The sequence below is a fragment of the Achromobacter sp. GW823-FHT04E03 genome (assembly GCF_058796095.1).
Window position 1 is genome coordinate 842,104 of the sequence record NZ_JBXAIJ010000001.1, and the last position, 111,236, is coordinate 953,339.

Annotated in this window: 106 protein-coding genes and 1 pseudogene (2 of these 107 only partly in view); 42 read left to right on the forward strand and 65 right to left on the reverse strand. The window is 66.1% G+C overall.

Annotated features, from left to right (window positions below; all coding sequences use genetic code 11):
• On the reverse strand, positions 1–173 hold the 5' end (the start) of the coding sequence (locus AC1RHV_RS03870) for a response regulator (protein ID WP_082400978.1). Its footprint begins 529 nt before the window's first position; only the first 173 of its 702 coding nucleotides appear in the window; it begins with the start codon at positions 171–173; the stop codon falls past the left edge of the window.
• A gap of 207 nt (positions 174–380) precedes the next feature.
• Entirely contained in the window at positions 381–1,508 is a 1,128-nt protein-coding gene (locus AC1RHV_RS03875; RefSeq protein WP_054454141.1) for a branched-chain amino acid ABC transporter substrate-binding protein, read from the reverse strand.
• Between the two features lie 315 nt (positions 1,509–1,823).
• Between AC1RHV_RS03875 and AC1RHV_RS03880 the strand changes: the two genes are divergently transcribed.
• Complete coding sequence (locus AC1RHV_RS03880) at positions 1,824–2,429, forward strand: RBBP9/YdeN family alpha/beta hydrolase (protein WP_054454834.1); 606 nt, start codon at positions 1,824–1,826, stop codon at positions 2,427–2,429.
• A 65-nt stretch (positions 2,430–2,494) separates the two neighbouring features.
• On the opposite strand, the gene AC1RHV_RS03885 is transcribed toward AC1RHV_RS03880, so the two are convergent.
• The 4 genes from AC1RHV_RS03885 to AC1RHV_RS03900 all read right to left on the reverse strand — a co-directional run bounded on the left by AC1RHV_RS03885 (position 2,495) and on the right by AC1RHV_RS03900 (position 6,694).
• Positions 2,495–2,995, reverse strand: coding sequence for a Dps family protein (locus AC1RHV_RS03885; RefSeq protein WP_054454138.1), 501 nt, complete (start codon positions 2,993–2,995; stop codon positions 2,495–2,497).
• A gap of 151 nt (positions 2,996–3,146) precedes the next feature.
• On the reverse strand, positions 3,147–4,097 hold the full coding sequence (locus tag AC1RHV_RS03890) for a LysR substrate-binding domain-containing protein (RefSeq protein ID WP_054454135.1): 951 nt from the start codon (positions 4,095–4,097) through the stop codon (positions 3,147–3,149).
• 80 nt (positions 4,098–4,177) lie between these two features.
• Positions 4,178–6,268, reverse strand: coding sequence for an ATP-dependent DNA helicase RecG (recG, locus tag AC1RHV_RS03895; RefSeq protein ID WP_175160458.1), 2,091 nt, complete (start codon positions 6,266–6,268; stop codon positions 4,178–4,180).
• A gap of 39 nt (positions 6,269–6,307) precedes the next feature.
• Positions 6,308–6,694, reverse strand: a complete 387-nt coding sequence (locus AC1RHV_RS03900) for a Rid family detoxifying hydrolase (protein ID WP_013393965.1) — start codon at positions 6,692–6,694, stop codon at positions 6,308–6,310.
• Between the two features lie 205 nt (positions 6,695–6,899).
• Between AC1RHV_RS03900 and AC1RHV_RS03905 the strand changes: the two genes are divergently transcribed.
• On the forward strand, positions 6,900–7,067 hold the full coding sequence (locus AC1RHV_RS03905) for a YhfG family protein (RefSeq protein ID WP_125471830.1): 168 nt from the start codon (positions 6,900–6,902) through the stop codon (positions 7,065–7,067).
• Positions 7,068–7,216: 149 nt separating this feature from the next.
• Positions 7,217–7,666 carry a Fic/DOC family protein gene (locus AC1RHV_RS03910; protein WP_255510281.1) on the forward strand — a complete coding sequence of 150 codons (450 nt, stop codon included), beginning with the start codon at positions 7,217–7,219 and terminating at the stop codon, positions 7,664–7,666.
• On the opposite strand, the gene AC1RHV_RS03915 is transcribed toward AC1RHV_RS03910, so the two are convergent.
• Entirely contained in the window at positions 7,663–8,577 is a 915-nt protein-coding gene (locus AC1RHV_RS03915; RefSeq protein WP_054454131.1) for a LysR family transcriptional regulator, read from the reverse strand. The two genes, AC1RHV_RS03910 and AC1RHV_RS03915, sit on opposite strands and share 4 nt — an antisense overlap.
• A 99-nt stretch (positions 8,578–8,676) precedes the next feature.
• On the opposite strand from AC1RHV_RS03915, the gene AC1RHV_RS03920 reads away from it, so the two are divergent.
• From AC1RHV_RS03920 to AC1RHV_RS03930, 3 genes are read left to right on the forward strand one after another with little or no spacing between them, the layout of a single operon-like run.
• Positions 8,677–10,035 (forward strand): acyclic terpene utilization AtuA family protein, encoded by a 1,359-nt coding sequence (locus AC1RHV_RS03920; RefSeq protein WP_492299764.1) that lies wholly within the window; start codon positions 8,677–8,679, stop codon positions 10,033–10,035.
• Positions 10,032–10,415, forward strand: coding sequence for an AtuA-related protein (locus tag AC1RHV_RS03925; protein WP_054454127.1), 384 nt, complete (start codon positions 10,032–10,034; stop codon positions 10,413–10,415). Before AC1RHV_RS03920 ends, AC1RHV_RS03925 begins: the two co-directional genes overlap by 4 nt.
• A gap of 34 nt (positions 10,416–10,449) precedes the next feature.
• On the forward strand, positions 10,450–11,412 hold the full coding sequence (locus tag AC1RHV_RS03930; protein WP_054454126.1) for a Bug family tripartite tricarboxylate transporter substrate binding protein: 963 nt from the start codon (positions 10,450–10,452) through the stop codon (positions 11,410–11,412).
• A gap of 29 nt (positions 11,413–11,441) precedes the next feature.
• Here the strand turns inward: AC1RHV_RS03930 and AC1RHV_RS03935 are convergent, their stop codons facing one another.
• The 6 genes from AC1RHV_RS03935 to AC1RHV_RS03960 all read right to left on the reverse strand — a co-directional run bounded on the left by AC1RHV_RS03935 (position 11,442) and on the right by AC1RHV_RS03960 (position 16,432).
• Positions 11,442–12,272, reverse strand: a complete 831-nt coding sequence (locus tag AC1RHV_RS03935; protein WP_054454832.1) for an IclR family transcriptional regulator — start codon at positions 12,270–12,272, stop codon at positions 11,442–11,444.
• Positions 12,273–12,373: 101 nt separating this feature from the next.
• Positions 12,374–13,093 carry an SDR family NAD(P)-dependent oxidoreductase gene (locus tag AC1RHV_RS03940; RefSeq protein WP_054454123.1) on the reverse strand — a complete coding sequence of 240 codons (720 nt, stop codon included), beginning with the start codon at positions 13,091–13,093 and terminating at the stop codon, positions 12,374–12,376.
• A gap of 10 nt (positions 13,094–13,103) precedes the next feature.
• A complete protein-coding gene (locus AC1RHV_RS03945) occupies positions 13,104–13,895 on the reverse strand; it encodes an SDR family oxidoreductase (RefSeq protein WP_119451582.1) in 792 nt (263 codons plus the stop codon).
• Positions 13,896–13,922: 27 nt separating this feature from the next.
• Entirely contained in the window at positions 13,923–14,894 is a 972-nt protein-coding gene (locus AC1RHV_RS03950; protein ID WP_054454119.1) for a tripartite tricarboxylate transporter substrate binding protein, read from the reverse strand.
• A 47-nt stretch (positions 14,895–14,941) separates the two neighbouring features.
• Positions 14,942–15,469, reverse strand: a complete 528-nt coding sequence (locus AC1RHV_RS03955) for a 2,4'-dihydroxyacetophenone dioxygenase family protein (protein WP_054454118.1) — start codon at positions 15,467–15,469, stop codon at positions 14,942–14,944.
• Positions 15,470–15,655: 186 nt separating this feature from the next.
• On the reverse strand, positions 15,656–16,432 hold the full coding sequence (locus AC1RHV_RS03960; protein ID WP_054454116.1) for a ferredoxin--NADP reductase: 777 nt from the start codon (positions 16,430–16,432) through the stop codon (positions 15,656–15,658).
• A gap of 337 nt (positions 16,433–16,769) precedes the next feature.
• Between AC1RHV_RS03960 and AC1RHV_RS03965 the strand changes: the two genes are divergently transcribed.
• The 3 genes from AC1RHV_RS03965 to AC1RHV_RS03975 all read left to right on the forward strand — a co-directional run bounded on the left by AC1RHV_RS03965 (position 16,770) and on the right by AC1RHV_RS03975 (position 20,412).
• On the forward strand, positions 16,770–17,813 hold the full coding sequence (locus AC1RHV_RS03965; RefSeq protein WP_054454115.1) for a Fe(3+) ABC transporter substrate-binding protein: 1,044 nt from the start codon (positions 16,770–16,772) through the stop codon (positions 17,811–17,813).
• Between the two features lie 146 nt (positions 17,814–17,959).
• Positions 17,960–19,630, forward strand: a complete 1,671-nt coding sequence (locus AC1RHV_RS03970) for an ABC transporter permease (RefSeq protein ID WP_054454113.1) — start codon at positions 17,960–17,962, stop codon at positions 19,628–19,630.
• Between the two features lie 5 nt (positions 19,631–19,635).
• Positions 19,636–20,412 (forward strand): ABC transporter ATP-binding protein, encoded by a 777-nt coding sequence (locus AC1RHV_RS03975; RefSeq protein WP_054454830.1) that lies wholly within the window; start codon positions 19,636–19,638, stop codon positions 20,410–20,412.
• A gap of 15 nt (positions 20,413–20,427) precedes the next feature.
• Here AC1RHV_RS03975 and AC1RHV_RS03980 read toward each other — a convergent pair whose 3' ends face one another.
• From AC1RHV_RS03980 to AC1RHV_RS03990, 3 genes are all read right to left on the reverse strand, one after another.
• The gene (locus AC1RHV_RS03980; protein WP_119451583.1) at positions 20,428–21,405 is read right to left on the reverse strand and encodes a Bug family tripartite tricarboxylate transporter substrate binding protein; all 978 of its coding nucleotides are present in this window, start codon (positions 21,403–21,405) and stop codon (positions 20,428–20,430) included.
• A gap of 90 nt (positions 21,406–21,495) precedes the next feature.
• Complete coding sequence (locus tag AC1RHV_RS03985) at positions 21,496–22,401, reverse strand: pirin family protein (protein ID WP_054454108.1); 906 nt, start codon at positions 22,399–22,401, stop codon at positions 21,496–21,498.
• Positions 22,402–22,505: 104 nt separating this feature from the next.
• The gene (locus AC1RHV_RS03990) at positions 22,506–23,204 is read right to left on the reverse strand and encodes a pirin family protein (protein ID WP_054454106.1); all 699 of its coding nucleotides are present in this window, start codon (positions 23,202–23,204) and stop codon (positions 22,506–22,508) included.
• A gap of 173 nt (positions 23,205–23,377) precedes the next feature.
• Here AC1RHV_RS03990 and AC1RHV_RS03995 point away from each other — a divergent pair, with 173 nt between their 5' ends.
• Positions 23,378–24,292, forward strand: coding sequence for a LysR family transcriptional regulator (locus AC1RHV_RS03995; RefSeq protein WP_054454104.1), 915 nt, complete (start codon positions 23,378–23,380; stop codon positions 24,290–24,292).
• Positions 24,293–24,310: 18 nt separating this feature from the next.
• Here the strand turns inward: AC1RHV_RS03995 and ntrC are convergent, their stop codons facing one another.
• The 5 genes from ntrC to rdgB all read right to left on the reverse strand — a co-directional run bounded on the left by ntrC (position 24,311) and on the right by rdgB (position 30,530).
• On the reverse strand, positions 24,311–25,804 hold the full coding sequence (gene ntrC / locus AC1RHV_RS04000; RefSeq protein ID WP_492299772.1) for a nitrogen regulation protein NR(I): 1,494 nt from the start codon (positions 25,802–25,804) through the stop codon (positions 24,311–24,313).
• Positions 25,804–26,868, reverse strand: coding sequence for a nitrogen regulation protein NR(II) (gene glnL / locus AC1RHV_RS04005; protein ID WP_054454100.1), 1,065 nt, complete (start codon positions 26,866–26,868; stop codon positions 25,804–25,806). Before glnL ends, ntrC begins: the two co-directional genes overlap by 1 nt.
• A 183-nt stretch (positions 26,869–27,051) precedes the next feature.
• Positions 27,052–28,464, reverse strand: a complete 1,413-nt coding sequence (glnA, locus tag AC1RHV_RS04010; RefSeq protein WP_054454097.1) for a type I glutamate--ammonia ligase — start codon at positions 28,462–28,464, stop codon at positions 27,052–27,054.
• A gap of 184 nt (positions 28,465–28,648) precedes the next feature.
• The gene (hemW, locus tag AC1RHV_RS04015; RefSeq protein ID WP_492299775.1) at positions 28,649–29,869 is read right to left on the reverse strand and encodes a radical SAM family heme chaperone HemW; all 1,221 of its coding nucleotides are present in this window, start codon (positions 29,867–29,869) and stop codon (positions 28,649–28,651) included.
• A gap of 37 nt (positions 29,870–29,906) precedes the next feature.
• Positions 29,907–30,530, reverse strand: coding sequence for an RdgB/HAM1 family non-canonical purine NTP pyrophosphatase (rdgB, locus tag AC1RHV_RS04020; RefSeq protein ID WP_054454093.1), 624 nt, complete (start codon positions 30,528–30,530; stop codon positions 29,907–29,909).
• A gap of 209 nt (positions 30,531–30,739) precedes the next feature.
• On the opposite strand from rdgB, the gene AC1RHV_RS04025 reads away from it, so the two are divergent.
• On the forward strand, positions 30,740–32,593 hold the full coding sequence (locus tag AC1RHV_RS04025; protein ID WP_225588736.1) for an EAL domain-containing protein: 1,854 nt from the start codon (positions 30,740–30,742) through the stop codon (positions 32,591–32,593).
• Positions 32,594–32,743: 150 nt separating this feature from the next.
• Here AC1RHV_RS04025 and AC1RHV_RS04030 read toward each other — a convergent pair.
• Positions 32,744–34,219: pseudogene (locus AC1RHV_RS04030) on the reverse strand (methyl-accepting chemotaxis protein); the annotation flags it as partial.
• Between the two features lie 170 nt (positions 34,220–34,389).
• Here AC1RHV_RS04030 and AC1RHV_RS04035 point away from each other — a divergent pair.
• Together AC1RHV_RS04035 and AC1RHV_RS04040 are read left to right on the forward strand one after the other, a co-directional pair.
• Positions 34,390–35,550 carry an acyl-CoA dehydrogenase family protein gene (locus AC1RHV_RS04035; protein WP_054454089.1) on the forward strand — a complete coding sequence of 387 codons (1,161 nt, stop codon included), beginning with the start codon at positions 34,390–34,392 and terminating at the stop codon, positions 35,548–35,550.
• A 16-nt stretch (positions 35,551–35,566) separates the two neighbouring features.
• Entirely contained in the window at positions 35,567–36,943 is a 1,377-nt protein-coding gene (locus tag AC1RHV_RS04040; RefSeq protein WP_175213449.1) for an MmgE/PrpD family protein, read from the forward strand.
• A 65-nt stretch (positions 36,944–37,008) separates the two neighbouring features.
• On the opposite strand, the gene rph is transcribed toward AC1RHV_RS04040, so the two are convergent.
• Positions 37,009–37,743, reverse strand: a complete 735-nt coding sequence (rph, locus tag AC1RHV_RS04045) for a ribonuclease PH (protein ID WP_054454085.1) — start codon at positions 37,741–37,743, stop codon at positions 37,009–37,011.
• 181 nt (positions 37,744–37,924) lie between these two features.
• On the opposite strand from rph, the gene AC1RHV_RS04050 reads away from it, so the two are divergent.
• From AC1RHV_RS04050 to AC1RHV_RS04060, 3 genes are all read left to right on the forward strand, one after another.
• Complete coding sequence (locus tag AC1RHV_RS04050; protein WP_192327987.1) at positions 37,925–38,857, forward strand: YicC/YloC family endoribonuclease; 933 nt, start codon at positions 37,925–37,927, stop codon at positions 38,855–38,857.
• Between the two features lie 237 nt (positions 38,858–39,094).
• The gene (locus AC1RHV_RS04055) at positions 39,095–39,439 is read left to right on the forward strand and encodes a type II toxin-antitoxin system RelE/ParE family toxin (RefSeq protein ID WP_125471847.1); all 345 of its coding nucleotides are present in this window, start codon (positions 39,095–39,097) and stop codon (positions 39,437–39,439) included.
• Positions 39,436–39,720 (forward strand): helix-turn-helix domain-containing protein, encoded by a 285-nt coding sequence (locus AC1RHV_RS04060; RefSeq protein WP_082400972.1) that lies wholly within the window; start codon positions 39,436–39,438, stop codon positions 39,718–39,720. Before AC1RHV_RS04055 ends, AC1RHV_RS04060 begins: the two co-directional genes overlap by 4 nt.
• Positions 39,721–39,727: 7 nt before the next feature.
• Here AC1RHV_RS04060 and AC1RHV_RS04065 read toward each other — a convergent pair whose 3' ends face one another.
• Positions 39,728–41,287 carry an amino acid permease gene (locus AC1RHV_RS04065; protein ID WP_054454080.1) on the reverse strand — a complete coding sequence of 520 codons (1,560 nt, stop codon included), beginning with the start codon at positions 41,285–41,287 and terminating at the stop codon, positions 39,728–39,730.
• Between the two features lie 134 nt (positions 41,288–41,421).
• Complete coding sequence (locus tag AC1RHV_RS04070; RefSeq protein WP_370127645.1) at positions 41,422–42,921, reverse strand: AMP nucleosidase; 1,500 nt, start codon at positions 42,919–42,921, stop codon at positions 41,422–41,424.
• Positions 42,922–43,232: 311 nt separating this feature from the next.
• On the opposite strand from AC1RHV_RS04070, the gene AC1RHV_RS04075 reads away from it, so the two are divergent.
• Positions 43,233–43,832 carry a C40 family peptidase gene (locus AC1RHV_RS04075; protein WP_054454079.1) on the forward strand — a complete coding sequence of 200 codons (600 nt, stop codon included), beginning with the start codon at positions 43,233–43,235 and terminating at the stop codon, positions 43,830–43,832.
• Positions 43,833–43,933: 101 nt separating this feature from the next.
• Here the strand turns inward: AC1RHV_RS04075 and AC1RHV_RS04080 are convergent, their stop codons facing one another.
• Complete coding sequence (locus tag AC1RHV_RS04080; RefSeq protein ID WP_054454077.1) at positions 43,934–44,704, reverse strand: SDR family oxidoreductase; 771 nt, start codon at positions 44,702–44,704, stop codon at positions 43,934–43,936.
• A 332-nt stretch (positions 44,705–45,036) separates the two neighbouring features.
• On the opposite strand from AC1RHV_RS04080, the gene AC1RHV_RS04085 reads away from it, so the two are divergent.
• The 5 genes from AC1RHV_RS04085 (at position 45,037) to AC1RHV_RS04105 (ending at position 49,957) form a co-directional block, all read left to right on the forward strand.
• Positions 45,037–45,741, forward strand: a complete 705-nt coding sequence (locus AC1RHV_RS04085) for a c-type cytochrome (protein WP_054454075.1) — start codon at positions 45,037–45,039, stop codon at positions 45,739–45,741.
• A complete protein-coding gene (locus AC1RHV_RS04090; RefSeq protein WP_054454073.1) occupies positions 45,738–46,655 on the forward strand; it encodes a c-type cytochrome in 918 nt (305 codons plus the stop codon). The genes AC1RHV_RS04085 and AC1RHV_RS04090 overlap by 4 nt, the downstream gene beginning before the upstream one ends.
• Before the next feature lie 102 nt (positions 46,656–46,757).
• Positions 46,758–47,390, forward strand: coding sequence for a guanylate kinase (gmk, locus tag AC1RHV_RS04095; protein WP_082400970.1), 633 nt, complete (start codon positions 46,758–46,760; stop codon positions 47,388–47,390).
• 44 nt (positions 47,391–47,434) lie between these two features.
• Complete coding sequence (gene rpoZ, locus AC1RHV_RS04100) at positions 47,435–47,638, forward strand: DNA-directed RNA polymerase subunit omega (protein WP_006219679.1); 204 nt, start codon at positions 47,435–47,437, stop codon at positions 47,636–47,638.
• A gap of 21 nt (positions 47,639–47,659) precedes the next feature.
• Positions 47,660–49,957: a RelA/SpoT family protein gene (locus AC1RHV_RS04105; protein WP_054454071.1), complete on the forward strand. Its 2,298-nt coding sequence runs from the start codon at positions 47,660–47,662 to the stop codon at positions 49,955–49,957.
• A 47-nt stretch (positions 49,958–50,004) separates the two neighbouring features.
• Here AC1RHV_RS04105 and glnQ read toward each other — a convergent pair whose 3' ends face one another.
• The 3 genes from glnQ to glnH all read right to left on the reverse strand — a co-directional run bounded on the left by glnQ (position 50,005) and on the right by glnH (position 52,282).
• Entirely contained in the window at positions 50,005–50,733 is a 729-nt protein-coding gene (gene glnQ, locus AC1RHV_RS04110) for a glutamine ABC transporter ATP-binding protein GlnQ (protein WP_054454067.1), read from the reverse strand.
• Positions 50,730–51,386, reverse strand: coding sequence for a glutamine ABC transporter permease GlnP (gene glnP / locus AC1RHV_RS04115; protein ID WP_054454065.1), 657 nt, complete (start codon positions 51,384–51,386; stop codon positions 50,730–50,732). The genes glnQ and glnP overlap by 4 nt, the downstream gene beginning before the upstream one ends.
• A 143-nt stretch (positions 51,387–51,529) precedes the next feature.
• Positions 51,530–52,282, reverse strand: coding sequence for a glutamine ABC transporter substrate-binding protein GlnH (gene glnH / locus AC1RHV_RS04120; RefSeq protein WP_054454063.1), 753 nt, complete (start codon positions 52,280–52,282; stop codon positions 51,530–51,532).
• A gap of 167 nt (positions 52,283–52,449) precedes the next feature.
• Here glnH and AC1RHV_RS04125 point away from each other — a divergent pair, with 167 nt between their 5' ends.
• Positions 52,450–53,484 carry a C45 family autoproteolytic acyltransferase/hydrolase gene (locus tag AC1RHV_RS04125; protein ID WP_119451592.1) on the forward strand — a complete coding sequence of 345 codons (1,035 nt, stop codon included), beginning with the start codon at positions 52,450–52,452 and terminating at the stop codon, positions 53,482–53,484.
• Between the two features lie 73 nt (positions 53,485–53,557).
• Here AC1RHV_RS04125 and AC1RHV_RS04130 read toward each other — a convergent pair whose 3' ends face one another.
• From AC1RHV_RS04130 to nudC, 3 genes are all read right to left on the reverse strand, one after another.
• On the reverse strand, positions 53,558–57,181 hold the full coding sequence (locus tag AC1RHV_RS04130; protein ID WP_192327995.1) for a hydantoinase B/oxoprolinase family protein: 3,624 nt from the start codon (positions 57,179–57,181) through the stop codon (positions 53,558–53,560).
• A gap of 60 nt (positions 57,182–57,241) precedes the next feature.
• On the reverse strand, positions 57,242–57,751 hold the full coding sequence (locus AC1RHV_RS04135) for a winged helix DNA-binding protein (RefSeq protein WP_119451594.1): 510 nt from the start codon (positions 57,749–57,751) through the stop codon (positions 57,242–57,244).
• Between the two features lie 139 nt (positions 57,752–57,890).
• Positions 57,891–58,661: an NAD(+) diphosphatase gene (nudC, locus tag AC1RHV_RS04140; RefSeq protein ID WP_054454055.1), complete on the reverse strand. Its 771-nt coding sequence runs from the start codon at positions 58,659–58,661 to the stop codon at positions 57,891–57,893.
• Positions 58,662–58,932: 271 nt separating this feature from the next.
• On the opposite strand from nudC, the gene AC1RHV_RS04145 reads away from it, so the two are divergent.
• The 4 genes from AC1RHV_RS04145 (at position 58,933) to AC1RHV_RS04160 (ending at position 63,114) form a co-directional block, all read left to right on the forward strand.
• A complete protein-coding gene (locus AC1RHV_RS04145; RefSeq protein WP_054454053.1) occupies positions 58,933–59,907 on the forward strand; it encodes a TRAP transporter substrate-binding protein in 975 nt (324 codons plus the stop codon).
• Positions 59,908–59,914: 7 nt separating this feature from the next.
• Positions 59,915–60,415: a TRAP transporter small permease gene (locus AC1RHV_RS04150; protein ID WP_042793698.1), complete on the forward strand. Its 501-nt coding sequence runs from the start codon at positions 59,915–59,917 to the stop codon at positions 60,413–60,415.
• Complete coding sequence (locus tag AC1RHV_RS04155) at positions 60,408–61,709, forward strand: TRAP transporter large permease (protein WP_119451596.1); 1,302 nt, start codon at positions 60,408–60,410, stop codon at positions 61,707–61,709. Before AC1RHV_RS04150 ends, AC1RHV_RS04155 begins: the two co-directional genes overlap by 8 nt.
• Before the next feature lie 334 nt (positions 61,710–62,043).
• Complete coding sequence (locus tag AC1RHV_RS04160; protein WP_054454050.1) at positions 62,044–63,114, forward strand: porin; 1,071 nt, start codon at positions 62,044–62,046, stop codon at positions 63,112–63,114.
• A 57-nt stretch (positions 63,115–63,171) separates the two neighbouring features.
• Here the strand turns inward: AC1RHV_RS04160 and AC1RHV_RS04165 are convergent, their stop codons facing one another.
• The 13 genes from AC1RHV_RS04165 to AC1RHV_RS04225 all read right to left on the reverse strand — a co-directional run bounded on the left by AC1RHV_RS04165 (position 63,172) and on the right by AC1RHV_RS04225 (position 76,514).
• Entirely contained in the window at positions 63,172–63,879 is a 708-nt protein-coding gene (locus AC1RHV_RS04165) for an ABC transporter ATP-binding protein (protein ID WP_175160565.1), read from the reverse strand.
• 4 nt (positions 63,880–63,883) lie between these two features.
• Positions 63,884–64,606 carry an ABC transporter ATP-binding protein gene (locus tag AC1RHV_RS04170; RefSeq protein ID WP_054454046.1) on the reverse strand — a complete coding sequence of 241 codons (723 nt, stop codon included), beginning with the start codon at positions 64,604–64,606 and terminating at the stop codon, positions 63,884–63,886.
• Positions 64,587–65,576 (reverse strand): branched-chain amino acid ABC transporter permease, encoded by a 990-nt coding sequence (locus AC1RHV_RS04175; RefSeq protein WP_192491916.1) that lies wholly within the window; start codon positions 65,574–65,576, stop codon positions 64,587–64,589. The genes AC1RHV_RS04170 and AC1RHV_RS04175 overlap by 20 nt, the downstream gene beginning before the upstream one ends.
• Position 65,577: 1 nt before the next feature.
• Positions 65,578–66,429, reverse strand: a complete 852-nt coding sequence (locus AC1RHV_RS04180; protein WP_054454041.1) for a branched-chain amino acid ABC transporter permease — start codon at positions 66,427–66,429, stop codon at positions 65,578–65,580.
• Positions 66,430–66,477: 48 nt separating this feature from the next.
• Complete coding sequence (locus AC1RHV_RS04185) at positions 66,478–67,725, reverse strand: ABC transporter substrate-binding protein (RefSeq protein WP_492299788.1); 1,248 nt, start codon at positions 67,723–67,725, stop codon at positions 66,478–66,480.
• A 228-nt stretch (positions 67,726–67,953) separates the two neighbouring features.
• Positions 67,954–68,760, reverse strand: coding sequence for a putative hydro-lyase (locus AC1RHV_RS04190; RefSeq protein ID WP_054454824.1), 807 nt, complete (start codon positions 68,758–68,760; stop codon positions 67,954–67,956).
• 107 nt (positions 68,761–68,867) lie between these two features.
• On the reverse strand, positions 68,868–69,773 hold the full coding sequence (locus AC1RHV_RS04195; RefSeq protein WP_088140712.1) for a LysR family transcriptional regulator: 906 nt from the start codon (positions 69,771–69,773) through the stop codon (positions 68,868–68,870).
• 79 nt (positions 69,774–69,852) lie between these two features.
• A complete protein-coding gene (locus tag AC1RHV_RS04200) occupies positions 69,853–71,202 on the reverse strand; it encodes an amidase (protein ID WP_119449676.1) in 1,350 nt (449 codons plus the stop codon).
• Positions 71,203–71,285: 83 nt separating this feature from the next.
• Positions 71,286–71,969 (reverse strand): DUF2848 domain-containing protein, encoded by a 684-nt coding sequence (locus AC1RHV_RS04205; protein ID WP_054454032.1) that lies wholly within the window; start codon positions 71,967–71,969, stop codon positions 71,286–71,288.
• A 74-nt stretch (positions 71,970–72,043) separates the two neighbouring features.
• Entirely contained in the window at positions 72,044–73,327 is a 1,284-nt protein-coding gene (locus tag AC1RHV_RS04210) for a TRAP transporter large permease (RefSeq protein WP_492299792.1), read from the reverse strand.
• Positions 73,324–73,944 (reverse strand): TRAP transporter small permease subunit, encoded by a 621-nt coding sequence (locus AC1RHV_RS04215; RefSeq protein ID WP_054454028.1) that lies wholly within the window; start codon positions 73,942–73,944, stop codon positions 73,324–73,326. Before AC1RHV_RS04215 ends, AC1RHV_RS04210 begins: the two co-directional genes overlap by 4 nt.
• Positions 73,945–74,140: 196 nt before the next feature.
• The gene (locus tag AC1RHV_RS04220; RefSeq protein WP_054454026.1) at positions 74,141–75,187 is read right to left on the reverse strand and encodes a TRAP transporter substrate-binding protein; all 1,047 of its coding nucleotides are present in this window, start codon (positions 75,185–75,187) and stop codon (positions 74,141–74,143) included.
• Positions 75,188–75,608: 421 nt separating this feature from the next.
• A complete protein-coding gene (locus AC1RHV_RS04225) occupies positions 75,609–76,514 on the reverse strand; it encodes a LysR family transcriptional regulator (protein ID WP_054454022.1) in 906 nt (301 codons plus the stop codon).
• Between the two features lie 87 nt (positions 76,515–76,601).
• On the opposite strand from AC1RHV_RS04225, the gene AC1RHV_RS04230 reads away from it, so the two are divergent.
• Positions 76,602–77,561 (forward strand): DMT family transporter, encoded by a 960-nt coding sequence (locus AC1RHV_RS04230; protein ID WP_054454020.1) that lies wholly within the window; start codon positions 76,602–76,604, stop codon positions 77,559–77,561.
• 97 nt (positions 77,562–77,658) lie between these two features.
• Positions 77,659–78,849 (forward strand): enoyl-ACP reductase FabV, encoded by a 1,191-nt coding sequence (fabV, locus tag AC1RHV_RS04235; RefSeq protein ID WP_119449673.1) that lies wholly within the window; start codon positions 77,659–77,661, stop codon positions 78,847–78,849.
• Positions 78,850–78,858: 9 nt separating this feature from the next.
• Here the strand turns inward: fabV and serB are convergent, their stop codons facing one another.
• Positions 78,859–79,572: a phosphoserine phosphatase SerB gene (gene serB, locus AC1RHV_RS04240; protein WP_492299796.1), complete on the reverse strand. Its 714-nt coding sequence runs from the start codon at positions 79,570–79,572 to the stop codon at positions 78,859–78,861.
• Positions 79,573–79,586: 14 nt separating this feature from the next.
• A complete protein-coding gene (locus tag AC1RHV_RS04245; RefSeq protein ID WP_346546353.1) occupies positions 79,587–80,495 on the reverse strand; it encodes a LysR substrate-binding domain-containing protein in 909 nt (302 codons plus the stop codon).
• Between the two features lie 243 nt (positions 80,496–80,738).
• Between AC1RHV_RS04245 and AC1RHV_RS04250 the strand changes: the two genes are divergently transcribed.
• The 3 genes from AC1RHV_RS04250 to AC1RHV_RS04260 are packed head-to-tail and all read left to right on the forward strand — an operon-like array spanning position 80,739 to position 84,481.
• Entirely contained in the window at positions 80,739–81,815 is a 1,077-nt protein-coding gene (locus AC1RHV_RS04250; protein WP_054454012.1) for an ABC transporter ATP-binding protein, read from the forward strand.
• 13 nt (positions 81,816–81,828) lie between these two features.
• Positions 81,829–83,475 carry an ABC transporter permease gene (locus AC1RHV_RS04255; RefSeq protein ID WP_492299799.1) on the forward strand — a complete coding sequence of 549 codons (1,647 nt, stop codon included), beginning with the start codon at positions 81,829–81,831 and terminating at the stop codon, positions 83,473–83,475.
• Between the two features lie 22 nt (positions 83,476–83,497).
• Complete coding sequence (locus AC1RHV_RS04260) at positions 83,498–84,481, forward strand: ABC transporter substrate-binding protein (RefSeq protein ID WP_054454008.1); 984 nt, start codon at positions 83,498–83,500, stop codon at positions 84,479–84,481.
• Between the two features lie 93 nt (positions 84,482–84,574).
• Here the strand turns inward: AC1RHV_RS04260 and AC1RHV_RS04265 are convergent, their stop codons facing one another.
• On the reverse strand, positions 84,575–85,252 hold the full coding sequence (locus AC1RHV_RS04265) for an ABC transporter ATP-binding protein (RefSeq protein ID WP_054454006.1): 678 nt from the start codon (positions 85,250–85,252) through the stop codon (positions 84,575–84,577).
• Here AC1RHV_RS04265 and AC1RHV_RS04270 point away from each other — a divergent pair.
• Complete coding sequence (locus AC1RHV_RS04270; protein WP_054454005.1) at positions 85,251–85,898, forward strand: arylesterase; 648 nt, start codon at positions 85,251–85,253, stop codon at positions 85,896–85,898. The genes AC1RHV_RS04265 and AC1RHV_RS04270 overlap by 2 nt on opposite strands.
• Positions 85,899–85,909: 11 nt before the next feature.
• On the opposite strand, the gene AC1RHV_RS04275 is transcribed toward AC1RHV_RS04270, so the two are convergent.
• Positions 85,910–87,871, reverse strand: coding sequence for a SurA N-terminal domain-containing protein (locus tag AC1RHV_RS04275; RefSeq protein ID WP_192352181.1), 1,962 nt, complete (start codon positions 87,869–87,871; stop codon positions 85,910–85,912).
• A gap of 344 nt (positions 87,872–88,215) precedes the next feature.
• Here AC1RHV_RS04275 and AC1RHV_RS04280 point away from each other — a divergent pair, with 344 nt between their 5' ends.
• From AC1RHV_RS04280 to AC1RHV_RS04290, 3 genes are all read left to right on the forward strand, one after another.
• Complete coding sequence (locus tag AC1RHV_RS04280) at positions 88,216–89,508, forward strand: M20/M25/M40 family metallo-hydrolase (protein WP_492299803.1); 1,293 nt, start codon at positions 88,216–88,218, stop codon at positions 89,506–89,508.
• A gap of 109 nt (positions 89,509–89,617) precedes the next feature.
• Positions 89,618–90,367 carry a glycerophosphodiester phosphodiesterase gene (ugpQ, locus tag AC1RHV_RS04285; RefSeq protein ID WP_492299805.1) on the forward strand — a complete coding sequence of 250 codons (750 nt, stop codon included), beginning with the start codon at positions 89,618–89,620 and terminating at the stop codon, positions 90,365–90,367.
• Between the two features lie 12 nt (positions 90,368–90,379).
• Positions 90,380–91,270 (forward strand): 23S rRNA (adenine(2030)-N(6))-methyltransferase RlmJ, encoded by an 891-nt coding sequence (locus tag AC1RHV_RS04290; RefSeq protein WP_054453997.1) that lies wholly within the window; start codon positions 90,380–90,382, stop codon positions 91,268–91,270.
• 71 nt (positions 91,271–91,341) lie between these two features.
• On the opposite strand, the gene AC1RHV_RS04295 is transcribed toward AC1RHV_RS04290, so the two are convergent.
• The 3 genes from AC1RHV_RS04295 to AC1RHV_RS04305 all read right to left on the reverse strand — a co-directional run bounded on the left by AC1RHV_RS04295 (position 91,342) and on the right by AC1RHV_RS04305 (position 94,097).
• Positions 91,342–92,778 carry a dihydrolipoyl dehydrogenase gene (locus tag AC1RHV_RS04295; protein ID WP_492299807.1) on the reverse strand — a complete coding sequence of 479 codons (1,437 nt, stop codon included), beginning with the start codon at positions 92,776–92,778 and terminating at the stop codon, positions 91,342–91,344.
• A gap of 213 nt (positions 92,779–92,991) precedes the next feature.
• Positions 92,992–93,720 carry a glutathione peroxidase gene (locus AC1RHV_RS04300; protein WP_054453993.1) on the reverse strand — a complete coding sequence of 243 codons (729 nt, stop codon included), beginning with the start codon at positions 93,718–93,720 and terminating at the stop codon, positions 92,992–92,994.
• A 176-nt stretch (positions 93,721–93,896) separates the two neighbouring features.
• Complete coding sequence (locus AC1RHV_RS04305; protein ID WP_054453991.1) at positions 93,897–94,097, reverse strand: heavy-metal-associated domain-containing protein; 201 nt, start codon at positions 94,095–94,097, stop codon at positions 93,897–93,899.
• Between the two features lie 124 nt (positions 94,098–94,221).
• On the opposite strand from AC1RHV_RS04305, the gene cueR reads away from it, so the two are divergent.
• On the forward strand, positions 94,222–94,614 hold the full coding sequence (gene cueR, locus AC1RHV_RS04310) for a Cu(I)-responsive transcriptional regulator (RefSeq protein ID WP_054453989.1): 393 nt from the start codon (positions 94,222–94,224) through the stop codon (positions 94,612–94,614).
• Positions 94,615–94,639: 25 nt separating this feature from the next.
• Here cueR and rlmD read toward each other — a convergent pair whose 3' ends face one another.
• The 7 genes from rlmD to surE all read right to left on the reverse strand — a co-directional run bounded on the left by rlmD (position 94,640) and on the right by surE (position 101,424).
• Positions 94,640–96,127: a 23S rRNA (uracil(1939)-C(5))-methyltransferase RlmD gene (gene rlmD / locus AC1RHV_RS04315; RefSeq protein ID WP_054453987.1), complete on the reverse strand. Its 1,488-nt coding sequence runs from the start codon at positions 96,125–96,127 to the stop codon at positions 94,640–94,642.
• 185 nt (positions 96,128–96,312) lie between these two features.
• Positions 96,313–97,065 (reverse strand): TorF family putative porin, encoded by a 753-nt coding sequence (locus tag AC1RHV_RS04320; RefSeq protein ID WP_054453985.1) that lies wholly within the window; start codon positions 97,063–97,065, stop codon positions 96,313–96,315.
• 357 nt (positions 97,066–97,422) lie between these two features.
• Positions 97,423–98,028, reverse strand: a complete 606-nt coding sequence (locus tag AC1RHV_RS04325) for a hypothetical protein (protein WP_119449666.1) — start codon at positions 98,026–98,028, stop codon at positions 97,423–97,425.
• A 180-nt stretch (positions 98,029–98,208) separates the two neighbouring features.
• Positions 98,209–98,988: a 3'-5' exonuclease gene (locus tag AC1RHV_RS04330; protein ID WP_492299811.1), complete on the reverse strand. Its 780-nt coding sequence runs from the start codon at positions 98,986–98,988 to the stop codon at positions 98,209–98,211.
• Positions 98,985–99,839 carry a peptidoglycan DD-metalloendopeptidase family protein gene (locus AC1RHV_RS04335; RefSeq protein ID WP_054453979.1) on the reverse strand — a complete coding sequence of 285 codons (855 nt, stop codon included), beginning with the start codon at positions 99,837–99,839 and terminating at the stop codon, positions 98,985–98,987. Before AC1RHV_RS04335 ends, AC1RHV_RS04330 begins: the two co-directional genes overlap by 4 nt.
• A 17-nt stretch (positions 99,840–99,856) precedes the next feature.
• On the reverse strand, positions 99,857–100,681 hold the full coding sequence (locus AC1RHV_RS04340; RefSeq protein WP_054453977.1) for a protein-L-isoaspartate(D-aspartate) O-methyltransferase: 825 nt from the start codon (positions 100,679–100,681) through the stop codon (positions 99,857–99,859).
• A complete protein-coding gene (surE, locus tag AC1RHV_RS04345; protein WP_054453975.1) occupies positions 100,666–101,424 on the reverse strand; it encodes a 5'/3'-nucleotidase SurE in 759 nt (252 codons plus the stop codon). The genes AC1RHV_RS04340 and surE overlap by 16 nt, the downstream gene beginning before the upstream one ends.
• A gap of 188 nt (positions 101,425–101,612) precedes the next feature.
• Here surE and plsY point away from each other — a divergent pair, with 188 nt between their 5' ends.
• Positions 101,613–102,254 carry a glycerol-3-phosphate 1-O-acyltransferase PlsY gene (gene plsY, locus AC1RHV_RS04350; protein ID WP_313389366.1) on the forward strand — a complete coding sequence of 214 codons (642 nt, stop codon included), beginning with the start codon at positions 101,613–101,615 and terminating at the stop codon, positions 102,252–102,254.
• 51 nt (positions 102,255–102,305) lie between these two features.
• On the opposite strand, the gene tsaD is transcribed toward plsY, so the two are convergent.
• Positions 102,306–103,337: a tRNA (adenosine(37)-N6)-threonylcarbamoyltransferase complex transferase subunit TsaD gene (gene tsaD, locus AC1RHV_RS04355; RefSeq protein WP_054453971.1), complete on the reverse strand. Its 1,032-nt coding sequence runs from the start codon at positions 103,335–103,337 to the stop codon at positions 102,306–102,308.
• 110 nt (positions 103,338–103,447) lie between these two features.
• Here tsaD and AC1RHV_RS04360 point away from each other — a divergent pair, with 110 nt between their 5' ends.
• The 3 genes from AC1RHV_RS04360 to AC1RHV_RS04370 all read left to right on the forward strand — a co-directional run bounded on the left by AC1RHV_RS04360 (position 103,448) and on the right by AC1RHV_RS04370 (position 106,508).
• Positions 103,448–104,740 carry an NCS2 family permease gene (locus AC1RHV_RS04360; protein ID WP_119449664.1) on the forward strand — a complete coding sequence of 431 codons (1,293 nt, stop codon included), beginning with the start codon at positions 103,448–103,450 and terminating at the stop codon, positions 104,738–104,740.
• Positions 104,741–104,948: 208 nt separating this feature from the next.
• Positions 104,949–105,965, forward strand: a complete 1,017-nt coding sequence (locus AC1RHV_RS04365; protein ID WP_125472293.1) for an LLM class flavin-dependent oxidoreductase — start codon at positions 104,949–104,951, stop codon at positions 105,963–105,965.
• Between the two features lie 168 nt (positions 105,966–106,133).
• Complete coding sequence (locus AC1RHV_RS04370; RefSeq protein WP_013394055.1) at positions 106,134–106,508, forward strand: thioredoxin family protein; 375 nt, start codon at positions 106,134–106,136, stop codon at positions 106,506–106,508.
• Between the two features lie 28 nt (positions 106,509–106,536).
• On the opposite strand, the gene AC1RHV_RS04375 is transcribed toward AC1RHV_RS04370, so the two are convergent.
• From AC1RHV_RS04375 to AC1RHV_RS04395, 5 genes are all read right to left on the reverse strand, one after another.
• Complete coding sequence (locus AC1RHV_RS04375; protein ID WP_054454822.1) at positions 106,537–107,124, reverse strand: IMPACT family protein; 588 nt, start codon at positions 107,122–107,124, stop codon at positions 106,537–106,539.
• A gap of 27 nt (positions 107,125–107,151) precedes the next feature.
• Positions 107,152–107,958 carry a transporter substrate-binding domain-containing protein gene (locus AC1RHV_RS04380; RefSeq protein ID WP_119449662.1) on the reverse strand — a complete coding sequence of 269 codons (807 nt, stop codon included), beginning with the start codon at positions 107,956–107,958 and terminating at the stop codon, positions 107,152–107,154.
• Between the two features lie 18 nt (positions 107,959–107,976).
• Positions 107,977–108,750: an ABC transporter permease gene (locus AC1RHV_RS04385; protein WP_054453964.1), complete on the reverse strand. Its 774-nt coding sequence runs from the start codon at positions 108,748–108,750 to the stop codon at positions 107,977–107,979.
• Positions 108,747–109,745 carry an ABC transporter substrate-binding protein gene (locus tag AC1RHV_RS04390; RefSeq protein ID WP_054453961.1) on the reverse strand — a complete coding sequence of 333 codons (999 nt, stop codon included), beginning with the start codon at positions 109,743–109,745 and terminating at the stop codon, positions 108,747–108,749. Before AC1RHV_RS04390 ends, AC1RHV_RS04385 begins: the two co-directional genes overlap by 4 nt.
• 70 nt (positions 109,746–109,815) lie before the next feature.
• On the reverse strand, positions 109,816–110,586 hold the full coding sequence (locus AC1RHV_RS04395; protein WP_054453958.1) for an ABC transporter ATP-binding protein: 771 nt from the start codon (positions 110,584–110,586) through the stop codon (positions 109,816–109,818).
• A 274-nt stretch (positions 110,587–110,860) separates the two neighbouring features.
• On the opposite strand from AC1RHV_RS04395, the gene AC1RHV_RS04400 reads away from it, so the two are divergent.
• A protein-coding gene (locus AC1RHV_RS04400; protein ID WP_119449659.1) for a CaiB/BaiF CoA transferase family protein crosses the window boundary here: on the forward strand, positions 110,861–111,236 show its 5' end (the start). Its footprint extends 866 nt past the window's final position; only the first 376 of its 1,242 coding nucleotides appear in the window; it begins with the start codon at positions 110,861–110,863; its stop codon lies off the right edge, out of view.

Here is a 111,236-nt window from a genome sequence, read left to right on the forward strand (position 1 = left end):
CGGCCGGGCAGCATCAGGTCCAGGATGGTAATGGCCGGGTCATGCCTGCGGAATGCCTCCACCGCGTGATCGCCGCGGTAGGCCTGGGCAACATGGAAACCGTGCTGCTCCAGGAACTGCGCGATCAGGCGCGATAGTTTCGGATCGTCTTCGACTAACAAGGCCTTGGTCATGGTGTCCAGACAGAAAAAGTGAGGTCGATGGCGCCGCATTCTACGCAAATGCGGCGGGCGCGCGTTCGACCGGAACGCGCCGAGCCGGTTCCCGGGCCGTCGGAAGAACAAAAAAACCGGGCCGGAAGACTGTCGCTTCCGGCCCGGTTTCCTGCGGAACCGCCAGGGGGTCCGCCGGTCTCGCGGGCCGGCGGCCCGCGCCTGGACTTACTTGTAGACGGTCTTGGAACCGTCCTTGTGCCAGGTGAACACGTCGAACTGGAAGTTCGTCAGGTCACCCTGCTTGTTCCAGGACACCTTGCCGATCGGCGTATCGAAGGAATTGGCGTGCAGGTACTTGGCGACCTTGGTCGGGTCGTCGCTGCCAGCGCCCTTGATGCCGTCCGCGATGACCTGGGTGGCCGTGTAGGCGGTCATCTGGAAGGCGCCGCTGGCGTTGCGCTTCTTGGCTTCGAAGGCCTTGACGATGTCGGCGTTGGCGGCGTTCTGGGTGAAGTCGGCCGGCAGCGTCAACAGCATGCCTTCGACGGCGTCGCCGGCGATGGCGTTGATGTCGGGGTTGCCCGTGCCTTCCGGACCCATCCACTTGGCCTTCACGCCCTGTTCGGCCGCCTGGCGCAGCAGCAGGCCCATTTCAGGGTGGTAGCCGCCGTAATAGACAAAGTCCACGCCCTGGCTCTTCAGCTTGGTGATGACGGCCGAGTAGTCGCTGTCGCCGGCGTTGATGCCTTCGAACACGGCGACGGCCACGCCGCCCTTCTCCAGGTCGTTCTTGACCGCGGTGGCGATGCCCTGGCCGTAGGACTGCTTGTCATGCAGCACGGCGACCTTCTTGGGCTTGATCTTGTCCAGGATGAACTTGGCGGCGGCAGGACCTTGCTGGTCGTCGCGGCCGATGGTGCGGAAGATGAACTCGTAGTTCTTGCCGTCGGTCAGGGCCGGCGACGTGGCGGACGGCGTGACCATGACCACGCCTTCATTGTTGTAGACGTCGGCGGCGGCGATGGTGGCGCCCGAGCAGACGTGGCCCACGACGAAACCGATCTTGCTGTTGACCACGCGGTTGGCGGCGACCGGGCCTTGCTTGGGTTCGCAGCCGTCGTCGATCACGACGGTTTCCAGCTTCTTGCCGTTGATGCCGCCGGCGGCGTTGATGCGCTCGACTGCGGTATCGACCCCTTCACGGACCATATCGCCATACTGCGTGACCGCGCCGGTGGTGGGGCCGACAACGCCGATCTTGATGGTTTGCGCTTGCGCTCCCGAGGCAAACGCCAGACCGGCTGCGACGCCCAGCGCTGCAATGACCGGGGTCAGACGAAATACTGGCTTCATGTGTGGACTCCTCTAATGATTTGTAATCGTTAGTTTTTGCACCGGGTCGGACGCCGGATCATCTCCAGGCCAAGCATGCCTGCTGGACTGCCCTTTGCAGGGGTTTCGGCCCCGGTCACGCCCGGTTGCATTGCGATTGCACGGCAAGCATACACTGAAAAATTGCCCTTCTCAGACCAGTTTTCGACCACTTTGATACCGGTCCGATTATTGCGCTGCGGCATTGTTCGGGGTGCGCCCTTATGCCCGCTGGCGTATATGCAAAAGACGATTTATTCGTTTGCGTTACTAAGGCCGCGCGGCATCATGGCCGCCATGAGACTCCAACCGATCATCGTCCCCGGATGGAAAAACTCCGGACCGCAACACTGGCAATCGCGCTGGATGGCCCTGCTGCCGCATGCGCGCCGCGTCGAGCAACGCGACTGGGAACATCCGGCTCCCGGCGAATGGATCGCGGCGCTGGCGACCGAGGTGAACGAGGCCCGCAGCCCCGTGCTCCTGATCGCGCACAGCCTGGGTTGCCTGATCAGCGCCGCCCTGCCGGTGCCACTGCGCGCCAAGGTCGCGGGCGCGCTGCTGGTGGCGCCTGCCGACGTGGAACGCGAAAATGCTCCCGCCTGTTTGAGAAGCTTCGGACCTGTGCCACGGCATTCCCTGCCCTTCCAAAGCGTGGTGGTGGCGAGCGACGACGATCCCTATTGCCAGCTGGAACGCGCCCGCGCGTTTGCGCGCGATTGGGGCAGCCGGCTGGTGGTCGTGCCGGGCGCTGGCCACATCAACGCCGAGAGCGGCCTGGACGACTGGCCGCAGGGCCTGAAGCTCCTGGGCGCGCTGCGCCGGCGCGCGGTGTGGCGGGTGACGCCGCCGCCCGAGCGGATCGCGCCCATACCGGCACGGCCGCTGTCGCATCAGGCCTGACTCATTTCCGATGCTGAAAAAAACGGAGCCGCGAGGCTCCGTTTTTCATGTGGCGTCGGCCGCTATCACTGCAGCAGGCTGCGCAGCATCCAGGCGTTCTTTTCGTGCACGTCCAGGCGCTGCGTCAGCAGGTCGGCCGTGGGCTGGTCGTTGGCGGCATCGGCCTTCTCGAAAGCGGCGCGCGCCGTCTTGGCGACGGATTCGTTGGCGGTCACCAGCAGACGCACCATTTCCAGGGCTTCCGGCACCGAGTCCGGCTCGGCGATCGAGGACAGCTTGCTGAATTCGCGGTAGGTGCCCGGCGCGTAGTGGCCCAGCGCGCGGATGCGCTCGGCGATGCTGTCCAGCGCGTTCCACTCTTCCGTGTACTGGGTCATGAACATCAGGTGCAGCGTGTTGAACATCGGCCCCGTGACGTTCCAGTGGAAATTGTGCGTCATCAGGTACAGCGTGTACGAGTCGGCCAGCAGCTTGGACAGTTCGCCGGCGACTGCGGCGCGGTCCTTGTCCGAGATACCGATGTTGATGCGCGGAACGCTGGAGGTCTTCTTGGGGGACTTGGCCATTGCTAGCTCCTAGGGATGAATGTGCGAAACAAGGATAACACTGCAAATACGGCGAAATGCCGCAATATCCGCCGCTTTTATCAATCAGTCCTGCGACCTTTTGACGCGGCGCAAACCGCGCGCGCGAAGCCGCCTGAAAGCGGCCCGGGAATCAATCCTGCACTGCCGCGACCTCGTCGGTCAGCATCTTCACGCCGGGCAGCTCGCAGGCATAGACCGCTTGCGCCAGCGCCTCGATGGCGGCCAGCCGCGGGAAACTGCGGCGCCAGGCCAACACCACGCGGCGCTCCGGCACGTGGCCGTCAAATGGCAGATAGCGCAGCAGGCTGTTGGAAGGCGGCTGCTCCGGCACCGCGGTCACGGGCAGCACGGTCACGCCGATGCCGGCCGCGACCATGTGGCGGATGGTCTCGAGCGAGGAGCCTTCGAAGGTGCGCTGGATGCCGTCGCTGGCGGCCGAAAAGCGCGACAGCTCGGGACAGACTTCGAGCACCTGGTCGCGGAAGCAGTGGCCGCTGCCCAGCAGCAGCATGGTCTGCTGCTTCAAGTCCTGCGCGTCGATCGCCTGGCGCCGGGCGAGCTCGTGGTCATTGGGCACGGCCACCACAAAGGGCTCGTCGTACAAGGGTTGCATGACCAGACCGGCCTCCGGCAGCGGCAAAGCCATGATGGCGCAATCGATCTCGCCCTGGCGCAGCAGCTCGACCAGGCGCACCGTGAAATTCTCCTGCAGCAGCAGCGGCATCTGCGGGGTGCGGCGGATCTGCTCCGGCACCAGCCGCGGCAACAGGTACGGACCTATGGTGTGGATGACGCCGACGCGCAAGGGGCCGGCCAACGGGTCGTGCCCCTGGCGCGCGATCTCCTTGATGCTGGCGCTTTCTTCCAGCACCTTCTGCGCCTGCGCCACGATGCGCTGGCCGATGGGGGTGACGCCGACCTCGGCGCCGCCACGCTCGAACAGCGTCACGCCCAATTCGTCCTCGAGCTTGCGTATCGCTACCGAGAGCGTGGGCTGGCTGACGAAACAGGCCTCGGCCGCCCGGCCGAAATGCCGTTCGCGCGCAACGGCGACGATGTACTTGAGTTCGGTGAGAGTCATGGTGGACTACGCCCCCGGGGGTTATGCCCCAGCCTTGCGGCTGGCGCTTGCTAGATTAAGGTTGGCGGCTGGCTGCATGGTCAGGTGCGCAGGAAATCCTCGCGCCCGCGCATCCAGCGCGCCAGGTGCGCCTCGACCGCGGCCGGATGTTCGGCGCGCAGCCAGACCGCGGCATCGCGCGCGTCTTCAGCAATGGCCGCGTCCGTTTCCAGGTCGGCGAAGCGCAGCAGCGCCATGCCGGACTGGCGCGTACCCAGGAACTCTCCCGGACCGCGCTGTTCCAGGTCACGGCGGGCGATTTCAAAACCGTCCGAGGTCTCGAACATGGCCCGCAGGCGTTCGCGCGCCACTTGCGACAGCGGCGTCTGATAGAGCAGCACGCAGACCGATTCGGCGGTGCCGCGCCCTACCCGGCCGCGCAGCTGATGCAGTTGCGCCAGCCCGAAACGCTCGGCGTGTTCGATCACCATGAGCGAGGCGTTCGGCACGTCCACGCCCACTTCGATCACAGTGGTGGCGACCAGCAGGTCGACTTCGCCATCGCGGAAGGCCTGCATCACGGCGGCCTTTTCGGCTTGCGGCAGCCGGCCGTGCACCAGCCCGATGCGCAGGTCCGGCAGGTCGACCCGCATGCCTTCGTAGGTGTCCACGGCGGTCTGGAGTTCCAGGGCTTCGCTTTCCTCGACCAGCGGACAGACCCAGTAGGCCTGCTGCCCGCCGCGCGCGGCCTGGGCAATGTGGGCGATGACTTCCTCGCGCCTTGCGTCCGACACCAGCTTGGTCAGCACGGGACTGCGCCCCGGCGGCAGCTCGTCGATGACGGACACGTCCAGATCGGCGAAGAAGGTCATGGCCAGCGTGCGCGGGATCGGCGTCGCGCTCATGTTGAGCTGGTGCGGCACGTTGCGCCCGCGCACGGTTTCGCCCTTGCGCGTCAGCGCCAGGCGCTGTCCGACGCCGAAGCGGTGCTGCTCGTCCACGATGGACAAGCCCAGGCGGTGGAATTCGACGTGATCCTGGATCAGCGCCTGCGTGCCCACGACCAACTGCACGCTGCCGTCAGCGGCGGCGGCCGCCGCTTCACGGCGCGCCTTGGCGGACAGGCTGCCGCTCAGCCAGGCCACATTCACGCCCAATGGCTGCAGCCACGACACCAGTTTGCGGAAGTGTTGCTCGGCCAGAATTTCGGTGGGCGCCATCAGCGCCACCTGCGCGCCGCTGGCGATGGCCTGGGCGGCGGCGATGGCCGCCACGACCGTCTTGCCGCTGCCCACATCGCCCTGCAACAAGCGATGCATGGGATACGGCTTGGCCAGATCGGCGGAGATTTCCTGAACCACGCGCTCCTGCGCGCCAGTCAGTTTGAACGGCAAGGTTTCGTACAGCCTGGCGACCAGGCCGCCGGCCTCGTTGCGCACGGGCAGCGACTCGGCTTCCTTTATGCGGCGCGCGGCCCGCGCGGCCGCCAGCGACAATTGCTGCGCGAGCAGCTCATCGAACTTGATGCGCCGCCAGGCGGGATGCACGCGGTCCAGCAAGGCCTGCTCGGACTCGCCCTGCGCAGGCGTATGCAGCGCGCGGATGGCTGGCTCGAACGGCGGCAGGTCATAGCGCGCCCGCGCCTCGTCGGGCAAGGTGTCGGACAGGTCGGCGCGGTCCAGCGCCTGCGCGATGGCGCGGCGCAACGTCAGTTGCGGCAGCCCTTCGGTACTGGGATAGACCGGCGTGAGCGCCGTGGGCAGCGGCGCATCGGCATTGGTCATGCGCGGATGCACCATCTCGCGCCCGAACAGGCCGCCGCGGACCTCGCCGCGCGCACGCAGGCGCTTGCCCACGGTGACTTGCTTCTGCTGGCTGGGGTAGAAGTTCAGCCAGCGCAATTGCAGTTCGCCGCTGTCGTCCGCCAGCGTGGCGGTCAGCTGGCGCCGTGGCCGGTAGAGGACCTCGGATTTGGTGATCTCGCCCTCGACCTGCCCGGCAAAACCGGGCCGCAGGGCGCTGATCGGCATGATGCGGGTTTCGTCCTCGTAGCGCAGCGGCAGGTGCAGCACGAAGTCCTCGGGCAGCACCAGACCCAGGTTACGGAGCTTGCGCTCCGTATCCGTCATTGCACGGCCGGCGCCTTTGTTGTCGGCGCCGGATCGCTTGGAAGCCGCGGCTGCGGCCGGCATGAAGAAACGAACCCCTGGATTGAAAAGTCCGGACGGGCCTTACAGGACCAGAATGGCTTCGACCTCGAACTGCGCGCCCTTGGGCAGGCTGGCCACGCCGATGGTCGAGCGCGCCGGGAACGGCTGGGGAATGATCTCGGCCATGATGGCGTTGGCGGCCGTGAACTTGCCCAGGTCGGTCAGGAACAGTGTCAGCTTGACCACATTGTCCAACGTGCCGCCGGCAGCCTTGATGACTTCCTGCATGTTGGCGAAAGCCTGACGCACCTGCGCATCGAAGTTCTCGGAGACCAGATCGCCAGTGCCCGGCTCCAGGCCGATCTGGCCCGAGAGGTAGACAGTCTTGGTGCCGCTTACGGCAACCGCTTGCGAGTAAGGGCCTACCGCGGCGGGCGCGGTGTCGGTATGGATGATTTGCTTGCTCATGGGCGGAATCCTTCGAAAGTCGGATAGAAACTACAACTATCGAAGTTTATCCAGCAATAGACATTTGCGAAAGTGGCTGGATGCCGTAGGATGGGCGCACGACGGAATATAAGGGCTTCCCGCAATGCTGAGCCGGCCAAGTCCTATGTGCGCTTCGGTGTAATCACGCTTATACCTCCGCAGCTTCTCAAATGAGGCGTTTCCCTTGAAAAACACCAGCCTCCAAGCCAAGTTGGATTATTGGGCAAAGGTGCGCCGCTCCAACTACGCAGCTAGCCTGCGCCTCGAAGGTTACCCAGCCACGCCCGCCCACGCGCAGCGCGAACTGCCCTCCCGCGAAGCCGTGTTGCGCGCCTATCGCAAGCCTGCCTGACATTGGACAAGTATGGCGCTGGACAGGATCCGTACTGCTACCCAGGCAGTCTCACGCTGCGCAATTGACTGAACATCTGGGACGATTCGCTGCTCGCGCAGGCTGAGCAAGAGCTTTCCGAGATCGCCGCCAGCCAGATCGATCTTTTCCTGCCTCCCTACGACCTTGCGTACCTGAAGCGACTCCATCGCACGCTCTTTCAGGATCTCTACGACTGGGCGGGCGAGTTGCGCACCATCGATATCTCAAAAGGCGGCACGCGCTTCTGCAATACAAGCAGGATCGAACCCGAGGCCGACAAGATTTTCGCGGCCCTGGCGCGGGCCAACTGGTTCAAGGAGCTGCCGCGCTCCGCGCTGATCGCCGAGGCAGCCGTCGCCTACGGCGACTTGAACATGATCCACCCCTTCCGTGAAGGCAACGGGCGCGCTCAACGTCTCCTGTTCGAACACCTCATCATCAATGCCGGCTACGAGATCAGTTGGTGGTCAGTGGAGCAACGGGAATGGGTCGACGCCAACGTCGCCGCCGTGATCTGCGACTACGCGCCGCTGGAGGCGGTGTTCCAACGCTGCGTCGGCCAGCCGATAGCCGGCTAATCCAAACCAGGCAATCCCGGGCTATCGATATCCCCCCGATGCTCCCGCAACAGGTCGTACAGGGCCTGCGCCGCCACCGATAGCGTGCGGCCCTTGCGCCGCACCAGGTAGAGCGGACGGGTCAGGGCCTTGCCGGCCAGCGGCACGATGCGCAGGTCGGCGCCGCCGAAATGGAACAGCGTCATCGCCGGCACCACCGAGATGCCCAGCCCCGCGCGCACCAACCCCGTTGCCGTGGCCAGGTGCTCGACCTCGAACACCGGCGCCGGTGCGTCGGCCCCCAAGGCCGCGTCCAGATGCTTGCGCACGCTGCTGCCGCGCGCAAGCTGGATCATGGGATAGCGCAGGATGTCGCGCAGCCGGGCGCGGCCCGCCCCTGCCAGCGGATGATCGGCGCGACAGACCAGAAAATAACGGTCCGCATGCAGGAACTCGCTGTCCAGGTCGTTCATGTCCGGCCGTCGCGAGGCCACCGCGAAATCCACCTGCCCTGCCTGCACCAGGTCCAGGCAGGGATCCAGCAAGGCATCGCGCAGGTCCACCGTGATGCCTGGATAGGACTCGCGAAAACGCGCCAGCAGCCCCGGCAGCCAGCCGGCGGCAAGCGAGGGCAAAGCCGCCAGCGCCACCCGTCCGCGACGCCTGGCGGCGTGGTCGCGCAGATCCTCCATGACCAGGTCCATGTCGGCCAGCAGCCTGCGCGCCGTCGCGTCCAGCACTTGCCCCTCGACCGTCAGCTCCACATGGCGCGTGTTGCGGTCGAACAGGCGCATGCCCGCGCTGTCCTCCAGTTGGCGGATCAGGGCGCTGAAGGCCGGCTGCGTCAGGTGGCAGCGTTGGGCCGCCCGGGTGAAGTGTTTTTCGTCGGCCAGGGCCACGAACGCGCGCAATTGCCGGGCAGACAGATTCATGGCTTTTCTCTATGAATTGATCCGATCTTTCTATTTTACTGATGAGCCGAGCGTGCCTATAGTGGGCCTCAGACACCTAGACCCCTGCCCTGACTCCGTATGTCCCTAGCCCCCCTCCACATAGGCTGCGCCTCCGGGTTCTCCGGCGACCGCAGCGACGGCGCCGCCGCCGTGGTGCGCACGCTGATCGCCCGCGGCGGCGGCGTGCTGATTTACGAAACGCTGGCCGAGCGCACGCTGGCGTTGGCCCAGTTGGCCCGCAACGAAGACCCGGAGCGCGGCTACGAGCCCTTGCTGGACGAACTGGTCGGCCCGGTGCTGGCCGACTGTCTGCGCCACGGGATCCGCATCGTCGGCAACTTCGGCGCGGCCAACCCTGCCGCCGCAGCCCGGCGCATTGCCGCGCTGGCCCGGCAGCAAGGCCTGCCCGCGCCGCGCATCGCAGTGGTATATGGCGACGCGCTCTCCAGCGATGCGCAACGCGAACTGCTGCGCCAGCGCCTTGGCGGCGCGCTGGATGGGCGGGACGTGGTCAGCGCCACCGCCTACCTCGGCGCCGCCGAGATCGCAGAGGCGCTGCGGGCCGGCGCGCAGATCGTGGTCGCGGGCCGCGTGTCGGACCCATCGCTCACGCTGGGCCCGGCGCTGGCCCATTTCGGCTGGGCCATGGACGATTGGCAGCGCCTGGGCCGTGCCACCATGGCCGGCCATATGCTGGAGTGCGGCCTGCAGGTCAGCGGCGGCTACTTCTGCGTGCCCGGCTTGAAGGATGTGCCAGACGTGCACGCCGCCGGCTTTCCCATCGCCGAGATCGATGCGGATGGCGAATTCGTGATCGGCAAGGCCGACGGTACCGGCGGCATGGTCGATGCGCGCACCGTCAAAGAACAGCTGCTGTACGAAGTGCACGATCCCGCGCGCTACCTGACGCCGGACGTCGTCGCCGACCTGAGCCGCGCCGAGGTGGCCGAACTGGGCGGCGATCGGGTGGCGGTGCGCGGCATCACCGGCCACGCGCGTCCCGCCGAACTCAAGGTCAACGTCTGCTACCGCGGCGGCTGGCTGGCCGAAGCCGAGATCTCCTATGCCGGGGTGCAGGCCGAAGCACGCGCCCGTCTGGCCGCCGATATCGTGCGCAAGCGCCTGGACCCGGCTCTGCGCCTGCGCGCCGACCTCATCGGCGCCATCAGCATCCTGGGCGATGACGCCGGCAGCATGCTGTCCGCCCTGCCCGACGGCCATGCGCGCGACGTGCGCCTGCGCGTCGCGGCCGAACACATGGACCGCAAGCTTGCCGAAAGCGTGCTGCGCGAAGTGACTGCCCTGTATACCTGCGGCCCGGCCGGCGGCGGCGGCGTGCGCACCGCGTTGCGCCCGCGCCTGAACATGCTGTCCTGCACCCTGCCGCGCGACGCCGTGCCCAGCGGCTGGACCTTCCTGGAGGAAGCCCCGCAATGAATCCGCCGCTGATCTCGGTCCCCCTGTACCGCCTGGCGCACAGCCGTTCCGGCGACAAGGGCGACATCTCCAACCTGAGCCTGATCGCCTGGGATCCGGAATGCTACGACGTGCTGGATGCACAGGTCACCGAGGCCCGCGTCGCCGACTGGTTCGCGTACCGCCGCCCCAGCCGCGTCACCCGCTACGCGCTGCCCACGCTGCATGCGATGAACTTTGTGCTTGAAGGCGTGCTGGACGGCGGCGTCAACGATGCCCTCAACCTGGACACGCACGGCAAGAGCCTCTCTTTCAGATTGCTGGACATGACGGTCGAAGTCAGCCCTGCGCTGGCCAGCCGTCTGCCCGACATACCCGGCGACCGTCCCGCGGACGCCTGATTTCGATTCCTATAAAAATCCACAGGAGACACACATGCGCATTGCTTCCAAAGGCCGGCTGGCCTTGCTGCTGGCCGCCGCCCTGCCCTTGAGCGCCATGGCCCAGTTCCCCGCCAAGCCCATCACCTTCATCGTGCCGTTCGCCGCCGGCAGCGCCACCGACCAGATCGGCCGCGCCATCGGCCAGGGCGTCACCGAACAGACCGGCCAGGCCGTGGTGATCGAAAACAAGCCCGGCGCCAGCGCGATGATAGGCGCCGCGGCCGGCGCCCGCGCGGCCCCCGACGGCTACACCGTGCTGATCACCACAAACACCACGCATGCCGCCAACGAGCACCTCTACAAGACGCTGACCTACGATCCGGTCAAGGACTACGCGCCGCTGACCCTGCTGGGCAAAGGCGGCCAGATCATGGTGGTCAATCCCAATTCGCCGGCCAAGACGGTTGGCGACTTCCTGGCCCAGGCCAAGCAAGCGCCCGGCAAGCTGAGCTTCGGCAGCGGCAGCTCCAGCAGCCGCATCGCCGGCGAACTGCTGCAACAGATGGCGGGCGTGCAACTGCTGCACGTCCCATATAAGAGCAATCCGCTGGCGGTCACGGACCTGCTGGGCGGCCAGATCGACATGATGATCACCGACACCGCCACCGGCCTGCCGCAAGTCAAGTCGGGCAAGCTGCGCGCGTTGGGCGTGACCGGCCAGGCGCGTTCACCGCTGGCGCCGGACGTACCCACCATCGCCGAGGCTGGCGTGCCAGGCTATGAAATGGGCTACTGGTTTGCCGCGTATGCGCCCGCCGGCACGCCGCCTGATGTGGTCAAGCGCTTGAACGAATTGCTGGTCAAGGCCACTTCAAGCGCGCCTGCCAAGCAGTTCTATGCGCAAACGGGCACGGACGCGGCAAGCTCCACGCCGGCAGAACTGGCGCAGTTCCAGCAAGCCGAGTCGAAGAAGTGGGGCGAGATCATCAAGAAGGCCGGCATCCAGCCCGAGTAGACCGCCCCGGGGCGGTGGCGCGCCGCCCGTCAGAGCAGATCGCTGCTCGCCAGCATCGGCGTGCCGGCAATGCGCTGGCTGATCGCACGGCAGGCCTCCAGCAGCGGCGCCACATAGGCCGCTTCCGGATCTGGTTTCTGGCGGAATCGCAGCGTGCTCACGCTGATGGCCGCCACCGGCACGCCGTTCTGGCCGAAAATCGGCGCGCCGAAGCAATAAATGCCGGCCTCGTTCTCTTCATCATCCACGGCCCAGCCGCGCTGGCGCACCTGTTCGAGCTGCCGCCGCAGCGCGGCCGTATCCTTGACGGTATTGGGCGTATGGCAGGCGAACGGCTGCGGCAGCATGTCCAGCGCGGCCTGCAGAGCCGCCTCGTCCAACATCGCCAGATACGCCTTGCCCACCGCCGTCGAGTACATGGAGACGTTGGTGCCGATGCGCGAATTCATCTGCACCACGCTGGGGCTTTCCAGCTTCTCGATGTAGACCATGTGCTGGCCGTTGGGCACGGCCAGGTGCACGGTCTCGCCGGTGACGTCACGCAACTGCTTCAGGTTCTCGACGGCGGCCAGCCGCATTTCCGAACGGCCCCAGCTGCGGCTGGCCAGCTGGATCAGGCGCGGCCCCAGGCTCAGCTTGCCGGTGACCGGATGTTCGGCCAGCAGGCGTTCGGCCACCAGCGCGGCCACCGTACGGTACACGGTCGGCCGCGGATAGCCGCTGCGCTTGCTGAGTTCGGCCACCGTCATGGATTCCGGCGTATCGGCCACGACTTGCAGCACATGCATGAACTTCGAGAAGGCGGCTGTGCCCGCCACCTGTGCGGCGGGAGGGTTGGCGACTTGCGGCAGTTCTGGCATGGCGGAAAACGTGGCGTTGGCGGTAACGAGGCCGCCCCTGCGGCGCGGCCCCGCCATTATCCCTACAAACGCCTGCGCGCGTACACGGTGGCGGCCAACGCTCAAGCCACGAGGTAGCCGCCGTCCACGGGCAGGATCACGCCCGTCATGAACGAGGCCGCCGGCGTGCAAAGAAACGTCACGCCCTCGGCCACGTCTTCCGGCTTGCCCCAGCGCCCCAGCGGGGTACGCTGCAGAATCGGCCCCGAACGCTCGGGGTCGTCCTGCAAGGCGCGGGTCAGCGGCGTGGCGATCCAGCCCGGCGCGACGGCGTTGACGCGGATGCCGTCCGCCGCGTAGGCCAGCGCCAGCGACTTCGTCAGCTGCGCCACCCCGCCCTTGCTCGCCGCATACGCCGGCACCAGCGCCCCGCCGAAGAAACTGAGCATGGACGCGGTGTTCACGATGCAGCCGCCGCGCCGCGCAAGCTTCTCGCGCGCGGCGCCGCATACGCGCATGGTGCCGGTCAGGTTGATCGCCAGCACCTGCTCGAACACGGCGGGATCATGCTCCGCGCCGCGGCGGATGATGCCGGCGCAGTTGACCACGATGTCCAGCTCGTCCAACCCTTGCAGCAGGCGTTCGACGTCGCCCGCGTCGCTGACGTCGCCCAGGCGCACCTCGATACCCGGCGCCAGTTCGCCGGCGTCGGATTGCAACCCGGCAGCTATGGTCCGCGCGCCCAGCGACGCCAGCCGGTTGGCAACCGCCGCCCCGATGCCTTGCGTGGCGCCAGTCACCAGCGCCGTCTTGCCTGCAAACAGATCCGCTTGATACGTCATTGCCGTCCGCTCAGAAAGTGCCGGGATAGGCGCCGCCGTCAGCCAGCACGTTCTGGCCGGTGACGTAGCCCGCATGGACGCTGCACAGGAAAGCGCAGATGGCGCCGAACTCCTCGGCGTTGCCGAAGCGTCCTGCCGGTATCGCCGCCTGGCGTTGGGCGCGCACGGCTTGCGCGTCCTGGCCGGTCTTGGCCGCGGAAGCCGCCAGCGCCGAGCTCAGCCGGTCCGTGGCGAACGCGCCGGGCAGCAGGTTGTTGATCGTGACGCCGCGCGCCGCGATGTCGCTGCGCGCCACGCCCGCCACGAAACCGGTCAGGCCGCTGCGCGCGCCGTTGGAAAGGCCAAGGATGTCGATCGGCGCCTTGACCGCGCTGGACGTGATGTTGACGATGCGCCCGAAGCCGCGTTCAGCCATGCCGTCCACCGTGGCCTTGATCAACTCGATCGGCGTGAGCATGTTGGCGTCGACGGCATTCAACCACTGTTCCCTGCCCCAATCGCGGAAATCCCCGGGCGGCGGCCCGCCCGCGTTCGTGACCACGATGTCGTAGTCGCGATGCGCGGCGAACACGGCCTCGCGGCCCTGCGCGGTCGTAATGTCGGCCGCCACGGCCTTGACGAAAGACTTGTCGTCCGTCCGCGCCTGCAGCAGTTGCTGCCGCGCGGTCTCGAGAGCCTCTGCCCCGCGCGCCACGATCACCACGTTGACGCCTTCGCGCACCAGGGCCAGCGCGCAGCCGTAGCCCAGGCCTTTGCTTGCGCCGCCCACCAGCGCGGTCCTGCCGGTAATGCCCAGATCCATGTCCTGCTCCTTGTCGTTGCCTGCAGTCTATTGGCGCATGCCGAACTTTTCGATCAGCGCCTTGAACGTCGTATTGTCGCGCTCCATCAGCGCCGTGAACGTCTGTTGATCGGCGACCGCATAGCCCAGGTTCTGCTCCGCCATGAAGCGCTTCAGGCTGTTTTCGGCGGCTGCCTGCCGGAACGCGGCCCCCAGCACGTCCAGTACCGGCTGCGGCGTGCCCTTGGGCGCGGCGATGCCGCGCCAGGTGCCGATCGACAGATCGATGTTGCGCTCCTTCAGCGTGGGCACGTTCTCGAAACCGGGCACGCGCGCGTCGGCCATGACCGCCAGCGGCTTGAGCTTGCCGGCCTTGACGTACTGCATGACCTCTGCCGGGCTCACCGCCACCGCATCGATGTGTCCGCCCAGCAAGGCCAGCACTGCCGGATTGCCGCCATTGAAGGGGATGTGGTTGAACTTGGCGCCCGTCTTGTCCTCCAGCGCGGCGGCTGCCAGATGCCAGATCGAGCCGATGCCCGCGTTCCCCACCTGCATGCTCTCAGGCTTGGCGCGGGCCGCCTCCAGGAACGCTTCGATGGTGTTGTACGGCGAATCGGCGGCCACCGTGATGGCCGAAGGATCGGCATTGAGCTGGATGATGGGCGTGAACTTCTCGTAGGTGGTCTTGGTCAGGCCCAGGTGGGGAATGATCACCATGTCGGCCGTCACCAGCGCCAGCTTGTAGCCGTCGGGCTTGGCGTTGGCCACTTCCGTCAGGCCGATCCCGCCCGCCGCGCCCGGCTTGTTCAGCACCACGATGGGCTGCGTCAAATGGGTGCGCGAGGCGTCGCCCATGGCCCGCGCCATGGCGTCCGTGCCGCCTCCCGCGGCAAACGGCACCACGATCTCGATGGCCCGGTTGGGGAAATTCTGCGCCAGCGCCACTGGCCCCGCGGCCAGCGCGGCGCTGCCCAGCAGCGCGGAAAGAATGCAGCGATTGAACGCACGACGTTTCATGGTGTCTCCGGATTATGTTTATGTGCTGCGGGTGGGAATGCGGAATTTCAGCGTATGAACTGCTTTACGTAGTCTTCGCCCAGGCCGACGTCCGCGAAGTGCTTGCGGCACATGTCGATCTTGGTGAACACGTCTTCGTAACCCATGCCCTTGCCCCAGGGGTCGGTGTAGTACATGACGCCGTTGACCTGGAAGTACGTGATCATTTCCTCGACGTCGGGCGGCACGTAGAGCGTGTGCGTCTCCCCTGGCGGCTCGAACACGTAGCTGCCTTCAGTCGCCTCCCAGTCGTGTTCCAGATAGCGCCAGCGGCCCTTCAGGACGAAGCCATGCACGGCCTGCGGATGGCGATGGCGGCTGAGCACGCCTGACTTGCGCACGCGCAGCAGGTTCATCCAGTAGCCCTGGCTGGCATTCAGACAGAGCGGGCGGAACCAGACGTTCTCGGCCTGCGGTACCCACAGCCTCTCGTCGGTCGGGATCGCGTGCGGAATCACGATTTCTGGCAGGGCCTCGGGCGGATTCGGGTACTGGTATGGGGTCAGGGGCTCGGTGTCACTCTGTTCCAATGGCATTTCTTTAATCCTTCCATATTATGGACAATATGTTTACTTTATGGACGAATTATAAGAACTGCCCTGCCCGCGGCTACAGCGGGCTAACCCTTAGGGGCGCCGCAGCATCACGCCGCGCGGCGCCAAAAAACAAAAAACCCATCGCATCGCTGCGATGGGTTTTTGGCTTGGCGCCGGCGCCGGGACTTATTTGTCCACGAATGCACGCTCGACCACGTAGTCGCCCGGCTGGCCCACGCCCGGCGACACCGTGAAGCCGCGCTTGTCCAGCATGGCGCTGATGTCGGCCAGCATATGCGGGCTGCCGCAGATCATGGCGCGGTCGGTTTCCGGATTGATCTGCGGAATGCCGATGTCGGCGCACAGCTTGCCGTTTTCCATCAGCTCGGTGATGCGGCCTTGGTTGCGGAACGGTTCGCGCGTGACCGTCGGGTAGTACACGAGTTTGTCGCGCACGACGTCGCCGAAGAATTCGTTGTTCGGCAGTTCCTTTTCGATGAAGTCGGCGTAGGCCAGTTCGCTGACCCAACGCACGCCATGCACCAGGATGACCTTGTCGAAGCGTTCGTAGACGTCCGGATCCTTGATGATGCTCATGAACGGCGCCAGGCCCGTGCCCGTGCCGAACAGGAACAGGTGCTTGCCCGGCTTCAGGTCGTCCACGACCAGCGTGCCCACGGGCTTGCGGCTGACCAGGATGGTGTCGCCTTCTTTCAGATGCTGCAGGCGCGACGTGAGCGGGCCGTTCTGCACCTTGATGCTGAGGAACTCGAGGTTCTCTTCATAGTTGGCGCTGGCGATGCTGTAGGCTCGCAACAGAGGCTTGCCTTCAACTTCCAGTCCGATCATCACGAAGTGGCCATTGTGGAACCGCAAGGCCGAGTCACGCGTCGTGGTAAAGGAAAACAGGGTGTCGTTCCAGTGGTGCACGCTTAGTACGCGCTCAGTGTTGAAAGCAGCCATGTCGTATCAAATTAGGGGCGACCGCCCCGGGCCATGAGCCCGGCTTGTGCCGCTGGGTCATTCCGTGCCGCACAAAAGACGCGGCCGGCATTAGGGTTGACCCTATTCTACAGGGTCTTGATGATAACTGCTCTCATTATTCCGTAATACCCTTATGCCGTATTGATGGGGATCAAGCCTGAAGCCTGCCTGACTTACGACTAGTTGAACGCCGCTTTGCTTCCTGTTATCGTCGCGTTCTCATTTGATAATCATTTTCGTTAGCAGACTGTTTTGAGCAGCGGAAAGGCCTGAAGCCTCGGGAATTCCTCTGCAGCCCTAGCCGGAGCACCTCGTCATGACCAAGCGTCCCCAATTGAATTCGCTGCTGCGCGCCCTGGCGCTGGCCGGCGCCGCCGCCTTCACCGTGTCGGCCAACGCCGCCGAGGAAGTCAGCCTCTACACCACCCGGGAACCCAAGCTGATCCAGCCGCTGCTGGACGCCTTCACCAAGGAAAGCGGCATCAAGGTCAATACGGTCTTCGTCAAGGACGGCCTGCTGGAGCGCGTCAAGGCCGAAGGCGCCAAGTCGCCCGCCGACGTGCTGATGACCGTGGACATCGGCAACCTGCTGGATCTGGTCGACGGCGGCGTGACCCAGTCGATCAAGTCGCAAACGCTGGAATCCGTCATTCCCGCCAACCTGCGCGGCGCCGACGGCAAGTGGTACGCCCTGTCGCTGCGCGACCGCGTGCTGTACGTGGAAAAGGACCTGAAGCTGGAAGCCTTCCGCTACGAAGACCTGGCCGATCCGAAGTGGAAGGGCAAGGTCTGCATCCGTTCGGGCCAACACCCCTACAACACCGCGCTGGTCGCCTCCATGATCGCGCATGACGGCGCCGAAGCCACCGAAAAATGGCTGCGCGGCGTCAAGGCCAACCTGGCCCGCAAGGCAGCCGGCGGCGACCGCGACGTGGCCCGCGACATCCTGGGCGGCATCTGCGACATCGGCCTGGCCAATGCTTATTACGTCGGCCACATGAAGAACGCCGAACCCGGCACCGACGCCCGCAAGTGGGGCGACGCCATCAAGGTGATCCGCCCGACCTTCGCCAACGCCAAGAGCGGCGGCACGCACGTGAACGTCAGCGGCGCCGCCGTTGCCGCCCATGCGCCGAACAAGGCCAACGCGGTCAAGCTGCTGGACTTCCTGGTGTCCGAGCCCGCCCAGGCCCTGTACGCCCAGGCCAACTATGAATACCCCGTCCGCAAGGGCGTGAAGCTGGACCCCGTGATCGCCAGCTTTGGCGAACTGAAGGTGGACCCGCTGCCGCTGACCGAGATCGCCAAGCATCGCAAGCAAGCCAGCGAACTGGTGGACAAAGTCGGTTTCGACAACTGATAGGCCTGTGGACCGCCACGCCCGCCGGCTTGGCGAAACCATGCGGCAGTGACAAACGCGCGGGCTGCGCATAAGCTCACGCGTAGGGCCTGCTCCCTTCTTTTCGGGGGAGCAGGCCTTGCCATTGATGCAATCGACTTTGAAGCATGCACACAGATTCTTTGCCCCGGCCGCTGCGTCTGCGCTGGACTGAACGCGGGGCCGGCTGGCTGGCCGGCGCCGCCCTGATCGCGCTGGCCGTATTGGCGCCCGTCCTGACGCTGGGCTGGTGGGCGCTGGGCGGCGAACTCTCGCATTGGCAGCATCTGGCCAATTACGTATTGCCCCAGGCGCTGGCCAATACCGCCATGCTGCTGGCCGGCGTGGGCGTGCTGGTGACGCTGCTGGGTACCGGCGCGGCATGGCTGGTGACCGCTTACGACTTCCCTACGCGCCGCGTGCTGACCTGGGCGCTGCTGCTGCCGCTGGCGGTGCCGACCTACATCATCGCCTTCGCCTATCTGGACCTGCTGCATCCCATCGGTCCGATACAGTCGGCGATCCGCGCGCTGCTGGGCTATGACAGTCCGCGCCAGTTCCGCCTGCCGGATCTGCGCTCGATCTACGGCGCCATCTTCGTGCTGGGCTTTGTGCTCTATCCCTATGTGTACCTGAGCACCCGCGTCATGTTCATGACGCAGGCAGCCAGCCTGCTGGAAGCGGCCCGCACGCTGGGCGCCGGCCGCATCGCCGTGTTCTTCCGGGTCGCCCTGCCCCTGGCCCGGCCCGCCATCGTGGTGGGCGTGAGCCTGGCGTTGCTGGAAACGCTGAACGATATCGGCGCCTCCGAATTCCTGGGCGTGCAGACGCTGACCGTGTCGGTCTACACCACCTGGGTCACGCGTTCGGACCTGGCGGGCGCGGCGCAGATCGCGCTGACCATGCTGGCCATCGTGATCGGGCTGATCCTGCTGGAACGCCATGGCCGCAAGCGCCAGCGCTACGCCAACACGCAGCGCATGCGCCCGATGCAGCCGCGCCGCCTGCGCGGTCCGGCGGCGGCCGTTGCCGCGGCGCTGGGCTGGATACCGGTACTGATCGGGTTTGTCGCGCCGGCGCTCTATCTGGTCGTGGAGACCTACAAGCGCCTGCATCTGGTTGGCGGCGTTTCCCACCAGCTGTTGAACGGCTTGAGCAACACCCTGATCGTCGCCTTCAGCGCCACCATCGTCACCCTGCTTTGCGGGCTGATCGTGGCCTGGGCCGGACGCACGCTGCGCGAAAGCTCGGGCTTCAACCCGGGCCGCGCCTGCGCGCGCATCGCCAGCCTGGGCTATGCCGTGCCCGGCACGGTGCTGGCCATCGGCCTGCTGACGCCCTTCGTCTGGATAGATACCGCGGTCGCCAAGGTCTTCGGCGGCACGGGCCTGTTCCTGATGGGCTCGATGGGCGCGCTGGTCTGCGCCTATGCGATCCGTTTCCTGGCGATTTCCACTGGCGCACTGGAAGCCGGCCTGGCCCGCATTCCGCCGTCGCTGGAGCAAGCCTCGCGCCTGCTGGGCGAAAGCTCGGCCGGCACCCTGCGCCGCGTACACCTGCCGCTCTTGCGCCCGGCGCTGGCCGCCAGCGCCCTGCTGGTGTTCGTGGACGCCATGAAGGAACTGCCCGCGACACTGCTGCTGCGGCCCATGAATTTCGACACGCTGGCAACCTGGCTATACGCCGAAGCGGCCCGCGGCACCTATGAAGAAGGCGCCGTCGCCGCGCTGGCCATCGTGCTGGCCGGCCTGTTCCCCGTCATCCTGCTGGCGCGCACCAATCTGAAAATGGGACATTGATCATCGTGCCCGATCTGTTAGAACTCGATCACCTTTCCCTCGCCTACGAGACCCCGGCGGGACTCAAGCCCGTGGTGCAGGACCTGACGCTGGGCCTGCCCGTGGGCCATATCGGTTGCCTGCTGGGCGAATCCGGCTGCGGCAAGACCACGGTGCTCCGAGCCATCGCCGGTTTTGAGCCAGTGCGGGCCGGGCGCATCCTGCTGGATGGCGCCGTCATTTCCTCGCCCACCGTGCAGGTGGCGCCCGAACATCGCCGGGTGGGCATGATGTTCCAGGACTACGCGCTGTTTCCGCACCTGACGGTGGCGCTGAACGTGGCCTTCGGCCTGCGCAAGATGGCGCGCCCGGAACGCGCGCGCCGTGTCGAAGAGATGCTGGAACTGGTGGGCCTGGCGCATGCCGCCAACAGCTATCCGCACGAGATCTCCGGCGGCCAGCAGCAGCGCGTGGCGCTGGCTCGCGCGCTGGCGCCCTCGCCCGACCTGCTGCTGCTGGACGAGCCGTTCTCGAACCTGGACGTGGACACGCGCGAACGCCTGGCCTTTGAAGTGCGCGACATCCTCAAGACCACCGGCCACACGGCCATCCTGGTCACGCACAACCAGGCCGAAGCCTTCGCCATCGCCGACCGCATCGGCGTCATGTCCAAGGGCAGCATCGCGCAGTGGGACACGCCCTACAACCTGCACCATCATCCCGCCAGCGACTTCGTGCGCGACTTCATCCGCCGCGAAGCGCTGGAAGAGCGGCGCGAGCAAGCCTACGCCCGCGGCCGCTGAAGTCGTCCCGGCCGCTCAGTCGGCCGACAGCTTCACTTTCTGCGACAAGGCCTTGAAGGCCTCGTGCTGGCTCTGGGTCAGGCGTTCCACTTCCTGCGGCGTGGAGCCGTAGGGCATGAAACCGGCCTGCTCCAGCTTGCCTTTCACTTCCGGCAAGGCCAGCGCCCATTGGAAGGCTTCGCTCAGCGCCTTGGTCGCTTCAGGCGACATCTTCGCAGGCCCATAGACCGCGAACCACGGATCGACCACGGCTGCTTCATAGCCCAGCTCGGCCAGCGTCGGCACGTCCGGCAAGGCGGGCGCCCGCTTGCTGCCCGTCACGGCCAGCGCATGCACTTTGCCCGCCTTGATGTGCGGCAGCGACGCCGGCAGATTGTCGAACATCACCGGCAAGTGCCCTCCCAGCAGGTCGTTCAGCCCCTGCGCGCTGCCCTTGTAAGGAATGTGCTGCATGCCGGCGCCGGTCAGCTGGTCGAACATCACGCCAGCCAGATGCATGGACGTGCCAGTGCCCGGCGTGCCGAACGAGGTGCCCGGATGCTGCTTGGCATAAGCGACCAGGTCCTTGACGCTGTCGACCTTCAGCGCAGGACCGACTTCCAGCACCACGGTGGAAGCGCCCAGCATGCTGACGCCCGTGAAATCCTTGGTGGGATCGAAAGGCATGGAGGGGTAGACGAAAGGATTCAGCGCGTTGGTGGAGATAGCGCCGAAGCCGATGGTGTAGCCGTCGGGCGCGGCCTTGGCCACGGCGTCCATGCCGATATTGCCGCCCGCGCCGGGACGGTTTTCGACTATGACGGGCTGGCCCAATTTTTCCGCGACCTTCTGGCCCGCGGTGCGCGCCACCAGGTCGGTGGTGCCGCCTGCGGTGTAAGGCACGATGAAGGTGATGGGCTTGGCCGGATAGCCGGCAGCGAGCGCCGCCGAAGCGCCCTGGATCAGCGCCAGCGCGGCCAGGCCGCGCAGCGCGTTGAATGTGTAGCGATGCATGATGTCTCCATCCCGTTTTGTTGTGAGGGTCGGAGGCGCATCATACCGCCGGCCGCGTGGCGATTGCGTGCGGCCGGTTCGAGCGCTGACTCAGGCGCGCGGCTCGGGCAGCGGGATGTACTCGGTCTCGTCGCCCGGCACGATCTGGTCGAAGCGGCTGCGCTGCCAATCCTGCTTGGCCTGTTCGATGCGGTCCTTGCTGCTGGAGACGAAGTTCCACCACACGAAGCGCGGCCCGTCCAGCGGCTCTCCGCCGATCACCGCAAAGCGCGCCGCAGTCTTGGCGCGGATCTGCACGGGGCGGCCCGGCGCAAACACGACCAGGCGGCCGCTTTCGAACTCCTGCCCGTCGATCTCGACCGTGCCCTGCGCCAGATAGGCGGCGCGCTCTTCATGCTCGGCCGGCAGCACCGTGGTCGCGCCCGCCTGCAATTGCAGATCGCCATAGAACAGCGGCGACAGCGTCTTCACCGAGGACGTCTTGCCGAACAACGAACCCGCCACCACCTGGGCGCGCACGCCCTCGCCTTCGATGACCGGTTGCGCGTCCAGGCCGTAGTGGGTGAAGCCCGGATCGGTTTCCTCGTGTTCCTTGGGCAGCCCCACCCAGATCTGCAGGCCACAGAGACGCTGCGCGGCCTGGCGGCTTTCGGGCGAGGAGCGTTCCGAATGCACGATGCCGCGGCCCGCCGTCATCCAGTTGACCTCGCCCGGCAAAATGGTCTGGGTGTGGCCCGCGCCATCGCGATGCACCATGGAGCCTTCGTAAAGATAGGTCACCGTGGACAGGCCGATATGCGGATGCGGGCGCACGTCTATGCCCGTACCGGCGGCAAACTCGACCGGACCCATGTGGTCCAGGAACACGAACGGCCCGACAGTGCGGCGCTGTGCGGACGGGATGGCGCGGCGCACGGAAAAGCCGCCCAGGTCGCTGGTGCGCGGCACGACGACGGCTTCAATCTGGCTTTCGCCGGCTTCGGACAAGGTGGACATATCGGACTCTCCGGGTTGTGGGGACTAGGACCATCTTAAGGCCTGCCGCCTGCATGGAAAAAACAGCGGCGGGCGGACTGATCCAGCCCGCCCGCCTTGACGCATCACGCCAGGTCGAACACCAGGACTTCGGCCTGCTTGCCGCCCGACAGCTCGACGCGCGGCTCGCCGGTGATGGCGAGCGCGTCGCCAGCCGACAGCTCAACGCCGTTGACTGTCAGGCTGCCGCGGGCCACGTGCACCCAGGCGCGGCGGCCGGCGGCCAGTTCCAGCGCGGCGGACTCGTCGCCGTCGAACAGCCCGCCATACAGGCGCGCATCCTGATGGATCTTCATCGAACCGTCAGCGCCGTCCGGCGACACCAGCGCTTGTAGCCGGCCGCGCTTCTGCTCGTCGCTGAAGCTGCGCTCTTCGTACTCGGGCGCAATGCCAGTGACATCGGGCTCGATCCAGATCTGCAGCATGTGCGTTTCGCGGTCCGCCAGCGGGTTGAACTCCGAGTGCATGACCCCGCGGCCGGCGCTCATGCGCTGCACGTTGCCGGGCTGGATGGTCGAGCCGCTGCCCATGCTGTCCTTGTGGGCGATCGCGCCATCCAGCACGTAGGTGATGATTTCCATGTCGCGATGGCCATGCGTGCCGAAGCCGCGGCCGGCCGCGATGCGGTCGTCATTGATCACGCGCAGGGCGCCAAAGCCCATGTGGGCCGGGTCGTAGTAGTTGGCGAAGGAAAACGTGTGGAACGAGTCCAGCCATCCGTGGTTGGCGTGACCCCGTTCAGCAGCGCGGCGAGTGGTAAGCATTGCGGACTCCTGTTTCAATAATGTGAATGGTTGTGCAGCCTGGCCCTCATTTCCCTAGAAGCCACTGCACCACCGGCATGAGTGATATTGTGCGCGTGCAGCCCGGGCTGTTTGGCGCTATATTTTGACGAAACCATTCAAATTTTTTGAACATTGGTACCAAGCCCCCGACCATGCAAGCCATCACCCCCGAACTTCTGATCCTGGTGGACGCCATCGCCCGCCACGGCAGCTTTGCCAAGGCCGCCCGCGAACTGGGCAAGGTGCCTTCGGCCGTCACCTACTCCATCCGCAAGCTGGAAGACGGCCTGGACGTGCTGTTGTTCGACCGATCCGGACACCGCGCGCTGCTGACGCCAGCGGGCGAAACGCTGCTGAAGGAAGGCCGCCACGTCTTGCAATCGCTGGACGACCTGGCCTGCCGCGTCAAGCGCATTGCCACAGGCTGGGAGGTGGAGTTGCGCATCGCGGTCAGCGCGGTGCTGCCGTGGCGGCCGCTGTACGACCTGATCGAGGAGTTCCAGGCGCTGGGTAGCGCCACCACGCTGCGCTTTTCCAGCGAGGTATTGAGCGGCAACTGGGACGCCCTGACCTCAGGACGGGCCGACCTGGTCATCGGCGCGGGCGCCGCGGGCGAGCCGACCGGCCCCTATCGCTCGCAAGCCATGGGCCAATCCCAATTCGGCTTCTGCGTGGCCTCGCACCATCCGCTTGCTTCGCTGCCGCAGCCCTTGAGCCGCGCCGACATCACGCGTTATTGCGCGGTGGTGGTGGCGGACACGTCGCGTAATCTGGCGCCGCAGACGCGCGGCATCCTGGCCGAACAGCCCACCCTGGTCATGCCTACCATGCAGGCCAAGATAGACGCGCAGGTGCGCGGCCTGGGCTGCGGCTACTTGCCGCTGACCCTGGCCGCGCCGTATCTGGCGCAAGGCTTGCTGGTGGTGTGCGAAACGGACGAAGGCATGTCCCTGACGGAACACCTGACGTACGCCTGGCGCTCGGAGCCGCCGGGCGAAGCCCTGAAATGGTGGCTGCAGAAGCTGAAGTCGCCGCGTCTCTGCGAGAGCCTGTTGGGGATGGGATAAGGCGCGCGGCCGCGCGCCTTATTCGTCCTCGATGCCCAACTCGCGCAGCTTGCGCGTGATGGTGTTGCGGCCAATGCCCAGGCGGCTGGCGGCCTCGACCCGGCGGCCGCGGCTGGCGTCCAGCGCGCTTTGCAGCAGGATCTTCTCGAACTGGCGCGTGAGCGTGGCCATGACCGCCGGTTCGCCACGTTCCAGCCGGTACTGCGCGTCGCGCAGCAGGGAGTCCTGCCAGTTGCGTGGAGAGCCCGCTTCCATGGGCGCCGAGGTCGGAACCACGGTGCCCACGCCGGCCATGGGCACGGCCGGACGCAACGGCGCGGGACTCGGCTGCGGCTGGTGCTCCATGGCGCGGATTTCCGGCGGCAGGTCCGCCGGCTCGACCGTCTGGCCGGGCGCCATCACGGTCAGCCAATGGCAAAAGTTCTCCAGCTGGCGCACGTTGCCCGGAAAATCGAACTTGGACAGCACGGCAAGCGCTTCCGGCGTCAGGCGCTTGACCGGCACTCCCAGCGCACGGGCGCTGGCGATCAGGAAGTGGCCGGCCAGCGCCGGAATGTCCTCCACCCGTTCGCGCAACGGCGGCAGGCGCAGACGGATCACGTTCAGGCGGTGGAACAAGTCCTCGCGGAACAGGCCCTGCTCCACGCGCTGTTCCAGCGGTTGATGGGTGGCGGCGACGATGCGTACGTCGACGCGCACCGGCTGCGCGCCGCCGACGCGGTAGAAGCTGCCTTCTGCCAGCACGCGCAACAGGCGCGTCTGCAACTCGATCGGCATGTCGCCGATTTCGTCCAGGAACAGCGTGCCGCCATGCGCTTCCTCGAAGCGGCCGCGACGCAGGTTGTTGGCGCCCGTGAACGCGCCACGTTCGTGGCCGAACAGCTCGGCCTCCAGCAGATCGCGCGGAATGGCCGCCGCGTTCAGCGCCACGAAGGGCCCGCCGGCGCGCACGCCATGGCCGTGCAAGGCGCGCGCCACGAGCTCCTTGCCGGTGCCGGATTCGCCGGTGATCAGCACGGTGACCTTGGACTGCGCCAGCCGGCCGATCGCGCGGAACACTTCCTGCATGGCGGTGGACGAGGACTGCGTCATCATCCAGCGCTCGTTGTTCTGCGCCGATTCGCCCTGCCCTTCGGGGCTTTCAGGCTCGGCGGATTCCTGCATGGCGCGCTGGATCAGCGCCACCGCCTCGTTCACGTCGAACGGCTTGGCCAGGTAATCGAACGCCCCGCCCTGAAAGGCGGAAACGGTGCTGTCCAGGTCGGCGAACGCGGTCATGACGATGACCGGCAGGCCGGGGTTGCGTTCCTTCAGCTGGCGCAGCAGCTCCAGGCCGTTGCCGCCTGGCATGCGGATGTCGGACACCAGCGCGGCGGGCGCTTCGTGCGACAGCGCTTCCAGCACGTCGGCCGATTGCGAAAAACTGCGGGTGGGCACACCGGCACGCGCCAGGGCTTTTTCCAGGACCCAGCGGATGGCCTGGTCATCATCGACGATCCATACGGGTTTCATCAGTGTGCAGGCTCCATCGGTAGGACCAGGCGGAATTCGGTGCGGCCGGGCCGGGATTCAAATTCGATGATGCCGCCGTGCTGCTGCACGAAGTCCTGCGCCAGGCTCAAGCCCAAGCCGGTGCCTCCCGCCCGCGCCGTGACCAGCGGATGGAAGATGCGGTCGCGGATCTGATCCGGCACGCCGGGACCGTTGTCAGTAATGGACAGCACCAGCGCCAGACGATGCTGGCGGTGGGCCAGCATCACCTGCCGCGCGACGCGCGTGCGCAGCGTGACCACGCCGGGTTCGGTCTGCGGTCCCTGGGGCCGCGCCACCAGTTCCTGGGCGGCGTTGCGCGCCACATTCAGGACGGCCTGCATCAGACGGGCGGCATCGCCCTTCAGGTCCGGCACCGAGGCGTCGTAGTCGCGCAGCAGCGTGACGTCATTGCGGAATTCGGCCTGGATCAGCGCGCAGACGCGTTCGCAGATCTCATGGATGTTCACCGGCCGCGCGTTCAGCGGCACACGTTGCGGGCCGCTCAGGCGGTCCACCAGCGCCTGCAGGCGGTCGGCTTCGGAAATGATGACCTGGGTGTACTCGGCCAGTGCCGCGCTGGGCAGTTCGGCTTCGAGCAATTGCGCGGCGCCGCGCAGGCCGCCCAGGGGATTCTTGACTTCATGCGCCAGATTGCGCAGCAGTTCGCGGTGGGCTTCGATCTCGTCAACCAGGCGGTGGTTGCGGTCGGCCAGCACGCGCTGCTCGATCTCGCGGGTTTCTATCAGCACGGGCCAGCGCTGGCCCGTCAGTCCGACCGTCGTCACGGAAACTTCCACGGATTCCGCGGCGCGGCGCAACGAGGCCAGTTGCCTGACGTCGGCATAGCGCCCTGCGGCTGCGCGGTCGATGGAGGATTGGATGTTTTCCGGACTGTCGAACAGCGTGGCGGCGGATTGCCCGCCCAGTTGCTTGCGCGAGCGGCCGAACAGATCTTCAGCGGCCGCATTGGCGTATTCGATATGACCGCGCTCGTTGACCAGGAAAACGGACGTGGCTAGCAAATCGAGAGCTTCTACATTCATTTTCTACATACCCGAATGTGAGGGGACGGCGGAACGCGACGGCCGCGCCGGAAGCCGGCGCCCTGTCCACCAGGCGTAAGGCCTGGCGGACAGCACGTCGAACCGCGATCTGGCGGTGCGCGTGCTGCCGGCCCTGGTTTCTGCCTGCATCATCGCGCCACCTCCAGCTACTGCCTCAGGACATTAGAGGCTGTAGTACATGTCGAACTCGACCGGGTGCGGCGTCATGCGCAGACGGTTCACATCGGCCATCTTCAGGTCGATGTAGGCCGTGAGCATGTCGTTGCTGAACACGCCGCCGCGGGTCAGGAACTCGCGGTCGTTGTCCAGCGCTTCCAGAGCCTGTTCCAGCGAGGCGCAGACCGTCGGGATCTTGGCGTCTTCTTCCGGCGGCAGGTCGTACAGGTTCTTGTCGGCGGGATCACCGGGGTGAATCTTGTTCTGCACGCCGTCCAGGCCGGCCATCATCAGCGCCGAGAAAGCCAGGTACGGGTTGGCCAGGGGGTCCGGGAAGCGCGCTTCGACGCGGCGGCCCTTCGGGTTGCCGACGTACGGAATACGGATCGAGGCCGAACGGTTGCGGGCCGAGTAAGCCAGCTTCACGGGCGCTTCGTAGTGCGGAACCAGGCGCTTGTACGAGTTGGTACCGGGGTTGGTGATGGCGTTCAGCGCGCGGGCGTGCTTGATGATGCCGCCGATGTAGTACAGCGCGAATTCCGACAGGCCGGCGTAGCCGTTGCCCGCGAACAGGTTCTGGCCGTCCTTCCAGATGGACTGGTGGACGTGCATGCCGGAGCCGTTGTCGCCGACGATGGGCTTGGGCATGAACGTGGCGGTCTTGCCGTAGGCGTGGGCCACGTTGTGGATCACGTACTTGACGATCTGCGTCCAGTCGGCGCGCTGCACCAGCGTGCTGAACTTGGTGCCGATTTCGAGCTGGCCGGCGCCGGCCACTTCATGGTGGTGCACTTCGACCGGCACGCCCATCTGTTCCATCAGCAGGCACATTTCCGAGCGCATGTCCTGGAACGAGTCGACCGGGGGCACGGGGAAGTAGCCGCCCTTGACGGTGGGACGGTGGCCGGTGTTGCCGCCTTCGAATTCCAGGCCCGAGGACCAGGGGGCTTCTTCGGACTTGATCTTGACGAAGGTGCCGGACATGTCGCTGTTCCAGGTCACGCCGTCGAAGACGAAGAATTCGGGTTCCGGACCGAAGTAGGCGGTGTCGCCCAGGCCGGAGGACTTCAGGTAGGCTTCGGCGCGCTTGGCCAGCGAGCGCGGGTCGCGGTCGTAGCCCTTCAGATCGGAAGGTTCGACCACGTCGCACGACAGGATCATGGTCGGCTCTTCGCGGAACGGATCCAGGTTGGCGGTGGACAGGTCGGGGATGAGCAGCATGTCGGAGGCTTCGATGCCCTTCCAGCCCGGGATCGACGAACCGTCGAAGGCCTGCCCGCTTTCCAGCTTGTCTTCGTCGATCTGGCTGATCGGCACCGAAATGTGGTGCTCACGGCCAATCGTATCGGTAAAGCGGAAATCCACGAATTTGACTTCGTTGTCGGCGATCTGTTTCAGGACATCTTTCGGGCTTGCCATGTCATCTCCATTAGATAAAAAGGTCGAGGGCTTTGCCCGTCGACTGGCATAAAAGAGGGAAGCAATAAGCGTGCCAGGTTTCCTCTCCGGGATTCCCCGGGGAAATCGGCTCGATCATGGGAAAATGTAGCACCATCATGGTGCAAATAGTGGAGCATGATTGCCCCACTATGGTGCATGAACGCTACAGGAACATTTCCTGCAGGTCGTTGAGGAATCTCCAGCCCAATGGAGTCGCCCGCAGCCGGGTCGGATCGGCGTCCAACAGCCCGCGCTTGGAGGCCGCCTCCAATTGGTGCGCAATGGCGGCCAGCGACAGGCCGGTGCGCTCGTTGAACGCGGTGGCGGCTACGCCATCCTTCAGGCGCAGGGCGTTCAGCATGAACTCGAACGGCAGTTCGTCCGGCCCGACCTGGCGGCTTTCGGCGATGTGGCTGCCGTCGCGGGCCATGGCGGCCTGCATCCACGAGTCGGGCCCGCGCAGCCGCGCTTCGCGCACGATGCGGTCATGGAAGGACAGCTTGCCGTGCGCCCCCGGGCCCAGGCCCAGGTAATCGCCAAATTCCCAGTAATTCAGATTGTGGCGGCAGCGCGCGCCGGGCTTCGCGTAGGCGGAAACCTCATAGCGGGCAAGGCCGGCCGCCGCCAGCTCGGCCTCCACCGCGTCCTGCATGGCGGCGCTGGTGTCGTCGTCGGGCAGGTCCTGGGGGGGGAACTTGGCGAAGACGGTATTGGGCTCCATCGTCAGGTGATAGAGCGACAGGTGCTCGGTGCCAAAAGCCACGGCCTGCCGCAGATCGGCCGCACAGGCCTCCAGAGTCTGGCCGGGCAAGGCGAACATCATGTCCAGGTTGACGCGCGAGACCGCACGCTGCGCCATCTCGATCGCCGCCCTCGCCTGCGCGCTGTCATGGATGCGGCCCAGCTTCTTCAGCTGCGCATCGTCGAAACTCTGGATCCCCAGCGAAAACCGCGTTACGCCGCTGGCGGCGTAGTCGCGGAAACGCCCGGCCTCGGCCGTGCCGGGATTGGCTTCCATGGTGATTTCGGCGTCGGGCCACAGGTTCAGACAGGCGCGCAGCATCGCCAGCAGTTCGTCCAGCCCTTCGGACGACAGCAGGCTGGGCGTGCCTCCGCCGATGAAGACGGATACCACCTGCCGCCCCCAGATCGAAGGCAGCGCCTGCTCCAGATCGCTGCGCAGGGCATCCAGATAGGCGCGCTCCGGGATTTCGCCCGGCGCCGCGTGGGAATTGAAGTCGCAATAAGGACATTTGCGCACGCACCACGGCACGTGCACATAGACGGACAGCGGCGGCAGGCTGGTCAGCGTGGCGCCGGCCGGCAGCTTCAGGCGCGACGGTTGCGCGCCCATGTCGTTGCGGATGGGAATGATGATGGACATGCGTAATTCCTGAACCGGGCGCCGCGCGGCGCCCTAGTCAAGCCTGGCTCAGCTTGCTCAACAGTTCGCGCAGGGCGCGGGCGCGATGGCTCAGCCGGTTCTTTTCCTCGGGCTCCAGGGCGGCGGCGGTCAGGGCCTGGTCGGGCAGGTAGAAATGCGGATCGTAGCCAAAGCCGTTGGCGCCTTCGGGCTGGTCGATGATCTCGCCATGCCACAGGCCTTCGCCTATCAGCGGCCGCGGATCGTTCTCGGAACGCACCAGCGCCAGCACCGCCACGTACCAGGCGCTGCGGTCAGCCACGCCGGCCAGATTGCGCACCAGCAGTTCGTTGTTGGCCTGATCGGATTTTTCGCCGCCCAGCATCTTGGCATAGCGCGCCGAATACACGCCAGGCGCGCCATCCAGCGCCGCGACGCACAGGCCGGAATCGTCGGCCAGGGCCGGCAGTCCCGTCAGGCGGCTGGCATGGCGGGCCTTGGCCAGCGCGTTCTCGACGAACGTCACGTGCGGCTCTTCGGCCTCGGGCACGCCCAGTTCGCCCTGGGGCACAAGCTCGATGCCCAGGGGCGCGAACAGGGCGGAAAACTCGCGCAGCTTGCCGGCATTGTTGGAGGCGAGCACCACGCGGCGCAGGGAATCGGGAATCTTGGGAGCAGTCATGGGGCAAATTGTATAGGGCGCGGGCCCCATCCGCCGCCGCCCGCGGGCGGCATGCCCCCGCGAGGCGAAAGGATATACCTTGCGCCAGGGTTGACAGTGATACTGACCCTAATTGAATATGGCGCGCCTGCCATCGACGAAACAACGCGGACATATTTTGTTGTCAACATGATCAAACTTGTCACTGATAGTATCTGAACGCACCGGCGATGGACCCCATTCACGCTTTGCCCCGGCCGGTAGCGGCCCGCGCGCCCTCATCCCCCCTGGACAGCGCGTCAGCGCACGTGAGCCTGGCTGGCATCCTGCGGGAACGGCTGCTGCGCCCACGCTTCCAGCCCGTGGTCGATCTTTCGCACAGCCGCATCTACGGCCATGAAAGCCTGATCCGCGGGCCCGTCGACACCGCCCTGCACTTTCCCGACGCCTTGTTCGCCGAGGCCCGCCGCCAGGGCCTGCATCCGCAGCTGGAGCTGGCGAGCTTCCGCGCCGGCGCGCAGGGCTTTCACCAGCACGACGCCTCCGGCATGCTGTTCCTGAACCTGTCCGGTTCGGCGCTGCTGCACTACTGGACCCTGTGGGGCGAGGAAATGCCCGAGCGCCTGCTCAAGAATTGCTCGCTCGCGCCTTCCAGCATCATCGTCGAACTCACCGAGCAGGATCCGCTGTCCGAGCACATGGCGGAGCTGTCCAGCGCATTTGCCTGCCTGCGGGCGCATGGCATGCGTGTCGCGCTGGACGACTACGGCGTGGGCAACTCCAATCTGCAGCTCTGGGCCGAGATGCAGCCGGACCTGGTCAAGATCGACCGCTATTTCTTCGACGGCATCGGCCAGGACGAGCGCAAGCAGAACATGGTGCGCGCCATCCTGAAAGTGGCGCAGCACCTGGGCACCACCATCGTTGCCGAAGGCATCGAGACCGCCGAGGACCTGGCCGTGGTGCGCGAGCTGGACATCCGCTACGCGCAAGGCTGGCTGCTGGGCCGGCCGGAGGAAATGCTGCTGACCGAGCTGGCGCCGCCGCTGCGCGATTCGCTGCGCCAACGCGCGCCGGCCGCAACGCCCGCCCGCGGCGTCGGCGGCACGGCGGCCAGCCTGCGCGTCGAAGCGCCGGCGGTACGGCTGACCGGACACACCAATGACGACGTGCACCGGCTGTTCATCGAACACAAGGAAATGCACGCGGTGGCGGTGATCGACGACGACAACCGCCCGGTCGGCATCATCAACCGGCGCGATTTCTCGGAACATTACGCCCAGCGCTACACGCGCGAGCTGTTCGGGCGGGACGCCTGCTCCACCTTCATGAATGCCGAACCGGTGCTGGTGGACCTGAACGTATCCATCGACCAGTTGAGCCACGTGCTGATCTCGGAAGACCAGCGCTATCTGATGGACGGCCTGATCATCACGCGCGAAGGCCGCTACGACGGCCTGGCCACCGGCGAAACCTTGGTGCGCTCGGTCACCGAGATGCGCATCGAGGCGGCGCGCTACGCCAATCCGCTGACCTCGCTGCCTGGCAACATCCCCATCAGCCGCCACATCGCCACGCTGCTCGAAGACGCCGACGACTTCACCATCTGCTATGGCGACCTGAACAACTTCAAGCCCTTCAACGACGTCTATGGCTATTGGCGCGGCGACGACATGATCATGTTGACCGCCGAAGTCATCAAGCGCCACTGCGATCCGCAGCGCGACTTCGTCGGCCATGTGGGCGGCGATGACTTCGTGGTGCTGTTGCGCAGCCCCGACTGGATGGCGCGCGCCCAGCGCATCATCGCGGAATTCAACGACCGCGCCATGGACCTGTACGACGACCAGGGCCGCCGCAACGGCGGGATCGAGGCCGAGGACCGCTACGGCGTGCCGCGCTTCTTTCCCTTCGTGACGCTGGGCGTGGGCGCCCTCACCGTCACGCCATCGCTATGCGAGCGCATCCGCCCTGAGGACATCGCGTCGGCCGCCGCTCACGTCAAGCACAAGGTCAAGCACGGGAACCTGTCGCTGGTGGCCGAGCGCTACACCGGCGGCATCCTGCCGCAGCTGGATAGCTGAACCCTGCCCGGCCGCGCCATCGGCCGGCCGGGCGATCTGGAACACCGCCACGGCCCGGCGCAGACCCTGCGCCTGGGCTTCCAGCGCGGCGGCAGCGGCCGCGGTCTGCTCCACCATGGCGGCGTTCTCCTGCGTCGAGCGTTCGATGTCCGCCACCGCATGGTTCACCGAGGCGATGCCCGCCGCCTGCTCGGCCGTCGCGCTGGAAATCTCGGCCACGATCTGCGTGACCCGGTCCACCGATTGCATCATGTCGCGCATGGTGTCGCCGGCCACGCTGACCTGACGCACGCCCGCCTGCACGCGCGCCGCGGAGTCCTCGATCAGGCCCTTGATCTCCTTGGCGGCCTGCGCGCTGCGCTGGGCGAGCGAGCGCACCTCGCCGGCCACCACGGCAAAGCCCTTTCCCTGCTCTCCCGCGCGCGCCGCTTCCACCGCGGCATTGAGCGCCAGGATGTTGGTCTGGAACGCGATGCTGTCGACCACGCCCACGATCTCGCCGATGCGGCGGGCGCTTTCGGCGATGCCCTGCATGCTCTGCACCACTTCCTCCACCGCCGCGCCGCCGCGCTGCGCCAGCTGGGTCGCGCCCAGCGCCTGGCGGCTGGCCAGGTCGGCGTTGCCGGCGGTCAGCTGCACCGTTTGCGCCAGCTGCATCATGTTGGCCGACGCTTCCTGCAGCGAGCCCGCCTGACGCGCGGTACGGTCCGACATGTCCGCCCCGCCCGCGGCGATCTCGCCGGAACCGGTATGGATTTCCTCGACGCCATGGCGCACCGAGGCCACTGCCGCCGACAGCCCTTTCTGCATGCGCCGCATGGCGCTGTACAGGACGCCGATCTCGTTGTCGCCGCGCATGGCGATCGCACCCGTGAGGTCGCCGTCGGCGATGCGGTCGAAATGCGCCCCTGCTTCATTCAGCGGCCGCAGGATGCTGCGGCGGAACGCCAGGCGGATCAGCACAGCCAACAGCAGCACCAGCGCCAGCACCCCGGCCGCCACCGCGATCACCCGCTGCAGCGTGAGGCTGGCGCTGGCCACAGCCGCCTGGCCCTGATCGCGGGCGTAGGTCTGGTAGGCGTCGGCCTGCTTGACGTAGGCAGCGCCGCTGGCCGGCAGCGCCTTGTCCACCAGGCGGTTCACCTCAATCCCGTTCCAGCCCTTGATCGCCGCATGCATGGGCGCCAGCGTCTTGTCCGCGAAGGCGGCGTAGGCCGCCAATACGCCATCGAACAACGGCGCGCCCTCGGCGCTGATGTCGGGATTGGCGCGCAAGCGTCCCAGGCTTTCCCCGGCCTGCTTGAGCAGCGCCTCGGCGTGCGCCAGCGACTCGTTGCGCGCCTCTTCCAGCCCGCCTTCCATCGCCGTCTTGGCATCCGTCAGCGCGGCCCGCGCCTGGAACAACCGGCTGGTCATGTCGGCCAGATCGCCTGCCCGTTCGATGCTGCCCCGGCCCAGCGCTTCTATGTCCGTCCGGTTTTCCCGCAGCACCGAGATTCCTGCCGCTGCCGCCAGCGCGAACAGCACCACGAACAACGCAAGAATGGCCGACAACGCCGTCGTGACCCTGATGTTTTTCCGCATATCAGTCCATACAAAACCTGCCGCCAGCGGCGGCGTTCGCATGGATTATGGACACCCAGTTTGGCAATTTCTTGACACAACCCCGGCGCCGGGATGACAAACTCCCGTCATGAAACCGAACCCCGTATTAAGCAATTGTGAATTGGCAGGGGCGGCGGCATGCGGCACATTCCACGGTGTACCGATCCATTACCCATACAGAAAACAGCATCATGACCAACGCCTCCCACGCCTATCAGGACATCCGCGAAGCCGTGCGCGATCTCTGCGCCCAGTTCCCCTCCGAATACTTCCGCAAGGTCGATGAAGAACGCGGCTATCCCGAAGCCTTCGTCCGCGCGCTGACCGAAGCCGGCTGGCTGGCCGCGCTGATCCCGCAGGAATACGGCGGCTCCGGCCTGGGCCTGACCGAAGCGTCTGTCATCATGGAAGAAATCAACCGCAGCGGCGGCAATTCCGGCGCCTGCCACGGCCAGATGTACAACATGGGCACGCTGCTGCGCCACGGCTCCGAAGCCCAGAAGCGCGAGTACCTGCCGCGCATCGCCGCCGGCGAACTGCGCCTGCAGTCCATGGGCGTCACCGAACCCACCACCGGCACCGACACGACCAAGATCAAGACCACCGCGGTCAAGCGCGGCGACCGCTACGTCATCAACGGCCAGAAGGTCTGGATCTCGCGCGTGCAGCACTCCGACCTGATGATCCTGCTGGCGCGCACCACGCCGCTGGACCAGGTCACGCGCAAGTCCGAAGGCATGTCCATCTTCCTGGTGGACCTGCATCATGCCGTCAAGCACGGCATGTCGATCCGCCCGATCCCCAACATGGTCAACCACGAGACCAACGAGCTGTTCTTCGACAACCTCGAAATCCCCGAGGAGAACCTGATCGGCGAGGAAGGAAAGGGCTTCAAGTACATCCTGGACGGCCTGAACGCCGAACGCACCCTGATCGCCGCCGAATGCATTGGCGACGGCTACTGGTTCGTGGACAAGGTCACCGCCTACGCCAAGGAGCGCATGGTGTTCGGCCGCCCCATCGGCCAGAACCAGGGCGTGCAATTCCCCATCGCCCGGGCCCACATCAACGTTGAAGCGGCCAGCCTGATGCGCTACGAGGCCTGCCGCCTGTTCGACGCCCACGAGCCCTGCGGCGCACAAGCCAACATGGCCAAGCTGCTGGCTGCCGACGCGTCCTGGGAAGCCGCCAATGCCTGCCTGCAATTCCACGGCGGCTTCGGCTTCGCCACGGAATACGATGTGGAGCGCAAGTTCCGCGAAACCCGCCTGTATCAGGTCGCGCCGATCTCGACCAACCTGATCCTGTCCTACGTGGCCGAACACATCCTGGGCCTGCCCCGCTCCTTCTGACCGGACCCCGACATCAATGACCGCTGCCAAAGATATCCCGCACCTGAGCGCCGAACTCGCGGCCTTTGCCGCCAACCTGCGCTATGAAGACATCCCGGCGCCGGTGCTGCGCCGCGCCGAAGACCTGTTGCTGGACTGCCTGGCGTCCATTCTGGCGGGCGCTTCGGCGCGCGCGGTGCAGGCCATCGACCGCTACGCCGCCGCCATGGGTCCGGCCGACGGCCCCAGCGAAGTCCTGATCACCCGCCGCCGCACCACGCCGCTGTTCGCCGCCATGGTCAACGCGGCGGCCGCCCACGTGGTCGAGCAGGACGACGTGCACAACGGTTCCGTGTTCCACCCCGCCGCCGTGGTGTTCCCGCCTGCGCTGGCCGTGGCGCAAGCGCTGGGCCGCTCGGGCCGAGACCTGCTGGTCGCCTCTGTTGCGGGCTACGAAGTGGGAATCCGCGTCGGCGAATTCCTGGGCCGTTCGCACTACAAGATCTTCCACACCACCGGCACCGCAGGCACGCTGGCCGCCGCCGTCACCACCGGCCGGCTGCTGAACCTGTCCCCCGAGGAAATGCTGCACGCGCTGGGCTCGGCCGGCACGCAGGCTGCGGGCCTCTGGGAGTTCCTGCGCGACGCTGCCGACTCCAAGCAACTGCACACCGCCAAGGCCGCGGCCGACGGCATCACCGCCGCCTATCTGGCGCGCGAAGGTTTCACTGGCGCGCGCCACATCCTGGAAGGCCCGCAGGGCATGGCGGCCGGCATGTCCACCGACGCCGACCCGAGTCGCCTGTGCGACCGCTTGGGCGAACGCTGGGCGCTGGCCGAGACCTCGTTCAAGTTCCACGCTTCCTGCCGCCACACCCACCCCGCTGCCGACGCGCTACAGCAAGCGCTGCGCGACAACAAGCTGACCGAAGCCGACATCGAGCGCGTCGTGGCCCACGTGCACCAGGGCGCCATCGACGTGCTGGGGCCGGTAGTCAATCCGCAGACCGTGCACCAGTCCAAGTTCTCGATGGGCACTGTCCTGGCCCTGATCGCCCGCCAGGGCCGCGCAGGCCTGGCGGAATTCGATGCCGGCCTGGACGATCCGGGCGTGGCCACGTTCCGCGGCAAGGTCGAAATGGAACTCGACCCGGAGGTCGACGGGGCCTACCCTCAGCGCTGGATCGGCAAGGTCACGGTCTACACCCGCGACGGCCGCAAGCTGCATGGCCGCGTGGATGAACCCAAGGGCGATCCGGGCAATACCCTGAGCCGGGCGGAAATCGAGGACAAGACGCTAAGCCTGGGCCGCTACGCGGACGCCGCTACCGAGCAAGAGCTGCGCGGGCTGATCGCCGCGATCTGGAATCTGGAAAAGGCGGAAAAAATGGGAATGCTGCTGGCGTCGAAGTAAAGCCTGCAGACGAATCTACGGGTTGGCCGCGGGGTGCGCGTCCAACCCGTTTCTTTTGGCGCCGATCAGGCCAGCGCCGCGCGCTGCGCCCGCACCAGGCCGGCAATGCCGCTTTCGGCCAACACCAGCATCGTGTCCAGTTCCGCGCGGGTGAAGGTGGCGCCCTCGCCCGTGCCCTGCACTTCCACGAATGCGCCGCTGCCGGTCATGATCACGTTCACGTCGGCGTCGCAGGCCGAGTCTTCCTCGTAATCCAGGTCCAGCACCGCGCGACCTTGTACCAAGCCGACCGACACCGCTGCCACTGCATCGCGGATCGGGTTCGCGGCGAGGTCGCCGCGCTGCATCAGCAACGCGACGGCGTCGGCCGCGGCCACCCAGGCGCCGGTAATGCTGGCGCAGCGCGTACCGCCGTCGGCCTGCAGCACATCGCAGTCCAGGTGCAGCGTGCGTTCGCCCAGCGCCTTCATGTCGAACACGGCCCGCAGGCTGCGGCCGATCAGGCGCTGGATTTCCTGGGTGCGGCCGCTCTGCTTGCCGCGCGCGGCCTCGCGGTCGCCGCGCGTATGGGTCGCGCGCGGCAACATGCCGTATTCAGCCGTTACCCAGCCTTCCCCCTTGCCCTTCAGAAAAGGCGGTACCTTCTCAAGTACGCTGGCCGTGCACAGCACATGGGTGTTGCCGGCCTTCACCAGCACCGAACCTTCGGCGTAGCGCGTGAACCCGCGCTCCAGGCTGAACGGCCGCAGTTCGTCGACGGCGCGGCCCGAAGGACGGGCGATGGCGGGGGTAGTGGTCACAGGCAAACTCCAGACGTGGCTTAGATCCGCCGCATTGTACGGGGTGGCGCCGCAGGAAAACGCCGCTTGGAGTATCCTGCCGCGATATAACCGGTACAAATGAAAGGGTCCGCGCCGAAAAACCGGCTGGCGCACACACCCGCCGGTTCCCAATAAAAAGCATTACCAGGACACGCACATCATGATTCGCAGCATGACCGCCTTCGGCAACGCCCGCGCTGATCTCGAGCAAGGCACGCTTGCGCTCGAATTCCGCAGCGTCAACAGCCGCTTCCTTGACCTCTACTTCCGCCTGCCCGACGAATTGCGCCACGTGGAAACGCCGCTGCGCGAATTGCTGACCGCCAATCTGGCGCGCGGCAAGGTCGAAATCCGCGTCTCCTACACGCGCAACGCCAGCACCGACCTGTCCAAGCTGGAACCGGCCTGGCTCGAAAGCCTGGCCGAACAGCTGCAGGCCGCGCGCCGCATCCTCCCCGACATCGCCGCCCCCCGCCTGGTGGAACTGTTCAATTGGCCCGGCCAGCGCGCCAACGACGCGCTCGACCCGCAAGTCTGGGGCGCCGCCTGCATGCAGGCCGCCCAGCAGGCCCTGACCCAGCTGCAGGAAGGCCGCGCGCGCGAAGGCGAACGCCTGGCCGGCATGATGCGCGAATGCGCCGACGGCGTCGCGCGCATCGTCGAGCTGGTGCAGGCGCACCTGCCCCAACTGCTGGCGGACCACCGCGACAAGCTGGCTTCCAAGCTGCGCGAAAGCGTGGAATCCGCCTTCCCCGGCGGCTTCACCCACATTTCCGGCGCGGAACTGTCCGAACGCCTGTCCCAGGAAGCCAACCTGTTCGCCCTGCGCATCGACGTGGCCGAAGAACTCTCCCGCCTGCGCTCGCACCTGGAAGAACTGCGCCACCTGCTGGGCGACGGCGGCGACAAACCCGCCTCCGGCAAAAAGAACGCCGGCAGCGCGGGCAAGCGCCTGGACTTCCTGTTCCAGGAAATGAACCGCGAAGCCAACACCCTGGGCTCCAAGGCCGGCAGCATGGAAGTCACCCGCGCCGCCATGGACCTGAAGCTGCTGATCGAGCAGATGCGGGAACAGGCGCAGAACATCGAATAGCGGGATACGCGATGGCGCCTCTGAATGGGCGCCGGATCCTGGGTAAAAAAAAGCAGCCCTTACCTGCTGGATGGATGATCCAGTACGTAAGGGCTGCTTTTCGTCTGGTTTTAAGGGCTCGCCCGCCCCGCATTGGCCTGTAGCTGTTGATATACGTGCTTGCGTCCTGGCCTCGATGCCGGAAGTCTGACCTTGCCGAACTAATCCAATGGATTAGAATTAACTTTGCGACAACCCATGCATGGCATTGCGGAACTGCCCTATTACATTCGTCTTGCCGACAGACTATTGCTGCCAAACGAGCGTCAAGACCTGATTGACTACCTGGCCGGGCATCCGAAGGCGGGAGACATCATGGAGGGCACCGGTGGAGTCCGCAAATTGCGCTGGCGTCGTAGCGGGCAAGGCAAGAGCGGCGGCGCGCGCATCATCTATTACTACCACGATGATCTTATGCCGCTATATTTGCTGACGCTTTTTGCGAAAAACGATAAAGCCAATCTGACTAAGGCCCAACGCAACGAGCTAGCCGGCATGGTGACTTTGCTGGTGAATATCTGGAAAGGACAAACAAGATCATGAGCACTGCATTCGACGGCATCAAGCAAGGCTTGCAAGAAGCGATTGCCCACGCGCAGGGAGATACACGCGGCGTTCGCCTGCATCGCCCCCGCGAGGTTGACGTCAAAGCCGTACGCGCCAAAGTCGGAATGACCCAGGAACAATTCGCAGCCCGATTCGGCTTTTCGACTGCCACGCTGCGACATTGGGAACGCGGTGATCGCTCACCGCGCGGCCCTGCCCTGGTACTGCTTAACGTCATCGAACGGAACCCTGAGGCCGTCATCGAAGCGTTGGCTTGACCAGCCCTCACCTCGCCTCGCCCGCCGCAGGCTCGCCCCGCAGCGCTGAATCCAGATAAGCACTACGCGCCCGCGCATCCGGGAAATGCATGTCCCGGTAGTTCACGAAGCGCGAGCCGCGCGCCAGCCGGTAGCCGGCCCAGATCAGCAGGAACAGCGGAATCCCGATGTAGGTCGCGACCACGCCGCCCCAATCGATCTTGTCCTGCAGGAACGCCTGGTAGTTCTGCCCCAGGGTGATGATCAGGCAGAGCACGAAAGCGAAGATCGGCCCGAACGGGAAGAACGGCGACACATACGGCAGATCGGCCAGGTTATGGCCCTGCTTCACATAGCCGCGGCGGAACCGGTAGTGGCTGATGGCGATGCCCAGCCAGGCGATGAAGCCCGTCATCCCGGAGGTGTTCAGCAGCCAGATGTAGACGGCGTTGGGGCTGAAAATGAAGGTGAAAAAACACAGCGCCGCCACCACCGTCGTCGCCAGCAGCGCCCACAGCGGCACGCCGCTGCGCGAGATGCGGCCGAAGATGCGCGGCGCCTTGCCTTCGCGGGCCAGGCTGTAAAGCATGCGTGTAGCCGCGTACATGCCGGAATTGCCCGCCGACAATACCGACGTCAGCACCACCGCGTTCATGACCGAAGCCGCCCCCAGGAGGCCGGCCCGCTCGAAGATCAGCGCGAAGGGACTGACGCTGATGTCCTCGACCTCGTTGCGCAGCAGGTGCGGGTCGGTATAGGGAATCAAGAGGCCGATGACCAGGATGGCCGCCACGTAGAACAGCAGGATGCGCCAGAAGACCTGGCGCACCGCGCGCGGCAGGTTGCGCGCCGGGTCCTTGGATTCGCCGGCGGCGATGCCGATGAGCTCGGTACCCTGGAATGAAAAGCCCACCACCATGGCCACGCCGATCAGCGCCGCGAAGCCGCCTGAGAACGGCGCATCGCCCACGGTCCAGTTGGCCAGGCCGCCCGTTTCTCCGCCGCGGATGATGCCCAGCAGCATCATCACGCCCATGGCCACGAACGCCAGCACCGCGATCACCTTGATCAGCGCGAACCAGAACTCTGCCTCGCCGAAGCCGCGCGCCGACATGGCGTTCAGGCCGAAGGTGATCGCCAGGAACAAGGCGCTCCAATAGAAACCCGGCACGTCGGGAAACCAGTAGGCCATGACCAGCTGCGCCGCCACCAGGTCCACCGCCACGGTCACCGCCCAGTTGTACCAATAGTTCCAGCCCAGGGCGAAGCCGAAGCCGTCCTCGACATAGCGCGCGCCGTAAGTGGAAAAGGAACCGGAAACCGGCATCGCGGCGGCCAGTTCGCCCAGGCTGGTCATCAGGAAATAGACCATGATGCCGATCAGCACGTAGCCCAGCAGCGCCCCGCCGGGGCCGGCCTTGGCGATGGTCGCGCCGGAAGCCACGAACAGGCCGGTGCCGATGGACCCGCCCACCGCAATCATGGTCAGGTGGCGCGCGGACAGCGTGCGGCGCAGTTCGGAAGGCGGGTTCGCCTTCGCCTCGCGCGTGCCGCCTGAGCGACGTTCATCGTGTTCCGATGGTGCCAAAATGCATTTCCTTCAGGTCATGAAGGCACCTGTGCGCAACGCCAGGTGCCTGGGAATTTCCAAGCAACCGGCGAGAATAGCGCAAGAGGCCCCATCCGGTGAAATCGGACGGCCTCGGGGACGGATCGACGAACCTATTGAAACGCCGTTTCCATGAAGGTGCGCAGCTTGCGCGAATGCAGGCGTTCCGGCGGCATGTCGCGCAGCCGCTCCAGGGCGCGGATGCCGATTTCCAGATGTTGATTCACCTGGCGGCGGTAGAAGGCGCTGGCCATGCCGGGCAGCTTCAGTTCGCCATGCAAAGGCTTGTCCGACACGCATAGCAAGGTGCCGTACGGCACGCGGAAGCGGAAGCCGTTGGCCGCGATGGTGGCGGATTCCATGTCCAGCGCAATCGCGCGGGACTGCGCAAAACGCTCCACCAGTTCCAGATGATCGCGCAGTTCCCAATTGCGGTTGTCGATGGTGGCGACCGTGCCCGTGCGCATGATGCGCTTCAGATCCCAGCCCGACAGCCCGGCCACTTCTTCGACCGCCTGCTCCAGCGCCACCTGCACCTCGGCCAACGCCGGCACCGGCACCCAGGTCGGCAGGTCGGCGTCCAGCACGTGATCCTCGCGCACATAGCCATGAGCCAAGACGTAGTCGCCCAGGCGCTGCGAATCGCGCAGGCCGGCGCAGTGGCCCAGCATCAGCCAGGCGTGCGGGCGCAGTACGGCGATGTGGTCGGTAATGGTCTTGGCGTTGGACGGTCCCACGCCGATGTTCACCAGCGTGATGCCCGAATGGTCGCCGCGCACCAGGTGGTAGGCCGGCATCTGCGGCAGGCGGACCGCCTGGTCCTCGTCGCCCGGGCCGCTTTCGCCCCGGCGCGTGATGCGGTTGCCCGGCTCCACCAGCATTTCGTAGTCTTCGTTGCCGCTGGCCATGAGCGCGCGCGCGCGGGCGCAGAACTCGTCCACGTAGAACTGGTAGTTGGTGAACAGCACGAAATTCTGGAAATGCGCCGGCGCGGTCGAGGTGTAGTGCTGCAAGCGGTGCAGCGAATAGTCCACGCGCTGGGCCGTAAAAGGCGCCAGCGGCTTGGGCTCGCCCTCCTTGCCGCGCCAGGAACCGTTGACGATGGCATCGTCCGTCACCGCCAGGTCGGGCACGTCGAACAGGTCGCGCAGGGGCCGCTTGAGTGCCTCCAGGTGCTCGCCCTCGACGTAGGCGCCCTCGGGGAAGGCGAAATGCAGCGGAATGGGCGAATCGGACTCGCCGACTTCGACTGCCACGCGGTGGTTCTGCAGCAGCTGGCTGACCTGCTCGATCAGGTAGTCGCGAAACAGCGCGGGCTGGGTGATGGTGGTCTGGTAAATGCCCGGTTCGGCGACGTGGCCGTAGGACAGCCGGGTATCGATCGGATCGTAGGTTTCCACCACGATGCGGATGGCCGGGTAGTAGGCTCGGGCGCGCTCGCGGCCGTTGGTCGAGCCTTTCAGCACTTCACGGAAGGCGGCGCGCAGGAATGCGGTATTGCGCGCATAGATTTCGATCAGGCGCTCCACTGCCGCCACCGCATCCTGGAACGGCTCGAAGGGCAAGGCTTCTGGCCGGCTCATGGAAGACAAAGGGTGCACTGCGTTCATCATCGAGCTTTACTCCGCTTCTCATCTTATCTGTAACCGCGGCCGCTGCCGGCTTGCCGGGCCGCAGGGCCGATTGCGACGATTATGCCCGAGCCCGCGCAAGATGAAGTGTCATATTCGACGGCCCGGGAAGCTGCGCGTGCCGTAACTTCCACCGACAAGAATGCTGCATTGCACTACAAATGTAATGAAACATTATTCCATTACAATCACATGGCAGTCCGGGGTTTTACGTCCCGGTGTTGCCCCCCTTTCCGCCGGCTTGCCTGTCCAGGCAAAGCCATGCCGCCCACTCCGATTCTTGAAGTGACGTAATGACGCCGCCCACGCGAAAAGCCCGAATTGCCCAACTACGCATTCCCGTATTCCTGTCAGCGCCCATCATCGCCCTGACCCTTTCCTGGATTCCCGACGCCGCCCAGGCGTCCGTCCGCTCCGAGCAGGCCCGCCCCTCGCTTACCGGCCTGCGCCTGGCCCAGGAACCCACCGTCCCCACCCTGCGCGACCGTGTCGTGCAAGCCGGCCTGGATGCCATCGGCACCCCCTATAGCTGGGGCGGCGACGATGCCGACGGTTTCGATTGCAGCGGACTGGTCCTGCACGTCTTCCGTGAAATCGCCGGCCTGGAGCTGCCTCGCACGGCGCGCGCTCAACGCACCGCTGGCGAATCCGTCGCCAACAAGCAGGATCTGCGCCCCGGCGACCTGGTGTTCTTCGCCACGCGCGGCCGCGGCGTGACCTCGCACGTCGGCATCTACATCGGCCAGAACAAGTTTGTCCACGCTCCGCGCCGCGGCACCAAGGTGCGTGTGGACGAAATGAAGAATTCGTACTGGACCAAGCGCTACGTCGGCGCCCGGCGCTATCTGGATATGCAACCGGGCCAGATGCTGGCCCAGGCTTCCGCCCGCTGACGGAAAAAATCGGGGCGTCGCTGCCGACGCCCTTTGGGGGAGGCACCACAGCCTGCCGCGGCCAGTCCAGCAAGGACGCGCCGCCGCAGGCTTGCCGCGTTTCAGCCCCGGCCCACGAAGGGCATGTTGGTCGCCATGATGGTCATGAACTGCACGTTGGCCTCCAGCGGCAGGCGCGCCATGGCGGCCACCGCCTGCGCCACGTGCGCCACGTCCATGCGCGGCTCCACCTTGGTGCTGCCGTCCGCCTGCAGGATGCCTGCGGCCATGCGTTCGGTCATGTCGGTGGCGGCATTGCCGATGTCGATCTGGCCGCAAGCGATGTTGTAGGGCCGGCAATCCAGCGAAATGGACTTGGTCAGCCCGGTCACCGCGTGCTTGGTGGCGGTGTAGGCGATGGAGAACGGACGCGGCGCATGCGCCGAGATCGAACCGTTGTTGATGATGCGCCCGCCACGCGGATTCTGCGCCTTCATCACGCGAATGGCGGCTTGCGCGCACAGGAACATGCCGGTCAGGTTGGTGTCCACCACCTCGCGCCACAGCGATACGGGCAACTCCTCGATCGGCATCGCGGGCGCGCCGCGGCCGGCATTGTTGAACAGCACGTCCAGCCGGCCATATTCGCGCTGCGCCGCATCGAATAGTTCGCGCACGGCCTGCTCGTCGGATACATCCGTGGGCACCACCAGCGCCCTCACGCCGTCCTCGCCCGCCGCGGTGCGGGTGGCTTCCAGCGGTTCGCGGCGACGGCCGGCCAACACGACCCGATAGCCTTGCGCCAGGAATTCCAGCGCCACCGCGCGGCCTATGCCGGTACCGGCGCCGGTGACCAGCGCCACGCGCGGGTGTTCGATCTCGTTCGCTTGCATCGGATTCTCCTTGTTATCGATCGGCGGAATGCTACCCCAATCATTCTGGGCATGCTGCAAGCGAAGGTTCCAGCCGTGACACATTCGAACGCGTCACACGCAAGCAAAAATTACCCGGCATGGACAAGCTGCCGAATGCGCCGGAAGACCCGTTTTTCCTGCACCGATCGCGACCGACGGATCCGCACCCGCTCAGCTATTCCGCGCAGAAAAATCTGCGCAACGCATGCCACAGGGTCGACAATCCCGTGTTGATCCGTCACAAGTCTTTATATAATTCCTGGAAATTAGCTTATTACCAAAAATCCAATAACACCCACGGAGCAGGTTCTATGACCCCACGGTCCCTACCCGCCGCACTGGTCCTGAGCGCGTTGTACGCCGCCTCGGCCGGTGCGCAAAGCGCGCCCGACGGCAAGCAGATCAGCACCCAGGGCGCCAACGGTGCGCCCGCCTGTATCACCTGCCACGGCGCCCGTGGCGAGGGCAATCCCGCCGCCGGCTTTCCGCAACTGGCCGGCATGGGCAGTGCGTACCTGGACGAACAGCTCGAAGCCATGGCCAATGGCTCGCGCGTCAGCCCGGTCATGGCCGCCACCGCCAAGGCGCTGGACCCGGCGCAGCGCAAGGCTGTGGCGCAGTACTACGCCTCGCTGCCTTCCGCGCTGGACATCGACAAACTGGCCGCCACCGCCATGCATCCGGCCAAGCCGGCCGACACCGGCGCCTGGCTGGCCACCCGCGGCGCCTGGGACAAGAACGTGCCCGCCTGCAACCAGTGCCACGGGCCGGGCGGCATCGGCGTCGGCGCGAATTTCCCCGCCTTGGCGGGCCAGCCCGCTGCCTACATCGCGGGCCAACTGCGCGCCTGGCAGCAAGGCCAGCGCCCTCCGGGTCCGCTGGGCCTGATGCCAGCCGTGGCCACGCGCCTGTCCAGCGCCGAGATCGACGCCGTCTCCGCCTACTATGCAGGCCTGCCCAAGGCCGCCGACCAGCTTGCCGCGCAAGCCAACACCGCCGCGGGAGCCCAGCAATGACCGCCACCAGCCTGCGCCTGCTGTCCGCCGCCTGCCTGTTCGCGTCCGCCGCCACGTTTGCGGCCGAACCCCGCCCGTCCTTCACACCACCGTCGGCCGCGTCCATCCCCGACAACGATTTCGGCAAAGCCGTGCGCGAAGGCGAACAGATCTTCCTGCACACCCCGCAGAACGCCGCCAAGTTTGTCGGCAACAACCTGAACTGCGTCAGCTGCCACCTGGACGCCGGCCGCCGGCCGGACTCCGCGCCTATGTGGGCTGCCTACGTGCTCTACCCCGCCTATCGCGCCAAGAACGGCCACGTCAACACCCTGGCCGAACGCCTGCAAGGGTGTTTTCGCTTCAGCATGAATGGCAAGGCGCCCGCCGCGGACGATCCCACCCTGACCGCGCTGCAGACCTATATGTTCTGGCTGGCCAGCAAGGCGCCCACCGGCGTGGTGCTGGAGGGCCAGGGCTACCGCAAGCTGCCCGCGCCAGCCAAGAAGGCCGACTACCTGCGCGGCAGCGAGGTCTATGCGCAATACTGCGCGGTCTGCCACGGGGCCGAGGGCCAAGGCCAGAAGAACGGCAAGCATTGGGTGTTCCCCGCCCTGTGGGGCGCGGACTCCTTCAACTGGGGCGCGGGCATGCACCAGATCGGCAATGCCGCCGGCTTCATCAAGGCCAACATGCCGCTCGGACAGGCCGGCATGCTGAGCGACCAGGAAGCCTGGGACGTCGCCTACTTCATGAATGCGCACGAGCGTCCGCAGGATCCGCGCTATACAGAGTCTGTCGCCGCAACCCGGGCCAAGTACCACGACTCCGACGACTCGCTTTACGGTATCGAGGTCAACGGCCATTTGCTGGGCAGCGACTCGCCGCCAGCCGGTGGCAAGCTGACCCAGGCCGCCGCCAAGGCGGGCGGCTGAGTCCGGCAGGCGCAGATCACGCGGCCGGCTTGCGGGTTCCCCCCTGCCCGGCTGCGTGATTTGTTATTCTTCGTGTCTTAGCATCACACGCCTGCCACATTCATGTCCGCCAATCCCGGAAACGTCTTCATGGTCGTCGCGCCCAGCGGCGCCGGCAAGTCCAGCCTGGTCAAGGCCTTGCTCCAGCAAGACCCCTCCATCCTGCTCTCCATTTCCTGCACCACCCGCGCGCCCCGCCCCGGCGAGGAAGACGGCCGCGAATACCGCTTCGTGTCCACGGACGAATTCAAGCTCCTGCGCGAAGGCAACAACCTGCTGGAATGGGCGGAAGTGCATGGCAACTTTTACGGCACGCCGCGAGACCGCATCGACGAAGCCACGCGCGCCGGCCGCGACGTGCTGCTGGAGATCGACTGGCAAGGCGCGCGCCAGGTGAAGCAGCGCTTCCCCGGCGCGATCGGCGTATTCGTGCTGCCGCCGTCCATCGATGAACTCGAAAGCCGGCTCAAGGCGCGCGGCCAGGACGCGCCCCAGGTGATCGCGCGCCGCCTGATGGCCGCGGGCGGCGAAATCGCCCACGCGCCTGAATGCGAATATGTTATTATTAATCAAGAATTTAGCGTGGCCTTGTCGGAATTGACTCAAATAGTCAGCGCCGCACGGCTGCGCTTTTCGTCTCAGGCCGCCCGCCACAGCCAGTTGTTCTCGCAGCTGGGCATCCCGGCCGAGCACTGAGCCGAACGCATTCTCCCTATCCTCCATCAGCACCAGGTGTCCTAATGGCTCGCATTACCGTCGAAGACTGTCTGAACCAAATCCCCAATCGTTTCAAGCTCACGCTGGCCGCCACCTACCGCGCCCGCGAGTTGGCGCAAGGCCATGCCCCGCGCCTGGACAGCAAAGACAAGCCCACGGTCACTGCCCTGCGCGAAATCGCGGGCGGCCTCACCGGCGTGGAAATGCTGCGTAAAGTACCCACCTGATAATCTCCGGGGGCGGCAAGCATGGCTTTTCCCGGGCTGAAGTACGCTTCATCAGGTCTGCTTGCCGCACTGCGTGCCGGCTCCCGTCTCGGGCGCCGCACCGGCAAGAAAGACAAGACTCCCCCCACGCCACCGTCCGTCGCCGCGCAAGAAGCGGCGGACGCGACCGCCTCGCCGGTCGCTTCGCTGGCGCCGCTGACCGAAATCATCGGCAGCTATCTCGACAAGAAAGACGTAGAGCGCGTGCGCGAAGCCTATCGCTTCGCGGACCAGGCGCACCTGGGCCAGTTCCGCGCCAGCGGTTCGCCCTACATCTCTCACCCCATCGCCGTCACCGAAATCTGCGCAGGCTGGAAGCTCGACGTCAACGCGTTGTCCGCCGCCCTGCTGCACGACGTGATGGAAGACCAGGGCATCGCCAAGCATGAGCTGGCCGAGAAATTCGGCCCTGAAGTCGCAGAACTGGTCGACGGCCTGTCCAAGCTGGACCGCCTGGACTTCGCCACCAAGGCCGAACAACAGGCCGAGAGCTTCCGCAAGATGCTGCTGGCGATGGCGCGCGACGTGCGCGTCATCCTCATCAAGCTGGCCGACCGCCTGCACAATATGCGCACGCTGGACGCGGTCAATCCGGAAAAGCGCCGCCGCATCGCGCGCGAAACACTGGACATCTACGCGCCTATCGCGCATCGCCTGGGCCTGAACCTGCTGTTCCGCGAACTGCAGGACCTGTGCTTCGCGGCCATGTACCCGAACCGCTATCAGGTGCTGTACAAGGCCGTGCTGGCCGCGCGCGGCAACCGCCGCGAGGTCATCACCAAGATCGCCGATTCGGTGCGGGCTTCGCTGCCCGCCGCCGGCATCGAAGCCGAGGTCACCGGCCGCGAGAAGACGCTCTACGGCATCTACCGCAAGATGGTCGACCAGAAGAAGTCGTTCTCCGACGTCCTGGACATCTACGGTTTCCGCGTCATCGTGCACACCCTGCCCGAGTGCTACCTGGCGCTGGGCACGCTGCATCAGCTCTACCGGCCCGTGCCCGGCAAGTTCAAGGACTACATCGCCATCCCCAAGGTGAACGGCTACCAGTCCCTGCACACGACCCTCGTCGGCCCCTACGGCACACCGGTAGAGTTCCAGTTCCGCACCCGCGACATGCATCACGTTGCGGAAGAAGGCGTGGCCTCGCACTGGCTCTACAAGGGCGCGGACCTGACCCTCAACGACCTGCAGAAGCGCACCCACCAGTGGCTGCAATCGCTGCTGGACATCCAGAGCCAGACCGGCGATTCCGGCGAATTCCTGGAGCACGTCAAGGTCGATCTGTTCCCCGACGCGGTCTACGTGTTCACGCCGCGCGGCAAGATCATTTCGCTGCCCCGCGGTGCGACGCCGGTGGACTTCGCCTACGCGATCCACACCGACATCGGCAACCAGGCGGTGGCCGCCAAGGTCAACGGCGAGTTCGTGCCGTTGCGCACCGAACTCAACAGCGGCGACACGGTGGAAATCGTCACCTCCCCCGCCTCCCGTCCGAACGCGCAATGGCTGAACTACGTGCGCACCGGCCGCGCGCGCTCTGAAATCCGCCACTACCTGCGCACCGTCAAGTACGAAGAATCGGTGGCCTTTGGCGAACGCCTGCTGGGCCAGGCGCTGCAAGAGCTGCACATGCCCCTGCCCGCCACCGACGACCCGGCGTGGCAGAAGCTGGCGCGCAGCACCGGCGCCAGCTCGCGCGAGGAAATCCTGGCCGACATCGGCCTGGGCAAGCGCCTGGCGGCCGTGGTGGCGCGCCGCTTCGCGCCCGAACACCAGTTGGTCGCAACCACGGCCGCTGCCGTGGACGAGCTGACCTCGGCGCGCAGCGCCCCCATCCTGATCCAGGGCAATGAGGGCCAGGCGGTGCAATTGGCGCCTTGCTGCGGCCCGCTGCCGGGCGACCCCATCATCGCCGGCATGCGCATGGGACACGGACTGGTGGTGCACACCGCCGATTGCCCGGTGGCCATGCGCCAGCGCCTGCGCGAACCGGAACGCTGGATCAACGTCGCCTGGGACCCCAACAACACCGCCAAGCACCTGGCCACGCGCCTGGACATCGTCACGCGCAACGAACGCGGCGTGCTGGGCCGGCTGGCGGCGGAAGTCACGGCGGCCGACGCCAACATCGTGCACGTCACCATGCACGACGACGCGGTCGCCACGGTGTCGCTGCATCTGACGATCCAGGTCGACAGCCGCAAGCACCTGGCGCAGGTGATCCGCGCCATCCGGCACGTGCCGCAAGTGCAGAAGATCGTGCGCGTGAAGGGTTGAGCAGTTCTTCAGTGCAGGGCTGAATCGCCAGCCCTGCACTGCTCTGCTCAGGTCACGTGCTGCAGAAAATCCTTGAGCCGCTGACTGGGCGGATTGCTCAGCAATTCGCCAGGCGGCCCGTCATGCGCGATCTTGCCCGCGTCGATGAAGATCAGGCGGCTGCCCACCTTGCGCGCGAACTCCATCTCATGCGTGACCACGACCATGGTCATGCCCTCCTCGGCCAGGTCGCGCATGACTTTGAGCACCTCGTGGCGCAGCTCCGGATCCAGCGCCGACGTGGGCTCGTCGAACAGCATCAGCTTGGGCTTGATGGCCAGCGCCCGCGCAATCGCCACGCGCTGCTGCTGGCCGCCTGAAAGCTCGGACGGATAGTGGTCCATGCGCTCGGCCAGGCCGACCTTGGCCAGCAGGCTTTCGGCCAGCTCACGCGCCTCGGCGCGGCTTTGCCCACGGGTATGGATCGGGCCGAACATGACGTTTTCCAGCGCCGTCATCTGCGGGAACAGATTGAACTGCTGAAACACCATGCCCGCCTCGCGCCGGATTTCGCGCACTTGCGCGGCCCCGCCGTTCACGCTCAGGCCATCGACCAGCAGATCGCCATCGTTGATGGTTTCAAGCACGTTGATGCAACGCAGGAAGGTGGACTTGCCCGAACCCGAGGGCCCAACCACCACCACGACCTCGCCCGCGTCGATGTTCAGCGAGATCCCGTTGAGCACCACGGACTCGCCGAAAGTCTTGGTGACGTTGTGGAATTCAACCATGCTCATAGTATGCGCATCCTTCTTTCAATCAGATGCAGGCCCAACGCCATCAGGCCGGTCAGGATCAGGTAGACGATCGCCACCGCCGACCAGATCTCGACGGCGCGAAAGTTGCTGGCCATGATTTCCTGGCCCTGCCGGGTCAGTTCGGCCACGCCGATCACGATGAAGAGCGAAGAATCCTTCAGGCTGATGATGCACTGGTTGCCCAGCGGCGGAATCATGCGGCGGAACGCCACCGGCCCGATGATGTGGAAGAGGATCTTGTGGAACGGCAGCCCCATGGCCTGTCCGGCTTCCTTCAGGCCCTTGTGCACCGATAGCAGCGCGCCGCGCACGATCTCGGAAATGTAGGCCCCGGAATTGATGATGAGCGTGACGATGGCCGCCCACTCCGCGTCCACCCGGATGTTCGCCAGCAGGGGCAAGGCGAAATAGATGAACATCACCTGCACCACGATCGGCGTGCCGCGGATGACCGCGACGTAGACCTGCGCGATGGCCGACAGGATGGGATGCCCGTAAGCCCTTGTCACGCCGGACAGCGCGCCCAGCAAAAAACCGCCGAACAAGCCCCAGAACGTGATCTTGATGGTCATCAGCGTACCCTCGAGCAGATTGGGTAGCGCGTCCCTGATTACAGTCCAGTCAAACTCCACGATATTCCCCCTATGGCGCGGCGCCGCGCCGTAGCGCGGCGGGAGCGGCGCGGGACCATACGCCCGACTGCGGCGTAGCTGCCGGCATCAGCCGGCGCAGGCCGATGCCGGGCGGTCCCGGAATGCAATGCGGACCCGGATGCTCAGGGCTTCTTGCCGAACCACTTGGTATAGATGGCGTCGTACTGGCCGTTGGCCTTCAGCGTGGCCAGCGCCTTGTTCACCTGCGGCACCAGATCGCTGCCCTTGGGGAAGGCGATGCCGTAGAAGTCGCCGCTCTTGACCGAGCCGACCACCTTCACGCGGCCCTTGCCGGCGGTGTTGGCGTAGTACTGGACATTGGGCGTGTCGTGCACCGCGGCGTCGACGCGGCCGGTGGCCAGTTCCAGATAGGCGTTGTCGATGTTCGGGAACAGCTTGAGCTTCGCATCCGGCACCTGCGCCTTCAGGAAGTCCACGGTGGCGGTTCCGGTCTTGACCGCGACGGTCTTGCCGGCCAGGGACTTGGCGTCCTTGATGTCCGTGTTCTTTTCGCCGACCAGGATGGCCAGGCCGCTTTCGTAGTAGGGATCGGAGAAGTCGATGACCTTCTTGCGGTCGTCGCGGATCGTGATGCCGGCCAGCGCCGCGTCGATGTTCTTGGTTTGCAGGCCCGGGATGATGCCCGCGAAGTCCATGGGCTGCAGCTTGTACTTGAGGTTGAGTTCCTTGGCGATGGCCGCCCACAGATCCACGTCGAAGCCCACGTAGGTATTACCCTGCTTGAACTCGAACGGCACGAAAGCGGTATCGGTGGCCACCACCAATTCCTTGCCTTGGGCATGCGCGCCTGAGACGGCACCGAACATGGCCACGGACAGGCCGACCAGTGCGGCGGCGACTTTGCGTTTGATCATGAAACTCTCCTCTTGGGGACCAGTCGGCACCCCGGGGTTGTTGTAGGGGCATGATTCCTGGGCTGCGCCGGGGTCTCCGGCACGGCTTACCGCCGATCTTAACGCATACGTCCCCACCCGGCAGCGGCCGGAAAATTTACAATCCGCATGACACCCGGAGGATTCCCATGGCCTACAAACATGTACGCATTGCCGGAAACCGGCGTCAGACGGGCCTCGCGCTGGGCAAGCTGGCGCGGCCCCTGATGGCGACCTACCTGGACCAAAGCCGCACCTGGGACGCGCTGCGGCCATGGCGCGGCCACGCCTTCCTCGACGAGCTGGCGCAACAGGCGCAAGCTGCGCTGCCAGCAATCTGGGAAGAACTGGAAGGCATGGCCGAGGGCCTGCACATGCCGATCGAGGACGTGCTGCTGTGGAACTGCCGCGGCGACCTGCTGCACAGCACCACCGACGGCTGCACGTCCGTCGCGCTGAAAGCGGCCGACGGCACGCGCTGGATCGCACACAACGAGGACGGCGATCCCTATCTGCGCGGGCGCTGCCATCTGGTCGACGTGGCGCTGGAAGACGCGCCTGGCTACCTCAGCTTCTACTATCCGGGCTCGCTGCCCGGCCATACCTTCGGCGCCAACCGCGCCGGACTGGTGCAGACCATCAACAACTTGCGCATCCGGCAGCGGCATCCCGGCGTGCCGCGCATGCTGATGGCGCGCGCGGTGCTGGATTGCACGACGCTGGACGAGGCGCTCGGCCTGTTGCGGGACCTACCGCACTCCGGCGGCTTTCACCACACCCTGGGCGCGGCCGGCGACGCCCGCCTGCTCAGCGCGGAAGTGGCGCCGGGCGAGGTTTCCATCCTGGAGATCGGCACGCGCTACGGCCATGCCAATCACATGGTGCATGCCGACATGGGCGGCATTGCGCAGATCGTCACCGACTCGTCGCGGGCGCGGCAGAACCGCATCGAGGGCATCGTGGACGGCTGGTCCAGCGCGACCGCCAGCGCGGATCTGCTCGCCGCGCTGCACGACACCGAAGGCGAACTGCCTATCCTGCGGACCTCGCCGGATGATCCCGATGACGAGAACACGCTGGCGACGGCGGTCTTTGAAATTGGGGAAAGCGAAGTGACCTTGCGGGTGTATGACCGGAAGGCGAGAGCGGAGATCGTGCTGGATGTGATGTCAGATACGGAGTGAGATTGCCGCCTGACCCATCAACACAACGGCCGCGTCATCACTGACGCGGCCGTTGTCTTCCGGTGCAGACGGATTACACCGCCCCGTACCCGCCGCCTCCCGGGGTTTCGACGACGAAGATATCGCCCGGACGCAGCTGTGCGCTGTCCTGCGGACCCAGTTCCTGGACCGAACCGTCGGCGCGTTCGACCGAGTTGCGCCCCATGGCGCCGGGTTGCCCGCCCGCCAGGCCGAACGGCGCATACAGGCGGTTGTTCGACAGGATGGCGGCGGTCATGTCCTCCAGGAAACGGATGCGGCGCACACCGCCGTCACCACCCGGGTAGCGGCCGGCGCCGCCCGAGCCCTTGCGGATTTCGTAGGATTCCAGACGCACCGGGAAACGGAACTCCAGCACTTCGGGGTCCGTCAGCCGCGAGTTGGTCATGTGCGCCTGCACCAGCGAGGTCCCGGCGAAACCTTCATCGCGAGGACCCGCCGCGTCGATGCGCACAGGGCCCGCGCCCGTGCCGCCCGAGATGGTCTCGTAGTACTGATGACGCGCGTTGCCGAACGTGAAGTTGTTCATCGTGCCCTGGCTTGCGGCCAGCACGCCCAGCGCGCCATACAACGCGTTGACGATGCACATGGACGTTTCCACGTTGCCCGCCACCACCGAGGCCGGCGGATTCGGGCGCAGCATCGAGCCTTCCGGCAGGATGATGGACAGCGGCACGAGGCAGCCGTCGTTCAGCGGAATATCGTCATTGACCAAGGTACGGAACACGTACAGCACCGCCGCAACGGCGATGGCGCCCGGAGCGTTGAAGTTGTTGTCCAGCTGGTTGGACGTGCCGGTGAAGTCCACCACGGCGCTGCGCGCCTCGGTGTCCACCTTAACGGCCACGCGGATCACCGCGCCGTTGTCCAGCGGGTACTCGTAGCTGCCGTCCTTCAGCACCGAGATCACGCGGCGAACCGCTTCCTCGGCGTTGTCCTGCACGTGCCCCATGTAGGCCCGGACCACGTCCAGGCCGAAGTGGTCGCACATGCGCAGCAGCTCCTGCACGCCCTTTTCATTGGCGGCGATCTGCGCGTGCATGTCGGCGATGTTCTGGTCCGGATTGCGCGCCGGCCAGCGGCCCGAGCCCAGGATGCCGCGCGCCGCGGCTTCACGGAACTCACCGTTCTTCACCAGCTGGAAGTTGGTGAAGAGCACGCCCTCGTCTTCCACCGTCTTGGAATCCGGCGGCATGGAACCCGGCGTGGTACCACCAATGTCGGCATGGTGGCCGCGCGAACCGACGTAGAACAGGATCTCCCGCCCATCGCGGTCGAACACCGGGGTGATGACCGTGACGTCGGGCAAGTGCGTGCCGCCGTGGTACGGATCGTTCACCACGTAGGCGTCGCCAGGCTGCATGTTGCCGGCGTTGGCGTTCATGACCGTGCGCACGGACTCGCCCATGGACCCAAGGTGCACCGGCATGTGCGGGGCATTGGCGATCAGGCGGGCCTGCGCATCGAAGATCGCGCAAGAGAAGTCCAGGCGTTCCTTGATGTTGACCGAGTACGCCGTGTTCTGCAGGCGGTAGCCCATCTGCTCTGCGATCGACATGAAGAGGTTGTTGAAGACCTCCAGCATGACCGGATCGGCCTGCGTGCCGATGGCGCGGCGCTCCGGACGCGCTTCCACGCGGCGGATCACGAAGTGGTCCTGCGCCGTGAGTTCCGCCTGCCAGCCGGCCTCGACCACCGTGGTCTGGTTGGGTTCGGAAATGATGGCGGGTCCCGCCACCACGTCGCCGCCCGCCATGTCCTCGCGCACGTACAGGGGCGTGTCGCGCCAGGCGCCGCCGCTGTACATGCTGACGACGCGGCTGGGAGCCAGCGCGCCGTCGCGCACGCGCGCCGCGGACGCGTCGCCGACGCGCTCGCCGCCGCCCGTGGCTTCGACCGAGATGGTTTCCACCACCAGTTCGCGGTTGGGCATCAGGAAGGAATAGCGCAGGCGGTAGGCCGCTTCGAATTCCTTGCGCGCCTGTTCCAGGTCCGTGTACGCCACTTCCAGCGAGGTGTCCGTGCCGCGGTACTTCAGATGCAGGCGGCGCTGCACGCTGATGTCGCTTTCCGCCACGTGCTGGCGGCGCAGTTCGCCGACCGCCTGGCCGGCCAGCTCGTCGAATTCGCCCTTCAATGCCAGCATCAGTTCGGCATCGAGAACCTTCTCGACCGTCTTCTGGCGCATGTCGGTCTGGTCGGCCAGGCCCATGCCGTAGGCCGACAGCACGCCGCCCAGCGGGTGCGCGAACACCGTGGTCATGCCCAGCGCGTCGGCGACCAGGCAGGCATGCTGGCCGCCCGCGCCGCCGAACACCGTCAGCGCGTACTCGGTCACGTCGTGGCCGCGCTGGACCGAGATGCGCTTGATGGCCTCGGCCATGTTGCCCACGGCGATTTCCAGGAAGCCTTCGGCCAGCTGTTCGGGACTCATTTCGCGGCCAGTGGCGGCGCGCACTTCGTCGGACATGGCCGTAAAGCGCGCCACGACCGCATCGCGGTCCAGAGGTTCATTGGCCTCGGGGCCGAAGACCTTGGGGAAAAAGTCGGGCTGGATCTTGCCCAGGAGGACGTTGCAGTCCGTCACCGCCAGCGGGCCGCCGCGGCGGTAGCAGGCGGGACCCGGGTTGGCGCCGGCTGAATCCGGACCCACGCGCAGACGCGCGCCGTCGAAATGCAGGATCGAGCCGCCGCCCGCCGCCACGGTGTGGATGCTCATCATGGGCGCGCGCATGCGCACGCCGGCCACCTGGGTCTCGAATTCGCGTTCGAATTCGCCGGCGTAATGCGACACGTCGGTGGAAGTGCCGCCCATGTCGAAGCCGATGACCTTGGGAAAGCCCGCGATCTCGCTGGTGCGCACCATGCCGACGATGCCGCCGGCGGGACCCGACAGAATGGCGTCCTTACCGCGGAAGCGATGCGCGTCCGTCAGGCCGCCGCTCGATTGCATGAACATGAGGCGGATGCCCGGCAGTTCGCCGGCCACCTGGTCCACATAGCGCTTCAGGATGGGCGACAGATACGCGTCCACCACCGTGGTGTCGCCGCGCGACACGAACTTGATCAGCGGGCTGACCTCGTGCGAGGCCGACACCTGCGGGAAGCCCACTTCACGCGCGATGCGGGCCGCGATGCGTTCGTGCTCGGGCGCATGCCAGGCGTGCATGAAGACGATGGCCACGGCGCGGATGCCGCTGTCGTAGGCGGCCTGCATGGCTATGCGCAGCGCTTCCTGATCCAGTTCGCGGATCACCTCGCCGTCGGCGGCCACGCGCTCATCCGCTTCCACCACGGACTCGTAGAGCATCTCGGGCAGGACGACATTTCGGTCGAACAGGCGCGGACGGTTCTGGTAGGCAATGCGCAGACCGTCGCGGAACCCCTTCGTCGTGACCAGCAAGGTGCGCTCGCCCTTGCGTTCCAGCAAGGCGTTGGTGGCCACCGTGGTGCCCATCTTCACGCACTCGACCTGGTCGGCGGGCACGGGCTGGCCGGGCGCGATACCCAGCAACTTGCGGATGCCGGCCACGGCTGCGTCGCGGTACTGCTCGGGGTTTTCCGAGAGCATCTTGGCCGTGGTGGTCGTGCCGTCGGGGCGACGCGCCACGATGTCGGTAAAGGTACCCCCACGGTCAATCCAGAATTGCCACTTCATAGCTGTCCTTGCAAACAAAGGGTCGCCGCGGCGCCTGCGGCCGCGCACGGGTAAACGGAATCAGAGAGAGGTCGCCGCGCGGGCCGCCTGGTCGTACAGGCCGGACAACGCGCGCAGCGTATGCGCCAGCTGGCGGCTGAAGTCCAGCCCGCCCCCGCCCGGCGCGTCCAGGCCGGCGGTCAGGCATTGCTCGCGGACCTCGGCATAGCGCTTGAGTATGGCCGCGCCTTCCGGGGTCACGCTGTAGAACACTTCCTTGCTGCTGCGCTCGCCCTTGACCACACCCAGGCGGTCGAGTTTCTTCAGCGCGTAGCTGACGATGTGCGTGTCCTCGACATTCAGCGTGAAGCAGATGTCGGCCAGCTTCTTGGGGCGCTCGCGGTGATAGACATGATGAAAGACCATCACGTCGGTGGGCGTCAGGTCGGGCAGCCCGGCCGCCGCCATGCAGCGCACGGTCCAGCGGTCGAAGGCGTGGCTGGCGATCATCAGACCGAATTCCACTTCGGAAAGGTCGGGCGCGCTGCCGCCGGCCAAATGGGCCGACGATGCAATCAAAGTGGGGGTCATGGAAGACGCAAGCCGAGTTTATCTGAATGAAATACTAATAATTTATCTATATTTCATCAATAAAAAATACGAACAAGACGCCGGAAATCCCCTCTTTCAAGGGAATACCCCTACAGGACTACAGCCGAAACAGGCCGTCTTAAGGCGCCGACCAGCCCATGGGCAGGTTCGCCCGGATCAACCACCCCGCGATGGAAATCCGCGGCGCGATATCGGGCATGGGGTCGCCGGGACCGAACCAGCGCGCATCGGCGATCTCGTCTTCCTGCACGCGTATGTCGCCGGACACGTAGTCCGCTGTGAACGCGACCATGAGCGAATGCGGGAACGGCCAGGACTGGCTGCCGAAATACTGCAGGTTGCCGACCTTCAGGCCGACTTCCTCGTGGACCTCGCGGTGGATGGTCTGCTCGATGCTTTCGCCGGGTTCGACGAAGCCGGCCAGCGCGGTATAGCGCGAGGTCGCGGTGGTGGTATGGCGTGCCAGCAGGATGCTGTCGCCCTTGCGGATCAGCACCATCATGGCGGGCGAAATGCGCGGATAGGCCGAAAAACCGCAGGACGGGCAACGCAGACAGAATTCGGTGGGCACCCGCTCCGCCGGCGTACCGCAGACGCCGCAGAACCGGTGCGTGCGCGCCCATTCGGCGATCTGGTAGGCGCGTCCGGCCAGCGCCATGCGCTCGTCATCCAGTACGCCAAACAGCGAACGCAGCTTCCTGAACGCATAGCCTTGCGGCGGCTCCACGCCCGGCTCCACGTGCACGGTGCGGTACGGCGAGCCGGGCAGCGTCCAGATCGGCTGCAGGGCCGTGGCCGCCACGCCTATCCGTACACACAATGCAGTGTCCGGCAGGACGGCCGAAGTCTCTTCCACCAACAACTCATCACGACGAAAAACGAAGTTCACACATGCCTCGGCATCACGCTTTCGATAGCGCAATGTTAGAAGAAAAACGGCTGCCGCAATGCGTTTGCGCAAAGATTGAACCCTCAATGATCGGCAGTGCGCACGCCTGTTAGGAATAACCCGTAAAGACGCGATTTCGCGCGCCCCGCCGCCGCATAGCAACATAGAATGGCACGGCTTTTCAGCTGCGCGTCATCGCCGCGGCGCTCTCTTTTTCGCAATGCCTATCGGGCACAACCCGGCTTCACCATTCGCAAAGAAGGACCCACCCATGCACAAGAAAATCTCCCTGCTCGCCGGCAGCATCGTCCTGGCGTTCAGCGCAGGCGCACAGGCCCAAACCAAATGGGATCTGCCCACGGCCTACCCGGCCAGCAACTTCCACGTCGAGAACCTGACCACCTTCGTCAAGGACGTGGACACGCTGTCCGAGGGCAAGCTGAAGATCACGCTGCACAACAACGCCTCGCTGTACAAGGCGCCCGAGATCAAGCGCGCCGTGCAAGGCAACCAGGCGCAGATCGGCGAGATCCTGCTGACCAACTTTGCGAACGAAGACCCGATCTACGAACTGGACGGCCTGCCCTTCCTGGCCACCGGCTATGACGCGTCGTTCAAGCTCTACCAGGCGCAGAAGCCCTTCCTCGAAAAGAAGCTGAACGCGCACGGCATGACGCTGCTGTACGCGGTGGCCTGGCCGCCCCAGGGCATCTTCGCCAACAAGGACATCAAGCAGATCAGCGACATGAAGGGCCTGAAGTGGCGCGCCTACAGCCCGGTGACGGCCAAGATCGCCGAACTGGTCGGCGCGCAGCCCGTCACGGTGCAGCAGGCTGAATTGGCCCAGGCCATGGCCACCGGCGTGATCGATTCTTACATGTCCTCGGCGTCGACCGGCTACGACACCAAGACCTACGAGTACATCAAGAAGTTCTACGACACCCAGGCCTGGCTGCCGAAGAACGCCATCATCGTCAACAAGAAGGCGTTCGACGCGCTCGACCCCGCGGCCCAAGCCGCCTTGAAGAAGGCTGGCGCGCAAGCCGAGGAACGCGGCTGGAAGCTGTCGCAGGAAAAGAACAAGTGGTATCAGGCGGAACTGGCCAAGAACGGCATGGAAACCATCCAGCCCACGGTTGAGCTGAAGGAAGGCCTGTCCGTGATCGGCAAGCGCATGCTGGACGACTGGCTGAAGAAGGCTGGCGCCGACGGCCAGGCCATGATCGACGCCTACAAGAAGCAGTGATATTTCCATGCGCCGCTTTCTAGATGGTCTTTACGGCGCGGCCGGCCTGCTGGCCGGCCTGTGCACGATCGGCGTCCTGGTGTCGGTGCTGGCCGCGATCATCGCGCGCCAGCTCAGCATGAACATACCCGGCACGGACGCCTATGCCGGGTATTTCATGGCCGCCGCCGGGTTTCTCGCCCTTGCCAGTACGTTCAAGCACGGCGAACACATCCGCGTGACGCTGCTGCTCAATTCGCTCAAGCCCGCCGCAGGCCGCAAGCTGGATATCTTCGCCCTGGCGGTCGGCTGCCTGCTGGCGTCCGCCTTCGCGTTCTTCAGCATCAAGCTGACCTACGACTCCTGGCAGTTCAACGACATCTCCACGTCCAACGACGCCACGCCGCTCTGGATCCCCCAGCTCAGCATGGCCGTGGGCACGGTGCTGTTCCTGGTCGCCCTGATCGACGAGCTGATCCGACGCTCACGCGGCCTGGCCGCCGCCACTTCGCAGCAAACCCATGAATGAACTACTCGTCATAACCCTATTGGTCGTCTCGATCTTCGCGCTGCTGGGCTGCGGGGTCTGGGTCGGCCTGACCCTGGCGGGCACCGCCTGGATCGGCATGGAGATCTTCTCCAGCCGGCCCGCGGGCGATGCCATGGCCGTCACCATCTGGGGCGCGTCGTCCAGCTGGACCCTGACCGCCCTGCCGCTGTTTCTGTGGATGGGCGAAATCCTGTTCCGCACTCGGCTGTCGGAAGACCTGTTCAAGGGCCTCGCCCCCTGGCTCAACCGCCTGCCCGGGCGGCTGCTGCACACCAATGTGATCGGCTGCGCCATCTTCGCGGCGGTCTCGGGCTCGTCCGCGGCGACCTGCGCCACGGTCGGCAAGATGACCATCCCGGAACTGACGCGCCGCGGCTACCCCGAGGACAAGATCCTGGGCACGCTGTCGGGCGCCGGCACGCTGGGCCTGCTGATCCCGCCTTCCATCATCATGATCGTGTACGGCGTGGCGGCGGACGTGTCCATCGCAAAGCTGTTCATCGCGGGCATCGTGCCGGGAATCTTGCTGGCCTTGCTGTTCATGGGCTACATCGCCTGGTGGGCGATCCGCAATCCCGGACAGGTTCCGGCGGCCGACCCCGGCCTGACGTTGCTGGAGAAGCTGTCGCGCTCGCGCCATCTGATCCCCGTGATGCTCCTGATCGGCGCGGTGCTGGGTTCCATCTATACCGGCATCGCCACCGCCACGGAAGCGGCGGCCGTCGGCGTGGTGGGTGCGCTGATCCTCTCGGCGCTGCAGGGATCGCTGAACCGCTCCACCTTCATGCAGTCGCTGCTGGGCGCCACCCGGCTGTACTGCATGATTGCGCTGATCCTGGCGGGCGCGCAGTTCCTGACGCTGGCCATGGGCTACATCGGCCTGCCGCGTGCGCTGGCCGAATGGATCGGAGGCCTGGGCCTGTCGCAGTTCGGGCTGATCATGGCCTTGATGGTGTTCTTCATCGTCCTGGGCTGCTTCCTGGACGGCATCTCCATCGTCGTGCTGACCATGGGCGTGCTGCTGCCCACGGTGCAGGCCGCCGGCATCGACCTGATCTGGTTCGGCATCTTCATCGTGTTCGTTGTAGAAATGGCACAGATCACGCCGCCGGTCGGGTTCAACCTGTTCGTGCTTTCCGGCATGAGCGGCAAAGAGCTGCCCTACATCGCGCGCGCCTCGCTGCCTATGTTCTTCCTGATGATCCTGGCCGTGCTGCTGCTCTATGCCGTGCCTGGCATAGCGACATGGCTGCCGCTGCACATGACGCTGTAGGACGACGTCACACTGAAAACCCCGTTTCTGAAACGGGGTTTTTTTTCGCCAGGGCTGGCGCCCTACCCGCTCCCCCTGTTTTGCCGTCCTGTAAACCAGGGAAAACTCCAAAAAACAACAGGTGTTGTTCGTGCCCCAGTTTTTCTAGAATTCCCAGGCGCTGCTACGTTGCAACATTACAGCGTATATGTGCATATGCGGCCTTCGCCCGGACCCGCGCTTACCGTAAGCGTCGGTGCGACGGCCCAGCGCCTGACGATCCGCCAGGCGTAAACAGCCAGGCCAAAAGCCCGGCGCCACTAAAAAATAGCGCTACCCAGGAGGAGCCCCCAGCATGAAACGCATTACCCTATCCCTCGCCCTTGCAAGCCTGGGCCTGGCCGCCGGCGCGGCCCAAGCCGAAACCAGCGTCACCCTGTACGGCATCGCCGACGTCAGCATCCGCTACCTGAGCACCAGCGCCGGCAGCGTCGGCCAAGACGGCAGCCGCGTGTCGATGGAGAACGGCGCCATCTCCAACAGCCGTTGGGGCCTGCGCGGCTCCGAAGACCTGGGCGACGGCAACCGCGCCTTCTTCCGCCTGGAAAACGGCTTCAACATGCAGAACGGCCGCGGCTCGGATCCGTCCAAGACGTTCAGCCGCCTGGCCTACATCGGCCTGGACGGCGGCAACATCGGCGCGCTGACCCTGGGTCTGCAGAACACCCCGATGTTCGACCTGCTGGCTGACTACTTCGACCCGCTGACCGTGGGCAACTACGACCAGAACGCCTGGCTGCCCGCCGCCATGTCGCGCGTGCGCACCAACAACATGACCAAGTACTCCAACACCATCGGAGACCTGGCTTTCGTGCTGTCCTGGGCCAACGGCGACGACTACAACGACCATAAGGCCGGCCAGCAGTATGGCGCCAGCCTGCGCTACACGGTCGGCAAGCTGGGCCTGGGCGCTGCCTATCAGCAGACCTACGACGGCACGGATTCCGATCTGCGCCAGCGCGTCTGGAACCTGAACGCCTCCTACCAGTTCGAAGCCGCCAAGGTCTTCGCCGGCTACTACAACGGCCGCGACGAAACCGGCTGGGTCAACGCCGTCATGGGCGGAGAACAGGCGCCCGGCCTGAATCGCAAGGACAACGGCTACTTCGCCGGCGTCACCTGGCAGGCCACGCCGCGCTGGGCCATCACCGGCGCCGCCTACTACGACCAGAGCAAGAACGTGGTCGAAGATGGCGACAAGGGCAAGCGCTACGCGCTGGTCGCCGTGGCCGAGTACTCGCTGTCCAAGCGCTCGCAGATCTACGGCACTGTCGACTGGAACAAGGTCAACGATGCCGCCAGCGGCGAAATCGCCGGCAAGACCAGCCAGCTCGGCGCCGCAGTGGGTTTCCGCCACATCTTCTGATGGCAGTCCGCGCCGGACGCCTTGCGCGTCCGGCGCGGTTTCGTCACACCCCCGTCCTCACATCCCCAGATACGCCTTTCGCACCTCATCCGAGGCTGCCAGTTCCGCCGCTTCGCCCGACAGCGCCACCCTGCCGCTCTGCATCACGTAGGCGCGCGCCGCGACTTCCAGCGCCTGGGCCATGTTCTGCTCCACCAGCAAGACCGACAGGCCGTCGTCGCGGTTCAAGGCGGCCAACGCGTCGAATACCTGTTCCACCAGCAGGGGCGACAGGCCCAGGCTGGGCTCGTCGATCAGGAGCAGGCGCGGCCCGCTCATCAGCGCGCGGCCGATAGCCAGCATCTGCCGCTCGCCGCCCGACATGGTTCCGGCCAGTTGCGTGCGACGCTCCTTCAGGCGCGGGAACAAGGCATAGACCCGCTCCAGGCGTTCCCCGTACACGCGCTCATCGCGCACCGTATAGGCGCCCAGGCGCAGGTTCTGTTCCACGGGTTGGCGCGCAAAGACGCGGGCGCCTTCGGGGATCATGGAAATGCCCTGGGTCACCAGCCTGTCCGGCGGGGTGCCAGTGATGTCCCGGCCTTCGAAAATTACCCGGCCGCCCTTGGGCCTGACCGACCCGACGATCGCCATCAGGGTGCTGGATTTGCCCGCGCCGTTGGCGCCCAGCAGCGCAGCGATTTCGCCCGGCCTGACCTCCAGCGACAAGCCGCGCACCGCCTGCACGCCGCCGTAGGCCACGCTCAGGTCTTCCACTTTCAGCATCGCATCAGGCACGGTGCTTTCTCCCCAGATAGGCTTCGATCACAGCCGGGTCGCGCACGATTTCCTGCGGCGCGCCCTCGGCGATCATCTGGCCAAAGTTCAGCACCAGCACCCTCTGCGCAAGCCGCATGACCACCTCCAGCACATGCTCCACGATGATGAGCGTGACGCCCGACGCGTGGATGCCCCGCAGGATCTCGGACAGGGCGATGGCCTCGGCCGGATTCAGGCCGCCCGCCACTTCGTCCAGCAGCAGCATGCGCGGCTCGGTGGCCAGCGCCCGAGCCAGTTCGACCCGCTTCTGTCCCGCCACATTGAGTTCGGACGCCCTCACGTCGGCGCGCTCGGCCAGGCCCACCAGTTCCAGCACACGGGCCGATTCGCGGCGCGCGTCCTGCAGGCGCGGATGGCGCAACAGCGCGCCGACCATGGCGTTTTCCAACACCGTCATCTGTCCGAAGCTGCGCGGGATCTGATAAGTGCGCACCAGGCCCATGGCAGCCACCTGTTCGGGCCGCCGGCCTATCATCGACTGGCCATCGAAGGTCACCGAGCCTGAGGTGGGCTCGTGATGTCCCACCAGGCCGTTGAACAAGGTGCTCTTGCCCGCCCCGTTCGGGCCGATGATGGCGACGATCTCGCCCGCCTCGACCGACAGCGAGATGTCCTTGTTCGCGACCAGGCCGCCGAATTGCTTGGTCAGGTTCTTAACGTCCAGCAGAGCCACGGCGCCTCCTCAGTGTGACCAGCCCGCCCGGCAGGAACATGGTGACCAACAAAATAGCCAGGCCGAAAACCAGCAGGTCCAGGCCCATGCCCGAACTGCCCCACAGCACGCGCGTGCCCTCGGATAGCGGCAGCAGCACGGCCGCGCCCAGCCACGGGCCGATCAACGTGCCGACCCCGCCCAGGATGGTCACCAGTACGACCTGCACCGACATCGTCAGGTTGAACATGGATTCCGGATCGATGAAGCCCACGTACATGGCGAAGAAGCCGCCCCATACGCCCGTCATGCCCGCCGACATCACGAAAGCCAGCATCTTGTAGCGGTCCGCAGGCACGCCCAGGCTGCGCGAGGCCGCCTCGTCGCCGTTGATGGCGCGCCAATAGAAGCCGGTCTTGGAATGCACCAGGAAGAACGTGGCGCAGAAGGTCAGGAAGGCCAGGCCCACCGCGATCCAGTAGTACGGCACCTTGCTGCGGAACAGCAGCATCCAGGCGGCGTCGCCGATGGGCGCCTCCAGGCCGACCGCGCCGCCCGCCCATTCCCAGTTGATCATCAGCAGCAGGCCGATCTGCAGCAGCGCGATGGTGGCCATGGCGAAATAGTGGCCGGACAGCCGCAGCGTAGGTCCGCCCACCAGCCAGGCCAGTCCGGCGCTGATCAGTCCGCCCAGCGGGATGCCCAAGAGCGGCGTGAGCTTCAGGTGGTGCAGGAGCAGCAAGGTGGTGTAGCCCCCTACCCCCACGAACACACTGTGCCCGAAGGAGATCCGCCCCAGGAAGCCGCCCACGAGGTTCCAGCACGCGCCCAGCGCGCCGAACATGATGGCCAGCAGCAGCACCTGCAGGGTGAAGGCGTCCTTTACCACCAGCGGCACCAGGGCCATCAGGATGGCGGCCACGGCCGCGGCCAGGACCGGCCATTTGGGCACGCCGGCGGACGCGGGATCGATGTTGTCTGTCTTGTTCATCTCACCACCGCCCGAACAGGCCGCGCGGCCGATACCAGAGAACCAGGATGAACAGGATGAAGACGCTCACCGTCTTCAAGGCCGGCGCGACGAAGTAACCCGTCATGGCTTCGATGATCCCGATCAGGATGCCCGCGATGAAGGCGCCCGGCAGCGAGCCGAAGCCGCCCATGCACACGGCCACGAAAGCCAGCAGGCCGAACACGGTGCCCACCGAGGGGAACACATAGAAGAAGGTGGTCAGCAAGGCGCCAGCCAGCCCCACCGCCGCGCTGCCCAGCATCCAGACCTGGGCGTTGACCCGGTCCGGCGAAATGCCCACCAGCGCCGCCACCTGGCGGTCTTCCGCCACGGCCTGCAAGGCATGGCCCCAGCGCGTGCGGTACACCAGGATGAACAGCGCGACCACCACCACCAGCGCGATCAGGCCCGTGACCACCTGGGGCCTGCCCAGCGAGATGCCGGCAACCGTGACGCTGCCCGACACCAGCGTGTCCGGCAGGCTGCGGTAGTCGGGGCTGAAGGCGATGAAGGCGATCTGGCGCAGCACCAGCCCGAGACCGAAGGTGGCCAGGATGACCGCCATCGCCGGCCCCTTTTGCAGGCGGCGGATGATGAGCGCATAGGTCAGGAAGCCGACGAAGGCGAGCAGGACCGCCACCAGCGGCGCCGACAGCGTGGGATCGATGTGGCCCAGCGTGTAGAGCCAATAGGCGGCATACATGCCCAGCATCAGGAACTCGCCATGGGCGAAGTTGATGACGTCGGTGATGCCCCATATCAGCGCCAGCCCCACCGCCACCGCGGCATAGATCAGGCCGTTGAACAGGCCTGCCGAGAGAGCTTCGAACATGGAGTGCTCCTCGCGGCGGGCCCCGCGGCCCGCCGCGTCAGACTATGTTTACTTCCAGGTGAACGGCAGCGTGGGCAGGTTCTTGTCCGTACGGTATTTTTCCGGCCATACGGTCTGGTAGGCGGCGCCCTTGAGCTCCAGGATCAGGCCCGAACCCTTGGTGTTCTGGCCCTTGGCGTCGAACTGCACGCCGGCCCAGGGCATCGCGACCTGCGCCTCGCCCAGATCGGTGGCGGCCAGCGCCTTGCGGATCGCCTCGGGGTCCGTCGAGCCGGCCCGGTTGATCGCGTCGGCCAGCACCAGCACCCCTTGCATCGAACGCGCGTTGTTGCCGTTCAGATCCTTGCCCGTCTTGGCCTTGTACATGTCGTTGATCTTCTTCAGCCCGGCCTTGGATGCGGCCACGTCATTGCCCCAGACGTCGCGCGTCAGCACGCCCTGGACCTGCGGCCCCACTTCCTGCACGAAGCGCGAATCGATGAAGCCGGCGTCGTTGGCCAGCAGCACCGGCGGCGCGTACTTGCTTTCGCGCATGGTGCGCACGAACAGCATGGCGTCCGACGTATAGCTGGCGAAGATCGCCACGTCCGGCTTGGCGGCGGCGAGTTTCTGCACTTCCGCCGTCACCGAGGCCGAGCCCGCGCTATAGGCGATGTTGGCGACCAGTTGGCGCTTGTACTGCTTGGCGAACTTTTCGACCGCCTTGTAGGTGTTCACGCCGAAGTCGGTGTTCTCGTACACCACGGCGATCTTGGCGGTCGGCACGGCCTTCACGCCGTCCAGGAACTGCATCATGTTCTCGACGAAGGTATCGTCATTGGGCGAGGTGCGGAAGAACCACTTGTAGCCGCGCTCGGTCAGGTCCGGGCTGCTGGATTCGCCGTTTACATAGGGAATGCCGCGCTGCTCGGCGATGCGGCTGGCGGTCTTGGTCACGGCGGACTGGTAGGCGCCGGTCAGGGCCACGACCTTTTCCTGGTCTATCAGGCGTTGGGCATCGGCCAGGCCCACTTCGGGCTTGCCCTGGGAATCGCCGAACACCACTTCGATCTTGGCGCCTCCCAGCGCCGGCAGCCCGCTGCCCGCGGCCAGCGGTATGCCTTCCAGTTCGGGATGCGGATTGTTGATGATTTCGACCGCCAGTTCGACGGCCGCCTTGATTTCAGACCCCGTTGACGCCAAGGCGCCCGATAGCGGATAGATCGCGCCGATGCGCACGGCCTGTTGCGCCTGCGCGGGAACGGCGCACATCAGCGTCAGGCTCGCGGCGACACCCGCGATGAGCTTCATCTTCATAACTGGACTCCTGGATTGGACCGGCTGGGTATGAAAGCAATGCATGGCCGCGTTCGCGGCGGCACGAGACCGTCCGGCAAGCTGGAAGGCCCCAGATTCAAAGCGGTTGTCGCCATTTCCCCTTGTCCTTTAATGGATCGTTTTGGTGGCACAACTGGTATTGCAGCGCGAGTACGACTTCTAACCGCTACCCGCTTACGCGCTGCTGAGAAAGCGGATCGCAGGCGGTCAGAACACCGCCATCCGGCTATTGATGAGGTCCGTGACCAGCATGTGGCCCGGCGCGTGGGTAATGCAGAACTCCGGCCGCACGGCTGCGACCACCGACTGCGGCGTCACGCCGCAGGCCCAGAACACAGGCATCTCGCCTTCGCGTATCTCCACCGGATCACCATAGTCCGGGCGGTTGACGTCGGCAATCCCGATCAACGCGGGGTCGCCGATATGCACCGGCGCGCCGTGGACCGAGGGAAAACGCGAAGTGACCTGGATGGCGCGGATGGCGTCCGCGGCCTTCAGGGGACGCATGGATACGACCAAGGGGCCGCCGAACACGCCCGCGGCATGGGTCGGGATGCTGGTGCGGTACATGGGCACGTTGCAGCCCTGCTCGATGTGGCGCACAGGCAGGCCGTTGTCCAGCATCGCTTCCTCGAAGGAGAACGAGCAGCCGATCAGGAACGACACCAGATCGTCGCGCCACAGGTCGCGCACGTCGGTGGGCTCGGCCACCAGCTCGCCGTTCTGCCAGACGCGATAACGCGGGATGTCGCTACGGATGTCGATGTCCTGGCCCAGTTCCGGCACAGCGGGATCGCCCGGTTCGGACATGGCGAGCAAGGGACAGGGCTTGGGATTGCGTTGACAGAAATGCAGGAAATCCGCCGCCAGCGCGCGCGGCAGGATCGCCAGGTTGGCCTGTACATGGCCGGGCGCCAGGTTGGCGGTGGGGCCGGTGAGCTTGCCGCTGCGCGCATCCAGGCGCGCCTGGCGGGCCAATTCCACGCTAGTGCGCGCGGCAGGGTTCGTATGCATGTCCATCCCTTCAATGACGATTCAAGTATGGGGACATTGCACAGGAACCGCGCAGCAGCGTCCAATCACAAGTTGCGATAGACCCCGATCAAAATTACTTATCAGGGTTATGCCGGATGGCGCAGCGCCTCTTCGCGCGCAATCTGCTGCGCTGCTTCGGCCACCGCGCGCGGAATCTGGCTGTCCGGCCCCTGCATCCAGCAGGCGGTGTAGTGCAGCGGCGGCAAGGCCGGCGCCTTCACGTCCAGGATGCGCAATTCGCCTTGCGCGAGCTCCTTGTGCAGGATGACGGGCGCGATGACCGCGGTGCCGATGCCGTCCTGCGCCATCCGCACGATGACGCTGAGCGCCGAACTGCCGTACATGCGCGGCGCCTCCACGCCGGCCTGCTGCAGCAGCTGGCGCACGGCGCGGTGCGGGTCGGTGGTGGACGGATACGTGATGACGGGCCATTCGGCCAGCCGCTTCAAGGGGATGGGCTGGCGCCCCACCTTGAGCTTGGGACTGGCCACCCAGCTCAGCGGGTAGTTGCAGAGATACAGGTTTTCGATGCGCGGCTCTTCCATCGGCCCGAGCAGGAACGCCAAGTCGATCTGGCGCGAGGCGAGCTGCGTCTTCAGCACGGTGGTCGTATCCACCTGGATCTCGACCATCAGCGCCGGATAGACGTCGTGCAGATACTCCATCAGGGTCGGCAGCCAGGTATGGACGATGGTTTCCGATACCCCCAGCCGCAACATGCCGCTCATGACGCTCTTGGCGCGCGCGGCCTCCTGCATGTCGCGCCGCATCTGCAGCATGCGCTCGGCGTGCGACAGCAGTTCGCGTCCCTTGCCCGTCAGCTTGATACCGCGCGCATCGCGGTCGAACAGGCGCACGCCCAGATCGGATTCCAGCGACGCGATGCGCTGGGAAATGGCGGGCTGGGTGGCGTTCAGCTTTTCGGCGGCCGCCCGGAAACCGCCCAGGGTAGCGACCCAGAAGAACGTTTCGATATTGCGCAGATCGATCATGGCGGCGGCATCCGGCTATGCAGCCGCCATCTTAGCGCCCGGGGCGGGCCCGGCGGCTGCCGCCCGCCCCCGCTGCGCGTCACTGGCCGGCGTAGAGCGCTTCCACCGCCAGGCCGATGCTCAGGATGCGGCGGTCGGCGCCGTTGCTGCCCGCGATCATCAGGCCCACCGGCGCCGTGCCTGCGGCATGGCAAGGCAGCGACAGCGCGCAGCCATCCAGGAAATTGATCAGCGTCGGATTGCGCAGGATCAGGCCATTGGCGGCGTAGTAGGCCTCGTCCGAGGCCTGCAGGTCGGCCACCGCCGGCGCCACGATGGGCGTGGTCGGCATGATCAGGGCGTCGTAGCCGGCGATGCGGCGGTCCACTGCCGCGACCCAGGCTTCGCGCGCATCCAGCAGGTCCAGGTAGTCGGCCGCGCTCATGTCCTTGCCACGCATGATGCGCGACACCACGCGCGGGTCATAGCGCTTGCCGGCGCGGGCGATCAAGTCGCGGTGCCAGGCCCAGGCCTCGGCGGCGGTGAAGCCGCCCTTGGCGTTGATGGCGGCCAGTTCGGCGAATTCCGGAATCGCAATCTCTTCGACCAGGGCGCCGGCGGCCTTCAGGCGGCTGACGGCGACTGCAAAGCTGTCGGCGACATGCTTGTCCATGGCGTCCAGGGCCAACGTGGTCGGGATGGCCAGGCGCAGGCCGTGCAGCACGGCCGCTTCCGGCACCGGGCCGCCGTCCCCGGACAGGATCGCGTCCAGCTCGGCGCAGCAACGCACGCTGGCGGCGATCGGGCCGATGGAGTCCAGGTTGGCCGACAGCGGCAGCACGCCTTCCATGGACACGCGCCAGGCGCTGGGCTTGAAGCCCGTCAGGCCGCACAGCGCGGCTGGAATGCGCACGGAACCGCCGGTGTCCGAGCCGATGGCCGCGGCCGACATGCCGTCGGCAACCGACACCGCGGCGCCCGAGGACGAGCCGCCCGGGATGCGGCCGGTGGCGCGGTCGTAGGGGTTCAGGGGCGTGCCGTAATGGGGATTGATGCCCAGGCCCGAATAGGCAAATTCGGTCATGTTGGTGCGGCCGATGATGACCGCGCCTGCGGCGATCAGGCGGCGCACGACTTCGGCGTCGGCGTCGGCCGCCGGTTCGCCCTCGCGGGCCACCGAGCCCGCCATCGTCGTTTCGCCTTCGACGTCGAAGAGATCCTTGATGCTGATGGGCAGGCCCTCGATCGCGGAGCGGACGATGCCGGCGGCGCGCAGCGTGTCGGAGGCTTGCGCCTGCGCCAATGCCGATTCGGCGTACAGGCGGGTGAACGCGCGGGCGCCCTCGCCCGCTTCGTCCTGCGCGCGGGCCAGCGCCGCCTGCGTCAGTTCCACGGAGGTGCTGCGGCCCTCTTGCAGGGCCTGGGTCAGATCATTCAAAGTCGGAACCATAGTCATCCTAGTGCCGTCTTGCGGCTTGAGTGCAAACGGGCGCGCCAGCGGGCCCGCCTCGCGATCAGCGCCTGGGGCCTGAATCAGGCCACCACGGGGAGCGTCTCGACATGATAGCGGTGGCGCAGGCTGCGCTGGCGCCGCGGATCGTGCAACTCCATGGTGAAGTCGGCCGCGGCGCGGATGCCGCCGATCGCGCCCACCGTGCCGCAGGTCATGCCCGCGCCGGCCGGCAGCACCGTGGCGCCGCCGGTATAGCCTGCGATCAGGTCCTGCGGCGTGCGCAGCGACGCCAGCGGGCCTTCCTGGTACAGCACTTCCACGCCGTTCTCGACGATGTAGGAACGGATGATGAGCTCGTCCCAGTAGTCCGCCACGTCGGCCAGACGCCAGGCGCTCGTGGCCACGGGCTTGACGCAGACCTGCTTGGACATCGCCACGCTGTAGGTTTCCAGCTTGCGGTCGGTATGGTCGGACGCGATGCTGACGTACATTTCGCCGTCCACGGAGAACACGAAGGTCTCGACTTCTCCCGACGAATCTTCGCCCAGCGCCTGCACGGTTTCCTTCTGGGTCAGCTGGTTGTCGGCGATGCGGTAGTACAGCGGCACGCTGCTGGGGCGCGGCACGCCGATAGCGGCGAGTTCTTCGATGTGGTGCTCGATCGCGGCCATGTCGCGTCCGGCCCAGCCGGCGACGATCAGGGTGTTGAACTCCACTTCCACCTGGCGGGGTTGCGAGTCTTCGATCTGGAATACGGCTTTCATATCTGTCCTGCTGAGAATAAGGGGGTGAAGGACGCGGCGGCTCGCCGCGCCCCGGAATGTCTAGGGAATGAAGGTCAGCCGAACACGCGCGGCAGCCATAGCGCCACGTCCGGCCAGAAGGCCAGCAACACCAGCATCACGAACATGGCGGCCACGAACGGCAGGCTGCCCATGATGACCGCGCTCATGGAACCGCTCTTGCGCAGGCTCTGCACCACGAACAGGTTCAGGCCCACGGGCGGCGTGATCAAGGCGGCTTCGACCAGGATGATGATGACGATGCCCAGCCAGATGGGATCGAACCCCAGGCCGATCATGATGGGCGCCACGATGGGGATGGTCGTGATCATCATGGACAGCGTTTCCATGAAGCAGCCCAGCACCAGGTAGAAAATCACCACGATCAGCAGCATCCAGCCGGGCGACAGGCCCAGGCCCGTGATCGACTTGGTCAGCGCATCGGTCAGGCCGGTCGCGGACATGACGAAGTTCAGGAAGCTGGCCGCCACCACGATCAGCATGATCATGGCCGTGGAGCGCATGGTGCCTTCCATGACCTCGCGCAGCATCGACCACGACAGGCGGCGGAACCAGGCCGCCAGGATGAACGCGCCCAGCACGCCCAGCGCGGCCGCCTCGGTCGGCGTGGCCAGGCCGGCGTAGATGGAACCCACCACCAGGAAGAAGATCCCCATGGGCGGCGCCAGATGCACCAGGCTGGCAAAGCGCTGGCCCCAGGTCGCCTGGATCTTCTTGCCGCCCCAGGACGGCTTGGCGACGCAGGCGATGACCACCGTCAGCATGAACAGCGCGGCCATCGCGAAACCCGGGATGATGCCGGCCAGGTAGAGCTTGGGCACCGAGGAATTCGTCAGCACGCCATAGATGACCAGGTTGATCGAAGGCGGGATCAGGATGCCCAGCGTGCCGCCGGCGGCCAGGCTGCCCAGGAAGAGCGGCTCGTTGTAGCCGTACTTGCGGATCTGCGGGATCGCCACGGTGCCGACCGTCGCGGCAGTCGCCACGCTGGAGCCCGAGGTGGCCGAGAACAGCGTCGACGCGCCGATGTTGGCGTGCATCAGTCCGCCCGGCAGCCACGACAGCCAAAGGCTCATCGCGCCATACATGCGTTCGGCGAAGCCCGCGCGCAGCAGCACCTCGCCCAGCATGATGAACAGCGGGATCGCCACCAGCAGGAATTCGTTGTTGGTGCTCCAGGAAACTTCGCCGATGGCGCGCGTCAGCGGCAGCATGGAGAACAGCGGGTCCAGGATCAGGCCCAGCACGCCCAGCGCCGCGCCCACCGGAATGGACAGGCCGATCAGCACCAGAAGCAGTATCAATGCGGTGGAAATCATGCTGCCTCTCCCTTCACCATGCGCTCGCCGGCGGCGGCTTCCTCGTCGGCTTCTTCCTGCGCCGAACGCACGCCGCAAATGCTCCTGACCAGTTCGATGTCGCCCGTGACCAGCGCGGCGGAAGCGCGCGCCAGCATCAGCGCGACGGTGATGCACATCCAGCCCAGGCCGAGCAGCCACAGGCCCTGCGGAATCCACAACGGCGTGGCCAGCGGCGTATTGGCCGCGGATTTCTGCGCCCAGGAGGTCTGCACCACCTCCGACGCGTAGTAAGTCAGGTACACCATGAAGACCGCCAGGGCCACCATGGAAATCCAGTCCAGCACGGCCGCAACGCGCACCGGCATGTACTGGTAGACCACGTCCACGCGCACATTGGCGCGCTGCAACGTGGCGAACGCCAGCGCCCAGGACGTGCTGATGGCGAAGGCATAACTGGACAGCTCGTCCGCGCCGCCGGTCGTGAAGCCCAGGAACTTGCGGGCCAGCACATCGAACGAGATCAGCAGCACGCTGGCCACCGTCAGCGCGCCGCCGGCCCACACGGCCAAGCGCGAAAAGCTCTCGGCGCGCCGCAATAGCCCGCCCAGCAGGCGGAAGTGTTCAGATTGAGTCATGAGTAAAACCTTTGCAGGGCCAGGCACACATCGCCGCCCCAGCTATGTCGAGAACCGCCCTATCGGGACGCCCCACGGAGCCAGCTCTCCCGATCCATCGCCCCCCTCCCCAAATCGGGATGCCGCGGATCCGGCTCCGCCGGTCCGCAGGCATGCCCCCCTGGGGGGGAAGCGCGGTAGCGCTTCGGGGGGGAGACTACTTCTTCGCCACCACGCCCAGCGTCTTGCCGATGGTGGCGTTGAAGTCCTTCACGCACTGGGCCGAGCAGCGCGCGGCCCACTTCGGCAGCACGGCTTCTTCGGTGACCTTCTTCAGCAGCGCGCGGTCAGCGTCCGAAGGCTGGACCAGGACCATCTTGCCCTTGACCGGGAACGGGCAAGCGGCAGCGCCCGTGTTGCAGTCATAGCCTTCCTGCGTCTGGCGCGCGGCGGCGTCCCAGATGTTGTCGACCAGCGTCTTCACATTGGTCTGCAGGAAAGTGCGCACGTTGGGGTCCAGCTTGTCCCAGGCCTTCTGGTTCACGGCGTGGATCTGCTGGTTCCAGTTGATCGGCAGCGCGACCAGGTGGGTCGACACTTCGTACCACTTGGCCGAATAGCCGGACAGCGAACCCGTGATGGCGCAATCCACCACCTTGTTCTGCAGCGCCGGCACCACTTCGCCGAAGGCCATGGTCACGCTGGAGCCGCCCAGCGCTTCGACGAACTCGGCGGTGGTGCGGCTGCTGGTGCGGACCTTCTTGCCCTTGATGTCGGCCAGGCCCTTGATTTCGGCGTTGCAGAACAGCACCTGCGCGGGATAGGTGGAAATGCCCAGCAGCTTGACGTTGCTGCCCTCGCCATACAGCTTGGCGTAGACCGGTTCGAACGCGTCGGTGACGGCGCGCGCGGTCTTGACGTCGGGCGCCAGGCCGGCCAGGTCGATCGCTTCGTTGATGGGATTGTCGCTGGCGAAGTACGCCAGGGTGGCGGTGCCGAATTCGACCACGCCCTGCGACATCAGGCGCAGCAATTCGGGGCCCTTCAAGCCCATTTCGTTGAAGCCCTTGATGTCGGCCGTGACCTGGCCCTTGGACAGCTCGGGGATGGTCTTGGTCCAGAACGGCTTTTCGTAATCGTTGTAGGCGGTCAGGTTGCTCAGGCCGCCCACGACTTTCAACTGGGTCTTGGGGAGGTCCTGGGCCTGGACGGCGCCGGCCAACAGGCTGGCGGCGACGGCGGCGAAAACTAGCGACTTCTTCATGGACAAAACTCCTGGCTGGCGGGATGGTATGCCGCGCGCCGGATCCCGTTATCCTGGCGGCGCGCGGTGGCAATCGAAGAGTCTGGAGATCAGCCGCGCAGCGGCGCGCGTCGCGCCTGCGCGGCATGGCTTGCCGCCCGGTTCCGGGAATGGGACATACGCTGGTTCATGCTTTCCCCCGCTCTATGCATCCAGGCGATCGTTATTGATGTGGCGCCATTGCAGCGTCAGGGGCGCGGAGCGTCCAATCGTATGTTGCGATACGGGGGTATAAATTTTTCTTTGGTCTCGTGCGGCAAGCGCCCCGCGTTTCGCGCAAACGACGCGGTGGCGCGGCTTGGCGGGCAGTTGGGCGCGTCGCAACGTGGCCGCGTCGCACGGCCGCTACGGCCGGCGGCGCAGCCCCTGCTGGGGTAAACACCTAGAGCGGAATCCCGTCCGCAGCCTGCTCGGCCACCTTCTGCGCCATCTGCGCGATGACCCGTACCGCGTGACTATCCGGCCCCTGCACCCAGGTAGCCGTGAAGCTCAGTTCCGGCAAAGGATCCGCCTCCACGCGCAGGATGCGCAATTCGCCGCGCGCCAGCTCCTTGCCCAGGAACACCGGCGCGATGACGCTGGTGCCGATGGCGTCCTGCGTCATCCGCACCACCATCGACATCGACGCACTGCCATACATGCGCGGCGACGTCACGCCGGCGCGAGTCAGCATGTCGCGCACCACGCGGTAAGGCGCGCTGTTGGAGGGATAGGTGATGATGGGCAGCTTGCCTATCCGCTCCAATGTCAGCGGCTCCGGCCCCAGATCCAACAGGGGGCTGGCGACCCAAGCCAGCGGATAGGTGCATAGGGGCAGGTTTTCCACACGCGCCTCGAGCACCGGCCCCATCAGGAAGGCCAGATCGATCTGGCGCGACATCAGGTGCGAGCGCAGCACATGCGTCGTGTCCACCTCTATTTCCAGCACCAGCGCCGGATAGTTCGAATGGATCAGCTCGATCAGCGTGGGCAGCCAGGTCTGCACGATGGTCTCGGCCACGCCGATGCGCACGGTGCCGCTCATGACGTTTTGCTCGCGCGCGGCTTCGAACATGTCGCGCCGCACCTGCAGCATGCGTTCGGCATGCGACAGCAGTTCATGCCCCTTGGCGGTCAGCTTCACGCCGCGCGCCTCGCGCTCGAACAGGAGCACGCCCAGGTCGGCCTCCAGCGAGGCGATGCGCTGCGATACCGCAGGCTGGGTGGTGTTGAGTTTCTCCGACGCGGCGCGAAAACTGCCCAGCGTGGCCACCCAAAAAAAAGTTTCGATGTTGCGTAGTTCTATCATGAGCCTGTTCCCCCGGCGCGATGAGCGTATCATGGCAGCCGCCCGGTACCTGCAAACCGGCGTTTCAGCCAACAAAGGAGTTTGTCGATGACCCCGGCCGATGACGGTCGCACGCGCCGCGCAGCGCCCGCTTCCAGCGGCCCGATGATGGGGGTGCTGTTGCTGGTGCTGTCGATGTGGACACTGTCGTGCCTGGATGCCAGCGGCAAGTGGGTCATGAATGCGGGCGTGCCGCTGCTGGTGCTGTCGTGGTTCCGCTATGCCGTGCACCTGGCGCTGGTGCTGGCCCTGGTGCTGCCCGCGCGCGGCCTGGGCGTTTTTCGCAGCAAGAAGCCGCGCGAACAGATCCTGCGCGGCGGCTCGATGTTCCTGGCCACGCTGATGTTCTTCACCACGCTGAGCTACATCCCGCAGGCCGAGGCCACCGCCATCAACTTCCTGGCGCCGCTGCTGGTGCTGTCCGCCGCGCCCTGGGTCCTCAAGGAACCCGCCCGCCTGTCGCGCTTCGTGGCCGCCGGCATCGCGTTCATCGGCGTGATCATCGTGATCCGCCCGGGCGGCGGCCTGGATCCGGTGGGCACGGTGTTCGGCCTGCTCACGGCCTGTTGCTTCGCCGTGCAGTTCATCGCCACGCGGCGCGTGGCGGGCGACGACCCGTTTACCTCGCTGATCTGGAGCGGCGCCGTCGGCACGCTTTGCCTGACCCTGTCCCTGCCCTTCATCCTGCCGCCTGCCCTGCCCGTGCTCAAGGCCCTGGCGCCGCTGGACTGGGTTGTGCTGATCTCCACCGGCATCACCGGCGGCCTGGGCCATCTGTTCCAGATCGCCGCCTACCGCCGCGCGCCCGCTTCCACCCTGGCGCCCTTCGTCTACCTGCAGATCATCAGCGCCACCTCGGTCGGCTGGCTGGTCTGGGGCCACTTCCCGGACCCGCTGACCTGGCTGGGCATCGCCATCATCTGCGCCAGCGGCATAGGCATCGGCCTGATCGAATGGCGCCGCAGCCGCGCCCAGGCCGCGCCGCTGGCCGGGGCCGACGCACGCTGAGCCGGCAGCGCGCAGGCGCCGCCTCCCGTACAATGCGGGTCGCTTTTTGCGCTTTCGCGCATGGGCGATCCAGGCATTTCCCCGAATCGAGGCTCCCATGATCATCAAGCCCCGCGTGCGCGGTTTCATCTGCGTCACCACCCATCCGGCCGGCTGCGCCGCCAACGTCCGCAACCAGATCGACTACGTCCGCGCCCAGGGGCCGATAGCTGGCGGGCCGAAACGCGTACTGGTGCTGGGCGCATCGACCGGCTATGGCCTGGCGGCGCGGATCAGCGCGGCCTTTGGCTGTGGCGCGCAGACGCTGGGCGTGTTCTTCGAGCGGCCGGGCGACGCCGCCAAGGCCGGCACGCCGGGCTGGTACAACACGGCGGAGTTCCACGAGCAGGCCCACGCCGCCGGACTCTATGCCAAGAGCGTCAACGGCGACGCCTTCTCCGACGAAATCAAGCGCAAGACCATAGACCTCATCAAACAGGATCTGGGCCAGGTCGATCAGGTGATCTACAGCCTGGCCGCGCCGCGCCGCACGCACCCGAAAACCGGCGAAGTCTTCAATTCGACCCTCAAGCCCATCGGCCAGGCGGTCAACCTGCGCGGCCTGGACACCGACCGCGAAGTGGTCAAGGAATCCGTGCTGGAACCCGCCACCCAGGCCGAGATCGACGCGACTGTCGCCGTCATGGGCGGCGAAGACTGGCAGATGTGGATAGACGCGCTGCTGGAAGCCGGCGTGCTGGCCGAAGGCGCCACCACCACGGCCTTCACCTACCTGGGCGAGAAGATCACCCACGACATCTACTGGAATGGCTCGATCGGCGCCGCCAAAAAGGATCTGGACCAGAAGGTGCTGGAGATCCGCGCCAAGCTGGCCGCGCGCGGCGGCGACGCCCGCGTGTCGGTGCTCAAGGCGGTGGTGACGCAGGCCAGCTCGGCGATCCCCATGATGCCGCTCTACCTGTCGCTGCTGTTCAAGACCATGAAGGAGGCCGGCACGCACGAGGGCTGCATCGAACAGGTCTATGGCCTGTACCGCGACAGCCTGTGCGGCAAGACGCCGATCCTGGACCAGGACGGACGCCTGCGCGCCGACTACAAGGAACTGGATCCCGAGGTGCAGGCCCGCGTGCAGGCGCTGTGGGGCCAGGTCACCAACGACAACATCTACCAGCTGACGGACTTCGCGGGCTACAAGCAGGACTTCCTGCGCCTGTTCGGCTTCGAAATCGAAGGCGTCGACTATGAAGCCGACACCGATCCGGCCGTGGAAATCCGCGGGCTGGCTTGAGCCCCGGCGCTAGCGCGCCATCAGCTCCAGCAGGCGGTCCAGGCCGCCTTCGTCGATTGCGACATTGACCTCCTCGCGCACGGCCGGTTTGGCGCGGTAGCCCACCGACAGGCCCGCCGCGCGCATCATCGGCAGGTCGTTGGCGCCGTCGCCCACGGCGATGGCGCGCTCCGGCCCCACGCCCAGCACCGCGCACACTTCCAGCAGCTTGCGGCGCTTTTCCTCGCCATCGCAGATGTCGCCCCAGGCTTGCGGCAGCAGCCGGCCGGTCAGGCGTCCGTCCACGATTTCCAGCACATTGGCGCGCACGTCGTCCAGCCCCAGTCGCACCCGCAGCCGGTCGGTGAAGCAGGTAAAGCCGCCAGTCACCAGCAGGCAGGTCAGGCCCGCGGCCTTGCACGCCGCGATCAGCGTTTCGGCGCCCGGATTGATGCGCACACGCTGTTCATAGACCTCGTCCAGCGCCGCTTCCGGCATGCCTGCCAGCAGCGCCACGCGCTCGCGCAGGCTCTGCTTGTAGTCCTTGATCTCGCCGCGCATGGCGGCTTCCGTCAGCGCCGCCACCTCGGCCTTCTTGCCCATCAGGTCCGCCATTTCGTCCAGCGTCTCGATCGAGATCAGCGTGGAGTCCATGTCGAAGGCGATGAGCTTGTAGTCCGCGAGCGCCAGCGGAGGCGCAATGCCGCGCCAGGAAAGGCCGGGTGTCGTAGAGGCGGAATGCATGGGGGATCCTTGGTCTATGCGGTGTGTGTGGGGTCGCGCCCTTGCTCGCGCAACCACTCGATGAACAATAGCGCCGACGCGGCGGCCGGGCCGTCCTGGCGGTACAGCGCGTGGATGCCGGCGTTCGGCAGCTGCGGGCCGTCGAACAGCGGGCGCAGGCGATCGGCGCGGATGTCGTCTTCCAGCAGGCACCAGGGTGCCAAGGCGATGCCCAGGTCGTTCATGGCAGCCTGCATGCACAGGAACTGGTGGTCGAACACCGGCCCCGGCAATTGCGCAGGCACGTCCACCTTGGCCAGCGCGAACCAGCGCGGCCAGTGGTCCATGCCGCCCGCGATCTTCAGCAGCGGATGCCCCAGGCAATCCGCGGGCGCGGTCAGGCGGTTGCGCTCGATGAAGCGCGGCGATGCCACCGGCACGTGGAAGTCGTCCAGGCAGTGCACGCAGGCCAGGTCCGAATGCGCCATGTAGCCGTGGCGGATCAGCACGTCGCTGCCCGTGTCGCCGCCGCGGTCCAGGAACGACCGCCCTTGCGTGGTGAGCTGCACGTCCACGCCCGGATGCCGCGCCTGGAACGCCGACAGGCGCGGGATCAGCCACTTCATGGTCAGCGACGGCGTGGCGCAGACGCGTAGCACGCCGCCGTAGGCGGGCGATTTCAGCTTGGCGGTCGCGGCCGCGATGCGTTCCAGGCTGGCCTGGATTTCCGGAAAGTAGGCCTGGGCGCAAGGCAGCAGCGCCACGCCGCGCGCCTCCCGCGCGAACAGAGGCTGCCCCACGTACTCTTCGAGTATGCGGATCTGCTGGCTGACCGCGCTATGCGTGATGCTCAGTTCGTCGGCGGCCGCGGTGAAGCTGCGCAGACGCGCCGCGGCTTCGAACACGCGCAAGGCCTTCAGCGGCGGCAGGCTCTGCCCCGCCATCTCAGTTGCGGCCCGCCCGCGCGCCGGCCCGGCGCCGCGCTGTGCTGCTCTTTCCCACGTTTTCCCTTGTCGTCTATTTTTTGTCGGCGCTGCTTGCGCGCGCCTGTCCTATCCAGCCGCATTCTAGGTGATAGCCCGCGCGCCGACCTCTTAGAAAAACTAACGACTACCCTTAAAAAACACCGCTGGTCGGGCGCCCACCGCGTTTCTATGATGCCCGCAACCTCAGGCAGGAAGCGAAACATGGCATCAATCACCGTAGACGGCATCGTCAAGACTTTCGGCGGGCAGCAAGTGCTGCGCAATCTGTCGCTGCACATCCCCGACGGCGCGTTCTACACGCTGCTGGGCCCCAGCGGCTGCGGCAAGACCACGCTGCTGCGCTGCATTGCGGGCTTCTATGCTCCCGACGGCGGACGCCTGCTGTTCGACCAGGACGACGTGACCCACGTGTCCGCGCACCGCCGCGATATCGGCATGGTGTTCCAGGACTATGCGCTGTTCCCCGACAAGACCGCGTTCGACAACGTGGCCTACGGCCTGCGCGCCCGCGGCGTGGCGCGCGCCGAGATCACGCGGCGCGTGAACGAGGCGCTGGACAAGGTCGGGCTGCTGACGCTGGCCGAACGCTATCCGGCGCAGATGAGCGGCGGGCAGCGCCAGCGCGTGGCGCTGGCGCGCGCGCTGGTGATCCGGCCGCGCGTGCTGTTGATGGATGAGCCGCTGTCCAACCTGGACGCCAAGATGCGCCTGCAGATGCGCGACGTGATCCTGGACCTGGTGCGCGAGGCCGGCATCACGACCGTGTTCGTCACGCACGACCAGGAAGAAGCGCTGGCGATGTCCGACCGCATCGCCATCATGGACCGCGGCGACATCGCCCAGCTGGGCACGCCGGAAGAACTCTACGGCACGCCGGTAAACGCCTACGTCGCGGACTTCATCGGTTCGGCCAACGTGATCCCCGTGCCCGCCCGCAACGGCCAGGCCGGCGCCCCCGCCGGCCATGTGCGCTACGAGATCTGCGGCCTGGGCTTTGACGGCGTGCAAGGCAGCGACCAGCTGGACGGCAAGGGTGTGCTGATCGCGCGCCCCGAAGAGCTGGCCCTGATGGCGCCCGCTCCCTACGTGCCCAATACCTTGCCGGGCAAGGTGCTGCGACGCCAATACCTGGGCTTCAAGACCGCATACCGCATTGCGCTGGACAACGGCTCCGAGATCCGCGTCGAGCTGCATGCCGGCAACATGGTGGCGCAGTTCCAGCCCGGCGAAGCCGTGCAGGTGCTGATTCCCGCCGACAGCCGCGTCGTCAACGCCTGAGGACGCGCCGACCATGAAAATCAAATGGTGGCCCTGGGGCGTCCTGACGGCAATCAGCCTGGCCCTGCTACTGTTCTTCGTGCTCTACCCGCTGGCCGTGCTATTCAGCAACAGCGTCACCGGGCAGGATGGCGGTTTCACGCTGGAGGGCTTCAAGGCCCTGCTGGCCGACTCCCAATACGTCGAGGCCTTCGGCAATACCCTGATCCTGGGCCTGGCGGTCACGGCCTGCACGGTGCTGGTGGGCGTGCCCTTCGCCTACATGGTGGCGCGCTTCGACTTTCCGCTGAAGAACCTGGTGGCGATCCTGCCGGTGCTGACCATCGTGATCCCCGAGATCATCGTGGGCCAGTCCTGGCTGCTGATCCTGGGCAATAACGGCATCCTGACCAACCTGCTGGGCGACGCCGGCATTTCGCTGCCCTCGTTCTACGGCTGGACCGGCATGCTGTTCTCCATGACGCTGGTCTACTACACCTACATCTACCTGGGCGTGCTGGCGGCGCTGCGCGGCTTCGACGGCCAGCTGGAAGAAGCGGGCCTGAGCCTGGGCACGCCGCCGTTGCTGACCAAGCTGCGCGTCCTGGTGCCGGTGTTGCTGCCGGCGGTGCTGGTCAACGCGCTGGTGGTGTTCACGCTGGTGGTGGGCAACTTCGCGCTGGCCATGCTGCTGGGCAGCCGCGTGCCGCTGCTGTCGGTCATGACGTACAACACCTTTGTCAGCGAAATGGGCGGCAGCCCGACGCTGCAGAGCGCGATGTCGGTGGTGTCCATTGCCATCGTCGCCATCGTGCTGTTCTTCCAGAAACGCGTGGTCGAACGCAAGGTCTACACCATGACGCAGGGGCGCGCGCCGGCCGCTACCCGCGTGCGCTCCTGGACCGCCCTGCTCTACACCAGCGGTGTGGGCCTGATCATCTTCATTTCGCTGCTGCCGCTGATCGTGGTCTTCATCGCTGCCTTCACCAAGACCAGCGGCCCGGTCATGCAATGGGGCCAATGGTCGCTGGCCAGCATGCAGCGCGCGCTGCATGGCGCGCCGGAACCCATCCTGAACTCGCTCAAGTTCGCCTCGCTGGCCACGGTGCTGGGCGTGGCCTTCGCGGTGCTGGTCAGCTATCTGACGATCAAGAAGCGCAGCGCCTCGACCCAGGTGCTGGACTACATCGTGGTGCTGCCCCTGACCATTTCCGGCACGGTGCTGGGCATCGCACTGGTGCAGACCTTCAACACCGGCTGGCTGGTGCTGGCGGGCACGTCGGGAATCATGGTGCTGTGCTACACGGTGCGGCGCCTGCCCTTCGCGGTGCGCAACGCCTCGTCGGTGCTGTTCAACATCCCCGAGTCGATCGAGGAAGCGTCGATCAGCCTGGGCGTGTCGCCGCTCATGACCTTCTTCAAGGTGATCCTGCCCGCCATGAAGGCATCCATCATCTCGGCAGCCATCCTGATGTGGCTCACCACCATTTCCGAGCTGTCGGCCTCCATCGTCGCCTACAGCGGCGGCCTGGAGACCATGCCTATCGCCATCTTCCGCCAGGTCGACGGCGGCAGGCTGGGCATGGCGTCGGCCTATGGCGCGGCGCTGGTCACGGTCATCGTGCTGCCCATCATCGTGTCGGTCAAGGCGTTCCGCATCAAGCTGTTCTCCGGTAAATAACCCACTTGCACAGAGGCTAACCATGCAATTCAAGCACCTACTTCAGTACAGCGTCCTGGCCGCCGCCCTGGCTACTGGCGCCGCCCAGGCCCAGAACGTCGTGCTCTATTCGTCCAACAACACGGAGACGATCGAAACCGCGCTGGACGCGGTGAAGCAGAAGTCGCCGAAATTGAACGTGCAGCCCGTCACCGGCGGCACCGGGACGATGATGAAGCGCATCGAGGCCGAGGCGCAGAATCCGCGCGGCGACCTGTTCTGGAGTGGCGGCTTCGGCACGCTGGGCGCCTACCGCCAGCATCTGCAGCCCTACCGCCCGGCCGACCTGGACAAGATCCCCGCCGAGTTCCGCGGTCCGGACGATCTGTGGGTGGGCACCAACGTGCACGTCATGGTGATGATGGTCAACGAGCGCCAGCTCAAGGGCCTGCCCGCGCCGGCCACCTGGTCCGACCTGATGCAGCCGCAGTGGAAGAACAAGTTCGCCATCACCGACCCGTCCAAGAGCGGCACGGCCTACATGCTGGTGTATGGCCTCTTCAAGCAATTCGGCCAGGAAGGCCTGGACAAGATCGCCGCCAACGCGGTGGTCACGGCATCGTCCGGCACCACCTACAAGGGCGTGGCCGCGGGAGAGTATGCCGTGGGCATGACGCTGGAATACGCCGCGCAGGAATACGTGGCCGGCGGCCAGAAGGAAATCAAGCTGGTCTACCCGACCGAGGGCAGCTACCTGGCGCCGGAAGGCATGTTCATCATCAAGGGCGCGAAGAACATGGACGCGGCCAAGGCCTTGTATGACGGCCTCTTGAGCAAGGAGTCGCAGGAAGCGCAACTGGTGAAGAACTTCCGCCGCCCGACGCGCACGGACGTGGCCGTGGCCAGCCTGACCACCCTGCCCGACCTGAAGACCATCAAGATCTTCCCGGTCAGCCAGGATGCCGCGGCAAAGGAGTATGAAGCGGTGGTCGCCGCCTGGAACCAGGCGGTCGCGAAATCCAAGTAAGAGGGTAAGGCCCTCACGCCGCGCCCCTCCGGGGCTCGCAGCCCCCCCGAGGGGCTGGTCCAACTTGGAAGCCCGGCGGTGGGGCCGGCGGCATCAGGCGCCGTTGACCATCCGCCCCGCCGCCAGCACCAGCTGACGCCCGCAACGGGCGGCCAGCTGCGGATCGTGGGTCACCAGCACCAGCGTGGTGCCGTGCTCGCGGTGCAGGTCGAACATCAGGTCGATGACCGTCACCCCTGTGGCGGCGTCCAGGCTGCCGGTGGGCTCGTCCGCGAACAGCAGGTCCGGCTGCACCACGAAGGCGCGCGCCAGCGACACGCGTTGCTGCTCGCCGCCCGACAGGGTGCGCGGGTAGTGATGCAGGCGCTTGCCCAGCCCCACCCGCTCCAACATGGCCTGGGCCGCGTCCCGCGCCGATTGCCCGGCCAGCTCCAACGGCAGCATCACGTTTTCCAGCGCCGTCAGGTTGGGCAGCAGCTGGAATGACTGGAATACGAAACCCACATGATTGGCCCGCAAACGCGCGCGGCCGTCCTCGTCCAGCGAGAACAGGTCCTGCCCGGCCAGGCGCACGCTGCCCGCGCTGGGAACATCCAGGCCTGCCAGCAGTCCCAACAAGGTGGACTTGCCCGACCCCGAACTGCCGGTGATGGCCACGGCGCTGCCCGCCTCGACCGTAAAATCTATACCTTCCAGGATGGAGAGCGTGCCGCCGGCATCTGCCACCTGCTTGCCCAGCCCTTTCACCTCGATCGAATTCTTGTTATCCATGCGCCTATTTTCCCGTCTGCTACTCATGACCGCCATGGCGACCGCCGTCGTGGCGCCCGCCCACGCTCAGACCGCTGCCGCGGCCCAGGGTTCCGCACCCCGCACGGTGTTGGTCCTGGGCGACAGCCTGTCGGCCGAATACGGCATCAAGCGCGGCACCGGTTGGGTGCCGCTACTTTCGGCCCGCGTAGCGGAACAATACCCCAAGTACCAAGTCGTCAATGCCAGCATCAGCGGCGACACGACCAGCGGCGGCGTGGCCCGCCTGCCCGCGCTGCTGCGCCAGCATGCGCCGGCCGTGGTGGTGCTGGAGCTGGGCTCGAACGACGCGTTGCGCGGCCTGCCGCTGACCATGACCGAGCAGAACCTGCGCACCATGGCCCAGGCCGCCCGCAAGGCCGAGGCGCAGGTCCTGATCGTCGGCATGCAGATACCGCCGAATTACGGCCGGGACTACACCCAGCGTTTCGCGCAGGTGTTCCCCACGGTCGCCAAAGACGAAAACGCCCGGCTCGTGCCCTTCCTGATGGAAGGTATCGCAACGAACCGGGCGATGTTCCAGGCTGACGGCATCCATCCGAACGAGGATGCCCAGCCTTTGCTACTGGACAACGTGTGGCCGACGCTGCGGCCACTGTTGAACTGATCCTGGGCTGATCAGCCGGCTGCCGGCTGATCGCCGCGGATGACCGCGGCGGCGGCGGGCAGCACCTGCACCTTGTACTCTTCGCGCAGCATGCGCAGCATGGCTTCGTTTTCGGCCTGGCCCCAGGCGCCCGACAGCTGCTGCGCCAGGCGCTCCTTGTCGGCCGGATCGACCGTGCCGGCCTCGACCTTCTCCAGGCGCGCCAGCGTGTAGTCCGAACCCGATTGCACGCCGGCGTAGGCCGGCAGCGTGGCGGCGGGCAGGCGCATGACGGCGTCCAGCACCGGACGCGGCAGATCCTTGGGATCCTGGCGCGACACGATCACCGGCGCGCCAAAGCCTTCCGGCGTTGCGGCGGGGTTAGCCTTGTCGGCAGCCAGCGCGGCTTCGCCGGCCTTCTTGGCGGCTTCGGCCGAACGCTCGTCCAGCAGCTTGGCGCGGATGGTGTCCGAGACCTTGTCCAGCGGCGGCACGTGGGACGGCTCGACAGCGGCCACGCGCAGGGCCAGCATGGTGTCGGGCGAGAGTTCGATCACGCCGGAGTTCTGCTTTTCACGCAGCACGTCGGGCGAGAACAGCACCTGGCGCACGCGCGGGTTGTCCAGCAGCGCGGCATCGGGGCCGGCGGCGGCCGAGCCCGGACCCGCCTTGTCGGCGGGCAACAAGCCTTCGCGGGTCACGCCGGAAGCGGTACGCAGCTTCAGGCCGACGGCGTCGGCGGCGGGCTGCAGGCTGTCGCGCTGGTCATAGACCTGCTTGTTCAACTGGCTGGCCATTTCCGAGAAGCGCACGGCGGCGAGCTGCTTGCGGACTTCGGCGGTGATCTGGTCCTTGACCTCGGCCAGCGGCTTGATGGCGGCGGGCTGGATTTCGGTGACCTTGACCACGTGCAGGCCGGACGGGGTTTCGATCACGCCGGACACCTGGTCCTTGGCCTGGCCGAAAATCGCCTTTTCCAGCGGACCGGTCAACATGCCGGGCGCGAGCCAGCCCAGATCGCCGCCATTGGTCGCCGAACCCGCGTCCTGCGAGTTCTTGCGGGCCAATTCGGCGAATTGCGCCGGATCGGCGGCGGCCTGCTTGGCGAGGTCCTCGGCCTTGGCACGGGCGGCCTTGCGGGCGTCTTCCGACGCGCCAGGCGCCAGGTTGATCATGATGTGGCTGGCGCGGCGGCGTTCGGGCTGGCCGAAGCGGTTCTTGTTCTGCTCGTAGTAGGACGCGAGGTCCTCGTCCTTGACCTGCACGCCTTGCGTGGCCGCGGCCTCGTCCAGCACCAGGTACTGGACCTGGACCTGTTCGGGAATCTGCAGTTGCTGCTTGTTGGCGTCGTACCAGGCCTGGATGTCGGCCGGGCTGACGCTGACTTGCGAGCGGTAGTCGGCAGCGGCGAAGCGGCGCAGTTGCACCGTGCGCTGCTGCGTCAACGCCGTTTCCAGCGCGGCCACGACCTCGCCGGGTGCGCGGGCCGACTGGCCCACGGGCTCCAGCACGCGCGCGACCGCCAGATCGCGGCGCAGGCCGGCTTCGAACGAGGTCGGCGACATGCCTTGCGCAGCCAGCACCTGGCGATAGCGCTCGGGCGAGAAGCGGCCATTGTCCTGGACTTCCGGAATCGCGGCGATGGTGTTGCGCAGCGTTTCGTCGGACACCGAGAAACGGTTGTCGACGGCAACGTTGGCCAGCAGGCGCTGGTTGATCAACTGATTGAGCAAGCCTTCGCGCAGCGCCGGCGTGTCGATGACGGCCGGATCGAACTGGGCGCCCAGGCGCTGGCGGAACTGCTCCAGCTGGTTGCGGTGCGCCTGATCGAACTCGGCCCGCGACACGGGTTGGCCATTGACCGTGGCCAATTCAGGCTCGGCGCGCATGAAGCTGTCATAGCCTTGAATACCGACCAGGAAGAAGGACGGCACAATCAGAAGCAGCAGGATGAACTGCATCCAGCGCCGATGGCTGCGAATAAATTCGAACATGGAATCCCTGTTGCCGCACCCCGGGCGCAAGCCCAAAGCCGCAAGAAAACGCATAAAAAAAGGCGAACCAGATTCGCCCTGTTCCCATACCGGTCAATACCGGATCAGCGGGCGGATTTTACCATTTCTCATTCGCCGCGCAGCCCAGGAATCTTTCGAATGTCATCCGGGCCTGCCCCCGGGCTCAAACGGCACGAAACCGGGGACCGAGTCAACCCGGGGAACCACCATTTCCAGCCCCTTGCGGCCCTCGTATCGTGGCCTGTCAGGGTAAGCCCGCATTACCCCGACGCCGCCCCCCGAAGGATGCGGCCCCTTCCACGCACGCTCAGAGGTACACACTGATGCCGTACACATCTCCCCGCCTGCAACTCCTGCGCACCTGCATCGCCCTGGCCTTCGTCGGCGGCGCCCCCGCCGCGCTGGCCGCGCCCGTCGCCGCCGTCCACGAAGCCGCGCAAGCCCAGCAGCAAGGCATGCTGGATACCATGCGCGACCTGGTCGGCATCGAGTCGGGCAGCAAGGACGTCGAGGGCGTGGAGCGCATCGCCGTCCTGATCCGCGACCGGCTCAAGGCGCTGGGCGGAACGGTAGAGATCATCCATCCCACCGACGTGTTCCGCCTGGACGACACGCCAGAGAAGGTCGGCCCCATGGTCCATGCCGAATTCAAGGGTAAAGGCCAGAAGAAGATCATGCTGATCGCCCACATGGACACCGTCTACCGCAACGGCATGCTCAAGGACCAGCCTTTCCGCATCGACGGCGACAAGGCCTACGGCCTGGGCATCGCCGACGACAAGCATGGCGTGGCCGCCATCATCCACACCCTGACCCTGCTGCAAAAACTGGGCTTCGAGGACTACGGCACCATTACTGTGCTGATCAACGGCGACGAGGAAATCAGCTCGCCCGGCGCGCGCAGCACCATTACCCGCCTGGGCGCCGACCAGGATGCGGTGTTCTCGTTCGAAGGCGGCGGCGCGCAAGCGCGCCTGACGCTGGCCACCAGCGGCATCGGCGCGGCCTACCTGACCGTGCAGGGCAAGACCTCGCATGCGGGCGCGCGGCCCGAAGGCGGCGTCAACGCGCTGTATGAGTTGGCCCACCAGGTGCTGCAGCTGGACAAGCTGTCCAAGCCCGAGGAAGGCTTGAAGCTGAACTGGACCGTGGCCCAGGCCGGCACCAACCGCAACGTCATTCCGGGCCAGGCCACCGCCCAGGCCGACGCGCGCGCCCTGCGCGTCTCCGATTTCGATGCGCTGTCGCGCACGCTGGAAGAACGCATACAGAAGAAGCTGCTGCCCGAATCCAAGGTCAGCGTGAAGTTCGAAGTGCGCCGCCCGCCCTTGGAAGCCACGCCGGCCTCGCGCGCCCTGGCCCAACACGGCGTGCAGATCTACAAAGAGCTGGACTTGCCGATGACGGTCGTGGACCGCGCCAGCGGCGGCGGCACCGACGCCGCTTTTGCCGCCTTGAAGGCGCGCGGCCCGGTAATCGAAGGCATGGGCCTGAGCGGCTTTGGCGCGCATTCCAACGACGCCGAGTACATCCAGATCAACAGCATCGTGCCGCGCCTGTACCTTGCCGCGCGGATGATCATGGACGTGTCGCAGGACAAGGCGCCCATGAAATAGGCCTGGAGACCTGCCGCGGCGTTCCCGCGCGCCGCGGCAGGCGCAGAACGGGCGTGCAGAAGGAGTATCCTTGCAACCCTGACCAAAAGAACCCGAAGCAACACCCCAAATGAGCGCAAAACTCCCCTCCTGGCCCTACTCCCGTTACATCGCGCATCGCGGCGGCGGCCGTCTGGCCCCGGAGAACACCCTGGCCGCCATGCGCGTAGGCGCCGAGCACGGCTTCACGATGTTCGAATACGACGTCAAGCTGAGCAGCGACAACGTGCTGGTGCTGATGCACGACGACGACGTGGACCGCACCTCCAACGGCCGCGGACCCGCCGCTGCCAAGACCTACGCCGAGCTTGCCCAGCTGGATTTCGGCAGCTGGCATTCCGCCGCCTACGCGGGCGAGCCGCTGCCCACCTTCGCTGCCGTCGCCCGCTACACGGTGGCCAACGGCATCGCCAGCAACGTCGAGATCAAGCCCTGCCCGGGCCGCGAGGCCGAGACCGGCCGCGCCGTGGCGCTGGCCGCGCGCCAGCTGTGGCAAGGCGCGGCCGAAGCGCCGCTCCTGTCCTCGTTCGCGGAAGCAGCGCTGCAGGCCGCGCTGGAAACAGCCCCCGAATTGCCGCGCGCGCTGCTGGTGGAGAAGGTACCCGCCGACTGGCGCGAACGCCTGGCCAAGTACGAGTGCGTGGCCCTGAACATCAATCAGAAGGACGCCACCCGTGAGCTGATCGATGCCGTGCATGCCGCCGGCTACCGTATCGCCGCCTGGACCGTCAACGACCCGGAGCGCGCCCGCCTGCTGCTCGACTGGGGCATCGACGGCATTTTCACCGACGAGCTGGCCGTGATCCGGCCCGCCGCCTGAGGCAGAACGCCCGTGTTCAGTTACCGCCACGCCTTTCACGCCGGCAACCACGCCGACGTGCTCAAGCACGCCATCCTGATCCACACCCTGGATTACTTCAACAAGAAGGACGCGCCCTACTGGGTCGTCGACACCCACGCCGGCGCCGGGCTCTACAGCCTGGATAGCGATTGGGCCGCCAAGACCTCCGAGTTCGCCGACGGCATCGGCCGCCTGTGGGAAGCCGAGGACCTGCCCCCCATCCTGGCCGACTACGTCGCCCGGATCCGCGGCTACAACACCAACGGCCGCCTCAGGCGCTATCCCGGTTCGCCGTGGCTGGCGCTGGACGCGCTGCGTCCGTCCGACCGGCTGCGCCTGTTCGAAATGCACCCTACCGAGATCGACACGCTGGTCGGCAACCTGGAACACCAGGGCCGCGCCGCGCAACGCCAGACCACGATCTACGGCGACGACGGTTTTGAAGGCGTCAAGGCGCTGCTGCCGCCGCCCACGCGCCGCGGCATGGTGCTGATCGACCCCTCGTACGAAGACAAGAACGACTATCGCCGCACGCTCAACGCGGTCAAGGAATGCGTCAAGCGCTTCGCCACCGGCACCTACGCCGTCTGGTACCCGCTGGTCCAGCGCCGCGAAGCCAATGAAATGGCGCGCCACCTGGAGAACCTGAAGGTCAAGAGCTGGCTGCACGCGACCTTGACGGTCAAGAAAGCAGCCATCGACGGCTACGGCCTGCACGGCAGCGGCATGTTCCTGATCAATCCGCCCTGGACGCTGCACGACGCCTTGAAGCAAGCCATGCCGTATCTGGCCCGCACGCTGGGACAGGACGAGCGCGCCGGCTTCACGCTGCAGTTCCGCGAGAATCCGTTCCCGGTGCCAAAGAAGCAGTCGGACGATTGATCCGATACGAAAAGCGAAAAGGCCACGATGTTTCGTGGCCTTTTTGTTGGTGTCGCGGATCGCGCTGGCGTTCAAGCCAGTTCATTCTCCGGAGCTTCCCGCCGCAGCGCCTCCTGCGCCCGGGCCAGCTTGGCCGCCGCGTCGCGCAAGGCGGTGCGCAGGCCTTCCTCGATCACGGGGTGATAGAACGGCATTTCCAGCATGCGCGCCACGGTCAGCTCCTGCTGCACGGCCCAGGCCAGCAGGTGGCCGATGTGCTCGGCGCTGGGGCCGACCATCTCGGCGCCCAGGAAACGGCCCGTTTCGATGTCCGCATAGACATGCAGCATGCCGCGGTTCTTCAGCATGACCCGCGAACGGCCCTGGTCGCAGAAGTCCACCTCGCCCGTCACGAAGGTGCCCGGCACCAGCCGTGCGTGGCCCTGCCCGGCCATGGCGATCTGCGGGTCCGAGAACACCACGGCCAACGGCGCGCGGCGCAGGCCCTTGCGCACTTCGGGATAGCGCGCCGCGTTCTCGCCCGCGATGCGGCCTTCGTCGGCGGCTTCGTGCAGCAGCGGCGCGTCGGCGTTGGCATCGCCCGCGATGAAGATAGGAGCATCGCCCGCCTGCATGGTTTCGCGGTCGAACAACGGCACGCCATGTTTGTCCAATTGCAGCGAGGTGTTTTCCAGCGCCAGCCCGTCCACGTTGGCGCGGCGGCCCGTGGCCACCAGCGCGTAGTCGAAGCGTTCGGTGCGCTCGGTGTTGTCCAGCGTCACGTAGCGCACTTCCACTTCGTCGCCTACGCGGGTGGTTTCAAGCACGCGGGCGTCCGGGTCCAGATAGAACTCGCGCTGGAAGATCTTGCGGGCCGTATTGCGTACTTGCGGATCGCTGATGCCGCCCAGGCTGCCGCTGACGCCGAACACGCGCACTTCCACGCCCAGGCGCGCCAGCGCCTGGCCCAGTTCCAGCCCGATCACGCCAGGACCGAACACGGCCACACGGCCAGGCAGATCATCCCAGGCGAACACGTCATCGTTCAGCACCAGACGGTCGCCCAGCGCACGGAACGGCGGCGGCACAGACGGCCGCGAACCGGTGGCGATCACCACGCGGGACGCATGCACTTCGGTGTGCTCGTCCACCTTCAGCACCGTGTCCGACACGAAGCGCGCATAGCCGCGCAGCTTGTCCTCTGCCGGGATGCTTTCCACGCCTTCCAGCACGAAACCGACGAAGCGGTCGCGCTCGCGTTTGACGCGGTCCATCACTTCGGCGCCATCGACCGTGATCTCGCCGCCCACATGCACGCCGAACGGCTCGGTGTGGGCCGCGCTGTGGGCCGCTTCGGCGGCGGCGATCAGCAGCTTTGACGGCATGCAGCCGACGCGGGCGCAGGTCGTGCCGTAGGGACCGCCTTCGATCAGCAGCGCGCGCTGGCCCGCGGCGCGAGCGGCGCGGTAGGCGGCCAGGCCGGCCGTGCCGGCGCCGATGACAGCGATATCGGTATGCAGAGTTTTCATGACTGGGTATCCCCCGATGTGGCGTGGAGCAGGAATTCAAAGGCGGATTCCGCCTTTTTCCGCACCCTATGGACGTGGACAGTCCCGCAGCGCCCGCCGGGGGCCGCGCACGAAGATGCGTAAAAAGGGAAACTCGTGAAGGGTGCAGCAGGCGGCGAACCGCCCTGCTGCCCGGCCCCGGGGCGAACCCGGGACCGGTAGCGTTGCAGACGCTTAGGCGAAGTGCGCCTTCAGGTCTTCCAGGCCGCCGATCAGCGCGCCATTGATGAACACCTGCGGGGCGGTGCCCTTGCCCGAGACAGCGCCGATCACGCGGCCACGGACCTTGTTTTCCAGCGGGATCTCGATCGGGGCGTAGCCCTTGGCATCCAGCAGCGCCTTGGCTTCCACGCAGAACGGGCAGCCCGGCTTGGAGAACACGACCACCTGGTCGGGCTTCTTGGCCGACGGGGCGAAGTGCGCCAGCATGGTGTCGGCGTCCGACACTTCAAACGGGTCGCCTTCCTTTTCCGGCTCGATGAACATCTTCTGGACCACGCCGTCCTTGACCAGCATGGAATAGCGCCAGCTGCGCTTGCCGAAGCCCAGGTCGCTCTTGTCGACCAGCATGCCCATGCCTTCGGTGAACTCGCCGTTGCCGTCGGGCAGCAGCGTGATGTTGGCCGATTCCTGGTCCTTGGCCCATTCGTTCATGACGAAGGTGTCATTGACCGACACGCAGACGATGCTGTCCACGCCGGCGGCGAAGAAGGCGGGAGCCAGTTCGTTGTAACGCGGCAGGTGGGTCGACGAGCAGGTCGGCGTGAAGGCGCCGGGCAGGGAAAAGACCACGACGGTCTTGTTCTTGAACAGGTCGTCGGACGTCACCTTCTTCCAGGTGTTGTCCTCACGGACCGGGAACGTTACGTTCGGAACACGTTGGCCTTCGCGGTTTTGCAGCATTCAAATCTCTCCTTGGGGTAGCGGGGTTGTTTGATTAACCACCATGGAAAGAATGATAAATCCTTACTATCAATTATTCAAATTTAATAAATTCAATGAATCGATAGATTTTAGCAATGAATAAATAACCAGCGCGAGACCGGATCTATCATAGCCCGGCCTCGCGCCTGGAGGAATTACACCGGCTGCGGCTGGTAGCCGGCGTCGCGGATCGCGTCTTCGATCTTGTCGGCGTCATCGGCCCCGGTCACGGTCACGCGGTGCGTGGGCAGATCGATCGTGACAGTCGCGCCCGGAGCCGCCTGGGCCACCGCGGCCGTAATGGTCTTGGCGCAATGGCCGCAGGTCATGTCAGCCACTTGGAACTCGATGCTCATAGTTATCTCCATAGGATTCAAGGGCGATGGACTACGTTTCGTCCACCATGGAAAGCAGCTTAAACCTTCCCATGATGGAAAGGTCAAGCGTAGAATCGCACTCAGGCTACACAGGAGCACAGCAATGAATATCGGCGAGGCATCCAGGAGTTCCGGCATTTCCGCCAAGATGATCCGCTACTACGAAAGCATCGGCCTCATCAGCCCCGCCGGACGCACGGATTCCGGCTACCGCGTGTACAGCGAACACGATCTGCATACGCTGCACTTCGTGCGCCGCGCGCGCGACCTGGGTTTTTCGGTGGAACAGATGAATGAGTTGCTGGCGCTGTGGAAGGACCGCAGCCGCGCCAGCGCCGACGTCAAGCGCATCGCGCTGGAACACGTGCAGGAACTGGAGCGCAAGGCCGAGGCGCTGCGCGACATGGCGGCCACCTTGAAGCATCTGGCCGAACACTGCCAGGGCAATGACAGGCCGGACTGCCCGATACTGGAAGGCCTGGGCTGCAAGCACTGAAACGGCCCAGGCCCTTCCCGCGGCGTCAGTCCTGCGCTTCGGCCGCGACCTTGGCGTGATAGGCGTCGGTGGCGGCCTGCTTGGCGGCCGCCTTCTCGGCGGCGGCCGCGGCCTTGGCTTCTTCCGCGGCTGCCGCTTCGGCCGCCGCCTGAATGGCGCGCTGGCGGGCGCGTTCCCGCACGACCTGGATACCTTCGGCGTCCAGCGATTCGAACACCGCAATGGACTCCACATGGCCCGTGTGCGGGAACATGTTGATCACGCCCGCGCTCTTCAACACATAGCCGCCTTCATGCACCATGATGGCCGCATCGCGCGCCAGCGTGGCCGGATTACAGGACACGTAGACGATACGCACGGGGCGCTCGTGCGCCTCCAACAGCGACAGGGCCTGCGCCACGGCATGCGCGCCTTCGCGCGGCGGATCGATCAGCATGCGGTCGAAGTAGCCCAGGCCGCGCAGCCATTCCACGTCCACCTCGAACAGGTTCAGGGTGGCGAAGCTGGTGCGATCGCCCAGGCCGTGGCGCGATGCCGCGTCGAAAGCGCGGTCGGTCAGCGCCTTGCTGCCTTCCACGCCCACGGCTTCCCTGCCCTGCGTCGCCAGCGGCAGCGTGAAGTTGCCCAGCCCGCAGAACAGATCCGCCACGCGGTCGGTAGGCTGCACCTCCAGTAGTTTCAGCGCGCGCGACACCATCGCACGGTTGATGGCGTGATTGACCTGCGTGAAATCGGTGGGCCGGTACGGCATGCGCAGGCCGAATTCCGGCATGGTGTAGGCCAGCGTGTCGCCGTGCTCGCGCTCCAGCGGGTGCACGGTTTCCGGACCCTTGGACTGCAGCCACCATTGCACGTTGTGCTTGGCGGCGAAGGCGCGCAGGATGGCGATGTCGCCATCGGTCAGCGGCAGCAGATGGCGCAGCACCAGGGCGGTCACGCCCTCGCCCAGCGACACTTCGATCTGCGGCATGCGGTCCGGCGCGGACATGGAACCGATCATTTCGCGCAAAGGGATCAGCAGGTCGCTGACGTGGCGCGGCAGCACATGGCATTCGCGCATGTCGGCCACATAGCTGCTCTTGCGCTCATGGAAACCAACCAGCACGCCGCCCTTCTTGGGCACGACGCGCACCGACAGGCGGGCGCGGTAGCGGTAGCCCCAGGTCGGGCCTTGCAGCGGCGCCAGGATGCGCGCGGGACGCAGCTTGCCGACGTGCCAGAAGGTGTCTTCCAGCGAACGTTGCTTGATGGCGACCTGCGTGCTGGGTTCCAGGTGCTGCATGGCACAGCCGCCACAGACGCCGAAATGCGGGCAGCGCGGCGCCACGCGCTGCGACGAGGGCCGCAGCACCTCGTCCACGCGCGCAATCTCGTAGGACGGCTTGCGGCGCAGCGTAACCGTGGTGACCCGTTCGCCCGGCAAGGCGCCTTCCACGAAGACGACCTTCCCGTCGCGGCGGGCGATACCCCTGGCTTCCAGGTCCAGGGATTCAATACTCAAAACGTCAGACATCTCACGCAGTCCAGAAGAATTACACGCAACCTTCTATTGTAGAAGGACTGCGGCCAATCCTGGAAATGGCGATGTGGGGCCGGAACGGTCTCCCGATGAAAAAAGGGCTTGCCCCGGACGGCGGTCACCGCCAATCGTCGGCAAGCCCGAAAGCCGGCGCTGCCAGGCGCCGCCACGGATATCGGTCAGAAGGAACGCGCCACCGAGAAGACGGCGCCCAGGCGGCCCGAAGGATGGCCGTACTTGGTCGGCAGCCAGTTGTCCTTGGTCGCCCCCACGGCGGCCAGGCCCAGGATCCAGCCCTTCAGGTCCTTGGTCACGCCGAGCTTGTAGTCGACGTAATGGCCGATGGAGTCGCCGTCCATATTGGTCTGGTTCTTGAGCTTCTGGTAGCCCAGGTGGCCGACCAGGCCCCAGCCGTCGCCCAGGTCGAAGTTGGCCGTGCCGTCCAGGTACCAGGTGCCCTTGCTGTCCGGCGTGCTGAAGAAGTCGCTGGGCGTATAGGAGTACTTGAGGCTGTAGTTGCCGTAGGACGCGCCCAGATAGAGGTCGGTGTTGTTGTAGTTGCCGCCCTTCGGCGAGCTGGAGCCCGGGTAGTAATAATGCAGCACGCCCGCATCCAGCGTGAAGCCGCCGCCCACGTCGCCCTTCCAGCCGCCGTAGAAATCCATTTCCAGGTTGCCGTCGGTGAACACGAAATCGGAAACATTGGAGTTCCAGTTGCCCAGATAGAAGCCGGAACTGTGGGTCAGGTCGAAGCCCAGCTGCACGGCGGGCCGGAAGTCGGTCTGCGAGTAGCCGCGGAAACGGTAGTCGCTGACGATGGCGGCGTTGCCGCTGAGCGAAAATCCGCCGCCCAGGTCGGTGGGTTCGGCCTGCGCCGTCGCGGTGAAACAAGCGGCGAGCGCAAAGGGCACGGCTAGCAACGTCTTCTTCATGGTGCGGAGTCCTGATCGGATTTGTCGAGTAGGTAGATGGCCGAGGCGCATCACTAGGACCGGCGATGCAGCGTTTGAAACCGGTTCCTACTCAACAAAGCAATGTCCGTGCCAGGTCTGCGGCAAGCCGATACGCAGGCGCATCGCCCGCTGACGGCGCCCGCGCCGCACCAGAACAGTGCGGACGCGTGTGCCGGCGCACGCGCTTATGCGTCAAAACGGGGAACCCGCTCCCTATCGGTACGCATGGCGAGCCGCCGCCAGCCGCCATCCCGGACGCCAAATGAAAAACCCCGGCACGCGGTCGCGTGTCCGGGGTTGCTGGCGTGCACCGGCCGGGACGGCCGGCCGCACTGCTTAGTTGGCGGCAGGCTTGGCCGGCGCGGCGGCAGCGGGCGCATCCGCCTTGCCCTTGCCGTGGCGCCCTTCCATGCGGGCGTGGCGCTCCTGCATGCGGTCCTGGCGTTCCTTGACGAACTTGGTCACCTGGCCGCGCTGGGTGTCGTTCAGGCTGTCCCAGACCGCGAGCCATTGGTCGCGCACCTGCTTGGCCTGGGGACCGAAGGCATCACGCGACTTTTCGGACTGTTCGACCAGCGCGCGGGGATCCAGCTTGCCGCTGTCCAGCTGCGCCTTGAGCAGGTCGTGGCGCTTGCCGCCCGAGGCACGCATCGCTTCGTGCAGGCTGCGCTGGCCGTCCTGCGCGGTCTTGAACAAGGCCTGCTGCTTGTCGTCCAGCTTCAGCTCGGCGACCTGCGCCTTGGTCACGGGACCCAGGCCGGGAATGAAGAGGCCGTCGCGCATGCCTTTGTGGAAGCCGCCGCGCTGGCCATCGTGCATGGCGGCGGGGCCGCCGTCAGCGGGAGGAGGAGGCGCAGCCATGACGGAGCCGGCCACCAGGCCGCCCGTCGCGGCGACAAATGCAAGAGCGGCCAAATTGGAGCGGATAGCGAATCGGGACATGTAGGTCTCCTGAAAGTGAAGAAAGCGAGGCCATTGTGCGATTGGCCCGGTTTCATCCAGGTTTCGCTGGCGCAAGCAATGTTTCAGTCGATTGCGCATGATCCAGACGCAAGAACGGGGCCTCGCGGGCCCCGTTCGATCCTGTCCGCCGGAAGACGGATCCTCCGGCCGAGACGCCGCTCAGTTGGCGTCCCAGGCCGCCATGTACTCCTTCCAGTGCGGCGCATCGCTGGCGCTGAGGGTGTCGCGCACCAGCGCGATTTCCGCTTCGTAGGAAGTACGGTCGAGTTCGCCGCGCAGGAAACGGAAACGGCAATACACCAGCCAGGTGTTGACCACGTCCGTTTCGCAATAGGCCCGCACCTCGTCGGCGCGGCCCTGGCTCCAGGCTTCCCACACCTTGCTGCCGTCCATGCCCAGCTTGCCGGGAAAGCCGCAAAGCTTGGCCAGTTCGTCCAGCGGCGCGTTGGCGCGGCCGTTGTACTTGGCCAGCAGGTCCATCAGGTCCAGGTGACGCGAGTGGTAGCGCGAAATGTAGTTGTTGAACTTGAAGTCGCGGTCTTCCTCGCCCATGTCCCAGTAGCGCGGCGCGGGCACGCCCTGGATCAGGCTGCGGTAATGCAGCACCGGCAGGTCGAAGCCGGAACCGTTCCAGCTCACGAGCTTGGGCGTGTAGCGCTCGATGGTCTTGAAGAAGCCCGCCAGCAAGGCGGCTTCGGGATCGTCGGGCTGGCCCAGGGTCTTGACGCGAAAGCCCTGGTCGTCGCGGAACACGCAGCCCACCACCGCCACCTTGTGCAGATGCAGCGGCAGGAAATCATGGCCCACGGCCTCGCGGCGCGCGGTCAGCGCGCGCTCGACCACATCCTGGTCGGAAACATCAGCCCCCCAGCCGTTGAGCTTGCGCAGCCCCTCGGCGTCGGGGATGGTTTCCAGGTCGAAGACGAGAGTGGGCGTCATCGGGCAGGCAGATACTGCATGGGGTCCACCGGCTGGCCTTGGCGGCGGATCTCGAAGTGCAGGCGCGGCGACGTGGTATCGCTTTGGCCGAGTTCGGCGATCTTGGCGCCGCGCTTGACGTTCTGCCCCGTCTTCACCAGCACCGCGCGGTTATGCGCGTAAGCGGTAATGAAGCCGTTCTGGTGTTCGACGATGATCAGGTTGCCCAGGCCGCGCACACCGTTGCCGCTGTACTTGACCAGGCCGTCGGCGGCGGCGGTGACCGGATCGCCCAGCGCGCCGGCGATGTCGATGCCCTTGCTGCTGTTGTTGAAGCCTTGCACGATCTGGCCGTTGGCAGGCCAGGCCCAATTGATGACGGCCGCGTCGGCCGCGCGCGTGGCGGGCTTGGTCTCGACTGGCGCGGTGGGCGGCGGCGTGGTGGTTTCAGTGGTCGGCGGCGGCAGGGTTTCTGGCTGGTCCAGCGGACGCGGCTGCGTCTTGGAGCCCGCGACCGGCGCGGTCTGCGCCCCGCCGCTGGCGCTGCCGGACATCTTCAGGACCTGGCCGACCGAGATCTGGTTGGGGTCGCTGAGGTTGTTCCAACGCTTGACGTTTTCGACATCCACATTGTTGGCGCGGGCGATCTTGTAGAGCGTGTCGCCCGGTTTCACCACATAGGTGCCGCCGGTCTGGGTGGCCGGCGCGGGTTGCCCGCCGGTCATGTCGACCACCGGGGCGCGCGTGCCTTTGGAAGCGCAGCCAGCCAGGATGGACAGGCTGAGAGCCCCCGCGATGAAGAGCGGGCGGCGCAGGCGCGTCATGGACGCGCCCAGGGTGATATCGGTCAGTTGCAACTGCCCGTTGAGCATACGTTTCTCCTGTTTGCTCAAGATTGTATTCCGGCCCGTAGCGGCACAAAGCGCACGGCCTCTAATTCTGTGCGTTTCCAGCTGGCCGCGCCTGTGCGTTCGATGAGAACCAGGCGCTGGTTGGCGCCCCCTTCAGGAGCGATCAGGCGGCCACCCGGTGCGAGCTGCGAGAGCAGCGCCTGCGGGATGGCAAGGCCAGCGGCAGCCACAACGATAGCATCGAACGGCGCCACGCCGGGCAGGCCCAGCATGCCGTCGCCGTAGATCAAGCGGATCCTGGTGGTGAGCCGCAGGGCGCGCAGATGCTCGCGCGCAAGTTCATACAATCCGCGGATGCGTTCGATGGTGTGAACCTCGCGCACGAATTGCGCGAGCACCGCCGCCTGGTAGCCGCAACCCGCGCCGACTTCCAGCACGCGGGTGGGCGTGCGGTCGTCGCAGGCGGCGGCGATCATGCGCGCCACCACCCAGGGTTGGGAGATGGTTTGCGAATGACCGATGGGCAGCGCGGCGTCTTCGTAAGCGCGGCTGGCCAGCGCCTCGTCGACGAACAGATGGCGCGGCACCGCGCCCATGGCGTTGAGCACGCGCTCGTCGGTAATGCCCTGCGCCCGCAGGCGCTCGACCATGGCCTGGCGCAGGCGATCCGAATTCAGCCCCAGATTGCTGCCCGATGCAGGCGTCGGCGCCTGGGTCTGGCGTTGCAGCGTGGCTGCGGAAATGCGGGTGTTGCTGTTGGCGGGCGTGACGCCCGGACTGAGCCGACCCGAGTCGTAGCGCACCGGACCGGTACGCCCGGGCACCGGCTGGGTCACGTCCGGCTGGCTTACACGTTTACGCATAGCGGCTCCGCCCAGGTCCGGATCTCGTCGAGCTGGCTGTGCTGGGTCAGGTCCAGGCGCAGCGGCGTGACCGACACCGTACCCTGCTCGACGGCATGAAAGTCCGTGCCTGGCGTGGCGTCGGCCGCCAAACCCACGGGTCCGATCCAATAGACGGTATCGCCATACGGCGTGGTGGTGCGCACCACCGGCTGCGAGGGATGGCGCTTTCCCAGGCGCGTGACCGCGAAGCCGTGCATGTCTTCGAAGCGGCGGCTGGGGATATTGACGTTCAGGAGCACCGGCGCGGCCAGCGGCTGGGCCAGATGGCGTTCCACCACGAGGCGCGCGGCGCGCGCGGCGGAATCGATGTGCTCCCAGCCCTTCTCGGCCAGCGAGAACGCGATGGCCGGGATGCCGAACAGATAGCCTTCGCTGGCAGCGGCCACGGTGCCCGAATACAGGGTGTCGTCGCCCATGTTGGCGCCGTTGTTGATGCCGGACACGACCAGGTCCGGCCGGGTATCCATAAGGCCGGTGAGCGCCACGTGCACGCAGTCGGACGGGGTGCCGTTGACGGCAATGAAGCCGTTGGAGGCGGTGCGTACCGACAGCGGCCGGTTCAGCGTCAGGGAGTTGGACGCGCCGCTATGGTTGGTTTCAGGCGCGACGACAGTGAGATCGCCCAGGCCCTGCAGCGCGTCAACCAGCGCCTCGAGCCCAGGGGCCGAATAACCATCATCGTTCGAAACCAGAATTCGCATTGTGCATCCGAAAGAAAATAAAACGCGGGTGAACGCGTCGGATTGTACCGTCCGCGGCCGGTATCCGTGCGATCGACTGGCGGACGGGGGCCGCAGCCCCGCTCGATAACCCGTAGCCGGGCCCGGCCCCGGGCGCGGTAGAATCCGCACCCATTACCGCAACAACACAACAACAACGGATCCTATCCATGGCGATAAACGACCCCTCCCTGGTCTTCAGCGCTGCGCTCATCCTGCTGGCCTACCTGATCGGCTCCGTGCCCTTCGCAGTGGTCGTCAGCAAGCTCATGGGCCTGCAAGACCCCCGCAGCTACGGCTCCAAGAATCCCGGCGCCACCAATGTGCTGCGCACCGGGAACAAGACGGCCGCCGCGCTGACGCTGCTGGGCGACGCCGCCAAGGGATGGTTCGCGATCTGGCTGGCCGAAAGACTGGCTCCCGGGATCTCCCCCGTCGCGCTGGCGCTGGTGGCGCTGGCCGCCTTCCTGGGCCATCTGTACCCGATATTCCTGCGCTTCAAGGGCGGCAAGGGCGTGGCCACCGCCTTGGGCGTGCTGGTGGCAATCCAGCCCTGGCTGGCGGTCGCCACGGCGGCCACCTGGCTGATCGTCGCGGTGTTCTTCCGCTATTCGTCCCTGGCTTCACTGGTGGCGGCCTTCTTCGCCCCCGTCTACTACGTGTTCGGTTCCGGCCTGGCCTGGTATGCGCAGCCGTCCATGGGCGTGGCGCTTGCAGTCATCGGCGTGCTGTTGTTCTACCGCCACCGCGCCAACATCACGCGCCTGGTCCAGGGCACGGAAAGCCGCATCGGCGGCGGCAAGAAGAAATAAACGCGCAAGGAATGCGCTTCGGGGCGGCCTGCATGGCCGCCCTTTTCATTTTCAGGCGATGTCGGCCAGGTCCCAGCGCGGCTTCACAGTGAAGCTGTGCGCATCCGGATCCAGCGTCGCCAGGCCAGCCTTGACCCGCTCGGCGGCGGCAAAGGCAATCATGGCGCCGTTGTCGGTGCACAGTTCCAGGGGCGGGAAATAGGCGCGCGCCTTGAGCGGCTTGAGCGCCGCGTCCAGCTTGGCGCGCAGCAGCTGGTTGGCCCCCACTCCCCCGGCCACCACCAGGCGCTTCAGGCCGGTCTGCTTCAGAGCCTTGATGGCCTTGGCCGCCAGCACTTCCACGATGGCGGCCTGCGTGGCCGCGGCCAGGTCGGCGCGGGTCTGTTCGTCCAGTCCGCCCGCGGCTTCGGCAGCCTTGACCCGGGTCAGCACGGCCGTCTTCAGGCCGCTGAAACTGAAATCCAGGTCGCCGCTGTGCAGCATGGGGCGCGGCAGATCGAAACGCGCGGCATCGCCGCTGGCGGCCAGCCGGGACAGCGCCGGTCCGCCGGGATAGCCCAGGCCCATGAGCTTGGCCGACTTGTCGAAGGCCTCGCCCGCCGCGTCGTCCAGCGTTTCGCCCAGCAATTCGTAGCGTCCCACCCCGTCCACGCGCATCAGCTGCGTGTGTCCGCCGGACACCAGCAGCGCCACGAAGGGGAATTCAGGCCGCGGATCCGCCAGCATCGGCGACAGCAGATGGCCTTCCAGGTGATGGATGCCGATGGCGGGCAAATGACGCGACCAGGCGAACGACTGCGCGACGCTGGCGCCCACCAGCAAGGCGCCGGCCAGGCCGGGGCCGGCCGTATAGGCCACAGCGCCGACATCTGACATTTGCAGGCCCGCTTCTTCGAGGACCTGCCGGGTCAGCGGCACAACGCGGCGAATATGGTCGCGCGAGGCGAGTTCCGGCACCACGCCCCCGTATTCCTGGTGCATGGCGATCTGGGTATGCAGCGCGTGCGCGAGCAGGCCCCGTTCCGTACAGACGGCAGCGACGCCGGTTTCGTCGCAGGAGCTTTCAAAGCCGAGAATAATCATGGCGGCAGAGTTTACAACTGATGCGAAAATACGCCCTTTCATGAAAAACCGGCGGGCAACCCAGCCCGCCCACAACAACCCGCAATCCTGCAAACACATTGGGGACTCGAATGCTCGAGAAGCTATTCAAGCTGCGTGAACACGGCACGACAGCGCGTACGGAACTGGTCGCCGGCCTGACGACATTCCTGACGATGTCGTACATCATCTTCGTCAATCCGGACATCCTGTCGTCGACGGGCATGGACCGCGATGCCGTGTTCGTCGCCACCTGCCTGGCCGCCGCGCTGGGCTCGCTGGTGATGGCGCTGATCGCCAACTGGCCGATCGGCATGGCGCCGGGCATGGGCCTGAACGCCTTCTTCGCATTCACCGTGGTCAAGACCATGGGCTACACCTGGGAGCAGGCGCTGGGCGCCGTGTTCATCTCGGGCGTGATCTTCCTGTTCCTGACGTTCTCGGGCATCCGGGTCTGGCTGGTCAAGGGCATTCCCCATTCGCTGCGCAGCGCCATCGCCGCCGGCATCGGGCTGTTCCTTGCCATTATCGCGCTATCCAGCGCCAACATCGTGGTTGCGCATCCCGCCACCAAGGTCACCCTGGGCGACCTGACCCAGCCCGGTCCGCTGTTCGCCATCCTGGGCTTTTTCATCATCGCCGCGCTGGATGCGCTGCGCGTGCGCGGCGCGATCCTGATCGGCATCCTGGTGGTCACGGTGCTGTCGATGGCGCTGGGCTACAACGAATTCAAGGGCATCTTCGCCGCCCCGCCCAGCCTGGCCCCCACGCTGATGAAGCTGGACATCCTGGGCGCGCTGCACAGCGGCTTCGTGCACGTGATCCTGGTGTTCGTGCTGGTTGAAGTGTTCGACGCCACCGGCACGCTGGTCGGCGTGGCCAAGCGCGCGGGCCTGATGCCCGAGAACCGCCCCAACCGCCTGGGCCGCGCACTCTTCGCCGACAGCAGCGCCATCGTGGCCGGTTCGATGCTGGGTACCAGCAGCACCACCGCCTACGTGGAAAGCGCCTCCGGCGTGCAGGCCGGCGGCCGTACCGGCATGACGGCGCTGGTCGTCGCGGTGCTGTTCCTGGCCGCGCTGTTCATTTCGCCGCTGGCCGGCGCCGTGCCGGCCTACGCCACCGCGCCCGCCCTGCTCTACGTGGCCGGCCTGATGATGCGCGAACTGATCGACATCGACTGGAACGACGTCTGCGAGGCCACGCCGGCCGCGCTGACCGCCCTGGTCATGCCGTTCACGTACTCGATCGCCAATGGCATCGCCTTCGGCTTCATCAGCTACGTGGTGCTGAAGACGGCCACCGGCAAGGTCCGCGACGTGCATCCCGCCACCTGGCTGGTCGCGGCGCTGTTCGTGATCCGCTACGCGTTCTTCCCCGGCTAGGCGCAAGCCCCAAGGCCGCTCGCAAGGCGGACCAATCGCAGCAATAGCGGAAATCAATCAACCCGCCGCGCCATATGGTTGCTGGCGGGTCCGCTTGATTTCACCGATACACTCCCCATGTATAACGGCATATGGAGTCCGCCTTGCGCCTTACCCGCTTTGTTTCCGCCCCGCTGTCCTGTCCCACCGTGCATACGGAGGTTTCCGCATGAGCAGCCTGGCCCGCATCCCTTTCTCCGTACTGGACCTGGCCCCGATAGTGCAAGGTCGCGACGCGGCTGACGCCTTCCGCAACACGGTTGCGGTCGCGCAGCACGTGGAACGCCTGGGCTACAAGCGCTTCTGGCTGGCGGAACACCACAACATCAACGGCGTGGCCAGCAGCGCCACCGCCGTACTGATCGGCCACGTCGCCGCGCACACCAGCACCCTGCGCGTGGGCTCGGGCGGCGTCATGCTGCCCAACCACGCGCCGCTGATCATCGCCGAGCAGTTCGGCACGCTGGAAACGCTTTACCCTGGCCGTATCGACCTGGGCCTGGGCCGCGCGCCCGGTAGCGACGGCGCCACGCAACACGCATTGCGCCGCGGTCCGCGCAGCGGATTGGAGTTCCCGGCGCTGGTGGAAGAATTGCGCGGTTTCCTCGCGCCTTCGCGCCCTGGCCAGCCCGTGCGCGCCATTCCCGGCGAAGGCCTGGACATTCCGATCTGGCTGCTGGGGTCCAGCGATTTCAGCGCGCGGCTTGCCGCGGAGCTGGGCCTGCCCTTCTCCTTCGCGGGACATTTTTCGCCCGAAGGCATGGCGGCCATGCGCCTGTACCGCCATTTGTTCAAGCCGTCGGCAACGCTGGCGCGGCCCTACGCCATGATAGGCGTGCCGGTCGTGGCCGCCGAAACCGATGAAGCCGCCAGGCGCCAGGCCACCACCCAGCAGCTGAAATTCCTGTCGCTGGTGCGCGGCAACCGCCTGCAGCTGCAACCGCCCGTGGACAGCATGGACGGCCTGTGGAACGAATGGGAGCGCGAGGCGGTCCATCAAAGACTGGGCGCGGCCATCGTGGGCGGCCCGGATACCGTCCGGCGCGAACTGGAAGCGCTGGTGGCCGAAACCGAGGCCGACGAAGTCATGATCGTCTCGGATTTCTACGATATCGCCGACCGCCTGCGTTCCTTCGAGATCGTCGCGTCGTTGAAAAACGGCGCCCCGGCAAGCACCGCGGCCTGAGGGCCGCAGCCCGCGCCTCAGGCGCCAACCATTGCGACGCGGCCATTACCCGCTCTACTATCGTTCTTAAAGCACCGAACGCCGCCGCAACGCCCCATCGGGTCCGGGACGGGCATACCCCGGGCCTCTGACACCGCTTTTTACGCCGCTCGCCGGCAAGGATTCAAAATGAGTATTGTTGAACTCACCAAAGACAGCTTCCAGGAAGCCATTACCCCCGACGGTACGCTGATCGTCGATTTCTGGGCGCCCTGGTGCGGCCCCTGCCGCGGTTTCGCGCCGGTATTCGAACAGGCCGCCACCGAGCATCCCGACGTCACCTTCGCCAAGGTCAATACCGACGTGGAACAGGAACTGGCCGGCGCGCTGGGCATCCGTTCCATCCCGACCCTGATGGTCTTCCGCGAGAAGGTCCTGCTGTTCTCGCAACCGGGCGCCTTGTCGGGCGGCCAGCTCAATGAGCTGCTCGCCAAGATCAAGGAAGTGGACATGGAAAAGGTCCATCAGGAAATTGCAGCTGCCCAGAACGGGCAGGACGCCTGAACGCTGCGCGGGCCGTGCGCCCCTGGGATCAGGACTCGACTTCCCAGGCCGCACGCCCGCGCGTGATGTTGGCGGCGGTCACTTCCAGGTCCGCCACCGCTGCGCGCGGCACCGTGAACCGTAGCGCCACCCCTTCCTCGTTGAAGTCTTCCTGCAGGATGGCCGCGCCTGCCTGAGCCAGGCGCGACTTCAGCAACGCCAGTTCGCCAAAACCGCAAGCGCAGGCGACGGTTGCAAGATCCACGATCTCGGTCCGCTCCCCCAGCCGCAGGCAGTTGGCCGCGCAGCCCCCGTAGGCGCGCACCAGTCCGCCTGCGCCGAGCTTGATGCCCCCGTACCAGCGCACTACCAGCACCGCCACGCGATCCATGTCCTGGCCTTCGATGGCTTGCAGGATGGGACGGCCGGCCGTGCCTCCCGGCTCGCCGTCGTCATTGAAGCGGTATTCCTGGCCGATGCGGTAGGCCCAGCAGTTGTGGGTCGCTTCGGCGTCGCTATGTTCGGCAAAGAAGCGCATGGCTTCGTCCACGCCGGACACGGGCGCCGCATACGCGACAAAGCGGCTTTTCTTGATGTCTTCCTGGTAGGTGCAAGGGGCGGTCAGCGTGTGCGTCATGACCGGCATTGTATGTGCCGCCAGTCCCTAGCCGTGGCAGTCGGGCACTTCCTGGTCGAGATAGACATCGAAGGCCACGTCGCGGGCCCACTTCGCGGTCATGGCCTTCCAGGCGCCCGCTCGGTCCCAGGAGCGCATTTCCTGGCTCAGCCAGTTGCGGCTGGCGGAGTCGGAGGCCGGCAGCAGCCACACGCGTTCACGCCGCGCGCCATCGGCCGCCAGCGTCGAGGAGAACTTCTTCCATTCCGGGAAGCGCACCAGCGGCTCCCAGACCGCGTCGTCGACCAGGCCGATATCGCAGCTGCCCTCGCGCACGGCGACCAGCGCATCGGACGGCACGCGGTAGGTGCGCACCACCGCGCCCCAGCTTTCGGCCAGGGCGCGGGAAGCGCTTGCGGCCTCCGCCATGCAGACGCTGCGGCCGCGCACGTCGGCGGGTCGGCGCAGGCTGGTGTCGCTGCGGATCACGGCCTTGGGTCGGGCGGCATAGCCTGTGGCTTGCGTCGCGACCGCGTCCGGCTGGGCCGACGCGCCGTCGGCCAGGACCAGGTCGACCCGCCCCGCCGCCAGCGCGGCAGCGGCCTGTTCCTGCGGCAATTGCACCAGGCGCACCGGCAGTCCCAGGCTTTGCGCCAATCTATCGGTCATTGCGGCGTCCAGGCCGTCCGGCGTGCGGATCTTGGCGCCGGCCGCGGGCGGCGGCGCCAGGTAAGGCACGCCCACCACCAGCTCGCCGCGCGCCCGCGCCGCCGCGAAGGCGTCGGGCTGCGCCTGCGCGAAGCCCGATGCAACCAGGCAGGCGCCGAGGACAAACAGACGGATGCGGCCAATCATGCAGGACTCCTGTCGCCCTCAGACGTACTGGTAGCGCAGCAGGCGGTGCTTGAGGTTTTCAAGCACGAACTGGTCGATCAGCGCGGCCAGCACGGCAATGACCAGGATGTTGGTCATGACGCCGGTCATGTCGGCGATTTCGCCCGAATAGGCCAGCGAACGGCCCAGCCCCTTGCCGAAGCCGATCAGCATTTCCGCCGAGATCAGCGCGCGCCAGGCATTGCCGAAGGCGAGCTGCGCGCCGGTGATGAGCTCGGGCATCACGGCCGGCAGGTAGACCCGCTTGACCAGTCCCCAGCGCGTGGCGCCCATGACGCGCGCCGCCGATACATGCACGCGCTGCACGGACTCAGTCGCGTTCATGACGCTGAGCGCGGCCGGGAAGAAAGCCGACAATGCCACCACGACGATGATGGGCGTATTGCCGAAGCCCATCACGATGAGGAACAGCGGCACCCAGGCGATCGACGGAATCGACTGCAGGATGACGATGGCGCTGCGCAGCACTTCGCGGAAGAAGAACAGCACAGCCGCCACCAGGCCGAAGCCGATGCCGGCCGCCAGCGCCAGGCCGTAGCCCGCGCCCAGCCGCCCCAGCGTGCCCAGGAGGCTCTGGTGGAAGGACTGCTTGCCCAGGTCTTCGACCAGGCGCTCGACCACGGCCGGCACGCCCGGCATCAGGAAGTCCGGCAGCGCGAACGCCGCCAGTTGCCACAAGGCCAGGATGAACAACACGCCCAGAACGCCCGCGAAATGCTTGCGGGCGCCGGTGACTCGGGTAGATGCGCTCAAAGCTTGCGAGCCTCTTGCCAGGACAGGTCGACGATGCTGGAGACGTCATACGGCTTGCCGTCGCGCGTCTTCAGCGAACCCTGGGCTTGCAGGATGTCGGCGATTTCCTGCATGCGGCGGGTGTCCTTGTCGGTTAGCTTGGGCGTGAAGACCTGCGTGCCGATGGCTTCGGCGATGACGGTCTCGCGCGGCAGTTCGCCACGGGTCAGGGTCTTGAGCGTGGGTTCGGCGATGAAGTAGGACGCGATCAGCTTGGAAGCCTGCGCGGGTTCCTTCTGCAGCAGCTGGATGGCCTGGTTCTGCGCATCCAGCGCCTTCCAGACGTCGTCCTTGCGCTTGGCCAGCGTCTCGCCGGAGGTGATCACCACCATGCACGGGAACGGCCAGGCCTGGCCCACTTCATAGATCTGCTTGACCGGCGCCACCAGTTGCGCGATGCGATCGTAGGGTTCGAACAGGAAGGCCGCGTCCACGCGCTTGCCCACCAGCGACTGGACCGCCACGGCCGGGCTTACGCCCATGACGTTGACGTCGTCCGCAGCCAGGTTGCCCTGCTTGAGCACCACGCCCTTCAGCACCACGTCGGCAGTGCTGCCTTCGGCCTGGGAGGCCAGGGTCTTGCCCTTCAGCCCGGCGATGTCCTTGATGCCGGAGTCTTCGCGCACGATCAGCGAGTGGTAGCCCTGCTGCGCACCGCCCACCACCTTCAGGTCCGCGCCCTTGGAGGCCCAGGCCACCGCGTTGGTGAAGCCCAGCACGCCGATGTCCAGCTGGCCGCCGACGATGGCCTTGATCAGGTCGGTGCCCGACTTGAACTCGATCAGTTCGGAATCCAGGCCGGCCTTTTTGTAGTAGCCGCCCTCTTGCGCGACGATGGCCTGCGCATCGTCCATCACGCGCAGATAGCCCACACGGAATTTCTCGGCCGCCATCGCGGGGGCTGCCGCCAGCAGCGCCGCGGCCAGCGGCAGGGACAGCCATTGCTTCAGTTTCATGGGAAGTGCTCCAAGGTATGCAGGGCCGGCCGACGCGCACGCGCCGCCAGCAAGAATCCAGATCCGGGGGTCAGGCTGCCAGGGCCAGGTCCGCGTGCTCGCCCGAACCGTCCACCGCGATGCCGAGCAGGCGCAGGATCTCGCGCTTCTCGGCCGCCAGGCCGGACAGGTCATGGGTCTTTTCGCGGTGCGCGAGGTTGAACTCGCGCAGCACGCGCGCCGGGCGCGGGCTGAAGACGATGATGCGGTCGGCCAGGAACAAGGCCTCGTCCACGTCGTGCGTCACCAGCAGCACGGTGGGCTTTTCCTGGGCGATGAGCTGGCGCAGGACGTCCTGCAGGCTCAGCCGGGTCAGCGCGTCCAGTGCGCCGAAAGGCTCGTCCATCAGCATGGTCTGCGGCTGGGCGATGAAGGCGCGCGCCAGCGCGGCGCGTTGTCGCATGCCGCCGGACACCTGATGGGGGTAATAGTGTTCGAAGCCGGCCAGACTGACGCGCGCCAGCCACTGGCGCGCGGCTTCACGGGCGCGGGGCTTGGGCGTATTCTGGAATTCCAGCGCCAGCGCCACGTTGTCCTCCAGCGTCAGCCAGGGGTACAGCGCGTGTTCCTGGAACACCAGGGTACGGCTGGGATGGGGGCCGGCAACCGCCTTGCCGTCGGCCAGCACGCTGCCTTCGGTGGGCTTTTCCAGGCCGGCCGCCAGATGCAGCAAGGTGGACTTGCCGCAACCCGAGGGGCCCACCAGGGCAACCAGTTCACCGGTCTTGATTTCGCTGGTAAAGCCGTCCACCACCGGCAGTTCGCCGAAGTGCTTGTGGACGTGATCGAAGGTGAGATTCATGGAACGTATCGTGGCGGGCCAAAAATGAGCCTCCAATCTAACAATTCGTTATATGAATCCAAACTATCAATATTGAATGTCTTAACTTCTTTTCGTAATAAAGAACGCATCAACAGCGTTCTGCCCGGACTGGTTACGGACATCGAACGGCGGCCCCATCCCGCCGGCAATACTCAATTCGAATCGATAACGCGTAAAACGATATTGGACCCTCGCTACCTCCGTCATTAAGGTGGACCCCAGACATAACGGGGCCCACCCCGATCGGAGCGACATGGAGCGAGACAACACCGCCGCCGCGCAGCCGCGCGGCGCGCTATCCCACCTCAAGATCCTGGACCTGACGCGCGTGCTGGCCGGCCCATGGGCGACGCAGACGCTGGCCGACATGGGCGCTGACGTCATCAAGGTAGAGCGCCCTGGACACGGCGACGACACGCGCGGCTGGGGGCCGCCTTTCCTGACCGGCGCCGACGGCGCTGAGACCCGGGACTCGTCCTACTTCCTGAGCGCCAACCGCGGCAAGCGGTCAATTACCGTGGACATCGCCACGACGGAAGGCCAGGCTCTGATTGCGGAACTGGCGAAGGACTCCGACGTGCTGGTCGAGAACTACAAAGTCGGCACGCTGGCGCGTTATGGACTGGACT

What these genes read in the sequence shown, in the direction of transcription:
- AC1RHV_RS03875 (WP_054454141.1), bottom strand. Translation starts at nt 1,508, where the DNA reads ATGAAGCCAGTATTTCGTCTGACCCCGGTCATTGCAGCGCTGGGCGTC.
- AC1RHV_RS03880 (WP_054454834.1), top strand. Translation starts at nt 1,824, where the DNA reads ATGAGACTCCAACCGATCATCGTCCCCGGATGGAAAAACTCCGGACCG.
- AC1RHV_RS03885 (WP_054454138.1), bottom strand. Translation starts at nt 2,995, where the DNA reads ATGGCCAAGTCCCCCAAGAAGACCTCCAGCGTTCCGCGCATCAACATC.
- AC1RHV_RS03890 (WP_054454135.1), bottom strand. Translation starts at nt 4,097, where the DNA reads ATGACTCTCACCGAACTCAAGTACATCGTCGCCGTTGCGCGCGAACGG.
- recG (WP_175160458.1), bottom strand. Translation starts at nt 6,268, where the DNA reads ATGCCGGCCGCAGCCGCGGCTTCCAAGCGATCCGGCGCCGACAACAAA.
- AC1RHV_RS03900 (WP_013393965.1), bottom strand. Translation starts at nt 6,694, where the DNA reads ATGAGCAAGCAAATCATCCATACCGACACCGCGCCCGCCGCGGTAGGC.
- AC1RHV_RS03915 (WP_054454131.1), bottom strand. Translation starts at nt 8,577, where the DNA reads ATGAATCTGTCTGCCCGGCAATTGCGCGCGTTCGTGGCCCTGGCCGAC.
- AC1RHV_RS03920 (WP_492299764.1), top strand. Translation starts at nt 8,677, where the DNA reads ATGTCCCTAGCCCCCCTCCACATAGGCTGCGCCTCCGGGTTCTCCGGC.
- AC1RHV_RS03925 (WP_054454127.1), top strand. Translation starts at nt 10,032, where the DNA reads ATGAATCCGCCGCTGATCTCGGTCCCCCTGTACCGCCTGGCGCACAGC.
- AC1RHV_RS03930 (WP_054454126.1), top strand. Translation starts at nt 10,450, where the DNA reads ATGCGCATTGCTTCCAAAGGCCGGCTGGCCTTGCTGCTGGCCGCCGCC.
- AC1RHV_RS03935 (WP_054454832.1), bottom strand. Translation starts at nt 12,272, where the DNA reads ATGCCAGAACTGCCGCAAGTCGCCAACCCTCCCGCCGCACAGGTGGCG.
- AC1RHV_RS03940 (WP_054454123.1), bottom strand. Translation starts at nt 13,093, where the DNA reads ATGACGTATCAAGCGGATCTGTTTGCAGGCAAGACGGCGCTGGTGACT.
- AC1RHV_RS03945 (WP_119451582.1), bottom strand. Translation starts at nt 13,895, where the DNA reads ATGGATCTGGGCATTACCGGCAGGACCGCGCTGGTGGGCGGCGCAAGC.
- AC1RHV_RS03950 (WP_054454119.1), bottom strand. Translation starts at nt 14,894, where the DNA reads ATGAAACGTCGTGCGTTCAATCGCTGCATTCTTTCCGCGCTGCTGGGC.
- AC1RHV_RS03955 (WP_054454118.1), bottom strand. Translation starts at nt 15,469, where the DNA reads ATGCCATTGGAACAGAGTGACACCGAGCCCCTGACCCCATACCAGTAC.
- AC1RHV_RS03960 (WP_054454116.1), bottom strand. Translation starts at nt 16,432, where the DNA reads ATGGCTGCTTTCAACACTGAGCGCGTACTAAGCGTGCACCACTGGAAC.
- AC1RHV_RS03965 (WP_054454115.1), top strand. Translation starts at nt 16,770, where the DNA reads ATGACCAAGCGTCCCCAATTGAATTCGCTGCTGCGCGCCCTGGCGCTG.
- AC1RHV_RS03970 (WP_054454113.1), top strand. Translation starts at nt 17,960, where the DNA reads ATGCACACAGATTCTTTGCCCCGGCCGCTGCGTCTGCGCTGGACTGAA.
- AC1RHV_RS03980 (WP_119451583.1), bottom strand. Translation starts at nt 21,405, where the DNA reads ATGCATCGCTACACATTCAACGCGCTGCGCGGCCTGGCCGCGCTGGCG.
- AC1RHV_RS03985 (WP_054454108.1), bottom strand. Translation starts at nt 22,401, where the DNA reads ATGTCCACCTTGTCCGAAGCCGGCGAAAGCCAGATTGAAGCCGTCGTC.
- AC1RHV_RS03990 (WP_054454106.1), bottom strand. Translation starts at nt 23,204, where the DNA reads ATGCTTACCACTCGCCGCGCTGCTGAACGGGGTCACGCCAACCACGGA.
- AC1RHV_RS03995 (WP_054454104.1), top strand. Translation starts at nt 23,378, where the DNA reads ATGCAAGCCATCACCCCCGAACTTCTGATCCTGGTGGACGCCATCGCC.
- ntrC (WP_492299772.1), bottom strand. Translation starts at nt 25,804, where the DNA reads ATGAAACCCGTATGGATCGTCGATGATGACCAGGCCATCCGCTGGGTC.
- glnL (WP_054454100.1), bottom strand. Translation starts at nt 26,868, where the DNA reads ATGAATGTAGAAGCTCTCGATTTGCTAGCCACGTCCGTTTTCCTGGTC.
- glnA (WP_054454097.1), bottom strand. Translation starts at nt 28,464, where the DNA reads ATGGCAAGCCCGAAAGATGTCCTGAAACAGATCGCCGACAACGAAGTC.
- hemW (WP_492299775.1), bottom strand. Translation starts at nt 29,869, where the DNA reads ATGTCCATCATCATTCCCATCCGCAACGACATGGGCGCGCAACCGTCG.
- rdgB (WP_054454093.1), bottom strand. Translation starts at nt 30,530, where the DNA reads ATGACTGCTCCCAAGATTCCCGATTCCCTGCGCCGCGTGGTGCTCGCC.
- AC1RHV_RS04025 (WP_225588736.1), top strand. Translation starts at nt 30,740, where the DNA reads ATGGACCCCATTCACGCTTTGCCCCGGCCGGTAGCGGCCCGCGCGCCC.
- AC1RHV_RS04035 (WP_054454089.1), top strand. Translation starts at nt 34,390, where the DNA reads ATGACCAACGCCTCCCACGCCTATCAGGACATCCGCGAAGCCGTGCGC.
- AC1RHV_RS04040 (WP_175213449.1), top strand. Translation starts at nt 35,567, where the DNA reads ATGACCGCTGCCAAAGATATCCCGCACCTGAGCGCCGAACTCGCGGCC.
- AC1RHV_RS04050 (WP_192327987.1), top strand. Translation starts at nt 37,925, where the DNA reads ATGATTCGCAGCATGACCGCCTTCGGCAACGCCCGCGCTGATCTCGAG.
- AC1RHV_RS04055 (WP_125471847.1), top strand. Translation starts at nt 39,095, where the DNA reads ATGCATGGCATTGCGGAACTGCCCTATTACATTCGTCTTGCCGACAGA.
- AC1RHV_RS04060 (WP_082400972.1), top strand. Translation starts at nt 39,436, where the DNA reads ATGAGCACTGCATTCGACGGCATCAAGCAAGGCTTGCAAGAAGCGATT.
- AC1RHV_RS04070 (WP_370127645.1), bottom strand. Translation starts at nt 42,921, where the DNA reads ATGATGAACGCAGTGCACCCTTTGTCTTCCATGAGCCGGCCAGAAGCC.
- AC1RHV_RS04075 (WP_054454079.1), top strand. Translation starts at nt 43,233, where the DNA reads ATGACGCCGCCCACGCGAAAAGCCCGAATTGCCCAACTACGCATTCCC.
- AC1RHV_RS04080 (WP_054454077.1), bottom strand. Translation starts at nt 44,704, where the DNA reads ATGCAAGCGAACGAGATCGAACACCCGCGCGTGGCGCTGGTCACCGGC.
- AC1RHV_RS04085 (WP_054454075.1), top strand. Translation starts at nt 45,037, where the DNA reads ATGACCCCACGGTCCCTACCCGCCGCACTGGTCCTGAGCGCGTTGTAC.
- AC1RHV_RS04090 (WP_054454073.1), top strand. Translation starts at nt 45,738, where the DNA reads ATGACCGCCACCAGCCTGCGCCTGCTGTCCGCCGCCTGCCTGTTCGCG.
- gmk (WP_082400970.1), top strand. Translation starts at nt 46,758, where the DNA reads ATGTCCGCCAATCCCGGAAACGTCTTCATGGTCGTCGCGCCCAGCGGC.
- rpoZ (WP_006219679.1), top strand. Translation starts at nt 47,435, where the DNA reads ATGGCTCGCATTACCGTCGAAGACTGTCTGAACCAAATCCCCAATCGT.
- AC1RHV_RS04105 (WP_054454071.1), top strand. Translation starts at nt 47,660, where the DNA reads ATGGCTTTTCCCGGGCTGAAGTACGCTTCATCAGGTCTGCTTGCCGCA.
- glnQ (WP_054454067.1), bottom strand. Translation starts at nt 50,733, where the DNA reads ATGAGCATGGTTGAATTCCACAACGTCACCAAGACTTTCGGCGAGTCC.
- glnH (WP_054454063.1), bottom strand. Translation starts at nt 52,282, where the DNA reads ATGATCAAACGCAAAGTCGCCGCCGCACTGGTCGGCCTGTCCGTGGCC.
- AC1RHV_RS04125 (WP_119451592.1), top strand. Translation starts at nt 52,450, where the DNA reads ATGGCCTACAAACATGTACGCATTGCCGGAAACCGGCGTCAGACGGGC.
- AC1RHV_RS04130 (WP_192327995.1), bottom strand. Translation starts at nt 57,181, where the DNA reads ATGAAGTGGCAATTCTGGATTGACCGTGGGGGTACCTTTACCGACATC.
- AC1RHV_RS04135 (WP_119451594.1), bottom strand. Translation starts at nt 57,751, where the DNA reads ATGACCCCCACTTTGATTGCATCGTCGGCCCATTTGGCCGGCGGCAGC.
- AC1RHV_RS04145 (WP_054454053.1), top strand. Translation starts at nt 58,933, where the DNA reads ATGCACAAGAAAATCTCCCTGCTCGCCGGCAGCATCGTCCTGGCGTTC.
- AC1RHV_RS04150 (WP_042793698.1), top strand. Translation starts at nt 59,915, where the DNA reads ATGCGCCGCTTTCTAGATGGTCTTTACGGCGCGGCCGGCCTGCTGGCC.
- AC1RHV_RS04155 (WP_119451596.1), top strand. Translation starts at nt 60,408, where the DNA reads ATGAATGAACTACTCGTCATAACCCTATTGGTCGTCTCGATCTTCGCG.
- AC1RHV_RS04160 (WP_054454050.1), top strand. Translation starts at nt 62,044, where the DNA reads ATGAAACGCATTACCCTATCCCTCGCCCTTGCAAGCCTGGGCCTGGCC.
- AC1RHV_RS04165 (WP_175160565.1), bottom strand. Translation starts at nt 63,879, where the DNA reads ATGCTGAAAGTGGAAGACCTGAGCGTGGCCTACGGCGGCGTGCAGGCG.
- AC1RHV_RS04175 (WP_192491916.1), bottom strand. Translation starts at nt 65,576, where the DNA reads ATGAACAAGACAGACAACATCGATCCCGCGTCCGCCGGCGTGCCCAAA.
- AC1RHV_RS04180 (WP_054454041.1), bottom strand. Translation starts at nt 66,429, where the DNA reads ATGTTCGAAGCTCTCTCGGCAGGCCTGTTCAACGGCCTGATCTATGCC.
- AC1RHV_RS04185 (WP_492299788.1), bottom strand. Translation starts at nt 67,725, where the DNA reads ATGAAGATGAAGCTCATCGCGGGTGTCGCCGCGAGCCTGACGCTGATG.
- AC1RHV_RS04190 (WP_054454824.1), bottom strand. Translation starts at nt 68,760, where the DNA reads ATGCATACGAACCCTGCCGCGCGCACTAGCGTGGAATTGGCCCGCCAG.
- AC1RHV_RS04195 (WP_088140712.1), bottom strand. Translation starts at nt 69,773, where the DNA reads ATGATCGATCTGCGCAATATCGAAACGTTCTTCTGGGTCGCTACCCTG.
- AC1RHV_RS04200 (WP_119449676.1), bottom strand. Translation starts at nt 71,202, where the DNA reads ATGGTTCCGACTTTGAATGATCTGACCCAGGCCCTGCAAGAGGGCCGC.
- AC1RHV_RS04205 (WP_054454032.1), bottom strand. Translation starts at nt 71,969, where the DNA reads ATGAAAGCCGTATTCCAGATCGAAGACTCGCAACCCCGCCAGGTGGAA.
- AC1RHV_RS04210 (WP_492299792.1), bottom strand. Translation starts at nt 73,327, where the DNA reads ATGATTTCCACCGCATTGATACTGCTTCTGGTGCTGATCGGCCTGTCC.
- AC1RHV_RS04215 (WP_054454028.1), bottom strand. Translation starts at nt 73,944, where the DNA reads ATGACTCAATCTGAACACTTCCGCCTGCTGGGCGGGCTATTGCGGCGC.
- AC1RHV_RS04220 (WP_054454026.1), bottom strand. Translation starts at nt 75,187, where the DNA reads ATGAAGAAGTCGCTAGTTTTCGCCGCCGTCGCCGCCAGCCTGTTGGCC.
- AC1RHV_RS04225 (WP_054454022.1), bottom strand. Translation starts at nt 76,514, where the DNA reads ATGATAGAACTACGCAACATCGAAACTTTTTTTTGGGTGGCCACGCTG.
- AC1RHV_RS04230 (WP_054454020.1), top strand. Translation starts at nt 76,602, where the DNA reads ATGACCCCGGCCGATGACGGTCGCACGCGCCGCGCAGCGCCCGCTTCC.
- fabV (WP_119449673.1), top strand. Translation starts at nt 77,659, where the DNA reads ATGATCATCAAGCCCCGCGTGCGCGGTTTCATCTGCGTCACCACCCAT.
- serB (WP_492299796.1), bottom strand. Translation starts at nt 79,572, where the DNA reads ATGCATTCCGCCTCTACGACACCCGGCCTTTCCTGGCGCGGCATTGCG.
- AC1RHV_RS04245 (WP_346546353.1), bottom strand. Translation starts at nt 80,495, where the DNA reads ATGGCGGGGCAGAGCCTGCCGCCGCTGAAGGCCTTGCGCGTGTTCGAA.
- AC1RHV_RS04250 (WP_054454012.1), top strand. Translation starts at nt 80,739, where the DNA reads ATGGCATCAATCACCGTAGACGGCATCGTCAAGACTTTCGGCGGGCAG.
- AC1RHV_RS04255 (WP_492299799.1), top strand. Translation starts at nt 81,829, where the DNA reads ATGAAAATCAAATGGTGGCCCTGGGGCGTCCTGACGGCAATCAGCCTG.
- AC1RHV_RS04260 (WP_054454008.1), top strand. Translation starts at nt 83,498, where the DNA reads ATGCAATTCAAGCACCTACTTCAGTACAGCGTCCTGGCCGCCGCCCTG.
- AC1RHV_RS04270 (WP_054454005.1), top strand. Translation starts at nt 85,251, where the DNA reads ATGCGCCTATTTTCCCGTCTGCTACTCATGACCGCCATGGCGACCGCC.
- AC1RHV_RS04265 (WP_054454006.1), bottom strand. Translation starts at nt 85,252, where the DNA reads ATGGATAACAAGAATTCGATCGAGGTGAAAGGGCTGGGCAAGCAGGTG.
- AC1RHV_RS04275 (WP_192352181.1), bottom strand. Translation starts at nt 87,871, where the DNA reads ATGTTCGAATTTATTCGCAGCCATCGGCGCTGGATGCAGTTCATCCTG.
- AC1RHV_RS04280 (WP_492299803.1), top strand. Translation starts at nt 88,216, where the DNA reads ATGCCGTACACATCTCCCCGCCTGCAACTCCTGCGCACCTGCATCGCC.
- ugpQ (WP_492299805.1), top strand. Translation starts at nt 89,618, where the DNA reads ATGAGCGCAAAACTCCCCTCCTGGCCCTACTCCCGTTACATCGCGCAT.
- AC1RHV_RS04295 (WP_492299807.1), bottom strand. Translation starts at nt 92,778, where the DNA reads ATGAAAACTCTGCATACCGATATCGCTGTCATCGGCGCCGGCACGGCC.
- AC1RHV_RS04300 (WP_054453993.1), bottom strand. Translation starts at nt 93,720, where the DNA reads ATGCTGCAAAACCGCGAAGGCCAACGTGTTCCGAACGTAACGTTCCCG.
- AC1RHV_RS04305 (WP_054453991.1), bottom strand. Translation starts at nt 94,097, where the DNA reads ATGAGCATCGAGTTCCAAGTGGCTGACATGACCTGCGGCCATTGCGCC.
- cueR (WP_054453989.1), top strand. Translation starts at nt 94,222, where the DNA reads ATGAATATCGGCGAGGCATCCAGGAGTTCCGGCATTTCCGCCAAGATG.
- rlmD (WP_054453987.1), bottom strand. Translation starts at nt 96,127, where the DNA reads ATGTCTGACGTTTTGAGTATTGAATCCCTGGACCTGGAAGCCAGGGGT.
- AC1RHV_RS04320 (WP_054453985.1), bottom strand. Translation starts at nt 97,065, where the DNA reads ATGAAGAAGACGTTGCTAGCCGTGCCCTTTGCGCTCGCCGCTTGTTTC.
- AC1RHV_RS04325 (WP_119449666.1), bottom strand. Translation starts at nt 98,028, where the DNA reads ATGTCCCGATTCGCTATCCGCTCCAATTTGGCCGCTCTTGCATTTGTC.
- AC1RHV_RS04330 (WP_492299811.1), bottom strand. Translation starts at nt 98,988, where the DNA reads ATGACGCCCACTCTCGTCTTCGACCTGGAAACCATCCCCGACGCCGAG.
- AC1RHV_RS04335 (WP_054453979.1), bottom strand. Translation starts at nt 99,839, where the DNA reads ATGCTCAACGGGCAGTTGCAACTGACCGATATCACCCTGGGCGCGTCC.
- AC1RHV_RS04340 (WP_054453977.1), bottom strand. Translation starts at nt 100,681, where the DNA reads ATGCGTAAACGTGTAAGCCAGCCGGACGTGACCCAGCCGGTGCCCGGG.
- surE (WP_054453975.1), bottom strand. Translation starts at nt 101,424, where the DNA reads ATGCGAATTCTGGTTTCGAACGATGATGGTTATTCGGCCCCTGGGCTC.
- plsY (WP_313389366.1), top strand. Translation starts at nt 101,613, where the DNA reads ATGGCGATAAACGACCCCTCCCTGGTCTTCAGCGCTGCGCTCATCCTG.
- tsaD (WP_054453971.1), bottom strand. Translation starts at nt 103,337, where the DNA reads ATGATTATTCTCGGCTTTGAAAGCTCCTGCGACGAAACCGGCGTCGCT.
- AC1RHV_RS04360 (WP_119449664.1), top strand. Translation starts at nt 103,448, where the DNA reads ATGCTCGAGAAGCTATTCAAGCTGCGTGAACACGGCACGACAGCGCGT.
- AC1RHV_RS04365 (WP_125472293.1), top strand. Translation starts at nt 104,949, where the DNA reads ATGAGCAGCCTGGCCCGCATCCCTTTCTCCGTACTGGACCTGGCCCCG.
- AC1RHV_RS04370 (WP_013394055.1), top strand. Translation starts at nt 106,134, where the DNA reads ATGAGTATTGTTGAACTCACCAAAGACAGCTTCCAGGAAGCCATTACC.
- AC1RHV_RS04375 (WP_054454822.1), bottom strand. Translation starts at nt 107,124, where the DNA reads ATGACGCACACGCTGACCGCCCCTTGCACCTACCAGGAAGACATCAAG.
- AC1RHV_RS04380 (WP_119449662.1), bottom strand. Translation starts at nt 107,958, where the DNA reads ATGATTGGCCGCATCCGTCTGTTTGTCCTCGGCGCCTGCCTGGTTGCA.
- AC1RHV_RS04390 (WP_054453961.1), bottom strand. Translation starts at nt 109,745, where the DNA reads ATGAAACTGAAGCAATGGCTGTCCCTGCCGCTGGCCGCGGCGCTGCTG.
- AC1RHV_RS04395 (WP_054453958.1), bottom strand. Translation starts at nt 110,586, where the DNA reads ATGAATCTCACCTTCGATCACGTCCACAAGCACTTCGGCGAACTGCCG.